The organism is Streptomyces sp. NPDC005648 (assembly GCF_040605395.1).
GTDB lineage: Bacteria > Actinomycetota > Actinomycetes > Streptomycetales > Streptomycetaceae > Streptomyces.
This window is the reverse complement of sequence record NZ_JBEXCS010000006.1, coordinates 1-115,343: the sequence shown is the minus strand read 5'-3', so window position 1 is coordinate 115,343 and position 115,343 is coordinate 1. Positions and strand designations below refer to the sequence as shown.

Genomic DNA, 115,343 nt, shown 5'->3' with positions numbered 1-115,343 from the left:
ACTCCCCAGGCGACGGCGAGCTGTTCCACCAGGAGCAGTCCGCGCCCGCCCTCGTCGTCGGGGCCCGCCTCCCGGCGGGACGGTTCATGGCGGCCCGAGTAGTCGTGGTCGTGCACCTCCAGGCGCAGGCACACATCGCTCAGGAACCCGATGCCGCACAGGATCCGCGCGCTGAGGGTGTGCCGTACGGCGTTGGTGGCGAGCTCGGACAGGAGCAGCACCGCGTCCTCGCACAGCTCGACCGGAAGCTGCCAGCCGGCCAGCCGGGTGCCGACGGAGCGCCGGGCGACTCTGATGCTGGAGCGGTGGGCCGGGAGTTCGAGCCAGTGGGTGCGGTCGGGATCAGCCGCGTCTAACAGCTGGCGAGCCGAAGTGAGGTGGGGGGACACGGTGTTGGCCTTCCGTGGGGGCGGGCGCAGCCGGGCGCGGGGGAGACGCCCTGTGCGTCGGAGCACGCCAACTCGTAGCGGGGTAGGGACGGTTGACGGACCGCGCTCGCGTTCGGCGGCACGGCTCACACAAGCAACTATGATCGCACCCAAGTTCAACCTGCAACAGACCTGCTGATAATTTCAGCGGGCCGATATCGGTCTGGTGGGCTCAGCAAGTCGCTGACAGACTCGGTCGGGTGACAGTTCCTCAGGAGGTGCGGGCGTGAGCGAAGGCCGTCAGAGCTCGGGTGGCAACAGTGCTCCCACCGTGCTGCGCATGATCCTCGGCCGGCGGCTGCAGGAGCGGCGGCAGGGCGCGGGCGTCTCCCTCGAGGACGCGGCGAAGGCGCTGCGGGTCACCTCCCTGACGATCCGCCGGCTGGAGAAGGCGGAGGTCGGCCTCCGGCCCCTGTACGTGGAGCTGCTGCTGCAGACCTACGGGGCGGACCGGCAGGAGATCGAGGAGTTCGTCGAGCTCGCCGAACGGGCCAACGAACCCGGCTGGTGGCACACGTACCGCGATGTGCTGCCGGGCTGGTTCAGCGCCTATGTGAGCCTGGAGAGCGGTGCGCACACGCTGCGCACCTACGAGCCGCACTACGTCACGGGGCTGCTGCAGACCCGCGCCTACGCCCGTGAGGTGCTCAGCGGCGGCTTCCCCAACGACGGCGACGAGGATCTGGAACGGCGCGTGGAGGCGCGGCTGCGGCGGCAGAAACTGCTGGAGAGACCCGACGCGCCGACGCTGTGGGTGGTGATGGAGGAGGCCGTGCTGCACCGGGTGGTGGGCGGCCCCGAGGTGATGCGGGCGCAGATCGAGCGGTTACTCGAACTCTCGGAGCTGGCGCACGTCAGCGTCGACGTCGTGCCGTTCACCGCGGGCGCCCATGTCGGTGCCTGCGCGCCGTTCACCTACTTCCGCTTCGAGGCCCCGGAGCTGCCGGACATCGTCTACAGCGAGCTGCTGACGGGCGCGTTCTACCTGGACCAGCGCTCCGACGTAGTGGCGCATCTCGAGGCGCACAACCGCATGTCCCTGCTGACCTCGGACGCGGACAGCAGGGCACTCCTGAATCGCATGCGCAAGGAGTACTCATGACCACCATCGACTGTCACCACGTCTACAACGGGATGCCCGCGACCGCCCTCGGCGAGCAGGGCTGGGAGTCCCCGTGGAGCGGCCCCAACGGGGGCCAGTGCGTACAGACGAAGCAGCTGGCCGACGGCCGGGTGGCCCTCAGGCAGTCGACCGATCCGGCCGGTCCCGCGCTGATCTACACGCCGGAGGAGATCGCCGCGTTCGTCGCCGGGGTCAAACGCGGTCTGGCCGACCACCTCGCCACCGGCTGAACCAGGAACCGAGCGGGAAGGATCCTGCCGGCCCTGGCCGCGACCTGCCCGACACCCCCACGCTCACCATTGAAAGGGACAGGATGACCAACTCGCACGTCGCGCGGGACATCGACACCAGCAGGCCGCACTCCGCCCGCATGTACGACTACTACCTCGGCGGCAAGGACCACTTCGAGATCGACCAGCAGGCGGCCGAGTCCGTCGCGGCGGTCTACCCCGGCATCTTCGTGTGCGCCAGGGAGAACCGGGCCTTCATGCACCGTGCGACCCGTGTGCTCGCCCGGGAGCACGGCATCCGCCAGTGGCTGGACATCGGCACGGGCATCCCGACCGAGCCGAACCTGCACCAGGTGGCCCAGTCCGTCGTCGCCGAGGCACGGGTCGTGTACGCCGACAACGACCCGCTCGTCCTCAAGTACGCCGAGCGCCTGATGCGCAGCACCCCCCAGGGCCGCACCACCTACATCGAGGCGGACGTCAACGACCCGGACACGCTGCTGAACGCGCCCGAACTCGCCGCGGTCCTCGACCTGGACCGGCCGGTGGCCCTGTCGCTCAACGCGCTGATGCACTTCATCACGGACGCCCAGGACCCGTACGGCATAGTGCACCGGCTGCTGGCCGTGCTTCCCCCGGGCAGCGCGCTGGCCCTGTCGCACTGCACCCCCGACTTCGACCCGGACACCTGGCAGAAGGTGACCGACATCTACAACGGCGCCGGCACACCGGTGCAGTTCCGCTCCCGGCAGGAGGTCGCCCGCTTCTTCGAGGGGCTCGACCTGCTCGACCCCGGGGTCTCGGTCGGCCACCGCTGGCGCCCGGACGGGGTGGTCGACGCCACGGACGCCGAGGTCAGCCTGTGGACCGGGGTGGGCATCAAGCCGTAGGGCCCGGGAGGGAGAGCCATGGGGGCCGGTCGGCCCCGGAACCGGGCACGGCCCTTGGGCCGTTGGTCCCCGGTCCCGGAGCGGACCGGCCCCTCCTGGCTCCGACGGCCCTCTCCGGCACGGAAACGCGGGTGGCCGCCTGCTGCACAGAGGTGGCCGCCGCGCTCGTAGGCCGCGGCCCCGCCCGTCGGTCCCCCTGCCGGGAGGTTCCATGCTGTCCGCGGAGTCCGCCGCCGTGGTCCGCGCCACACCGCCCGCCGTGGCCGGAGCGCTGGACGAGATCACGGCTCGTTTCTACGGCGCCATGTTCCGGGACCGTCCGGAGCTGCTCGACGGCATGTTCAACCGCGGCAACCAGGCCGGCGGCGCCCAGCGGCAGGCACTGGCCGGGGCGGTCGCGGGGTTCGCGAGCGCGCTGCTCGACGATCCCGGGTCCCCCGGACGTCCTGCTGGAGCGGATCGCGCACAAGCACGCGGCGGTCGGGGTCACCGACGACCAGTACACGATCGTGCACAAGTAGCTGTTCGGCGCGATGGCCGAGGTGCTGGGCGAGGCCGTCACACCCGAGGTGGCGGCGGCCTGGGACGAGGTGTACTGGCTGATGGCGGGCGCGTTGACCGGCCGCGAGGCGCGGCTCTACCAGGACGCGGGCGTCCGGCCGGGCGAGATCTGGCGGCCGTGGACGGTCGTCGAGCGCCGGACGGAGACCGCGCAGGTGGTGTCCTTCCTGCTGCGTCCGGCCGGCGGGCGCCGCGGGCTCGGGCCGGCCGGTACGTGAGCGTGCGGGTCCGGATGCCGGACAGGGTGCGTCAGCTGCGCCGACCCGGGCGGAGAGCTGCGGCGGATCACGGTCAAGCGGGTGGCGGGTGAGGCCGGCGCACCGGACGGCGAGGTCTCGAACCTGCTGCACGCCGAGGTCCACGAGGGCGACGAGCTGACCCTGTCCGCCCCCTTCGGCGACATCCGCCTCGACGACGCCACCGCCCCCGTCGTGCTGGTCTCGGCGGGCATCGGGGGCACCCCGATGACGGCCGTGCCGGCCCACCTCGCCGCCCTGGGCTCCCCCCGCCCGGTCCTGCTCCTGCACGCCGACCGCTCCCCCTCCGAGCATGCCCTGCGCGCCGAGACGCGCCGACTGGTCGGCGAACTGCCGGACGCGCGGGCCGAGTTCTGGTACGAGCAGGCCGGACCGGAGGAACCCGCCGCCCACAGCGGCCTGATGGACCTCGACGGCGTCGAACTCCCCTCGGACGCGCCGGTGTTCCTCTGCGGCCCCCTCCCCTTCATGCGCGCCGTCCGCGCCCAGCTCCTCGGCGCCGGTGTCCCGGCCCGACGGATCCGCTACGAGGTGTTCGGTCCGGACCTTTGGCTCCCGGGTGAGACGGACCGACCAAAAACCCGCCGAAACCCTGTCGCCGCACGCCGGACGCGTTAGCCTCGTTTTCCCGCATGGGCGAACTGGCATACGACGAACATCACTTCGGGAGATCCGTGTCACAACACCGGCCGGTGCCACCGGACTCGGCGCCGGACCAGGCCGCCGCGCTGCGGCAGTCCGGCGCCGCTCCCCTGCACTCGGGCGACCCGCGCCGCATCGGCCCCTACGTGCCGCTGGCCCTGCTGGGCAGCGGCGGCATGGGCCGGGTCTACCTCGCCCGTCCGGCGGGCGGCGGCCCCGGACTGGTCGCCGCGAAGGTGATCAGGCCGGAGTACGCGGACGACCCGGGGTTCCGGCGCCGCTTCGAGCGCGAGGCGTCGGTGCACGACCTGGTCCGCACCCCGCACACACCGAGGCTGTGCGGCACGGGCTTCGACGACCGGCTGCTGTGGATGGCCACCGAGTACCTGCCGGGCCTCGATCTGGCGGACGCGGTGCGCGAGGACGGGGCTCTGGCGACCGGGGCCGTATGGCGGCTGGTGGCGGAGCTCGGGCGGGCGCTGGCGGATCTCGCCGCGGCCGGGATCGTGCACCGGGACCTGAAGCCGTCCAATGTGCTGCTGTCCGTGCGGGGCGCTTATGTGATCGACTTCGGCCTGTCGAAGGCCGTGGACGCCAGTGCTCTGACCGGCACCGGCAACCGGGTCGGCACCCCGGCGTACATGTCACCGGAACATCTCAGGACGGGCACCTGCGGACCGGAATCGGACGTGTTCTCGCTCGCCGCGACACTGGTCTACGCGGCGACCGGCAGCGCCCCGTTCGGCGACGGCACCGGCGTCGACGTGATGCACCGGGTGGCCTTCGAGGAGCCCAACGCGGAACTGCTCGCCACGGTCGCGGCGGCAGATCCGGACCTGGCCGCCCTGCTGTCCGCTTGTCTGGCCAAGGAACCGGAGCAGCGGCCCACCCCCCGGGAGCTGGTCGGCACGGCCTCTCCCCGCGCCCGGGCGACCGAATGGCCCGAACCGTTGGCCAACCGGGTGCTGACCCGGCAACGGGCGTACGAGACGCTGGAGCGCCTCCCGGCCGACGCGCCCCGCCTGCGCTCGACCGACGCGGAACCCGACGCGGGACCCGAGGTGGAACCCACACCGGGGACACCGCCCGACGACAGACCGGCCGACTTCAGACCCGCCGGCAGCGGACCCGTGGACGGCAGACCCGCCGGCAGCGGACCCGTTGACGACAGACCCGCGGGCAGCAGGCCTGTGGGGGCGCCCGCACCCCCCGCCGAGCACCCGAACGACCCCGCCCCCGCCGCCCCCGCGGCCGCACTCCCGCTGGAGACGCCCCACGGGCTCCCCGCGGCCCCGCACGACGGTCCCCCGGTGGACCCGGCGAACGCGCCCGACCGGTTACCCGAGGCAGCCGCCCGCACCCACACCCGGGACCGGGCACGAAGAAAGCCCCTGCTCGTCGTCGCCGTGGGTGTCGTCCTCTGTGCCACGGCGGCGGGGATCCTCGCGCTGTCCCGCCCCGACCACTACGGGTCGGACGCCTCCCCGGGGAGCGGCACGACACGCGACGACTCCCTGCCCGGCGTCGCCGTCTCGGCGATCTCCGGAGGATCGGGCTCCGCCTCCACGTCCGGCAAGAGCGTCGACGGCGCGGCCGGACCCGACACCTCTCCGACGTCATCGGTCGCCGCCGGCCCGTCCGCCTCGGGCGTGGGCGCCACCGGAGGGGCCGGTTCTCCCGGGGCCGGGACTCCCGTCACCGGGCCGAGCGCCTCCAGCGGGACGACCGAGCCCTCGACCGAGGTCTCCTCCGAGCCCGCCACCCCGCCGTGGATCTCCGACTGCACCTACTACTCCGGCAACGGCCGGACCGTCGAGGGCGACAGCGGCAAACGTGTCCTCCAAGTCCAGTGCATGCTCACGAAACGCGGATACGACGTGGGCGGCACGGGCGTGGACGGCGAGTTCGGTCCCGGCACCACGGCCGCCGTGGAGAGCTTCCAGAGCGACAAGGGACTGGCGGCCGACGGCGTCGTACGCAAGGACACCTGGACCGCGCTGCGCGAAACCGACTGACCGCGTGATCGATGCCACAAGCGAGACGATGCCGTTTCGATAGCGACGGGGCTACGCTGATCCACACGTGAACGAAACGGTTTCGTTCAGGGGAGAAGCACGCCATGACCTCCGTACTCGTCGTCCATGACCAGTCCCTGCAGCGCCTCGGCCTCCGTATGCTCCTCGCGGCCGAACCCGATCTGACCGTCGTCGGCGCGGCGACGACCGCCTTCGAGGCCACCGGCATGAGCGCCGACCTGCGGCCCGACGTCGTCGTGATGGGCGGCCGGGTGTCCGACGCGGACAGCGTCCAGGCCATCCGCCGCATCAGCCGCCCCACCGTGCCGGGAGAGCGCCGGCCGCGGGTTCTCGTCCTGACGCCCACCAGTAGCGAGGCCTATGCCTCCGCGGCCCTGCGCGCCGGAGCCGGCGGCTTCCTCCCGCAGGAGGCCACCCCCGAGGAACTCATCGCCGCGGTCCGTGTCGTGGCCGCCGGGGACGCGGTCATCACCCCCGCGCTGACCCGCGAGCTCATCGAGACGGTCCGTCAGGAGCAGCCGGTCCCCCGCCTCACCCGGGCGGTCGACCTGGACGCGCTCACCGGCCGCGAACGCGACATCCTCACCGCCGTGGCCTCCGGCTGGTCGAACGCCGAGATCGGACAGCGGCTGTCCATCGCCCCGACCACCGTGAAGTCCCACGTCAGCCACATTCTGGCCAAGATCGGCGCCCGTGCCCGGGTGCAGGCGGTGGTGTTCGCCTACGAGTCGGGCCTGGTGCGACCGGCGGCCTGACGCGGATACGACCGGCGGGCGGCGGCCCCCCGGTCGTACCGATCGAGCACGGCTCACCCGTGGATCACCCACGGATCAGCCACGCATCACTTCTGGACGGGCTTCCCGCGGCCCCAGGCCCACGCCAGCCGGTCGGCGCCGGACTGGTTCGTCGTGACCAGCCAGGGCTTGGCGGCATCGCCGGTCAGCTTCTGGATCGAGTACGTGTCGTCCGTGCGCAGACCCGGCCAGTACACCGAACCCATGCCGAGCGCACGGGCGGTGTCGGTCTCGGCCTGGATGAAGTTGACGTAGTTGTCGTCCGGCGCGGGCCTGTCGTAGTCGAGGCCGGTGGTCATCGGAGCGCCGAACTCGTCGATCACCGTGCGGCTCGCGCAGTCGCCGATGCGCACCTTGAGGTCGCTCACCCACTGGTCGTAGGTGGCGTACGACTTCCAGAAGCCGTAGTGGTGCAGGGAGAGGTAGGTGCCCTTCAGGCGCGGGTCGGCGCAGACCGAGGTGACGTGGTCGTTGTAGCCGGCGCCGCTGACGAAGACGCGGTCGCGGGGCACCGACGGGTAGGTCGAGAGCCACTTCGCGGCGATGTCGGCCCACTGGGCGTCCGTGTAACCGTGCGGCTCGTTCATCGGCTCGAAGTAGACCTTGGGGTCGTGCCGGTAGGCCTTGACCACGGTGTTCCACATCGGCCAGTACGTCGACTCGTCGTCGATGAAGCCGTCCTTCTGGTCGCCCGTGCCCTCCCAGTAGGACAGGATGACCTTGAACCCGCGGTCCGAGGCCGCGTCGACGACCGCGCGGTACGACTTCCAGTACGCGCCGTTGACGGTGTACGGGTTGATGGGCAGCCGGACGGTGTTGGCCCCGAGGTTGGCGCGGAACGCCGAGATGATCCGGGTCGCCTTCGCGTATGTCTGGGCGTAGGTGTCCGTGGTCGACAGACCGGACAGCTGGAGGTAGTCGTCGGCGTAGTTGTCACGCGGGTCGGCCCAGTTGACGCCCTTGAACTGGGTCGTGCCGGTCGGTGCGGCGGAGGCGGGGCCGCCGACCAGGGTCGCACCGCTGACCGCGGCGATCGCGACGGCCACACAGGTGGCGCGCAGCCGGGAGGTGAGGCGGTTTCCGGCGGGGGTCTTGCGCATCGACATGACCTTTCGAGAGACGGCTCGGCGCCCGCATGTTTACGTAAACATCACATATCCTCCACTCCGATGTTTACGTAAACTCGGGGGCGCCGGAATCCTGGCATCCGCCCCAGCGGCAGTCAAGGTTTCTCACGCGTACCATCCGGTGGGTTGCGCAGCAGGCCCCGCACGGGGCCCTGGCCGAGGGAGGCACCAGTGGTGGAACGGGGCGGGTCCGGCGTACCCGGCGGGCGCCGCAAGCAGCGGGTCTCGATGGCCGATGTCGCCAAGCTCGCCGGCGTCTCGTCCCAGACGGTCTCGCGCGTCTCCAACGGCCATGCCGGGGTGATCAGTTCGACCCGGGAGCAGGTGCTCGCCGCGATGCGCGAGCTGGGCTACCGCCCCAACAGCGCGGCCCGGGCGCTGCGTTACGGCCAGTTCAACACCATCGGCGTGATCCTTTTCAGTCTCTCCTCGACGGGCAACAGCCGTACGGTGGAGGCGATCGCGACGCACGCGGCGGCCGAGGGGTACGCGATCACCCTGATCCCGATCGACGTGCCGACCCAGGACAACGTGCTGGGCGCCTTCACACGCATGGGCGAGCTGGCGGTCGACGCGGTCATCGTCATCATGGAGATCCATCTCCTGGACACCGGTACGGTACAGCTCCCGCCGGGCGTCCATGTCGTGGTCGTCGACTCCGACGCCGGCGACCGCCACGGCGTGGTCGACACCGACCAGGCCGACGGCGCCCGCAAGGCCGTACGGCATCTGCTGGACCTGGGGCACCGGACCGTATGGCATGTCACCGGGCCCGAGTCCTCGTACGCCGGTCAGCGCCGAACTCAGGCCTGGCGCACGGTTCTCGAGGAGGCCGGGCGCCCGGTGCCGCCGCCGCTGCACGGCGACTGGTCGGCCGAGTCGGGGTACTCGGCAGGTCTCAGGCTCGCCGAACAGCCGGACTGCACAGCGGTGTTCGCCGCCAACGACCAGATGGCGCTCGGTCTGCTGCGCGCCTTCCACGAACGCGGGCGGGACGTCCCCGGGGACGTCAGTGTGGTCGGCTTCGACGACATCCCGGACGCCGCGTACTTCGTGCCGCCGCTGACCACGGTCCACCAGGACTTCGCGGAGGTGGGCCGGCGCTGTGTCGAGAAGGCGCTGCACCAGATCCGCACCGGCGGCGACTCCCGCCCCGGCACGGATCTCGTGCCGGTCAGCCTGGCGATCAGACGAAGCACGGCCCCACCGCCGGACTGACGAACCGTGGCCGACGGCCCCGACCCCGTCCGGGTCGTCGATGAACTGGTTCGGCTTGACGCGGAAGGTGGTGAAGCCCAGTTCCAGCTGCTCGGGGATCGAGGCGAGGGCCGCGCCGAGATCGGCCGTCCGGTGGTCGTCGGGGAAGACGGCCCGGGTGCCGCCGATCATCTCCAGCTCGGTGACGTCCCGCCCGGCCGCGGCCATGGCGTCCTTGGGCAGCTGGAGGTCCTGCGGTGCCGGCCTGCCCAGCGGTCGGAAGCCGTGCCCGTACCGCACCAGCCGCCGCAGCACCGGCCCGTGCAGCCGCCGGCCGCCGAACCAGAGCCGGGGGCCCTCGGGGCGGTGGGCCTTGGGCTCGAAGTAGACGTCACGGAACGGGTAGTGCTCTCTCGTGCGAGATCGGTGACGGTCCCCAGGCCTGGGCCCACACCTCCAGGTGCTCGTCGAGCAGCCGCCCCTCGCCGAGCAGGTCGAGGGTGCCCAACTCCCGTGCCGGCAGCAGCGAGTTCGGCCAGGGGGTGTACGGGTCCTGGTTGCCCGGCAGGGCGTAGTCGCGCGGGTCGCCCATGACGCCGTCGGCGCCCGCGTCCGGTCCGAGCACGACGTGCTCGCTGACCATGACGGAGTCGAAGCCGGCACGAGCAGCATGTGGGGCGTCGCGGTCATCGTGGGACTGCTGCTTGTCTGTGTTCTGCCCGGGCGGCGGGGGCCCGTTCCACCCGGCCCGGCAGGACTTCGCCGAGGAGTGGAAGGGATCGATCGAGGTCGGCAAGGTCGCGGACCTGTGTGTCCTGGACCGGCCGCTGCTCGACCTGGATCCGCATGGCATCACGGACGTGGAGGTGGATCTGACGGTGTTCGACGGCAGGGTCGTCCACGAGCGGTGACGGTGACCGAGACCGCCTTGTCATCGGATCTATCCGATGCCTGTCGGAATCATTGACGTCATTCCTGCCCAGATCTAGCCTCCACCAGACGATAGATCCGATGACTTCTTCTGGAAGCAGGTTTGGCATGCACGCATCGAGACGGGCTGTCCTGGGCTCAGCGCTGGGCGGCACGGCGGCCGCCGCCCTGCCGGGAGTGGCCGAGGGGGCGGTCCGCTCCGCCGGCGGCCGCTGGGCGTTACACGACCGTATGGCCTCGGACGGAGCCTGGGCCGACTTTCTGCGCGGCCAGGACCTGCTCTGGCACAAACCGCCCACGCTCTGGTACGAGGGTCCGTTCCTGGGCGACGGACGGCTCGGCAGCATGGTGTACCGCGAACCGGGCGCGGGCGGCGTCCGTTTCACCGTCCAGCACGGTGAGGTCCAGGACCACCGGCCCCAGTTCGGCAGCGGATGGGGCACCGCCCGGCTGCCCGTCGGACATCTGACCCTCGACCCGGTCGGCACCATCACCTCGGTCGACTGGCGGCTGAGCCTGTGGAACGCCGAACTCACCGGCACCATCACCACCGACAAGGGCACCCTGACCCTGGCCGCCCTCATCCACGACGGCCTCTTCGCCGCCCGGGTCACGGCCGGAGGGGACGAGGAGGTCCACTGGACCTTCCACCCCGAGGAGGCGATCAGCCCCCGCAAGGTCCAGGAGGCACCGCCGGACGGCTATGTCCCCAACCCGCCCTGGACCACCCTGACCACCGGTGATGTCGAGCAGGTCCTCCAGCCTCTCGTCGGCGGCGGCCAGACCGCGACCGCCTACCGGCACAGCGGGGACACCCTCGTGCTCTCGGTCGCCCACAGCCACCCCTCGAACACCGGGGCGGGAGAGCTCTCCCTCCAGAAGGTCCGGCGCGCGGGCTCCTACGCGGCTCTGCGCTCCCGGCACACCCGCTGGTGGCACGCCTTCTACCGCAAGAGCTTCGTCTCGATCCCCGACCAGCGGCTGCAGAGCTTCCACTGGATCCAGCTGTACAAGGTCGCCTCGGCCAGCCGCGCGGGCGGTCCCGTGATGGCCACCTCCGGGCCGTGGCTGGAGCCCACCCCCTGGCCCGCCGTGTGGTGGAACCTCAACGTCCAGCTGGAGTACTGGCTCATCCACGGCTCCAACCACCCCGAACTCGACTCCCTGGCCAGCACCCTGAGACAGAGTCAGGAACAGCTCGTCGCCAACGTGCCCACCGCCTACCGCTCGGACAGCGCCGGAATCGGCCGCAGCTCCGACATGTTCGCCGACCGCGGGGTGGGCATGCCGGGCACCGGCGCCGAAGTGGGCGATCTGACCTGGGCGTTGCACAACGCGTGGCTCAACTACCGGCACACCATGGACGAGTCCTTGCTGCGCGACACGATCTACCCGCTGCTGCGCCGCACGATCACCTACTACTGGCATTTCCTCCAGACGGCCGACGACGGCAGGCTGCATCTGCCGTCGACCTTGTCACCGGAGTATCCGGTGGTGCCGCCGAAGGACACCAACTACGACCTCTCCCTGATCCGCTGGGGCTGCCACACCCTGCTGGACGCGGCCGAACGCCTCGGCATCGACGACGAGTTGAAGCCCCGCTGGCAGGAGATCCTCACCCGGCTGACGCCGTACCCGGTCGACGCGAACGGCTTCATGATCGGCGCGGACACCCCGTACGCCCAGTCCCACCGCCACTACTCCCACCTGCTGATGGTCTACCCGCTGTATCTCGTCAACTGGGACCAGGCGGAGCAGCGGGAGTTGATCGAGAAGTCGGTGGTGCGCTGGCACGCCCTGACCGGCGCGCACCGCGGCTACAGCTACACGGGCGCCGCGTCGATGTACGCCATGATGGGGCGCGGCGACACCGCGTTGACGTATCTGAAGAAGTTCTTCGACCCGAGCACGCGCTACCCGTGCCGGGCCAACACCCACTACACGGAGGCCGGTCCGGTCATCGAGACGCCGCTGTCGGCGTCGCAGTCCCTGCACGACATGCTCTGCCAGAGCTGGGGCGGAGTGGTCCGGGTCTTCCCGGCCGTGCCGTCCGCCTGGCGGGACGTGACCCTGCACGACTTCCGCACCCAGGGCGCCTTCCTGGTCAGCGCGGTCCGCGCGGACGGCGTCACCCGCTTCGTCCGGATCCGCAGTCTCGCGGGCGAGCCGCTGGAAGTACGGCACGGGCTGCCCGACGGCCGGCTGACCGCCGTCCTCGACGACGGCCGCCCGGCCCACGTGCGTACGACGTCCGAGGGCACCCTGGCCGTCGACCTGCCCGAGGGCCGGGAGGTCCTGCTGTACACCGGGGAGCGTCCCGACCTCACCATCGCGCCGGTGCCGGTGAGCGAGCCGGGCGGGGCATGGGGTCTGCCGTAGGCCTCACCCCTGCGGCCGGCCGGTTGCGCGCGAAGCGCCTGTGTCCTGGGTGACCCCAGGCGCGCGGCGCATGTCAGGACAACCCCCGTGCGGTGATCGGCCGGTCGAAGCGGAACGGCGCCAGGACCTCCGGGCGGACGCCGGTGCGGATGTACTCGGTCAGCCGGTGCCCGGTGACCGGGCCGAGGGTGATGCCGAGCATGCCGTGGCCGGTGGCGGCGAAGGCGTTGTCGTAGCCCGGCAGCCGGTCGACGACGGGCAGTCCGTCGGGCAGGAAGGGCCGTCCGCCGACCCAGGGGTCGCGGATCCGGCCGACCAGGTCGTCGGGGTCGTCGAACCACTTCCCCAGGTAGTGCCGGCTGGCGAGGGCGACGGCGACGACACGACGCCAGTCCAGCCGGTTGTTGTTGCCGCTCAGCTCCATCGTGCCGCCGATGCGCGTGGTGGAGCCGATGGGTGAGGCGACGGCCCGGCGCTCCCCGAAGTAGAGGGTGTGCCGGGGGGCCGGGTCGAGGTCGACCGAGAAGCTGTAGCCCTTGCCGGCCTGCAGCGGCAGAGGCCGGCCGAGGGCGCCGAGCAGCCCCGGCGAACGCATCCCGGCCGCCACGACCACGCCGGAGCAGGGGAGTTCGCCCGTGGTGGTCGACACGGCGGTGACCCGCCCCGCCGCCGTACGGAATCCGGTGACCCCGGTGTTCTCGTGGATCTTGACCCCCAGCGCGCCGAGCGCCTCGGCGAGCCCACGTGCGAAGGCCTCGGGGTCGACCACGCCCTCCCCCTCCACCAGGTAGGCCGCGCGCACCTGCGGGGACAGCGCGTCGTCCAGCAGCCGGGCCTCCGCGCCCGTGACGACGTCGTCCGGCAGCGGATAACGCCCGTCGGCCATCTCCCGTTGGAGCGCGAGGTGATGACGGGCCTCGGCCGGTGAGAGGAAGGCGTGCACCATGCCGGGGCGGGTCAGGGTGGTCCCGACGCCCGCCGCGCGCAGGCCGTCGAAGAGCTCGAAGGTGTCACGGTTCAGCTCGGCGATCGCCGCGTAGCCGCGCCGGAAGGCGGCCGGTGTGCTGCTGCGCCAGAACCGCCACAGCCAGCGCACGAACGCCGGGTCGGGCAGCGGCCGTAGATACAGGGGCGAGTCCGGGCGCCCCAGGGAGCGCAGGGCGTACCGGACGACTCCCGGAGCGGGCACCGGCGTCGAGTGACTGAGGCAGACCCAGCCGGCGTTGCCGCGCGTGGCCCCGGAGCCGATGGCGCCGCGCTCGACGACCTCGACCGCGATGCCCTCCCGGGCCAGGTAGTACGCGGTGCACAGCCCCACGACCCCGCCGCCGGCCACCACCACGGGACCGCTCATGACGCGGTCCCGTATGCGGCGAGGAACTCCCGGGTCCGGCGCTCGGCCGGACGGTCGAGGACGTCCTGGGGCCGGCCCTCCTCCACGATCCGGCCGCCGTCGACGAAGACGACATGGTCGGACACCTCGCGGGCGAAGGGCAGTTCATGGGTCACCAGCAGCATCGTCATGCCGTCGGCGGCCAGTTCGCGCATCACGGTGAGCACCTCGCGGGTGGACTCGGGGTCCAGGGACGACGTCGGTTCGTCGAAGAGCAGCACCTCGGGCCGGAGCGCGAGGGCCCGGGCGATCGCGACGCGCTGCTGTTCGCCGCCGGAGAGCTGTTCGGGCCGGGCGAGTCCGCGGTGGGCGACACCGACCCGGCGCAGCAGGGTGACGGCCCGCTCCAGTGCCTCCGCCTCGGCGATGCCCGCCTTGCGCTGGGCGAGCACGATGTTCTCCACGGCCGTCAGATGCGGGAAGAGGTGGAACCTCTGGAAGACCATGCCGACGGTACGGCGCAGCGCGGGCAGGTCCCGGCAGACGGTCCGCCCGCCGCTGTGCACCACCTCACCGGCCACCTCGACCGTGCCCCGGTCGGGCCGTTCCAACAGGTTGACGCAGCGCATCAACGTCGTCTTGCCGCCGCCGCTCTGCCCGATGACGCTGACGATCCGCCCGCGGTCGACCTCCAGGCTCACGTCGTCGAGGACGAGACGGCCGTCGAAGGACTTGCTCAGCCCCTCGATCCGGACCACTGCCTCGGCACGGGCGGCGGCCACGGTCTTCGCCGTGGCGACGGGCTCGGTCATACGGCTGCCCCCTTGCGGACGCTGATGTTGTCGAGGTCGGCGGCGAGCAGCGCTCGCGCGGCGCGCACCCGGCGCCGGCGCCGCGGGGAGAGCGGGACGCCCGCCCGGACCTTGCGCTCCAGCAGCAGAAGGAGCTGCGACAGCGGATAGCACAGGGCGAAGTAGACGGCGGAGATGACCAGGTAGACCTCCAGCGCGCGGAAGGTCTCCGAGGTGATCAGCCGCCCCTCCGACATCAGCTCGGCGGCGGAGACGGTGACGAGCAGCGAGGTGGACTTCAGCAGGTCGACCAGCATGGTGTTGGTGCCGGGCAACGCCTGCCGTACCGCCTGCGGCAGCACGATGTGGGTGAAGATGCCCGCCTTGCCGAGACCCAGTGCCTCGCCGGCCTCCGTCTGCCCCTCGTGCACTCCGCTGATGGCGGACCGGAAGATCTCGGACAGATAGGCGGCGTAGAAGACGATCAGGCTGAGGCAGCCGGCCGTGAACACGTCCAGCCGGATTCCGGCCGAGGCGAGCCCGAAGTAGGTCAGGAAGATGATCGCCAGGAGAGGGACGTTCTTGAACACCTCGGTGTAGACGGCGGCGACGGCCCGGGCGGGCCAGACCTTGCTGAGCCGCAGCAGCGCCACCACCAGGCCGAGCACCACCGCGCCGGCGAAGCCGACCACCGTGTAGGAGACGGTACGTCCGAGGGCGTCGAGCAGGTCGGGACGGTAGTCGGACCAGGGGACCTGGAAGAGACCGGACATGGTCATCCCCTCACTTGCTGATGGACGGCGGCGTCCAGTTCGCGGGCCGGTCCACGCCACGGCGTGCGGTGGCGACATCGGCGGCGGGCTTGAGGAACTGCTCGGGGTCACCGCCGTACTTCCGCACGAGCTTGGCCATCTCCCCGTCGGTGTACATGGCGTCGATCTGCGCGGAGATCGCCTTCTCCAGCTTCCCCGCCTGCTTGGGGAGGTAGAAGCCGGTCTGGTAGGGCTGGAAGTACTGGTAGGCGGGCTTGGCCTTGACCTCGGCGGCGGTCGGCGGGGTCAGGTACTCGGTGCTGATCTTCAGGTCGGGGCGCTGCTTCTGCGCCGCGATGATGAGCAGCGGGTCGAGGAAGCCGACGTCGACACGGCCGGCGCCGAGGTCGTCGAAGACACCGTTGGCGTCCGGGTAGGCGTGCAGTTTGGCGCCGGGCACGGACTGGATGGACTTGACCCAGACATAGCCCTCGACGGTGCCCAGGTTCAGGCCCTTGAGGTCGTCGACCGTCCTGTACGTCTTCCCGTCGCGCACCGCCATCGCCGGGGGCGAGTAGTAGGGCGGGTCGGTGAACAGGCCCTGCTTCTGCCGCTCGGCGGACCAGGCGACACCGCCGACGGTGATGTCCACCCGGCGGGACTGCACCCCGGCGAGCATCCCGGCGAAGTCGGTGACCTGCGGCTTGATCCGCAGACCGAGCTTCTTGGCGACGGCGGTGAGGATGTCGCCGTCCAGGCCGACGATCTTCCCGGCCCGGACCGTGGTGTACGGGGCGTACGGCTCGACGGCGACCTTGATGACCCCGGGGGTGAGGGTGCCGAGGGCTGCGGTCTTCGCCGAGACGTTCTTGGGGTCGTCGCCACCGCCGGAGCCGCACGCGGCCACCGTCGAGAGCAACGCCCCGGTCAGAAGGGCGGATATGAGGGAACGCGCACGGATCATCGGCTCGGGCCTTCCGTCTGGACGCTGAAGAGACCCGCCGTTCACCGCGCTGTGCCCTCGGCGGGGTTCCGATTGGGGCCATACGCTAGGGATCGCGCAGGCACGCGTCATCGGTCACTTCGTACGAGGTTGTGGCCGAAATCGGCCCCTCCCCTGTACGGTGCGGCCAAACCGGAACCGGCCCGTCGGCTGGAGGAACACCGTGCTGAGCCCGTCACTCGCCCAGGAGATCGCCGCGGACACCTCCGCCGTCATCGGCTTCAACGTGCTGATCACCGACTCGGACGGCATGGTCATCGGCAGCGGTGACACCAGCCGGGTGGGCACCTTCCACGAGGCGTCCGTCGAAGTCGTACGCACCCAGGAACCCGCCACCCACACCGCGGCCGAGGCCCAGCGGCTGCGCGGGGTGCGGCCCGGCTGCACTCTGCCCCTGGTCACCGGTGGTCGGGCGGTGGGCACGGTCGGCATCACCGGGACCCCTGGCCAGGTGCGCCGTTTCGGTCTGCTGGTCAAGCGCCAGACGGAGATCCTGCTGCGCGAGTCGGTGATGCTCCGCTCCCGTCTGCTGGCCGAGCGGGCCGCGGAGAAGCTGCTGGCCGACATCGCCTCGTACGATCCGCAGGTCGTCGAGGGCGAGTTCCTGATGTTCCGGGCCGCCGAACTCGGCTTCGACCTGCGCCTGCCACGGGTCGCGGTGGCCATCGAGGTGGGCGTGCCCAGCACGACGGCCCGTCGGCACCGTACGCCGACCCAGGACATGGCGCTGATCCGCTCGGAACTGCTGCGCACGGTCCGCGAGGTCTTCGCCGACCCGCAGGACGTCGTGGCCTCCACGACTCCCGGATGGATCGGCGTGCTGCACCGGCTCACCGACCGCGACCCGGCGGCCGACCTGCTGGCCGCCTGCCGCCGGGTCACCGATGTGATCGCCGCCCAGGGCGGGCTGACCGCCCGCGCCGGCATCGGCGAACCGGCCGCCTCGGTCGGTGGACTGCACGACTCCTACCAGGACGCCTGCGACGCGTTGCGCCTGGGTTCCCGGCTCGCGGACGGCTCCCGGGTGCACGCCATCAGCGATCTGCGCGTCCATCAGCTGCTGGCCGCCGTCGGCCAGCCCGCGCGCGGACGCCTGCTCGACCTGACCACGGCCGAACTGCGCGCCCAGCCGGACTGGCCGGCGCTGCGGGACACGATCACCGCGTGGTGCGAGAGCGGCTTCAACCTCGTACGGGCGTCAGCCGCCCTGCACATCCACCGCAACACGGTCGTCTACCGCATGAACAAGATCGAGCAGATCACCGGCCGCTCCCTGCGGGAGCACCGCACCACCATGGCCCTGTATCTGGCGTGTCTCGCGGACCAGTTGGCGGGCGGTGCGGAGACCCGGTGAGGAAGCGGCCTCCTTGTCACGTCAACTGGTCGCGCAGGCGCTTCCGTTGAGCGTGAACGCCGCGGGGGCCGTGTTCGTGGTGCCCTTGTTCGCGATGAAGCCGACGGTGACGGAACCGCCGCCGGGGATGGTGGTGGTGTAGGAGGCGGGGGTCACGGTCACCGCTCCGCCGGTCTGCTGGGATGTGCCCCCCCACATGTTGGTGACGGTCTGACCGTCGGCGAAGGTGAAGTCCAGGGTCCAGCCGCTGATGGCGGTGGTGCCGCGGTTGCCGAGGGTCAACTCGCCCTGGAATCCGCCGGGCCACTCCCCCACGACCTTGTAGCCGACCGAGCAGGACAGGCTCGGCGCCTTGGCCGTGGTGACGTTCACCGTGGCCGAGCGGGTGGAGCGGTTGCCGGCGGCGTCACGGGCGTAGACGGCGAAGGCGTAGGCGGTGTCGGGGGTCAGGCCGGTGACGGTCGCGGCGTTGGTGGTGGACGCGGCGGCCGGGGTCTCGGTGGCGCCGTTGACGCGTACGACCTCATAGCCGGTGACCGCGACGTCGTCCGTGGCGGCGGTCCAGGTCAGCGAGACGGAGGTGGCCGTCACGGAGGAGGCGCTGGGAGTGCCGGGAGCGGTCGGGGCCTGCGTGTCACCGGGGCTGCCGCCGCCGAAGACCGTGGCCTCCTTCGCGGTCTGCGCGATGCCGTTGACGCCGTTGAAGACACGCCGACCCCACGAACTGAGCTGGGTGGCGTCGAAGTTGAGGGCCAGGTCGAGGATCGGGTCCGTGTTGCCGCTCCAGGACCAGGCCAGATAGCCGAGCTTGAGCTGCTGGGCGGCGGACATCATGGTGTCCTCGTCGGGGTCGCCGTACTGGTCGGCGGGACCGCCGAACTCACCGATGAGAATGGGCAGTTTGGCGTTGACGAAGGCATTGAGGTAGTCGGTGATCTCGGTCGCGGTGTCGAAGACGCTGTACATGTGGATCGAGAAGATCAGGTTGCCGGTGGGGTCGGCGGCGTACACGGACTGGGCGTTGGCGCGCATCACGCCCTGCCAGTCCTGGCCCCAGTTGGGGGCGTCGACCATGAGCGTGTGCTGGAGTCCGGCGGCGCGCAGCTTCTTGACGGCGGCGATCATGGGGGCGGTCCAGCCGTCGGGGTTGGTGTTGCCCCAGGGCTCGTTGCCGATGTTGATGACGACGTAGTTCTCCTGGCCCGCGAGCACGTCCTTGAGGCCGATCCAGTAGTCGGCGGCCTCGTCGAGGGTGCCGGCCGCGCTGTCCTCGCCGTAACCGGTGGTGTCGTGCACCTCCAGGACGCAGATCAGCCGGTCGGCCTTGCACTGCGCGATGACGTCGGCCACGTCGGAGGCGCTGTTGGCGGCCCAGCGGTGCCCGTCGGCCAGCACCACCCGGACCGCGTTGGCGCCCAGCGCCTTGATGTCGGCCAGGGACTGCTTGGTCCTGCCGGGGTACCAGGTGTGGGCGGCGTTGACTCCGCGCATGACGAAGTCGTTGCCGTTCCCCTCGACCAGCCGGCCGTCGCTGATGTGCAGCCCGGTGGCCTGGACGGCGGGCGACTGGACGCGGGCGGCGGCGGGGAACGCGGCGCCGACGAGCACGAGACCCAGCAGGGCGGCGAGCAGTGGCAACAGGCCGGACAAGCGGTGCTCGTGTGTGGTGCTTCTTGTTCTTCTCACTACGGCTCCTGGAGTGAGCGCCAAGAAACTCAGGCATCGAGGATGGGGGGACAGGAAATGTGGGAGCGCTCCCATGAAGCCACTTCGCCAAGTACACGTCAAGGCGCTGGTCGTATCGGTCTCTCAGGCCACAAGGCCCGCGATATGCGCGGTGACCGTGTCGAGGATGTCGGTCCAGGCCGACTCGTCGCCCAGCACCAGGTAGTTGAGGGTCAGCCCGTCGGTCACGGCGGCCAGGTAGCGGGCCAGCACCTGGACGGGCACCCGGAGTTCGAGGTCCCGGCTGGCGCGCAGCCGCTCGATCAGTTCGGCGTACGCGATGCCGTACAGCTCGTACTGCCGTCGGGCCAGATGCTCGAACCCCGGCTCGCGCAGGGCGTATTGGGTCAGCTCGTAGGTGAGCATATGGGCGTCGGGGTGGGCGCGGACATGGTCCCAGTACGCCTGGAAGCCGGCCCGGACGGTCTCCTCCAGCGTGGCCCTGGGCCGCAGCGCCTCCTGGACCACGCTCACCGAGGAGTCCGTCAGGGTGGTGATGACGGACTCCACCAGGGCCTGCTTGGAGTCGAAGCAGTAGTGGAAGACGCTCAGGGACACGCCGGCCTCGGCGGCGATGGACCGGGTCGTCGTCTTCGTGACGCCGTCCCGGGCCATCGCCCTGATGGCGGCCTCCGTCAGCTGCTTGCGGCGCTGTGCCGACGGCATGCGTGCCATTGCGTGAACCCCTGCCTCAGGCGCTGTGGACCCCGACCTCGTAGAGCGAGTATCCCCAGTCGGTGCCGCGATCGAGGCCATGGACACGGACGTAACGCGCCGGTGTGCCGGTGAACTTGGCCGTGTCCAGACCGCCGTCGCCGGAGGTGGTGGACCACGCCGTCGTCCAGTTGGTGCCGTCCGTGGAGAGCTCGATGCGGTACGACTTCCCGTACGCCCGCTCCCAGTCCAGCGTGACCTTGCCGACCAGGTGGGTCGAGCCCAGGTCGACCTGCCACCACTGGTCGTCGCTCCAGTCGCTGGCCCAGCGGGTGCCGTCGTCGCCGTCGACCGCGCGACCGGGCTGGTAGCTGGTGAAGGGGTTCGACTCCGACGAACTGGCCGTCGCCGGCTGCCCCTTGGCAAGGTTGACGGAGGCCTGGTGCTGCTCGGTCGCGCCCCAGGTGTCGAGGTAGGACTCGGCGCCCCTGAAGAGGTCGTCGACCACGCTCTGCCCGCCGACCTTGCGGATGTCCTCGATCCAGTCCGGGATCATGCCGACGTGCGCGGCACCGTCGGTGTTGATGTCGAAGGTGCGCTCACCGGAGGTCTGCCGGTCGATGACGGAGCCGCCGTCGACGCTCTTGAAGGGGTACGTCACCTTGTCGGCGGCGTCGGCTCCGCGCGGGGCGGGGTGGTCACCGATGCCGTTGAAGTCGGTGCCGAAGCCGTAGCCCACGCCGTACTTGTCGCGCAGGGCCTTGGTGCGGGCCGCCTCCGCGACGAAGCCCTGGGAGCCGTGCATGTACTGGGCCGCGAAACCACCGAGGGCGTAGACCCGCTCGGTCCAGTTCAGGTCCATCCAGCTGTGCGAGGAGATCACGCCGGGGTAGGACTCGGACTCCAGGATGTCCAGCGCCTGGCCGACGGCCTTGACGCTCATGTGGTCGATCTCCAGCATCATCTTGCGCTTCATCATGCCGTGCACGGCGTACTCGCCCAGGGCGGTGAGACCGCGCTTGTTGCACTGCGCGTCCGAGTCGTACGAGGGGACGTCCACGCCGGCCGGCAGGTCGCCCTCCGCCTCGGAGGTGGCGTTGCCGATCGGGTTGTCGTGCTGCGGCCCGGTGCACTTCTCGGTCTGCCAGAAGGTGCCGGTGGACAGGAACTGGCCCACGTTGATGGCCGTTCCGAGGCCGCCGGAGTCGAAGCGGACGCCGCACAGGGCGTTGTCGAACTTGTGGCACAGGAACATGGAGCGCACACCGAGGGAGTACAGCTCGTCGAGTCCCTTGTCGATGTCGGCCTTGCTGCACTGCGGGATGTCGAGGATCTGCTTGCAGCCGAAGGGCTCGGAGGTCTCGACGCCGAGGATGACGGCGAGCTTGCCCTGCTTGATGACCTCACGCGCCTGTGCGCTGTCGGTGACGATCCGGAACCAGCCCTTTCCGGTGCCCCCGTACATCTTGTCGATGTAGTCCTGGAGCGCGTACGTCATCCTCGCCTGCAGCCGGATCGAGGTCATCTCGTCGCAACTGCGGTCCTTGAAGGGGTAGATGGAGCAGATCATGCCGTTGGTGACGAGGTCGTTGACCAGCACCCGCTGCCCGCCGCGCCAGGCCCGCTCCACCCAGGCGTAGTAGTTCGCCTGGTGGGTCATGGAGTCGTACGCGGGCCAGTCCTTGAAGGTCGGCCAGCCGACCGGGTCGTGCTTGCCGTCACCGCCGTGGGTGATGTAGTCGAAGATCGCGAGGGTGCCGTCGGGGTAGTGCTCGGGACAGTCCTTGAGGGCGTCGGCGACTCCGTTCTCGGAGAAGACCTTGCCGCAGATCAGACGTCCGCCGAAGGCCTCGTTGCCGAAGAGGTGGTTGTGCGCGTCGACGAACCCCCGTACGTCGCCCGCCGCGTCGGTGCCGGTGAAGGGCTCGCCGGTGACGTTGATCTGGACGTCCGGGGCGGGCCGGGCGGTGGGGTTCCACCAGTCGTTGCCGGCCGCCGAGCTCGGCGTGGGGCCGAGCACGACGGCCAGCGCCAGCAGGAGCAGCGACAGCACGGTGACGTTCTTGCGTCGGCGGTACGAGCGTCGGGTCGGCGTCACTGCCCACGTCCCTCGGTCGGCGGGATGGCGCGGTCGAGCGGTCCCAGGAGGTCGCCCACGGGTCCAAGGGGCGGTGTCCCCAGGGGCGTTGACGAACTCATGGTCTTGTCATGACCGGCGCAATATCTGGGACGAGGATCGGGGTGGAGAGCTTCCGAGTCAAGGGTCCGGGACACTTGACCTGATCAGCGCGCCGGCGCGCGGTGCCGGCTACTCGGGCGGCGTGGGCGTGTCGTGGGTGCGGTACATCGCCTGGACGTCCAGCTCCAGTTGGACCGTCGGCCCGACCACCGCGATGCCCCGGGCCGGCAGGGAACGCCAGTTGAGGATGTAGTCCTCGCGGTGCGGTTCCGTCCTGGCCGGTGCGGCGCAGCGCAGCTCCTCGCGGCGTGCCGGACGGGCGTGGGGAGGGCGTCTCCCCGCCTCGCGTCAGGCGTGTCCGAGGATCCGCCGCATCGCGTCCGTCAGCAGCCGTTCGGCGTCCGCGCCGGACGCCGGGGCGGTCGCGTGCCGGAAGGCGACGTAACCGTCCGGGCGTACGAGCAGCGCTCCGCCGTCGGCGATCTCGCTCAGCCGCGCCCAGTCGCCGTACGGGTCCTCGTACTCCTGGCCGGGGCCGATGACGACGGTGGCGATCCGCGGGTCCTGCGCCTCGGCGGCCCGCAGCCAGTCCTGGCCGCCGATGCCGGTGAGCAGGGTGAAGCGGCCCCCGCCGACGGTGTCGAGGGTGGAGAGGGTGCGGGTGCCGGAGGTGATCCAGGCGTGCGGGAGTTTGGCTCCGGGGCGGGAGGCCGGCTGGTGGTGGAGCTCGGGGTCGCGGTCGAAGCCGGGGTCGTCGGTGCCGTCGGGGACGACGGCGGCGGAGGTGTAGCGCTGGTTGAGGTCGACGCCGTGCGCGTTGAACTCGTAGACCTTGAAGGCGATCGCCTCGCGGAGTCTCGCGCGCTGCTTCTGGGCGGCCTCGGTGTCGTCCCTGCGGGCGGCGATGTTGGCCCACAGCTGTTCGGGGGTCTGCGGGGAGAGACCGTCCAGGGCCTCGAAGACGGGGGCCGTCTCGGCGATGGACTTGTTGGCCCGGGTGACGATCTGCCGCCCGATCGGGGCGCGTTCGGCAGTGTAGGTGTCCAGCAGCTTCGGGGAGGCGGTGCCGTCGAGGACGAGCTTGAGCTTCCAGGCCAGGTTGTACGAGTCCTGGATGGACGTGTTGGAGCCGAGGCCGTTGGACGGCGGGTGGCGGTGCGTGGCGTCCCCGGCGCAGAAGACACGGCCGTTGGAGTAGGTCTCGGCGTACATCTCGTTCACGGTCCAGGCCGAGGACGACTTGACGGTCACCGGGATCTCGTCGTCGCCGACCAGTTGGCGGACGATCGACTCGGCGTACTCGGTGGTCAGGTCGGGGGCGCCGGCGGTGACGTCGTAGCCCCAGACGATCAGCCACTCGTTCCACGGCCGGACGCAGCGCACCAGGCCGGCCCCGATGCCGCCGACGGTGGCGCCCGGCGCGAGGACCCAGTACAGCGTGGACGGGCGGTGGGCGGTGTACTGGGTGAGGTCCGCGTCGAAGACGATGTTGATGCTGCCGGCCACGCCCATCTGGCCGCCCATGGGCAGCCCGGCGTCCTCGGCGACCTGGCTGCGGCCGCCGTCGGCGCCGATGAGGTACTTGGCGCGGATGGTGTACTCGTCGCCGCGCAGCCGGTCCTCGACGGTGACCGTCACGCCGGAGTCGTCCTGGACGAAGGACTTGTAGACCGTGCTGAAGCGCAGCTGCGTGCCGCGCGCGACGGCTGCGTCGACGAGCACCGGCTCCATGAGGTGCTGGGGCATGTCGCACATGCGGGTGGGGCTGGCGAGTTCGTGGGCGGCCTGGACGAGGGGGTCGTTGCCCCAGGAGCGGACCCGGCCCAGCTCCTCGCCGGCGAGGCTGGTGCAGAAGGTCGTGTCGCCCATGAGGTGCTGCGGGGTCGCCTTGGCGACCACCTCGTCCTCGACACCGAGATCGCGCAGCACCTCCATGGTGCGCTGGTTGGTGATGTGGGCGCGGGGCGTGTCGGCGAGGCGCGCGTAGCGGGTGACGACGATGTTCGGGACGCCGTAGGTGCTCAGGGCGAGCGCGGCGGAGGCGCCGGCGGGGCCACTGCCGACGATCAGTACGTCGGTCACGACATCGGGCTCGACGATGTGCACGGGAACGCTCCAGGGAAACGAGAACAGGCGCCGACTCTTCAAGATCATGTATGCGGACCCAGGGGCATGGGTGTCTCAATTCGAGACACCGCGCCGGAACGAGCGCGAGTCGTTGCGTATTCAACCGTTCCCGGTAGGGTGAGCGGTGCCGTGACCACCGCAGAGCACCCTTCCGTCCGCCCCGGCCTCGCCTCACTGCGCAGGGCCAGGGAGTTGTTCCTGCAAGGACGCCAACTGCCGGACGGGACACCGGAGGACGTCGTCGCCGCCTGGAGACGTGCGCGTTTCTTCGGCGTACGGCCCGACGCGCGCGACCCCGCCCGGGAAGCCCGGGAAGCCGCGGAAAGGCTTCGTCTTCCTCCACGTCCTCTACGGGCGCCTCGGTCCCCCCTGTTCAACGCGGCCCGGCCCGTCCTCGAACGGATCTCCCCCGCCCTCGGCTCCGGGCGGACCTCGCTCGTCCTCACCGACGAGCGGCTGCGGGTGCTGTGGGCGAGTGGGGAAGGGCCCGGCGAACCCTGCCGTGACCTCTCCGAGCAGGCGGTCGGGCACAACAGCGCGGCCCTCGCCCTGCGCACCCGCCGGCGGGCGGAGGTGCACGGCCCCGAGCACTTCCTCGACCTGTGGCAGGACGTCTGCGCGGTCAGTGTGCCGGTGCGGTCGCCGGAGACCGGGCAGCCGCTGGGCACGGTGACGGTGGCGAGCGGGCTGTGCGCCGGGTGCGGGCCGCATCCGGGGGCGGCCCTCGCGGAGGCCGCGGCGAGCGCCGTCGAGGCGGAGCTTCTCGCTCGGTCGCGGGCGGCGGAACGGCTGCTGCTGGACGCGTATCTGCGGGCCGCGGGCGAGGGGACGCGCGCGGTCGTCGCCCTGGACGGCCGCAACCGGTTCATCAGCGAGGCCGCCGAGCGGTTGCTGTCACCGGAGGGGCTGGAGGCGCTGGAACGGGAGGCGGCCGGGCTGCTGCGGGCCTCGGGGCCCGGAGCCGGTGCGGTGCCGCCGGCCTCGTACCGCACCGGGCTCCTGGACGGCGCGGGATGCGCTGCGGTCCTCACTCCCATGGAGCAGTTGGGTTCCGTGTTCGGTGTGGTGGCCGTGCTGGAGCCGGTGGGGCCCACGGTCGTGACAGCGGCCCCTCGAACCGTGCCGGCGCTTGCCGGACGGTCGGTGCCCTGGCGACTCGCGGTCGGGCGGGCGGTGGAGTTGGCACGCTCCCCCGAGCCTCTGCTCGTCGTGGGCGAGCGGGGCACCGGGAAGACCTCGCTGGTGCTCGAGGTGGCCTCGGATCCCGTGGTCCTGGACGCGGCGGAGAGTGAACTCGGCGGCGGGATCGCGGAGTTGACGGGCGGCCGTCCGCTTCTCATCCGCCATGTCGAGCGTCTCGCACCCTCGGACACGGCCGCTCTCAACTCGCTGCTCTCGGCCCGTCCGGACGTGCCCCTGCTGGTGACCCATACCCCCGGGACACCACCGGGTCCCTGTCTCCAACGCCTTCTGGACACCCTGGCCGCCCGCTCGGTCACCCTCCCCGCACTGCGTGAACGCCCCGACGACATCAGGGAGTTGCTCAACGCCCTCGCCCCCTCCCCCACGCCCGGTCGACCTCCGCTCACCTGGACCCTGGAGGCGCTGCGCGCGCTGGAGCGGCATCCATGGCCCGGCAATGTCACCGAACTCGCCCATCTCGTACGGGCCTTGGCCCAGCACCGGCGCTCTACCGGCCCGGTCCGGCGGGCCGAGCTGCCGGACCCGGTGCGCGAGGGCCCCGCGCCCCGGCCGCTCAGCCCGATGGAACACGCCGAGCGCGCCGCGATCCTGGAGGCCCTGCGCCTGCACGGCGGCAACAAGGCACGTGCGGCGGCGTCCCTGGGCATAGCCCGCGCCACGCTGTACCGAAAGCTGCGGGGGTACCGGGGCTGACCCCGGCACATCCCCGAGGCCGGTCCTGGATGCGGCGGACGGGGGCTCGGCGAAAGCGATATCGGCACCCGCCGAAAGCCAACACGGAACCACTCGCACCGCACGGAGGCCGGCGCAGAGCCACTCGCACCGCACGGAAGCCAACGCGGAGCCACTCGCACCGCACGGAAGCCAGCATGGCGACCACCCGCGCCACACGGGAACAAGCACGGAGCCGCCCACCGCACGGGAACCAACGCGACAACCACCCCCACCGCGCGGGAGCCAGCACGAAGCCACCCATCGCACGGGAACCAACGCGGTAGCCACCCGCGCCGCGCGGAAGCCAGCATGGCGACCACCCGCGCCACATGGGAACAAGCACGGAGACGCCCACCGCACGGGAACCAACGCGACAACCACCCCCACCGCGCGGGAGCCAGCACGAAGCCACTCGCACCGCGCGGGAGCCAGCACGAAGCCACTCGCACCGCGCGGGAGCCAGCGCGGAGCCGCCCACCACACGGGAACCACCGCGGTAGCCAGCCGCGCCGCGCAGGGATCAGCACCGCGACCTCCGCCGCGCGTACGGATCAGCGCCGCAGGAGGATCGGCGGCGAGGCCGCCCACGCCGCGCACCGATCGGATGTATCGGCCCGCGACCATCCGCACCCCACACCGATCAGCCCGGCAGCCACCCCCGTCGGTCACCGCTCAGTCGGGCCGTCAGTCCACGGGCCAGGTGTGTGCCGGTGCGTTGAGATGCATGTAGTCCATGTAGGTCGTGGTCATTCGGCGCAGTGCCTCCCGGCGGTCACCGGTGCCCGCCTTCTCCAGGTGGTGGACGGTCTCCGCCTGCCAGAGGGCGCCGTTGCGGGCGGTGACACAGCGCTGTTCGATGATGCCGAGGAGGGGCTCGCGCCAGGCCGCGTCCATGCCGGCCAGTTCGAGGCCGCGGTGGGCCAGCGGCAGCAGTCGGCGCAACACCAGTTCCGTGACCGGGACTTCGCCGGCGCCGGGCCAGTAGAGACGGGCGTCGATGCCGTCGCGGGCGGCGGTGTGGAGGTTCTCCTCGGCGACCGAGAAGGACATCCGTGTCCACACCGGGCGGTCCTCGTCGACCAGGGCGCGCGTGAGGCCGTAGTAGAAGGCGCCGTTGGCGATGATGTCGGCGACCGTGGGTCCGGCGGGCAGGACGCGGTTCTCGATGCGCAGGTGCGGACCGCTGTCGGTGACGGCGTACACGGGGCGGTTCCAGCGGTAGATCGTGCCGTTGTGCAGGGTGAGTTCGCCGAGTTCCGGGACTCCGCCGGCCGCGAGTGTCCGGTGCGGGTCCTCGTCGTCGCAGATCGGCAGCAGGGCCGGGAAGTAGCGTACGTTCTCCTCGAACAGGTCGAAGACGCTGGTGATCCAGCGCTCTCCGAACCACACCCGGGGCCGTACGCCCTGGGCCTTTATCTCCTGGGGGCGGGTGTCGGTGGCCTGCTCGAAGAGGGGGATACGGGTCTCGCGCCACAGCTCTCTACCGAAGAGGAAGGGCGCGTTGGCGGCGAGGGCGATCTGCACGCCCGCGATGGCCTGGGCGGCGTTCCAGTAGTCGGCGAACTCCCGTGGGGCGACCTGGAGATGGAACTGGGTGCTGGTGCAGGCGGCCTCGGGGGTGATGGCGTCGGCGTACATGGAGAGCTGCTCCACGCCGTCGATCCGGATGCGCAGATCCTCGCCGCGGGCCGCGAAGATCTGCTCGTTGAGGAGCTTGTAGCGCGGATCGCCCGAGAGGCCGGCCTCACCGACGTCCGTCTCGGCCAGGGTGGGCAGGATGCCGATCATGATCAGGTGGGCGCCGACGGCCGCGGCGCGCTCCTCGGCGTGGTTGAGGGCGTCGCGGATCTCCCGCTCCCAGGAGCCGGGGCCGCCGGAGAGCAGCCGCCGGGGCGGGATGTTGATCTCCAGGTTGAAGCGGCCCAGCTCGCTCGACCAGGCGGGGTCGGCGATCGCCTGGAGCACCTCGGTGTTCCGCATCGCGGGCAGCCCGTCGTCGTCGACCAGGTTGAGCTCGATCTCCAGCCCGACCTGCGGCCGCTCGCTCTCGAAACCCGACTCGCTCAGCATCTGGGCCAGCACGTCGAGGCAGGTGTGCATCTTGTCCCGGTATCTGCGGCGGTCCTCCCGCGTGAACACCAGGGCCGGCACATCACGTCCCATCGGGCCCTCCCGAGTCCCCTCGGCGGATACCTCCCGTCCCAGCGTCGCACCTCGCGCCGCTCCCGGACAGTCAGGATGGATGCGCCGGCTTCACGGCGACCCTCCGGTCACGGAGCGTACTCACGGGCCCGCCCGGGATCGAGGCCTCTCACAGCGTGCCGGGTGGCCGCTTCGCGCGCACCGGAACGCCTCCCGACGCGGCCGCCTTCAGCAGGCGGCGGAAGGTGGGGCACTCCATGTGGCTGGGCGCGGGGCAGGCGGCGGCGTGGCGCAGGGAGTCGCGCAGCACGCCCAGTTCGGTGATCCGCCGGTCCAGTTCGTCCGCCTTGGCCGTCAGCGTCTCGCGGTCGATACGGGGTCGTCCGTCCGGCGCGAACATCAGCGCGATCTCGTCGAGGGAGAACCCGGCGGCGCGGGTCAGCGCGATCAGTGCCAGTCGCTCCAGCACCGCGGGGTCGTACTGCCGGCGCAGACCCCGCCGTCCGACCGGCGTGACCAGCCCCTTCTCCTCGTAGAACCGCAGCGTGGAGGCGGGCACGCCGGCCCGCCGCGCCACCTCGGCGATGTCCAGCACTGTCATGGCTTGACCTCAAGTCGACTTGAAGTAGGACGGTGTCATCCTGATGTGATGAAGGCAAGCACAGGAGACGATCATGGGTGTGGAGCGCGGCACGGGTGAGGACCAGGCGGCGCGCTGGAGCGGCGGCGCCGGGCAGGCCTGGGTCGAGGCGCAGGCGGTGCTGGACGGGTTGCTCAGGCCGTTCGAAGCGCCGCTCGTCGATGCGGTGGCCGCGTCCGTCGGACCCGAGGGCCGGGTCCTGGACGTCGGGTGCGGGACCGGTGGCACGACGGTGGCCGTCGCACGGCGGCTCGGGCCGGGGGCGCGCTGTGTGGGCGTCGACATCTCCGAGCCGATGATCGTCGCCGCGCGGGAGCGTGCCGAGCGGGAGGCCACGCCCGTCTCCTTCGTCCGCGCCGACGCGCAGGACCACGCCTTCGAACCGGGCACCTTCGACGCGGTCGTCTCCCGGTTCGGCGTCATGTTCTTCGGCGACCCCGTGCGGGCGTTCGCCAATCTGCGGCGCGCGGCCCGGGACGGGGCCGGGCTCCGGTTCGTCGCCTGGCGCGGGCCGGCCGACAACCCGTTCATGACGACGGCCGAGCGTGCCGCGGCCCCGTTGCTGCCGGACCTCCCCGTCCGACGCCCCGACGAGCCGGGCCAGTTCGCCTTCGCCGACGCTGACCGGGTGCGGCGCGTCCTGGCGGACGGTGGCTGGAGCGGGATCGACATCCGGCCGCTCGACGTGGAATGTTCCTTCCCCGAGCGGGAGTTGGCCGGTTACTTCAGCCGGATGGGTCCGGTCGGCCAGGCCCTGCGCGCGGTGGACGAGACGACCCGGCAGAAGGTCGTCGAGACGGTCCGCGCCGCGTTCGAGCCGTTCGTGCACGGCCCGGACGTCCGGTTCACCGCGGGTTGCTGGGTCGTGGACGCCCGGGCGTCGTAGTCACTGGGCCGGGGACACCGGGTCACCGGGCCGAGCCGCCTCCCGCGGGTCAGTCCGGGTACTCGGGCCCGATCGCCGTGCGGGCGCCCAGCGGCCTGCCTCCGCCCCAGCCGAGCTCGCGCCGGTACCCGCCAAGCAGACCGGAGTCCTCGAGCAGGGTGGGGTCGCGGTAGGGCGAGTCGGCGGGCGCCGGGTCGACGAGCGGTGCGACGAAGAGCGCGTCGGTCGGGCAGTACGCCTCGCACTGGAAGCAGGTCTGGCAGCTGTCGTGCCGTGCGATCACCGGCACCCCGTCGGGCCCGCGGTCGAACACCCGGGTGGGGCACACCTCGATGCACCGGTCGCACGCGATGCAGCGGCCCGCCTCGACGACCTCGATCATGCCGCACGCCCTTCCGCTGCCACGGCCGCGTGCTCCGGGCGGCTCCAGACCTCGTCGAGGCCACCGGTGAGCAGCCGGTGGTGCTGGGCCGGGTCCAGTCCGGGCCGGTCGATGCGCTTGTGCATACCGCGCGACTCGGTGCGCCGCAGCGCCGCGTGGTACATCCAGCGGCCGTGCGCGACCATCGCGGCTGCCTCGCGGGCCCGGAAGACGTCCTCGCCGCTCGCGCCGAGCCCTTCGCGGACGGCGGACCAGGTGCCGTGCAGCGAGCGCAGGGCCGGTGCGAGGCGGTCCGCGTGGCGCAGATAGTTGCGCTCGTACGGCAGCACCTGGCGTTGTACGTCCGCGACGACCTCGCGATGGTCCTCGGTGACGGCACCGGTGGGGCGCAGACCCGCCGTGCCGACCGCGCGCACTCCGCGGTCCGGTCGGCCGCGCCGGGTGGCGAAGCCCGCGGCCGCCCGGCCCGCCCAGCTGCCGGACGAGGCCGCCCATGCGGCGTTGTGGCTGCCGCCTCCGGTGAAGCCGCCGCAGATCAGCTCGCGGGTGGCGGTGTCGCCGGCCGCGTACAGGCCGGGGACGTCGGTGGAGCAATCGTGGTCCGCGATCCGCACCCCGCCCGTGCCGCGCACGGTGCCCTCGGCGAGCAGGGTGATCTCGAACAGGTCGGTGAACGGGTCGATGCCGAGCCGGTCGAAGACGAGGAAGGTGTTGGGCTGGCCCTTGCGCATGGCGCGTCGGTCCTCCGGCGTGGCCTTGTCGAAGCGGGCGTAGACCGGTTCGTCGAGAAGCGCCCGGGCGATCGCGGACCGGCCGCCCTTGCTGGCCGCGCCTTCGAGGACCGAGCCGTCGGCGCGGTAGAAGCTCGCCCAGGAGTAGTACGCGGTCTTGGTCAGCGAGGTGCCCTTGGGGGCGATGGCGTAGGCGTTGGAGAACTCCATCCCGGACAGTCGCGCTCCCGCCTCGACCGCGAGGAGTGCGCCGTCACCGGTGTTGACGTCGCAGCCGAGGGTCTTGGACCGGAACGCGCATCCGCCGGCGGCGAGCACGACGGCGCCCGCCTCGATACGGACGGTGTCACCGGTCCTGCGGTCCAGCGCCCGGGCCCCCGAGACGACTCCGTCGGCGTCGACCAGCAGTTCCAGCGCCGGGGTGTGGTCGAGGATGCGAACTCCCAGGCGCTGCACCCGGGTTCGCTGCCTGCGCATGTACTCCGGGCCCTGGAGGTCGGTGCGGATCTGCCGGCCGTGGGCGTCCACGGGGAAGGGGTAGCGCTGGACGCGGGCGAGTTCGTCCATACGGGCGTGGGTCTCGTCGAGGACGCGTGCCATCCAGTCCCGGTCGGCCAGGTGGCCGCCGAGGCCCTCACGGCTCGCCATGGCGGCTTCCCGCAGGTCGGGGTCGTCCTCGACGTACCAGATGCCGGTGCCGACCGACGCGGTGGCACCGCTCGCGCCGGTGTGGCCCTTGTCGGCCAGGACGACGTCCGCGCCGGCCTGCGCGGCCTTGATGGCGGCCCAGGTGCCGGCGGGGCCGCCGCCGATCACCAGCACGTCGGTGGAGAGGGTCTGTTCGGATGCGGTGGTCGGCATGGGTGTGCGTTCCTTTCCCGGGGCGGGGATCAGGGCTTGAGGCGACCGGTGGCGAACATGGCGGCGGACCACGCCGAGAGCGCGGCGGCGAGGGCCCAGACCACGAGGAGGGCCAGGCCGGCGCCGACGTCACCCTGGCCGAGGAAGCCGATCCGCTCGACCTGCACCAGCCAGAAGACGGGGTCGACCCGGCTCAACGCGTCCCAGACCGGCGGGAGTTGGTGAACCGAGTAGAAGACCCCGCCGAGGAAGCCCAGCGGCAGCAGGACGATGGACTCCATGGAGTAGACGTGGTCGAGGGACTTGGCGAGGCTTCCCGCGATCACGCCGACCTGCGCGGCGACCAGAAGGACACCAAGGGTGCCGAACAGGAGGACGAAGGGCCGGGCGACGCCGCCGCCCCCGGTGAGCGGGAGCGCCACCGCGAGAACTCCCGCGCCGACCACCGCTCCCCGGGCCATGCCGCCGCACACCAGCGCCGCGTTGATCTCCCACCAGCGCAGCGGGCTGGCGAACACGTCGTGGATGTAGCGGTCGCGGCGGGCCTCGAACAGGCTGGTCGTGCCGTTGAAGAAGCCGACGTTGACGATCGCCTGCGCGAACAGGCCGGGCACGATGAAGCGGCCGTAGGAGACGCCGTCGACCGTGTCGACGTGTCCGCCGAGGGCGGTGCCGAAGACGACGACGAACAGCACGGTCGACAGGACCGGGCCGACGACGCTGTAGCGCCAGATGGTCAGGAAGCGCAGGACCTCCCGCTCCAGCAGCCAGAGGAACGGGGAGCGTTCGGGCCTGAAGGGCTCGCGGCGGGTGGGCAGGGCCGTGGTGTCGGTCATGCCACCTCCTCCCCCGTGATCACCCGGTCGTAGACCTCGGAGATGTCGCGGGCCGCGTAACGGTCCCGCAGGGAGGCCGCGGAGCCCCGGTCCACGATGCGGCCGGCCCGCAGCAGGGCGATCTCGTCGCACAAGGTCTCCGCCTCCTCCAGGTAGTGCGTGGTGAGCAGGACGGTGGTGCCTGCCGCGTTGAGGCCCTTGACCAGCCGCCAGATCTCCGAGCGGAGCTCCACGTCGACGCCGGCGGTCGGCTCGTCGAGGATGAGCAGCCGGGGGTGGTGCATCAGCGCCCGCGCGATGACGAGCCGGCGCTGCATGCCTCCGGAGAGTTCGTAGGCGCGGGCGTCCGCCTTGGAGTCGAGGCGGAACACGCCGAGCAGTTCGTCGGCGCGCCGCACCGCCGTCCTTCGCCCGATGCCGTGGTATCCGGCGTGGTAGATCAGCATCTGCCGGATCGACAGGAACCGGTCGACGTTGATCTCCTGCTCGGCCAGGCCCAGCAGCCGCCGGGCCTCACGGGTGCGGTGATCGTGGCCGAAGACGGTGAGCGTGCCGGTGGTGGGCCGGACGATGTCGCACACCGAGCCGATCAGTGTGGTCTTGCCGGCGCCGTTGGGGCCGAGCAGCCCGAAGAAGGCCCCGTCGGGGATCTCCAGGTCCAGCCCGGCCACCGCGGTGAAGCCGTCCTCGTACGTCTTGCTGAGCCCCTCGACGCGCAGGGCCGGCGGTCGGATGTCAGTCACCGGAACCATGGAACTGGTTGGCCGGCACCGGCAGCCCGTAGTGCTCGCGCAGGGTCGTCCCCTCGTACTCCTCCCGGAACAGGCCCTTGCCGCGCAGGATCGGCAGGACATGCTCGATGAAGGCCGCAAGGCCGGACGGCAGGGCCGGGGCCATGATGTTGAAGCCGTCCGCGGCACCGCCCTCGAACCAGCTGATGATCGCGTCGGCCACCTGCTCGGGCGTGCCGATGAACTCGAAGTGCCCGCGGCCGCCGCCGAGCCGCGAGATGATCTGACGGACCGTGAGATCCTCGCGCACCGCGAGCTCGATGATCAGGTCGGAACGGCTCTGTGAGCCCTCCAGCTTGGGGCGGGCGAGGATGAAGTCCGGCAGCGGCGCGTCGAGTTCGAAGACCGACGGCTCGGTCTCGAAGACGGCGGCGAGCTGCCGCAGCCCGTACTCCGGGATGCGCAGATCGTCGAACTCCTTGGCCAGTGCCCTGGCTTCGGCCTCGGTCGAGCCGATGTAGGGGACGATGCCCGGCAGCACGATCACACCGTCCGGGTCACGTCCGGCGGCCCTGGTCCTGGCCTTGATGTCGGCGTAGAAGTCGGCCGCGCGCTCGTAGGTCCGGTGGGCGGTGAAGATGGCCTCGGCGTGCCGGGCCGCGAAGTCCTTGCCGTCCTCGGAGGAGCCGGCCTGGACGAGCAGCGGGTAACCCTGCGGCGGGCGCTCGACGTTGAGGGGTCCGGCCACCGAGAAGTACCTGCCCCGGTGGTCGGGCCGGTGCAGCCGCGACGGGTCGGCGTAGCGGCCGGTCGTCTTGTCGGCCACGACTGCCTCGGACTCCCAGCTGTCCCACAGCGCCTTGGCGATGTGCAGGAACTCGTCGGCGCGGGCGTAGCGTTCGGCGTGGGCCGGGCGGTCGACCAGGCCGAAGTTGGCGGCCTCGTCGGCGCCCGCCGAGGTGACGATGTTCCAGCCGGCCCGGCCGCCGCTGACGTGGTCGACGGAGGCGAGGCGACGGGCCAGGTTGTACGGCTCGTTGTACGTGGACGACACCGTGGCGATGAGGCCGATCCTGTTGGTCGCCTGGGACAGCGCGGTCAGCAGGGTGAGCGGTTCGAGCTGGCCCGGCGGGCGGAACTCGCCGGTGCCCATGAGGGCCGGGCCGTCGGCCAGGAACAGGGAGTCGAACTTGGCGCTCTCGGCCAGCCGGGCCAGGTCGATCCAGTGCTGGAGGTCGAAGTCGGCCCGCGGGTTGCTGCGCGGGAGCCGCCAGGCGGCCTCGTGGTGGCCTGCCTCCATGAGGAAGGCGTTCAGGTGGAGGGTGCGTCGTGTGCGGCTCACTGCTGGACCTCCAGCTTCGAGCTGTCGTAGCCGGCCGGGAGGAGGTTGTCGGTGATGGTCGCGACATCGACCGTCTTGGTGATCTGGCCCGCCTCCAGGAAGGCGTCCGCGAGCTTCTGCTCGGCCGCGATGTCCGCCTTCTCCACCGGGGTCACCCGGGTCTCGAAGGCCTTCAGGGACGTCTTGGCGTCGGCGAGGGGGATGCCCTCCTCCTTGGAGATGGCCTCCGCGTACTTGTCCTCGTGCTTGATCGCCCAGGCGAACTCGTGGGCCAGTCGCTTGAGCACGTCCGTGAGGGCGGCCCGCTTGGTCTTGTCGTTCAGCGACTTCTCGCCGGCGACGTAGTAGCTGCTGGTCTGGTCGATGGGCGGGAGGCCCTTCGCCAGGATGCGGGCGCCGTTCTTGACCGCGATCGCCGACTGGGGGTTCCAGATCGACCAGGCGTCCACCTTGCCGGTGTTGAAGGCGGTGGCGCCGGCCGCCGGGTCGAGGAAGACCAGGTGCACGTCCTTGGGGGTGAGGCCGACGCTCTTGAGGGCGTTCAGGGCCAGGCCGTGGGCCGAACTGCCCTGCGGGACGGCGATCTTCTTGCCCTTGAGGTCCCCCAGCGTCTTCAGCTTGGAGCCCTTGGGCACGATGATGTTCTCGCTGGACTGGGTGGGCGTGAGGGACCGGTTGACGGCGACGACCTTGAAGCCGTACTCCTTCGCGGCGCCGGTGATCGGCGGGACGTCGCCGACGCTGCCGAGGTCGATGTCGCCGGAGGCGGCCGCCTGGACGAGCGGCGGGCCGTAGGTGAAGCGGGCGAACTTCACCTTGTACGGCGCGTTGTCGAAGACGCCGGTGATCTTGGCGAGTTCCTCGCTGCCGTCACCGCCGTTGTCGCCGATGGTGAACGTGTAGTTCTTCCACTCGGGGTGGCTGCCGGCGCTCGATCCGCCGGCGTCGGCGAGCGGGGTCGCCGCCTGTGACTCCCCTCCGCAGGCGGCGAGGGTGCCCATGAGAGCGAACACGCCTACGGCGCTGACGAGTCGGGAGGTGTTTCTGGGCATGGCTGATCACGCTTTCTGTGCTGTGGCGGAGGAAGTCGGGGGGTGGCGGGGACGGGGGTTCAGTGCTGGTTGGCGAGGCCCAGGTCGTTCAGGAGCGCGGCGCGCAGCTCCTCGCGGGCGACGCTCGCCTCGCGGTCGGCGGCGGAGAGTTCGACGAGGTGCGAGGTGCCGATACGGCCGTTGCTCATGACGACGATCCGGTCGGCGAGCGCGATGGCCTCGTCGACGTCGTGGGTGACGAGCAGCATGGCCGCGTGGTGCTTGCTGCGCAGGGCCCGGACGAGGTCGTGCATGCGCAGCCGGGTGATGGCGTCGAGGGCCGCGAACGGCTCGTCGAGCAGGACGAGTTCGGGCTCGGACACCAACGCCCGGGCCAGGGAGACCCGTTGGGCCTCGCCGCCGGAGAGCTCCTTGGGCCAGGCCTTCTCCCGGTCGGCGAGCCCGACCTCGGCGAGGACGTCGAGGGCGCGCCGGTCGGCGTCGGGGCCGTGCAGGCCGAGGGTGACGTTGCGCAGCACCCGCTGCCAGGGCAGCAGCCGGTCGGCCTGGAAGACGATGGCGCGCTTCGCGGGGACCTCCACGCGACCGCCGTCGGGCCGGTCGAGACCGGCGAGCAGCCGCAGAAGGGTGCTCTTGCCGCAGCCGGAGGGGCCGAGCAGGACCACCAACTCCTCGGCGCCGATGGTGAGGTCGAGACGGTCGAGGACCACCCGGTCGCCGAAGCGTCGGACGACCTGCTCGACGGCCGCGCCGGCCTGCTGCCGGGGGCGTGTCTCCTGGGTGACGACCGTGCTGCTCATGACGCCTCATAACTGGGGCGCCACCGCAGCAGCACCCGCTCGAGTACCCGGACGAACTGGTCGGCGAGCAGACCGAGGAGCGAGTAGATCACCAGCCCCACGAAGACCTGACCGGTCTGCAGATAGGTCTGCCCCTGGGTGATCAGGAAGCCGAGACCCTTGTCGGCGTTGACCGTCTCGGCCGCGACCAGGCCGAGGACGCTGTAGGCGAGGGAGAAGCGCAGGCCCACCAGGAATCCCGGCAGGGCCCCGGGCACCAGCACCCGGGTCACCAGCCGCCAGTTGCCCGCGCCCGTGGTGCGCGCCATCTCGATCAGCCGCTGGTCGACGCCCCTGATCGCGGCGAACAGGTTGAGGTACATCGGGACGCCGGCGCCGAAGGAGATGAGCAGCACCTTGGTCAGCTCGTCGATGCCGAACCACACGATCATCAGGGGCAGTACGGCCAGCAGCGGGATCGTGTTGAAGATCTGCACGACGCCGTTGAAGAGGAACTCCCCGCTGCGCAGCAGTCCGCCGAGCACCCCGGCGACGATGCCCACGGTGAGCCCGATCGCCAGACCGATGCCGGCCCGCTGGAGCGAGATGGCCAGGTCCGGCCCCAGTACGCCCTGCTGCCACAGGTCGACGGCCGACTTGACGATGGAGGTCGGCGCCGGGGCGTAGGTCTTCTTCAGCACCCCCGCCCTGGCGAGGACCTCCCAGGCGACGAGGATCACGACCGGGGTGGTGTAGATCCCCAGGGGCCAGCGCAGCCGCTCGCGAAGCGTGTGCCAGGTGGTCCGGCGGCGGGCGCCGCGGGGCAGGAACACCTCGCGGCCGGTGGCCCTCGGGGGCTCGGCGGCGGGGACGACCGCCGGGCTCTTGAGACTGATGTCGGTCATGCCACGGCCTCCAGTTCCAGGACGTCGCTGTAGTGCGAGGCGTCGCCGAGGAGTCGCTCGCTCGGGCGGCCGTCGACGCCGACGGGTATCTCGCCCGCGACGGTCACCCGGTTGAGGCGGCGCGGGTGGTCGTCGTAGTTGTCCACCGCGTAGTGCTGGGTGATGCGGTTGTCGAAGATCAGCAGCTGGTTCGGGGACCAGGTCCAGCTCAGGATGTTCTCCGGCCGGGTGACGTAGGACTGCAGGATGCGCAACAGGTCCGCCGAGTCGCTGCCGGACAGTCCGACGATCCGCTTGGCGAACCCGCCGATGAACAGGCCGGGTTCACCGGTGAGCGGGTGCACCCGGACAAGGGGGTGCTCGGTCTCGTACGGCGTCGAGACGAAGACCCGGTCGTACTCCTCGCGCAGGGCCGAGGCGGCCGCGGGGCGCGCGTAGTCGTACTGGTTGGTGTGCACCACGCGCAGCGTGTCGGCGAGGGCGCGCAGCGGCTCCGGAAGGCCGCGGTAGGCCGCGGCGGCGTTCGCGATGAGGGTCTGGCCGCCGTACGGCGTGGTCACGATGGACCGGAGTGTCGTCAGCTGGGGCGGGTTGAGCACGAAGGTGACGTCCGTGTGCCACTCGTTCGCCTTGGAGGTCTCGCTGTCGACGGCGAGGACGTTGGTGGTGCCGTCGGTGGCCGGCACGTTGGGATGCGCGGTGGTCAGTGCGCCGAACCAGCCGGCGACCCGTTCCTGACCCGCGTTGTCGAGGTCGACCTGGTCGAAGACGATCGCCTTGTGCTCGTTGAGGGCCTTGCGGAGCGTCGCGATCGTCTCGGGGTCCGCGGGTGCGGTGAGGTCGACGCCCTCGACGATCGCGCCGATGCGGCTCGTGAGCCGGTGAATGGACGGAGGCATGGGTGGGCCCCTCGGAGAGGTGTGTCATAGACAGGACAAAGACGCGCGGCTCACAGCCGTCGGCACGTCAGTGCGCCGACAGCCGGCTGTGCGGAGGTGCCTCGGCCCCGGATGCGGATACGGGGGCGAGCGGAGGGATCAGACGAGAAAGGAGCGCCGGAGGAGGAGTCCTCAACGGCAACAGAACGCGCCGGCGACATGCGCCAGGTCGATGTGGCGCCGCCGGGTCAGAACCACACGCGGTGTCATGAAACGGAGTTCAGCAGACGGCGACCGTCGTGGTCAATGATTTTCGGACAGGTCTCGCGATGCGGACACACCACAGGGCGCCCCACAGGCGGTTGCCCGAGAGACGCCCTGTTCGGAGCGGGTCACACGTATTCGGTGGCCGCGTCCAGTATCCAGTCCGTGAGATAGCCGGCGAAGGACGACCGCACCAACACCCAGAATCCGGCCCTGGGCTCGTCCCGGGCGACCAGGACGACCTGGGTGCGGCCCAGGGTGGTCTGGGCGCAGCGGCCGGGGGCGAAGACACGGGGGTGGAGGTCCAGGGCACAGCCGTGGGACAGGAGGTCACGGGCGCCGGGGCCGGCGACGAGGAGGGTGGTGCGCTGGGCGGAGACATCGGTGACGGAGACGAACTCCTCGCCGGCGGCCTCCCGGATCCGGCTCTCCAGGTCGCGCTGGGTGCCGGGCGGGGCGAGGAGCAGCCATTCGTCCGGGCCGAGCCACAGGACCGTCGACTCCCCCGCCCGCACCACCGTGTTGGGCTCCAGGGGCAGTTGGAGGCCGAGCGCGAGGCCCACGGCGTCCGCGGCGGCGCCCTTGGCGTCCAGTCGGATGTTCAGCTGGGCCAGGAAGGGGAGTTCGGCCAGCCGGATCGCGCCCTGGGAGTCGTGCGTCACGGCCGCCAGACGGTCGGCGGCGTGCCCCAGCGGGCTGCGGGGCGGGACGTCGAGTGCGGTGTCAGCCATCGCGGCGGGCTCCCTCGGGGTCGTAGAGGACGGGGCTGGCGACGGTCACCGGGACCAGCCGGTCGCCGACCGGGGCGTAGAGGCGCTCGCCGATGCGGTCCCGGCCGCCCTTGATCAGGGCGAGCGCGAAGGTGCGGCCGAGGGCGGCGCTGCGGTAACTGGAGGTGACATGGCCGAGCATCGGGACCGGTGGCGCGGGCAGTTCGCTCTCGGCGACCAGATGGGTGCCCTCGGGGAGGAAGGTGCCGGGGTCCTCCGGGAGCAGGCCGACCAGGTGCTTGCGGTCGGGGCGGACGGAGTCGGCGCGGGCGTAGGAGCGCTTGCCGATGAAGTCCGGCTTCTTCTTGGAGACCGCCCAGCTCATGCCGAGGTCCTGCGGGGTGACCGTGCCGTCGGTGTCCTGCCCGATGATCGGGTAGCCCTTCTCGGCGCGCAGGACGTGCATGGTCTCGGTGCCGTAGGGGGTGATGCCGTAGGGGGCGCCGGCCTCGTAGAGCGCCTCCCACAGGGCGAGGGCCTCCCACGGCGACACGTTGATCTCGTACGCGAGTTCACCGGAGAAGCTGATCCGGCACACCCGCGCCTCGATGCCGGCGACGGTCGTCTCGCGCCAGGCCATGAACGGGAAGTCGTCGTTGGCGACGGCCAGTCGCGGCGCGAGCGAGCCGAGAACCGCGCGGGACTTCGGGCCGACCAGGGCGACGGTGGCCCACTGCTCGGTGACGGAGGTGCAGTGCACCTTCAGCTGCGGCCACTCGGTCTGCAGCCACTCCTCCATCCAGTCCAGGACGGTCGCCGCGTTGCCGGTGGTCGTGGTGACCAGGAAGCGGTCCGGGGCGAGCCGGATGACCGTGCCGTCGTCGAAGACCATGCCGTCGGGGCGGCACATCACGCCGTAGCGGATCATGCCGACCTTCAGGGTGCTCATCAGGTTGGTGTAGAGCAGGTCGAGGAAGGCGCCCGCGTCCGGGCCCTGGACATCGATCTTGCCGAGGGTGGAGGCGTCCATGAAGCCGACGCCCTCGCGGGTGGCCGCGCACTCGCGCAGCACCGCCGTCTCCATGTCCTCGCCGTCCTGGGGGTAGTACCAGGGGCGCTTCCACTGGCCGACGTTCTCGAAGAGGGCGCCGTGACCGACATGCCACGCGTGGAGGGCCGTCGTACGGACCGGGTCGCTGAGGGCGCCGCGGTCGCGGCCGGCGAGAGCGGCGAAGGAGACCGGGGTGTAGGGCGGGCGGAAGGTCGTCGTGCCGAGCGCGGAGACGTCCACACCGAGGAGTTCGGCCACCACACCACTGGCCAGGACGCCGGCGGTCTTGCCCTGGTCGTTGGCGGTGCCGGCGGTGGTGTAGCGCTTGGTGTGCTCGACCGAGCGCAGCCCGGCGCCGGTGGCGCGGGACAGGTCGTCCACGGTGACATCGCGCTGGAGGTCGACGAAGCGGGGGGCGCCTTCGCGGCCGGGGACGGTGAACACCTGCATGGGCGGCGTGGGGCGGGGCTGCGCGGGTACCTGCGGGAGGCTCGGCGCCTCGGGGGTGTAGCCCTCGGCCTCGATGGCCCGGGCGCCGGCCGCCGCGCCCTGCGCGAGGACGCCTGCCAGGTCGAACACACCGCTCGCGCTGCCCGCGACCTCGACGGCCTGCCGGCCGGAGTCGGGCACGAAGGTGCCCAGTGTCTCGTCGTAGCGGAGCTTGCCGCCCGACTGGCTGAACAGATGCGCCACGGGGTTCCAGCCGCCGGAGACCAGCAGCAGATCGGCGGCGAACTCCCGCTGTCCCGTGGTCTGTCCGTACGGGGCGACGGTCACCGCCGTCAGGCGCGCCTCGCCCTCCGTGCCGATGACGGCATGGCCGGGCAGCACCTCGATCCCGGCCGCGCGGGCGCGGTCCGCCCAGGCACCGGGTTCGGGGCGGGTGTCGACGACCGCCGCGATGTCGACGCCGGACGCGGTCAGGTCGAGCGCCGCCGCGTACGCGCTGTCGTTGGTGGTGAACACGACGGCGTGCCGGCCGGGGAGAACGCCGTGGCGGTGGAGGTAGGTACGGGCGGAGGCGGCCAGCATCACGCCGGGGCGGTCGTTGTCCGCGAAGGCGAGGGAGCGCTCGTGGGCACCGGTGGCGAGGACGACCCGGCGGGCGCGGATGCGGTGGACGCGTTCGCGGGAGACGCCGGCCGGGGCTGCGGCGCCGAGGTGGTTGGTGCGGCGCTCGACGGCGAGGAGGTGGTTGTCGTCGTAGTGGCCGAAGACGGTGGTACGGCGCAGGACGCGGACGTCGGGGGCGGCGTCGAGGAGGGCACCGATCTCGCCCACCCAGTCGGGGAGTTCACCGGTGCCGAGAAGGCTGCCGCCGAGTTCGGCGTGGTCGTCGGCGATGATGACCCGGGCGCCGGTTCCCGCCGCCGCGGCCGCCGCCGCGAGGCCGGCCGGGCCCGCGCCGACGATCAGCAGGTCGCAGTGGTCGTGTACGGCGTCGTAGCGGGCCGGGTCCGGTTCGGTGGCGAGGCGGCCCTGGCCGGGGAGGCTGGTCGCCACCAGGCCGTCGTAGAGCTCGACGGCGGGGGCGGGGAGCATCGGCTCGGGGAAGGGCTCCTCGATCTGGACGACGGCGTTGGGTTCCTCCACGCCGGCCGAGAAAATGCCGCGGGGGCGGCCGAGCTTGATGCTGGTGCCTGCCTGGATGACGCCGTTGGCGAGGAGGGCGGAGGCGAGGGTGTCGCCTTCCACGCCCTGGTATGCGGTGCCGTCGAAGGTGAAGGTGAGGGTTCGCCGGTGAGCGCGGGTGCGGGCCGGGGGCTCCGCCCCCGGACCCCCGATCGGCCCCGAAAGGGCCTCGTCCTCGAACGCCGGACGGGCTGTCTGTGCCGGACCGGGCTCGGAAGGAACCGGCTGAGCGACAGATGTTCGCGGCTCAAGAGTCTCCGGCCGCTCCTCCCCCGCCCGGTAGACGGCCAGCAACTCGTTGGTCGCCGTGTCCCGCACCGCGTTGAACCAGCGTCGGCAGCCCGCCGCATGGGACCAGCGCTCGGCGAAGGGGCCCTTGGGGTTGGCGCGGAAGAACAGGTACCTGGCCCACTCCTCGTCGGTCAGCGCCGACGGGTCGGCCGGGTAGGCGACATGGGCCTGGCCGCCGTAGTGGAACTCGGCCTCGTCGCGGGGCCCGCACCACGGGCAGGGGATGAGCAGCATTTCGTTCGGCTCCCTTGAGGATCCCTAGTGGGCCACCGCGGCCGCGCCGTGCTCGTCGACGAGCGCGCCGGTGGTGAAACGGTCGAGCGAGAAGGGGGCGTTGAGGTGGTGGGGCGTGTCGTGGGCGATGGTGTGGGCGTAGACCCAGCCGACGCCGGGGGTGGCCTTGAAACCGCCTGTTCCCCAGCCGCAGTTGAGGTAGAGGTTGTCGACGGGGCTGAGGCCGACGATCGGTGAGGCGTCGGGGCTGACGTCGACGATGCCGCCCCAGGTGCGCAGGACGTGGGCACGGGCGAAGACCGGGAACAGCTCCAGGGCCGCCGCCATCTGGTCCTCGATGATGTGGAACGCGCCGCGCTGGGTGTAGGAGTTGTACGCGTCGATGCCCGCGCCCATCACCAGCTCGCCCTTGTGCGCCTGGCTGACGTACACATGGACGGCGTTGGACATGACGACGGTGGGGTGCACCGGCTCCAGCAGTTCCGACACCAGCGCCTGCAACGGGTGGCTCTGCAGCGGGAGTTCGATGCCCGCCATGGCGGCCAGGACCGAGGTGTGGCCGGCCGAGCACAGCGCCACCTTGCCCGCGGCGATCGGACCGAGGGTGGTCCGGACCCCGACCACCCGGCCGCCGACCACGTCGAGGCCGGTGACCTCGCAGTTCTGGATGATGTCGATGCCGGCCGCGTCGGCGGAGCGGGCGTAGCCCCAGGCCACGTAGTCGTGCTTGGCGATGCCGGCGCGCGGCTGGTAGGTGCCGCCCAGGACCGGATAGCGCACGTCCGGCGAGATGTTGACGATTCCGCAGACCTCTTTGACCTGCTCGGCGTCGAGCCACTCGGCGTCCACGCCGTTGAGGCGGTTGGCCTCGACCCGGCGGACGCTGTCGCGGACGTCCTGGAGGCTGTGGGCGAGGTTGAGCACACCGCGCTGGGAGAAGAGGATCGGGTAGTCGAGCTCGTCCTCCAGGTTCTCCCACAGCTTGAGCGCGTGCTCGTAGATGCCGGCGCTCTCGTCCCAGAGGTAGTTGGAGCGGATGATGGTCGTGTTGCGGGCCATGTTGCCGCCCGCGAGCCAGCCCTTCTCCAGCACGGCGACGTTGGTGATGCCGTGGTTCTTCGCCAGGTAGTGGGCGGTCGCGAGGCCGTGTCCGCCGCCGCCCACGACGATCACGTCGTACGAGCGCTTCGGCCGCGGTGTGCGCCAGAGGAACTCGGGGTGGTCGGGGAGGTCGGCGCCGGGGGTGGTGGGGCTCATCGGGCGTCTCCTGAGGCACCGGTGAGGTGCGGGTAGAGCGGGTGCTTGGCCGCCAGCGCCTCGGTGCGGGCGCGCAGGGCGGCGATGTCGGGCTCCGGCCGGAGGGCGAGCGCGATCACGTCGGCGACCTCGGCGAAGTCCTCCTCGGTGAAGCCGCGGGTGGCCAGCGCCGGGGTGCCGATGCGCAGGCCCGACGTCACCATCGGCGGGCGCGGGTCGAAGGGGACGGCGTTGCGGTTGACCGTGATGCCGATCTCGTGGAGGAGGTCCTCGGCCTGACGTCCGTCGAGTGCGGAGTCCCGCAGGTCCACGAGGACGAGGTGGACGTCCGTGCCGCCGGTCAGCACCTTCACCCCGGCCGCCGTCGCGTCCGGCCGCGTCAGCCGCTCGGCGAGGATGCGGGAGCCGGCCAGCGTACGGGCCTGCCGCTCGGCGAACTCCGGGGACGCCGCGACCTTGAAGGAGACCGCCTTCGCGGCGATGACGTGCTCCAGCGGGCCGCCCTGCATGCCCGGGAACACCGCCGAGTTGATCTTCTTGGCGAGGTCCGCCTCGTTGGTGAGGATGACTCCGCCGCGCGGGCCGCCGAGCGTCTTGTGGGTGGTCGTGGTGGTGACATGGGCGTGCGGCACGGGGTTCGGGTGCAGTCCGGCCGCCACGAGCCCCGCGAAGTGCGCCATGTCGACCATGAGAAGGGCGCCCACCTCGTCGGCGATCCGGCGGAACGCCGCGAAGTCCAGCTGCCTCGGGTACGCCGACCAGCCCGCGATGATCATCTTGGGGCGGTGTTCCTTGGCGAGGCGCTCGACCTCGTCCATGTCGACCAGGTTGTCGGTCTCGGAGACGTGGTAGGGCACCACGTTCAGCATCTTGCCGCTGTAGTTGATGCGCATGCCGTGGGTGAGATGGCCGCCGTGCGCGAGGTCGAGGCCGAGGACGGTGTCGCCGGGCTGCAGCAGCGCGAAGAACACCGCCGTGTTGGCCTGGGCACCCGAGTGCGGCTGGACGTTGGCGAACCCGGCCCCGAAGAGGGACTTGATCCGCTCGATCGCCAACCGCTCGGTGACGTCGACGTGTTCGCAGCCGCCGTAGTAGCGGCGTCCGGGGTAGCCCTCGGCGTACTTGTTGGTGGCGACCGAGCCCTGTGCCTCCATCACGGCGGTGGGCGCGAAGTTCTCGGAGGCGATCATCTCCAGGGTGGACTGCTGGCGGTGCAGTTCGGCGGCGAGCGCGGCGTGGACCTCGGGGTCCAGCTCGGCCAGGGGGGTGTTCAGCGCGTTCATACGGCGTTCGCGTTCCTCTCGGCGGCCTCGACGACGTTGGCGAGCAGCATCGCCCGGGTCATGGGGCCCACGCCCCCGGGCATCGGGGCGAGCCATCCGGCGACCTCGGCGGCCTCCGGGTGGATGTCTCCGACGAGCCCGTTCTCGGTGCGGGTGATGCCGACGTCCAGGACGGCCGCGCCGGGGCGCAGCATGTCCTTGGTGATCAGTCCGGGCGAGCCGGCGGCCGCGATGACGATGTCGGCCTCGCGGACGTGCCAGGCCAGGCCCTTGGTGCCGGTGTGGCAGAGGGTGACGGTGGCGTTCTCGGAGCGGCGGGTCAGCAGCAGCCCGATCGGCCGTCCGACGGTGATGCCCCGTCCGATCACGCACACCCTCGCCCCGGCGATCGGGACGTCGTGGCGGCGCAGCAGTTCGACGATGCCGCGCGGGGTGCACGGCAGGGGCGCCTCGGTGCCCAGGACGAGCCGGCCGAGGTTGACGGGGTGCAGTCCGTCGGCGTCCTTCGCCGGGTCCATTCGGGCCAGTACGGCGTTGGCGTCCAGGTGCGCGGGCAGCGGGAGCTGGACGATGTAGCCGGTGCAGGCCGGGTCGGCGTTGAGTTCGTCGATGACGTCCTCGACCTGCCGCTGGGTGGCGTCCGCGGGCAGGTCGCGCCGGATGGAGGCGATGCCGACCTGGGCGCAGTCCCGGTGCTTGCCGCCGACGTAGGCGCGGCTGCCCGGGTCGTCGCCGACGAGCACGGTACCCAGGCCCGGGGGCCGTCCCCCGCCGGCGGTCAACTTGGCCACGCGCTCGGCGAGTTCGCCGCGGATGGCGGCGGCGGTCGCCTTGCCGTCAAGCAGCTGTGCGGTCACCGGCGGTACTCCTTCCATCCGACCTGACAGGGAGCGCCCCACAGGGGCGCGGGGAACTGCGCGACCAGCCACGACGGACCCGCGGCCGACCGACGGACACCTCACCCACGGAGACGGGACATCGTCGGATCGAACAACGGCTCCTCCGCCACGACCGCCTCGACGCGCTGATCGAAGTAGCCGATCCGCAGCGCGGTCCCGGGAGCCGTCAACTCCACCGGCAACCACGCGTACGCGATCCCCTTGCCGATCGTGTAGCCGTAGGCGGCGCTGGTGACATGGCCGACCGCGCGCTCACCGTCGTAGACCGGCTCCTTGCCCAGCACGACCGACTGCGGGTCGTCGATGGTCAGGCAGGTCAGCTTCCGCCGTACCTCGCCCTTGCGGCGCTCCAGCGCCTCCTTGCCGATGAAGTCGCCCTTGTCGGGTTTCACGGCGAAGCCGACGCCCGCCTCGTACGCGTCGTGCTCGTACGTCATGTCGGTGCCGAAGGAGCGGTACCCCTTCTCCAGGCGGAGGCTGTTGAAGGCGCCGCGGCCGGCGACGATGCCGCCGAGCGGTTCGGCGGCCGCCCACAGCGTGTCCCAGAGCTTCTCGCCGAGGTCGGCGGTGGTGTAGATCTCCCAGCCCAGCTCGCCGACGTACGACAGTCGCATCGCGGTCACCGGGACGCTGCCGATGTACGCCTTCTTGGCGCGGAAGTACTTCAGTCCGTCGCCCGAGAAGTCCTCGTCGGTCAGGGGCTGGAGGACCTTGCGGGCCAGCGGGCCCCACAGGCCGACGCAGCAGGTGCCCGGCGTGATGTCGCGGACCTGTACGGTGCCGTCGGCCGGCAGGTGGCGGCCGAACCAGTCGAGGTCGAGGTTGCCGTTGGCGCCGACCTGGAAGAGGTCGGGGGCCAGCCGGGCCACCGTGATGTCGCTGCGGATACCGCCGTCGTGGTCCAGCAGCAGGGTGTACGTCACCGAGCCGACCGACTTGGCGACCTTGCCGGTGACCAGCCGCTCCAGGAAGTCGGCGGCACCGGGGCCGGAGACCTCCAGGCGCTTGAGGGCCGTCATGTCGTACAGGGCGACGGTCTCCCGGGTGCGCTGGGCCTCGGCGCCGACGATGGGCGACCAGTAGCGGGCGGCCCAGTCGTTGGGGGTCGGGATGTTGCGGCCCTCGACGAGTCCCGCGTTGGCCTCGTACCACTGCGGGCGCTCCCAGCCGTTCGCCTCCAGGAAGAACGCCCCGTGCTCCTGCTGGCGGGTGTGGAAGGGGCTCTTGCGGATGGGCCGCGGCTTACCCGAGGGCTGGAGGGGATGGAGGATGTCGTAGACCTCGACGAAGTTCTGGCAGTCGCGGGCCAGGACGTACTCGGGGGTGAGCTGGTGCGGCTCGAAGCGGTTGACGTCGCACTCGTGCAGGTCGAACGAGGAACAGTGGCCGTCGACCAGCCATTCGGCCATCGCCCGGCCGACGCCCGCGGAGTGGGTGACCCAGACCGCCTCGGCGACCCAGAAGCCCTTGACGTCCGGGGACTCGCCCAGCAGCGGGAAGTTATCGGTGGTGAAGGAGAAGAGGCCGTTGATGCCCTCCTCGACCTTCGCCTCCTTGGTGGCGGGCAGGAGGGACTGGGTCTCCGTCCAGGCGGGCTCGAAGTCCTCCTCGGTGAACTCCAGGACCGAGGGCATGGTCGCGGCCTCGTCGAAGGAGCGGATCTCGTCCGCGGTGATGGGCATCGGGCGGTGGCCGTAGTAGCCGATGCCGATGCCGTCGAAGCGGTCGCGGTAGTACAGGTCGGCGTCCTGGTGGCGCAGGATCGGGCGGACCGCCTCCTCGGTCTGGCCGGAAAGGGCGGGGATCGGGCCGGTCCAGGCGAGCTGGTGGGCGAGCGGGGTCAGCGGGAGGTTCATGCCCGCCATACGGGCGATCTTCGGGCCCCAGATGCCGGCGCAGCACACGACGATGTCGGCTTCCAGATCGCCCTGGTCGGTGCGGACGCCGGTGACCTCGCCGTCGGCCTGGAGGATATCCAGGACCTCGTGGCGGGGCAGGAAGGTGACCCCGCGCCCGGTGGCCCGGCGGATCTGCGCCTCGACCGCGAGGACGGCCTTGGCGAGGCCGTCGGTGGGGACGAGGAGGCCGCCGAGGACCTTGTCGCGGTTGACCAGGGGGTGCTGTTCGAGGCACTCGTCGGTGGTCAGCAGCCGGGCCTCGATGCCCCAGGCGGTGATCCAGCCGTGGCGGCGGTGCAGTTCGGCGAGGCGCTCGGGGGTGGTCGCCACTTCGAGGCCGCCGACCTGAAGGAAGCAGGGCTTGCCGTCGACGTCGAGGGAGCAGAACTTCTCGACGGTGTAGCGGGCCAGCTCGGTCATGGTCTTGGACGAGTTCGTCTGGAAGACCAGGCCGGGCGCATGCGACGTGGATCCCCCGGTGGCGGGGAGTGGACCCTGGTCCACCACGGTCACTTCGGTCCAGCCTCGTGCGGAGATCTCGTCGGCGAGGGCCGCTCCCACGACGCCCGCTCCGATGATCACCACTCGGGGTCCCGCCATCGCCGCACCTCCGGATTCAAAACCGTTCAGTTGCTTTCTGCGCAACGTGATTCAGGTTGCGCAACTCAGCGTGCCTTCCGTGGGAGGGGGTGTCAAGAGGTCCGTGACGTCGGAAAACAGCCCGGAACACAGCCTGAACACGCCCTGAACACGGCGATGCCCGGCGGGCGGTACGCAGGTCGTGCGCGTACCGCCCGCCGGGCGTGTTCGACCGGTCCTGCCATCCGGCTACTTCAGCCAGGCGTCCACCTTGTCCTTGTTGGCGTCGACCCACTTCTTGGCGGCCGCGTCGTCGGACAGCTTGTCCTGGGCGATGTACTTGGCGACCTCGTTCTGGTCGTCGTTCGTCCAGTTGAAGTTCTTCACCAGGTTGTAGGCGGGGCTGCCCGACTTGGCGAACTTCGCGCTGACGATCTTGTTGAGGTTGTAGACGGGGTAGTCGCAGGCGACCTTGGCCGCGTCGGCGTCGCAACCCGTCTTGTAGGCGGGCAGCGTGACCTTCTTCAGCGGCACCTCGGACAGGAACCACTGCGGCTCGTAGAAGTAGCCGATGACCCACTGCTTGTTCTTCTCGGCCGTGCGGAAGGCCTGGATGAGCGCGGTCTCGCTGCCCGCGTACACCACCTTGAAGTCCAGCTTCAGGTTCTTGACCAGCGCCGCGTCGTTGGTGACGTAGGACGGGTCGCCGTCCAGGAGCTGGCCCTTGCCGCCCGACTCGGACGTCTTGAACTTCGCCGCGTACTTGTTGAGGTTCTTCCAGTCCAGGATGTCGGGGTGCGCCTTGGCCAGCCACGGCGGCACGTACCAGCCGATGAGCCCCTTGTTGCCGGTCTGCCCGGCGTCCACGGCGGTCTTCTGCTCGTCTATGTACTTCTTCACCAGGTCGGCGTGGCCCCAGTTCTCCAGGACCGCGTCGACCTCGCCGGTGCCGAAGCCCTGCCAGGCGATCTGTTCCTTGAGGTTCTTCTTGTTGACCGTGCAGCCGAGGTTGTGCTGCGCCACGTACGCGACGACCGCCGCGTCGGCCTCGTAACCCACCCAGGGGTTGACCGCCAGGTTGAACGTGCCGCACTTGCCGGAGCTGCTCGAGCTGCTGCCGGAGCCCGAGGAGGTGTCGCCGACCTTCGCACCGCCGCACGCGGTGAGGGTGAGGCCGAGGACGGCCAGGCCGGCCGCGCCGGCTCGCCAGTGTCTTGCCATGGTGTCCTGCTCCTTTAAGCGCTCGCGCGTCGCGCCGCTGCCTGTGTGATCCGGTCGAACATGACTCCGAGCAGTACGATGGCGACTCCTGCCGCCAGCCCCTTGCCGTACAGCTCGCTCTGCGAGAATCCGGCCACGACGTCGTAGCCGAGGGCGCCTGCTCCTACCAGGCCGCCCACAACAACCATCGACAGCACGTAGATGAGCCCCTGGTTCGTGGCGAGCGTCAGGGCACTGCGTGACATCGGCAGTTGGACCTTGGTGATGATCTGCCAGGTGTTGCACCCGGCGGAGGTGGCCGCTTCCACGGTGGTCTCGGGCACGGCCCGGATCCCGTCCGCGATGATCTTCATGGCGACCGGTCCGCCGTAGACGATCGCGGCGACGATGGCCGTGAAGCGGGTGGCGCCGAACAGCGCGAGGAACGGCACGAGGTAGACGAACGGCGGCATGACCTGGGCCGCGTCCAGAGTGGGCCGGATCATGCGGTCGGCCAGCACGCTGCGGCCCATCCACACGCCGAAGACGATGCCGAGGACCATCACGAGGACCGTGGCGACGATCGTCGAGGCCAGCGTGGTCATGGCGTCCGACCAGACACCGGTGCCGATCAGGAGGCCGACGCACACCGCGGTGGTGACGCCCGACCTCCAGCCGCCGAGCACCACGGCCAGGGCGACCAGCACCGCGCCGACGACCCACCACGGGGAGTCGGTGAGCAGCGTCTGGAACGGGTTGAGCAGACCATTGGTGATCGCGTCGCGGAAGGCGTTCGTCACGCCCGACAGGTTGTCCTGCGCCCAGTTGGTCACACTGTCCGCGGCGCCGGCGATGTGGGTGCCCACGGTGCCGTCGCCGGGGAAGTCGGCCGCCCAGACGTAGGTGTGCGACAGGTAGACCAGCACCAGGGCGACCACGGCACCGGCACCCAGCAGGGGCCGGCGCCACTTCACGAACCGGTCCCTGGCATAGCGCGCGTGCTCCTCACGCGCGCTGGCCGCGGTGGTGACACGGTCCAGGACGATCGCCATGACGACGATGGCGAGGCCCGCGTTGAAGGCCGTGCCGACGTCCAGCGACTGCAGCGCCTGCAGGACGACCGGGCCGAGACCGGGCGCGTTGATCAGGGCCGCGATGGTCACCATGGCCAGAGCGGCCATGATGGTCTGGTTGACGCCCATCACCACGGTCCGCTTGGACATCGGCAGCAGGACCTTCAGCAGCGACTGACGGCTGGTGGCCCCGAGGGAGTCGGCCGCCTCGACCGTGGTCCTGGAGACGTTGCGGATGGCGTGCGCCGTGATGCGTATCGTCGGCGGGGCCGCGTAGATCACGGTGGCGATGGTGCCGGACGCGCCGCCGATGAGGAAGAACAGGGTCAGCGGCGCCAGGTAGACGAAGGTCGGCATCGTCTGCATAAAGTCCAGGAACGGCGTCATGATCCGGTTGAACCGGTCCGAGAGCCCCGCCCACACCCCGAGCGGGATCGCGAACAGCAGGGCCACGAACACCGCGCACAGAATCAGCGCCAGGGTGTCCATGCTCTGCTGCCACAGACCCTGCAGCCCGAAGAAGGTGAAGCCGGCCACGGTCAGCAGGGCGACCTTCCAGTTGCCCAGGGCCCAGGAGACGTAACCGGCGAGGCCGACCACCCCGAGCCAGCCGATCTGCGGGACCGGGCGGCCCCCGGACGGCTGGGAGATCAGGTGCTGGACGAAGGTCACCAGATTGTCGATGACCAGCCGGATCTCGTTGAAGAAGTACAGGAAGAGCGGGTTGGAGTTGCGGTTGGCGCCGATGGAGTCGTTGAGGTCGTTGATCCACCGGTGCAGGTCGGTCAGATCGGCCACCGCCAGCGACAGGGTCTGCTTGCCGCGCAGCAGGGCGAACAGCACCAGCCAGACGACGATGATCGCGCCGATCACCACGGGCCGGCCGACCTTGCGCGCGACCTTGGGCGGCGCCTGCGGTTCCGCCGCCTCCGTCCGCTCGGGCTGCTCGGGTTTCTCGATGGCGACGGTCATCACGCGCCGCCTTCCTGCCCGGCGACGACCGACAGGATCTCCTCGTCGCCGACGATGCCGAGCAGCTTGCCGTTCTCGACGACCTTGACCGGCTTGTCGGCCGCGAGGACGGCCCGGGTGGCCTCCTTCACCACGACGTCCGGACCCAGCTCGGGGCCGTCCAGCTCGTCGCCGTCCTCCAGTGCGCGCATGATCCAGCGCAGGGTGAGCACATCACCGCGCGGCACGTCCTTGACGAACTCGCGTACGTAGTCGTCGGCGGGGGCGCCCACCAGCTCGTCGCCGGTGCCGCACTGGACCATCTTGCCGTCGCGCATGATCAGGATGCGGTCGCCCAGCTTGAGCGCCTCGGAGAGGTCGTGGGTGATGAACACCATGGTCTTGCCGACCTCGTGGTGCAGCCGGATGACCTCGTTCTGCATGTCCCGGCGGATCAGCGGGTCCAGCGCGGAGAACGGCTCGTCGAAGAAGAGCACGTCCGGGTCGCCCGCCAGCGCCCTCGCCAGGCCCACGCGCTGCTGCATACCGCCGGAGAGCTGGTCGGGGTAGGAGTTCTCGTAGCCGGCCAGACCGACCAGCTCGACGACCTCCAGGGCCCGCCTGGTGCGCTCGGCCCTGCTCATCCCGCGGATCTCGAGGCCGAAGGCCACGTTGTCGACCACCCGGCGGTGCGGCAGCAGCCCGAAGTGCTGGAAAACCATGGAGAACTTACGGCGCCGCAGGTCCCGCAGCCGGGCCGGGTCCGCCTGCCGGATGTCCTGCCCCTCGAAGACGACCTCGCCCGCGGTGGGCTCGATCAGCCGGGTCAGACATCGCACCAGCGTGGACTTGCCGGAGCCGGACAGCCCCATGACGACGAAGACCTCGCCCGGCGCCACGTCGAAGCTGACGTCGCGTACGGCGGCGGTGCATCCGGTGCGGTCCATGAGCTCGCGCCGGCTGAGCCCGCACAGCTCCTCCGATTCCGGCACCCGGTCGGCCTTCGGCCCGAACACCTTCCACAGATTGCGCACGGATATGACGGCCGTGCCGTCCGAGTCCTGAGGCGTGCCGCGCCGCTGCGCCACCTCGGTCTGTGTGGGGGTCACGATCGACCTCTTTTCGGCGTTCAGCCGCGGAACCAGTGCTGCGGCCGGGGTTGGATGTTCTGCCAGATGTGCTTGGGCTCTCGGTACTCGTCCAGGCCGGTCGGTCCCAGCTCCCGGCCCACGCCCGAATGCCCGAAGCCACCCCATTCCGCTTGCGGCACATAGGGGTGGTAGTCGTTGATCCACACCGTGCCGTGGCGCAGGCGCCGGGCGACCCGCTGGGCCTTGCCGGCGTCCTGCGTCCAGACCGCGCCGGCGAGTCCGTACTCGGTGTCGTTGGCGATGCGCACGGCGTCGTCCTCGTCGGTGAAGCGCTCGATGGTGAGCACCGGTCCGAAGGACTCCTCGTGCACCACGTTCATGTCCTGCCCGCACTCGTCGAGGACGGTCGGCGGGTAGTAGAAGCCGTTCGCGAGGGCCGGGTCGTCCGGGCGTTCGCCGCCGCAGCGCAGCACGGCGCCCTCGGCGACGCCCGCGGCGACGTACGCCTCGACCTTCGCGAGGTGCTGGGCGGAGATCAGCGCGCCGGTCTCGGCGTCGGCGTCGAAGGGGCCGCCGAGCCGGATCCGGCTCGCCCGCCGGACCACCTCGTCGACGAAGCGGTCGTGCAGCGAGTCCTCGACGATCAGCCGGGCGCCGGCCGAGCAGACCTGCCCGGAGTGCAGGAAGACGGCGGTGAGGGCGAAGTCGACGGCCGTCTCGAAGTCGGCGTCGGCGAAGACCACGTTCGGGTTCTTGCCGCCGAGCTCCAGCGCGACCTTCTTCACGGTCGCCGCCGCGGTGGCCATGATCCGCTTGCCGGTCTCCAGGCCGCCGGTGAAGGACACCATGTCCACGTCGGGGCTCTCGGAGAGCGGCGCGCCGACCTCGGGTCCGGTGCCCAGGACGAGGTTGCCGACGCCGGCCGGGAGGCCGGCCTCCTCCAGGGCCTTCAGCAGCAGTATCGAGGTGGAGGGGGTGAGCTCGCTGGGCTTGAGGACGAAGGTGTTGCCGGCGGCGAGGGCCGGGGCCACCTTCCAACTGGCCTGCAGCAGAGGGTAGTTCCAGGGGGTGATGAGTCCGCAGACCCCGACCGGCTCGTAGACGACACGGCTGACGGCGTCCTCACGTCCGGTGTCGATCACACGTCCCGCGTCCGTCCCCGCGATCCCGCCGTAGTAGCGGAAGCAGGAGACGACGTCGGCGATGTCGTACTCGCTCTCCACCAGACGCTTGCCGGTGTCCAGCGACTCGGCGCGGGCGAACTCCTTCGCGTCGCGCTCCAGGATGTCGGCGGTGCGCAGCAGCAGGGCGCCGCGCTCGCGCTCGGGGGTGCCCGGCCAGGGGCCCTCGTCGAAGGCGCGACGGGCCGCGGCGATCGCCGCCTCGGTGTCGGGGCGTGTCCCTTCGGAAACGGTCGCGCTCAGCGTGCCGTCGGAGGGACATCGGATCTCGCGGCGGCCTCCGGCCACCGCGTCCCGCCATTCACCGTCCACATACAGGTCTGCCACGCGCCTTGCCCTTCAGCTGAAATGCGTTGCGCATCGTGCACCCAATTGCTTGTGGTGGAACACCCTGGCGAATGTGCAGACATACGTCAAGAGGTTGGCGGATGACGATTTAGCAAGGGCCCGAAAGACCCTCACTCTCTTGACCAAGGGCCCTTCCAACCCCAACCATGTTGCGTATAGCTCACCGAGTTGTGCAATACGCACCAACGGAGGCCCGCGATGTCACCTCGCCCCCAGCCCGGCCGCGAGTACGTCCTCACTCTCTCCTGTCCCGACAGCGCGGGACTGGTCCATGCCGTGAGCGGCTTTCTCGTCAGGAACTCCGGAAACATCCTGGAGAGCCAGCAGTTCGATGATCGACTCCAGGGCCGTTTCTTCATGAGGGTCCACTTCGATGTTTCCGATCCAAACGCGAATCTGGAAACTCTGCGTTACCGCTTCGGTCCCGTCGCCGAGGCATACGGCATCACCTGGAGCCTGCGGGACGCCTCGACTCCCACCCGCACGCTCATCATGGTGTCCAAGTTCGGCCACTGCCTCAACGATCTGCTCTTCCGGCAGCGCACGGGCGCCCTCAACATCGAGATCCCGGCGATCGTCTCCAACCACCGGGAGTTCGAGAGCCTGGCGGAGACGTACGGCATCCCCTTCCACCATGTCCCGGTCACCAGGGACAGCAAGCCGGAGGCGGAGGCGCGGCTGCTGGAGCTGATGGGTGAGCTGGACGTCGACCTGGTGGTCCTGGCCCGTTACATGCAGATCCTCTCCGACGACCTGTGCAAGCAGCTCGAGGGGCGTGCCATCAACATCCACCACTCCTTCCTCCCCAGCTTCAAGGGAGCGAAGCCCTATGACCAGGCCTACGACCGCGGGGTGAAGCTCGTCGGCGCGACGGCGCACTATGTGACCTCGGACCTGGACGAGGGGCAGATCATCGAGCAGGACGTGGTACGCGTGGACCACTCGCTCGACCCCGGTGAGCTGGTGACGGTCGGCCGCGACGTGGAGGCTCAGGTCCTCGCCCACGCGGTCAAGTGGCACAGCGAGAGCCGGGTGATGGTGGACGGCAACCGCACGGTGGTCTTCCGCTGACGGACGCTGTCGCCGTATACGAGCACGGGGCACCGCATCCGGGAGGAGAACGGTGCCCCGTCAGGTCACCCCTGTTCCCCCTTCAGTGCTCCAGCTGCTCCAGTCGTTCCAGCAACTCCCGGCGCCAGGTCTCCGTCTCGGCGATCTGGTTGAAGGTGAACAGGTGGAGGCCGGGCACGGACGCGGCAGGGGGGAGGGTCTCCTCGGTGCGTTGGAGGAGTTTGTCGGGGGAGTAGCCGCCGGGGGCGGCGAAGCGCAGGAACCAGCTCGCGTGCTTGGTCAGGAAACGGGTCGACTCCCCCACGCCGATCTTCGTGGCCATGGCGAGGAGTTTGGTGCGCTGGACGGGACCGGCGACGCCCAGGTACACGGGCAGGGTGACGTCCCGGCGCCGTATCCGGGCGATCCACTCCCCCAGCACCCGCGGATCGAAGCACAGGTTGCTCACGATGTACGTGGCGTGCGCGCGCTTGTCCCACATCGCCTGGATGGTGATGTCGTCGTGGATGAGGGGATGGCTCTCGGGATACCCGGTGATGCCGACGTGGGTGAAGGGGTCGTCCAGCTCGGTCAGCCGGCGCAGCACCGGCAGTGCGCCGTCGTAGGACCCGGCGGGCGGGTCCGCGTCGCCCGCCGGGACGAACACGTCGTCCACGCCCGCCTCCCGCAGCCGGGAGACGACCTCCTTGAGGTGGACGTCGTCCCGCAGCAGCCGCGCCGGCACGTGCGGGACGACGCGGTAGCCGTGCGCGGCGAGCCGGCCGGTGAGGTCGAGGGTGGGTTCCAGGCCCTTGACCGGCGACGCCGTGACCGTGACCACGACGTCGCGCGGGACATGGGCGAGGACCTTGTCCTCGGTGGCCTTCGCGGGCAGCACCTCGTAGCGGACGGTGCTCAGCAGCGCTCGTAGCCCTGTGGTGCCCAAGGTCTACCCGGCCTGCTTCTGGGCGTCACGGTGGCGGTAGTACGCGGCCTTCGACGGCGCCAGGGGCTCCTTGCCGAGGATCAGGTCGGCGGCCTTCTCCGCGACCATCATCACCGGCGCGTAGATGTTGCCGTTGGTGACGTACGGCATGACGGACGCGTCCACGACCCGCAGGCCCTCCACGCCGTGCACCCGCATGCTGGTGGGGTCGACGACGGCGCTCTCGTCGGTGGCGGGGCCCATCTTGCAGGTGCAGGACGGGTGCAGCGCGGTCTCGCCGTCCTTGGCGACCCAGTCGAGGATCTCCTGGTCGCTCTCGACGGACGGCCCGGGCGAGATCTCCCCGTCGTTGTAGGGCGCCAGCGCCGGCTGGTTGAGGAGCCTGCGGGCCACCCGGATCGCCTCGACCCACTCCCGGCGGTCCTGCTCGGTGGAGAGGTAGTTGAAGCGCAGCGCCGGGTGTTCGCGCGGGTCCTTGCTCTTGATCTTCACGGAGCCGATGGCGTCGGAGTACATGGGGCCCACGTGGACCTGGTAGCCGTGTCCGCCCGCGGGCACGGAACCGTCGTAGCGGACCGCGATGGGCAGGAAGTGGAACATCAGGTTGGGGTAGTCCACGTCCTCGTTGCTGCGGGCGAAGCCGCCGGCCTCGAAGTGGTTGGTGGCGGCCGGGCCCTTGCGGAAGAGCCACTGGAGGCCGATGAAGGGGGCGCGCCACTTCGCCAGGTACGGCTGCATGGAGACGGGCTGCTTGCAGGCGTACTGGATGTAGACCTCCAGGTGGTCCTGGAGGTTCTCGCCGACGCCCGGCAGGTCGTGCACGACGTCGATGCCGAGGGCGGCGAGTTCCGCCGCGTTGCCGACGCCGGAGAGCTGGAGCAGCTGCGGGGAGTTGATCGCGCCGCCGCACAGGATGACTTCCCTGGCGCGGACCTGCTGGACGGCGCCCTTGCCGCGCTGGTACTCGACGCCGACGGCCTTCTTGCCCTCGAAGAGGACCCGGGTGACGAAGGCGCGGGTCTTGACCGTGAGGTTGGGGCGCCTGCGGACGGGCTTGAGGTACGCCTTCGAGGCCGACAGCCGGCGTCCGCGGTGGACGTTGCGGTCGAACTTGGCGAAGCCTTCCTGCCGGAAGCCGTTCACATCGTCCGTGGGGGCGTAGCCGGCCTCCTCGGTGGCCTTCTGGAAGGCGGTGAAGAGGGGGTTGGTCGCGGGGCCCCGCTCCAGGACGAGGGGGCCGTCGTGGCCGCGGAACTCGTCCTCCGGGTCGGCCGCGAGACAGTTCTCCATGCGGCGGAAGTAGGGGAGACAGTGCGCGTAGTCCCAGGTCTCCATGCCGGGGTCGGCGGCCCAGCGCTCGTAGTCCATGGGGTTGCCGCGCTGGAAGATCATGCCGTTGATGCTGCTGGAGCCGCCCAGGACCTTGCCGCGGGCGTGGTAGATGCGGCGGCCGCCCATGTGGGGCTCGGGCTCGGACTCGTACTTCCAGTCGTAGAAACGGCTGCCGATCGGGTACGTCAGGGCCGCGGGCATCTGGATGAAGACGTCCCACGGGTAGTCGGACCGGCCTGCCTCCAGGACCAGGACCTTGTTGGCCGGGTCGGCGGAGAGTCTGTTCGCCAGTGCACTGCCGGCCGAACCGCCGCCGACGATGACGAAGTCATACTGCAGGGGAGCCATGGTGCCTCGTCTCGCTCGCGCCGTAGATACGCGACGCATGCTAATACCAGTATCGCTATACGCACTAGGTTGCGAGCCACGCAACTTACAAGGTCATCATTTCGATGCCGTTACTTCCGCGGGCACCGTTCCTTCGTGTCCCTCCGACATCACGTGTGAGCATCTACATCTCCTTCACCATTGCGCCATCCGCCCCCGCACGAAAGAGTGTTCCAACTGCCGGACGACCCCGGCGAGTTAGGGAAGGAAGACGCGTGAACCCGATTTCGGTCCGGGGGTTCGCCGTGGCCTCGGCCACGGCGGTCACCGCTGTCGGAAGCGTTGTCGGCGTCGCCTCGGGCACCTCCGCGCAGACGAACGACGCCGAGGCGACGACGGTCGACTCGACGCTCCTCGCGGACATTCCCGCGGGGCAGCAGGCCCGGGTGCAGACCGCGTCCCTGACCCAGCAGGCCGACGCACAGGCCGTACAGGCGGACGCGAGCGCCCGCAGGGACGCCGAGGAGGCCGCCCGCAAGGCCGCCGCCCGGACCGCGGTCGCCAAGAAGGAGGCCGCGAGGAAGGCCGCGGAGGCCAAGAAGACCGCCTCCGAGGACACTCCGGTCACGCCCCTGCTGGGCACCTTCAGCACCGCGCAGATCAAGGCGCTGGCGGCGCAGATGGTGCCGAGCGGCCAGTTCCAGTGCTTCAGCAACATCGTCATGCACGAGTCCGGCTGGAACATGAACGCGATGAACGCCTCCTCCGGCGCCTACGGCCTCTTCCAGGCCCTCCCGGCCTCCAAGTACTCGTCCGCCGGCTCCGACTGGCAGACCAACCCGGCCACCCAGATCAAGTGGGGCCTCAACTACATGAACAGCCGCTACGGCAGCCCCTGCGGAGCCTGGTCCTTCTGGCAGACGCATCATTCGTACTGACATCCCGAATCGGCCCCTACCAGGAGAAAATACCTGGTCAGCGTCGCGACCGTAAACAGCTTGTACCGTACTACGCGTATAGTTTCGTTGTGAGCAACCACAGCCAAGACACCGAAACGTCAAATTCGCAGGCCGGCGGAGTCCAGTCGGTCGACCGAGCCATCAGCGTCCTCGAGATCCTGGCCCACCGTGGCGAGGCCGGCGTCAGCGAGGTGGCCGCCGAGATCGATGTTCACAAGTCCACCGCGTTCCGGCTGCTCGGCGCCCTGGAGTCGCGCGGTCTGGTGGAGCAGGCGGGCGAGCGGGGGAAGTACCGGCTCGGCTTCGGCATCGTACGGCTGGCCGGCGCGGTCACCGGGCGCCTCGACATCACCCAGCAGGGCCGCCCGGTCTGCGAGCGGCTCGCCGAGGAGATCGGCGAGACGATCAACATCGCGGTGATGCAGGAGCACTACGCGATCAACCTCTACCAGGTCCGCGGCCCGGCGGCCGTCGCCGCCCACAACTGGGTCGGTGAGCTGACCCCGTTGCACGCCACGTCCAGCGGCAAGATCCTGCTCGCGCACCTGCCCGCCGGGGACCGTGCGGCGCTGCTCGCCGACGCCGGTCTGAAGAAGGTCACCCCGCACACCATCACCGCGAAGGCGAAGCTCGAGAAGAACCTCGCCGACGCGCGGGAGCGGGGCTACGCCTTCACCCTGGAGGAGCTGGAGATCGGGCTGCACGCCATGGCCGCCCCGGTCCGCAACCAGGACGGCCAGGTCGTCGCGGCCCTCAGCGCCTCCGGCCCGTCGTACCGCTTCACCGAGGAGCGGCTGCACGAGCTCTCCCCGGTGCTGCTCAAGGGCGCGGAGGAGATCAGCCACCGCATGGGGTACCTGGGCTGAGTCAGCCCTGGGCGATGCCCAGGCGCTCGTTGACCCAGTCGTGGAAGGCACCGATGTGGTGCTCGCTGGGCACCAGCACACCGCCCTTGGCGTACATACGGGAGCTCATGCCGGGCTGGGTGCGCTCGCACGCCTCGAAGTCCTGCCGGTTGACCCGGTCGAAGAGCTCGACGGACCGGCTGACGTCCTTGCCGCTCTCGACGACGTGCGGCAGGTACAGCCAGTCGCACTCGACGATCGTGCGGTCGACGGACACCGGGTACATCCGGTGGAAGATCACATGGTCGGGGACGAGGTTGATGAACACCTGCGGCTTGACCGTGATCGCGTAGTAGCGGCGGTCCTGGTCCTCGGCGACCCCGGGGATGCGGTCCAGGCCCTCGGAGCCGTCGACCGTGAAGCCCTGGACGTCCTCACCGAACTCGGCGCCGTGGCCGACGTAGTACTGGGCCGCGTAGCCGTCCGCGAACTCCGGGAGCACCTCGGTGAGTTCGGGGTGGATCGTGGCGCAGTGGTAGCACTCCATGAAGTTCTCGATGATGAGCTTCCAGTTGGACTTCACGTCGTAGACGATCCGCCTGCCCACCGAGAGGCTGTCGATGTCGTAGTGCTCGATCGACTCGACGTCGCCGAGGCGCTCCACGACCGCGCCCATCACGTCCTCCTCGAAGGACGGCGGGTTCTCCGCGAGGCAGACCCACACATAGCCGAGCCACTCCCGCACGGCCACGCTCGCCAGCCCGTACTCGGTACGGCCGACGTCGGGCATCTTGGTCAGGTTCGGCGCGGCGACGAGCTTGCCGTCCAGACCGTACGTCCAGGCGTGGTAGGGGCACTGGAAGGCCCGCTTGACCTCGCCGGACTCCTCCGTGCAGAGCTTGGCGCCGCGGTGCCGGCACACATTGAAGTAGGCCTTGACGCTGTTGTCCCGCGCACGGGTGACCAGGATGCTCTCGCGGCCCACGTCCACCGTGCGGAAGGCGCCGGGCCTGGCCAGTTCGGAGGCGCGCGCGACACAGAACCACATGGTCTCGAATATGCGCTCCTGCTCCAGGGCGAAGATCGCCGGATCGGTGTAGGAGGAGCCGGGCAGGGTTGCGATCAGGCTGTCCGGCAGGCTGGTCGAGGTCACGGTGCACTCCTCGGGAACGTCGTGGAGGGGTCATTCACGCGCCGGGAAGATCGACTCCGGACGGCGTTGGGGATGATGCGCGCTTCTGTTGTCTATTACGCAACTGTGCGTGTCATATGAAACCGCAACCGCAGCATCGGATGCCGTACCGGCGGTGTCAAGACGTGGCGGCGAGTTGCTTGCGCCACCGCATGAACTGCCGCGGCTGGTTCATGCCGAGTACGGCGACCGGGACGCCGGCGCGCCGGTAGACGGCGAGGACGTCGCGGTCCTGGGCCGTGCCTTCCTCGATGGTCACGGTGTCGGCACCGGCCGCGTGACCGGAGAACTGGATCTTCACGCCGTACTGGTCGGACCAGAAGTACGGCGGCCGGGGCACGCCCGGTTCCACCGCTCCCCCGGCCAGCAGGGTGGCGACGGCCGCGTCGGGCCGCTCCCGGGCGCCGGTCCAGTGCTCCACACGGCGATGGGCGCCCGCACGGGGGTCGTACCAGTTGGCGCAGTCGCCGACCGCGATCACCCCGGCCAGGCTGGTGCGCCCGTCGGCGCCGCACTTCACGCCGTTGTCGAGCTCGACGCCGGAGCCCTCCAGCCATTCGACGCACGGGCGTGCTCCCACGCCCACCACGACGATGTCGGCGGGGACGCTCCGCCCGTCCTCCATGAGGACGGCGTCGACGCGGCTCTCGCCGCTCAGCCCCTTGACCCCGACGCCGCACAGCAGCCGTACGCCGTGGTCCGCGTGGAGTCCGGAGACGACGGCGCCCATGGTCTCGCCGAGGGGGCCGGCGAGCGGGGTCGGGGCGGCCTCGACCACCGTCACATCGAGCCCGAGGGCGTACGCCGTGGAGGCGACCTCGGCGCCGATGAAGCCGCCGCCGATCACCACCAGCCGTCCGCCGCGGGCGAGTTCGGCACGCAGGACGCGGGCGTCGTCCAGGGTCCGCAGGGTGTGCACGCCGGCCAGGCCCTCGGAGCCGGGCAGGGTGCGGGCGGCGGCGCCCGTGGCGATGACGATGCCGTCGGCGCGCACCTCCCGCCCGTCGGCGAGCCGTACGGCCCGCTCGGCGCGGTCGAGTCCGGTGGCGCGGGCGCCCAGCAGCCACTCGGCGCCCAGGTCCTCGTCGTCCGTCTCCAGCACCAGGTCGGCCTCGCCGAGGGTGCCGGCCAGGAACTCCTTGGACAACGGGGGCCTGTCGTACGGGCGGTGGAGCTCGTCGCCGATGACGACGAGCCGCCCGTCATAGCCCTGCCTCCGCAGCGAACGCGCCGCCGACAGTCCGGCGAGTGACGCGCCCACCACGGCGACGGTCCTCACGCGGGACCCCCGGCGAGACGGGAGGCGACGCAGGGCGGCAGGTTCGGGGCGTCGGTCGACACCTTGACGTGGATCATGCCGTCCTCGATCACGACCTCGTGGGTCCGCACCGGCAGCTTGGCCGGCGGGGCGTCGACCCTGCCGGTGCGCAGGTCGAACTTGGAGGCGTGCAGGGGGCATTCCACCTCGCAGCCCTCCAGCCAGCCGTCGGCGAGCGAGGCGTCCTGGTGGGTGCAGGTGTCGTCGATGGCGAACACCTCGCCGTCATCGGTATGGAACACCGAGACCGGCGGGTCGATGTCGAGCCGGAAGGCCTCACCTCGCGGGAGATCCACGAGACGGCACGCGGGAATCATCATGACACCTCGGTGCGTATAGCGAAACGGATTGCGGTAAGCGCAACATCAGTCTGGGGTCGCCCCGAACCCTTGTCAAGGAGTTCCAGGGCCGCGGCGGCCCGTCGTCCGAGGTTGAAAACGGCAGCCCGTCGTTCCGCCCCGGCGGGTGCCGGACGGAACGACGGGCGTGCGTGCGGAGCCGGGACCGACGGTCAGAAACCGCGGTCGATCCACTCCTGGAGGTGCGGGGCCTCGGCCCCGACGGTGGTCGTGTCGCCGTGACCGGTGTGCACGACGGTCTCGCCGGGCAGCGTCAGCAGCCGCTCCCGGATCGACTCGACGATCGTGGGGAAATGGCTGTACGACCGCCCGGTCGCCCCCGGCCCGCCGGCGAACAGCGTGTCCCCGCTGAACAGCGCGCCCAGGGCCGGCGCGTACAGGCAGACGGCGCCCGGGGCGTGCCCGGGTGTGTGCAGCACGGTCAGCTCGATCCCGGCCACGGACAGGATCTGCCCGTCGGCCAGCTCGGCGTCGGGTGCCCGGTCCGGGTGGGTCTGCTTCCACAGCGGCAGGTCGTCCGGGTGGAGGAGGACCGGGGCACCGGTGCGCTCGGCGAGTGCGGGCGCGGCGTCGATGTGGTCGTTGTGCGCGTGGGTGGAGACGATGGCCGTCAGCCGCCGGCCGCCCACCGCCTGCGCGATGGCCTCCGCGTCGTGCGCGGCGTCGACGACGATCACCTCGTGATCGTCCCCGACGATCCACACGTTGTTGTCGACGTCCCAGGTGCCGCCGTCCAGCGAGAAGGTCCCGGAGGTGACCAGCCGTTCCGCCCGGGCGGCCATCAGAGGACCACCACCGAACGCAGCACGTCGCCGCCGTGCATGCGCTCGAAGGCCTTCTCGACCTCGTCGAGGGCGATGGTCTCCGTGACGAAGGCGTCCAGGTCGAGGCGGCCCTGGAGATGGAGGTCGATGAGCATCGGGAAGTCCCGGGAGGGCAGGCAGTCGCCGTACCAGGAGGACTTCAGCGCGCCGCCGCGCCCGAACACGTCCAGGAGCGGCAGTTCCAGCTTCATCTCCGGGGTGGGCACCCCGACCAGGACGACGGTGCCGGCGAGGTCGCGGCCGTAGAAGGCCTGCCGGTATGTCTCCGGGCGGCCCACCGCCTCGATCACCACGTCGGCCCCGAACCCGCCGGTCAGCTCACGGATCGCCTCGACCGCGTCGTTCTCCTTGGAGTTGACGGTGTGGGTGGCGCCGAGCTTCCTGGCGGTGGCCAGCTTGCGGTCGTCGATGTCCACGGCGATGATCTTCGCCGCGCCGGCCAGCCGCGAGCCGGCGACGGCCGCGTCGCCGACGCCACCGCAGCCGATGACGGCGACGGTGTCGCCGCGGCCGACGTTGCCGGTGTTGATGGCGGCGCCGATACCGGCCATCACCCCGCAGCCGAGCAGTCCGGCGACGGCCGGCGAGGCGGCGGGGTCGACCTTGGTGCACTGTCCGGCGGCGACCAGCGTCTTCTCGGTGAAGGCGCCGATGCCCAGAGCCGGGGACAGCTCGGTGCCGTCCAGCAGGGTCATCCTCTGCTTGGCGTTGTGGGTGTTGAAGCAGTACTGGGGCCGTCCGCGCAGACAGGCCCGGCAGTTTCCGCACACGGCACGCCAGTTGAGGATCACGAAGTCGCCGGGCGCCACGTCGGTGACCCCCTCCCCCACCGACTCCACGACGCCGGCCGCCTCATGGCCCAGCAGGAAGGGGAAGTCGTCGTTGATCCCGCCCTCGCGATAGTGCAGGTCGGTGTGGCAGACCCCGCACGCCTGGATCTTGACCAGAGCCTCGCCCGGACCGGGATCGGGCACGATGATCGTCTCCAGGCTGACGGGGGCGCCCTTCCCCCGCGCGACGACAGCACGGACCTGGTGCGTCATGGCCACTCCTCGGCTGGTACGAGACCTGAAAATGATGTTGCTCATTACGGCACGCATCTCACGTGTCGCAACACAGCATCATGGAGCTCCGGGCGAGGGTCAAGGATGAGGAGCCAAGGGGTGCTCCCCCGGGGCGAGACCGCGCGGTTCAGCCGGGCAGCGAGTCCAGCCAGCGCAGCAGCCGGGCGCCCTCGCGGGTCATGATCTCCGGGTCACGCAGGGCGTTGGTCAGCAGCGACATGCCCTGGTAGGCGGAGACGAGGGTGACCGCACGGCCGCCGAGCGGTTGGTCAGCCCGGACGTGGAGACCGTCCTCGGCCGTGCGGCCCGCCCGTTCGGCGAGTGGGTCGCTCGCCATCTCCCCGCCTTCCGGTGACCGCCGGGAAACCCCCACCGGGAAAAGGAGTTGGGCGGGACGTCCTTCGGTCGGTAACGTGCGGCACGCCGTGAACGCCACATGAGGAGGTGAGACCCATGACCGCTGTATCCGAGTGGGTGCTCCCTCTCTCCGCCACGGCCGGGCGACCGACGTAGGTCAATGCCCCGGGAGCGCCTCGACATCCAGGCACTCCCGAAAGGCAACCGCCATGAACTCCTTGCGCTTCACCACGCAGACGTCGTCGGACGGCGTCGTAGAACGCGACTTCACCCTCGGCGAGATCCCCGGCGTGCTGTGGTCGCCCGCGTCCGCCGCCGACCGCGCGCCCCTGGTACTGATGGGGCACGGCGGCGGCACCCACAGGAAGTGGCCGGCGATGACCGGCCGGGCGCGCCTGCTCGTGACCGGCGCCGGCCTCCATGTGGCCTGCGTCGACGCACCCGGGCACGGCGAGCGGCCACGCACCGCGCACGACGAGCGGGAGATCGCCGTGATGCGGCGGGCGATGGCGGCCGGCGAGCCCGTCGGCCCGATCGTGGTCCGCTACAACGCGCACCTCGCCGAGCGCGCCGTACCGGAGTGGCGGGCGGCCCTGGACGCCCTGCAGCGGCTCCCGGAGATCGGCCCCGAGGGACCGGTCGGCTACTACGGCCTCAACCTCGGTACGGCGATCGGTGTGCCGTTCGTGGCCGCCGAACCCAGGGTCACCGCCGCGGTCTTCGGTCTCCACTGGCCCGATGCCCTGGCCGGGACCGCGAGGCGGATCACCGTCCCGATCGAGTACACGCTCCAGTGGGACGACGAGCACATTCCGCGCGAGGCCGGTCTCGCGCTGTTCGACGCCTTCGCCTCACGGGAGAAGACCCTGCACGCCAACGCGGGCCGGCACAAGGAGTTGCCCAGGTTCGAGGCCGACAGCGCGCTCCGCTTCTTCGCCCGGCATCTCGGCCGGACCGTCATGACACCGGCCTGATGCGAGCGGCCGGATGCCGGGTCTCACCCCGTCGTCCGGCCGGCGGAGGCCCGCTCCATGACGCTGTCCAGGTGAGCGATGACGGCCGGTACGTCGTCGCTCTCGGTGTGGCGGATCAGCTCCAGCGCCGGGCGGACGATACCGGCCGGCCGTGCTATCAGCCTGGCGAGCACCGCGGCCCGGATGTCGAGCCGCTCGATGGTGGCCGCGCGCTCCGCCTCGGTCCGGCCGGCCAGCAGGACGGCGTTGTGCCAGGCCTCCGCACGGGACTGGACGATGCTGAAGTCGAGGATGCGCTCGTCGGTGCGGCCGCCGACCTTGTCCAGCAGCGACATGAACGGTGACAGGGCGTCGACCGAGTCCTGCACCGCCAGCACCACCCGCGCGAGGATGTCGTTGATCAGCAGGAAGTCGTGCCGCAACGCCTGGATGTCCGCGCCGGGGCTGGTCCCCGCGGCGGCGACCGCCAGGTCGAGGTTGATGTGCGCGTTCACGCCGAGCACCAGGTGCTGGACGATGATCGTGTCCGCGTCGTCGAGCAGCCCGAACGTCTCGCGCCAGCACCGCGGCCCGCCGCGGTCACGGCGCCAGGCGTCGTGGGCGGCGAAGTAGCGGTTGCCGAAGAGCGTGTCGAAGCGGTCCATCCGGGCGCCGTCCTCGAACTGCCCGGCGTGGATGGCCGCGCGGATCTCGACGGTCACCTGCCGGTACAGCGCCGCGAAGTACCCGATCCGGTCACCGTCGCGCTCCGCCTCGCGCACGATGTCGGCAAGCCCGTCCACGACCCCGTCGATGTTCTCTGCCGCCATGCCCAACTCCCCTCTCACCCACCCCACTTGGCGAGGAGACGAGCGGGGCTCCCGTTCCGGTTCCGGCGGGGGGCAACGGCCCGGCCCGGACATCGGGCGCAGGGCACCGGTGGCGGCCGCGGCCACCGGGGGCACCCGGCCCTAGGGCGTCTTGCGAAAGTCCCGGCGTCCGCCCGGAGGGCGGGCCGGGCGGCGTCTGGGGCGGGCTCTCGGCGTGCCGGGCGGAAGCCCTCGTGCTGGTTGTACGTGGGTTTTCGCCCGGTGCGGCGAGAGTGCGTGCCAGGCGTCGAGCGGCAGGCGGGACTTTCGCAACACGCCCTAGTCGGGCAGTTGCTCCAGTGCTGCCGCGATACCGGCGCGGGCCGCGACGTCGATCAGGGCCTGGCCGATCACCGGGACGGGTTCGCGGGCCGGGAGCACCAGGCCGATCCGTTCCGTACGGACCGGGCGGACCAGGGGGACGGCGCGCATGCCCGCGGGGACGCCGAAGACATGCAGCCAGGTGTGCGGCACGATGCTCGCCCAGTGACCGGCTCTGACCTGCGCGAACAGGGAAGCGATGGAGTCGGTCTCGACCCTGGGCGTCACCGGCACCCCCACCGTCTCGAAGACCGCGTCGAGGACCTGGCGCCCCTGCATCATCGGGTGCAGCAGACACAGGGGGTACTGGGCCGCCTCCTCCCAGGAGACCTCGACCGGGCCGGGTTCAGGGGCCGTGAGCCGGGTCAGCAGGACGTAGCGCTCCTGGTACAGCGGGACGAACTTGAACTCCTGTCCCACGACCGAGCTGTGATAGGTCACGGCGGCGTCGAGCTCGTACGTCCGCAGCCGGTTGACGATGTCGACGGCCTGAAGGTCGGCGAAGACCTGGACGGTGGCGAGCGGGTTGGCGGCGCAGAACGGCTGGGTCAGCAGGGCGACCGCGGTGGACGCCGTCGGGACGGTCCCGATGCGCAGCCGGCCGGTCAGCCCCGCGCGCAGCGCCTGGATCTCGCCCCGCATCGCGTCCCGGTCGGCCAGGATGCGCCGCGCCCACACGACGACCCGCTCACCCTCCGGAGTGAAGCCGTCGAACCTGCGGCCGCGCCGGACCAGGGGGATGCCCAGCTCGTCCTCCAGCTTGCGGACGCCCTCGGAGAGGGTCGGCTGGGAGACGTAGCAGGCCTGCGCCGCCTTCGCGAAGTGGCGGGCGCGGGCGAGGGCGACAAGGTACTCGAGTTGGCGCAGCAGCACTCTCCCATGATCCCCCGTGCCCCGGATTCCGGCTCCGGTGGCGCCGATCACCCAGCGGTGATCGGTGTCGCCTCTCAGCCGATCGGAACTTCCGCTTTGACCTGGCCCGACGCCCCGGCCGACAGTGAGGGGTCACACGAGCAGAGAGGGCGTGACGCCCGATGCGGGACTTCGACGAGCCGGATGAGCCGGACGGGGACGAGCTGTCCGTCACGGCCCCCAAGACCTGGGCCACCGGCGCACCCGCCGTCGTCCACGCCCTGAAGTACGCCCTGGGCCAGACCTCGCCCCGGCGCACCGCGCTGACCCTGCTCGCCATCAACCAGACGAAGGGCTTCGACTGCCCGGGCTGCGCCTGGCCCGAGCCCGCGCCGGGCCGACGGCACCGCAACGAGTACTGCGAGAACGGTGCCAAGCACATCAGCGACGAGGCCACCTCCCGCCGGGTGACCGCGGACTTCTTCCGCCGGCACTCGGTGGACGAGCTGAGCCGCAGATCGGACCTCTGGCTGAACCAGCAGGGCCGGCTGACCGAGCCGATGGTGCTGCGCGAGGGGGCCACGCACTACGAACCGATCGGCTGGGACGAGGCCCTGGACCTGCTCGCCGACGAGCTGCGCGCCCTGGACCACCCGGACGAGGCGCTCTTCTACACCTCGGGCCGGCTGGCCAACGAACCGGCCTTCCTGCTCCAGCTGTTCGCGCGTGCCTTCGGTACCAACAACCTGCCGGACTGCTCCAACATGTGCCACGAGTCCAGCGGTTCGGCTCTCAACGAGACGCTGGGCATCGGCAAGGGCAGTGTCGGTCTGGACGACCTCCACGACTGCGATCTCGTCTTCGTCGTGGGGCAGAACCCGGGCACCAACCACCCGCGCATGCTGTCCGCGCTGGAGGAGACCAAGCGCCGCGGCGGCCAGGTCGTCGCCGTGAACCCCCTTCCGGAGGCGGGACTTCTGCGCTTCAAGCATCCGCAGAAGGCGCGTGGTGTCGTCGGACGCGGTACCCAGATCGCCGACCAGTTCCTGCAGATACGGCCCGGCGGCGACCTCGCCCTCTTCCAGGCGCTGAACCTGCTCCTGCTGGAGGCGGAGGACAAGGAGCCGGGCACCGTCCTGGACCGGGAGTTCATCGAGGAGCACACCACGGGCTACGACGACTTCGTGGCGCACATCCGTGAGACCTCGTGGGATTCCGTGCTGGAGGCGACCGGACTGACCCGGGACGAGATCGAGCGGGTGCACGAGCGGGTCCTGGCCAGCCGCGGGGTCATCGTCTGCTGGGCGATGGGCCTGACGCAGCACAAGCACGGGGTGCCGACGATCCGGGAGGTCGTCAACTTCCTTCTGCTGCGCGGCAACATCGGCCGCCCGGGCGCGGGCGTGTGCCCGGTGCGCGGGCACAGCAATGTGCAGGGCGACCGCACGATGGGCATCTGGGAGCGGATGCCGCAGCCGTTCCTGGACCGGCTGGGACGGGAGTTCGCGTTCACCCCGCCGACCCGGCACGGCCTGGACTCCGTCGACTCCATCCGGGCCATGCGCGACGGACGGGCCAAGGTGTTCGTCGGTGTCGCCGGCAACTTCGTCCGGGCGACCCCGGACAGCGACGTCACCGAGCGCGCCCTGCGCGACTGCCGGCTGACGGCACACATCTCGACCAAGCTGAACCGGTCCCACGCGGTGTGCGGACGCACCGCGCTGATCCTGCCGACGCTCGGCCGCAGCGACCGTGACGTCCAGGCGGGCGGGGAGCAGTTCATGACGGTCGAGGACTCCATGAGCGAGGTCCACGCCACCCGCGGCCGTCTCGCCCCGGCGTCCCCGCACCTGCTGAGCGAGGTCTCCATCATCACCCGCCTCGCCCGCAAGGTCCTGGGGTCCGAACCCGCCATCCCCTGGGCGGACTTCGAGCGGGACTACGACCTCGTCCGCGACCGCATCGCCCGAGTGGTCGACGGATTCCAGGACTTCAACGAGCGCGTACGGCGGCCCGGCGGCTTCCGGCTGCCCAACCCGGTCAACTCCCGTACCTTCCGCACACCCAGCGGCAAGGCGGTCTTCAGCGTCAACGACTTCACGATGCTCCGGGCGCCCGAGGGCCACCTGGTCCTGCAGACGCTGCGTTCGCACGACCAGTGGAACACCGTCCCGTACGCGATGGACGACCGCTACCGGGGCATCAAGGGCGGCCGGCGTGTCGTCCTCGTCAGTCCGGCGGACCTGGCCGCCCTGGGCCTGGCGGACGGCACCCTCGTCGACCTGGTCGGTGTCTGGTCCGACGGCTCGGAGCGCCGCGCCGACGCCTTCCGCGTCGTCTCCTACCCCACTCCCCCGGGTTCGGCCGCCGCCTACTACCCGGAGACCAATGTGCTGGTGCCGCTCGACAGCGTCGCCGACATCAGCAACACACCGACGTCGAAGAGCGTGATCGTACGGCTGGAGCGGACCGCCGAGCAGGCGCCGGCACCGGCGTAGACGGGGGCCCCACCCGGCCGGGACTCCGGTGCCGGCTGCGAAAATGCCGTCATGGACCAGGTATTGAGTCGGCGGGAAGCCTCGGAGGCGGTGCGGGACTGCGGGTGGCGGTTCCTGCTCGGCACATTGCGGACGTCGGTCCCGGTCGACTCGTCGGCGCGGGCGATCGGCCTGGCGGCGGACGCCGTCGCGGTGTGCGGCGACGATGCCGACCGGCACCTTCGGATCGATGTCCGCCCCGACCGTGTCGTCCTCACTCTTCAGTCCGTGGACCGGGCGGCGGTCACCGCCCGGGACGTCGAACTGGCGCGTCGGATCTCCGCCACTGCGGCCGCCTCGGGGCTGGTGACCGAGCCCGAGATCGGCACGGCGGCACCACGGTCCGTCCAGGTGCTGGAGATCGCGATCGACGCGATGGACATCGCCGGGATCCGCCCGTTCTGGAAAGCGGTGCTCGGCTACACCGACGAACCCGGCGCGGAGGGACCGGAGGATCCGCTCGTCGACCCGGTCGGACAAGGGCCGGCCCTCTGGTTCCAGCGGATGGACCGGCCGCGCCCGCAGCGCAATCGCGTCCACTTCGACCTCTGCGTTCCGCACGACGAGGCACCCCGGCGGATCGAGACCGCGCTGGCGGCCGGCGGCCGCCTCGTCTCCGCGGCCCGCGCTCCCGCGTTCTGGGTGCTCGCCGACCAGGAGGGCAACGAGATCTGTGTGACGACCTGGCAGGGCCGGGACGGCTGAGACGCCCGTCGGACGGACCCGGGTACGCGCCCGGGAAGTCGAGGGGTCGGCCCCCTCACCGGCTGCCTCCCTGGTCGTTGAACATCTTGATCAGGCCATGGGGTGTGTCGTCGCCGAACAGTGACTCGTTGAGTCGGTTGCCCTCCACGGCGGCGGCGATGCTCCGCGGGAACAGGCGCTCCTCGTAGGCGGTGAGCGCGGCCTCGATGTCGTCGGGGTGCGCGGCGAGGGCGTGGGCGAGTTCGGCGCCGTCGTACATGGCGAGGTTGGCTCCCTCGCCGTTCGGGGCCGCGAGGTGGGCGGCGTCGCCGAGCAGGGTGACTCCCGGCACCCGGTCCCAGCGGTGCTCGGCTGGCAGGGTGTGAAGGGTGCGCAGGACCGGCGCGGTGTCGCTGTCGGTGATCAGCGCCGTCAGCTCCGGTGCCCAGCCGTCGAACTCCCGCAGGATCCGCGCGGTGGCCGCGGCGGGGTCGGTGAAGTCGATGGCGGCGAACCAGTCCTGGGACTCGGTGAGCGCCACATAGGTGTGCAGGGTGCCGCCACTCTCCCGGTGCGCCTGGATGCCCTTGCCGGGTGCGAGCGCGAAGAGCGCCCCGCCGCCGACCACCTTCGCGGCCGCGGGGTGGCGGGTGTCGGCGTCGTACAGATAGGTCTCCACGACCGACCTGCCGACGTACTCGGGGGTCGCGGCCGACAGCAGCGGGCGGACCCGCGACCACGCGCCGTCCGCGCCGACCAGGACCTCCGTCCGGACCGTGCCGCCGTCGGCGAAGGTCACCTCGTGGCGGCCACGGCCGAGGGCGCGGGTGGCGGTGACCTTGTGGCCCCACCGGACGGTGCCGGCCGGGAGCGATTCGAGCAGGATCCGCCGTAGTTCGCCGCGCTGCACCTCGGGGCGGCCGCCCGTGCCGTCGTCGGGTATGTCGAGCAGGACGGTCCCGTCGAGGCCGACGAAGCGGGTCGCCTCGCGGCCCTCCAGGACCAGAGCCCGGAACTCGTCGGTCAGGCCGGCCGCCGCCAGGGCGAGCCGGCCGTCGTGGTCGTGGATGTCGAGCATCCCGCCCTGCGCACGCGCCGTCGGGGAGGCGTCGGCCTCGTAGACGGTGGCCGGGATGCCGTGGACATGCAGGACGCGGGCGAGCGTGAGGCCGCCGAGTCCGGCGCCGATGATCGTGACCGTGGTCATGGTGCTTCCCTTTCCGAGCGCGGACCGCTGGGCGGACACGCGGCACAACACGACTGGAACGACGTTCCAGCGCCCTCAGCATGGAACGTCGTTCCAGACACTGTCAAGCTGGAACGCCGTTCCAGGGCGGTCTAGGATGGCGCCATGGCAACCAGGGCACGTCGTCCGGAACGACGGCAGGAACCGCTCTCCCGGGAGCGCATCGTCGGCGCCGCCGTGGAGCTTCTCGACACGGTGGGCGAGGGCGGTCTGACGTTCCGCGCGCTCGCCGAGCGCCTCACGACCGGGCCCGGGGCGATCTACTGGCACGTCACCGGCAAGGCCGAGCTCCTCGCCGCCGCCACCGAGGCGGTCATGGCCACCACCGTTCCCCCCGACGACGCCGACGCGACGCCGCAGGAGGCGATCCGCGCCCTCGCCCTCGGCGTGTTCGACGCGATCGACGCCCACCCGTGGGTCGGCGCACAGCTCGCCCGCGCTTCGTGGCAGCCCCCGATGCTGGGGGTCTTCGAACGCGTCGGGCGCCAGGTCCAGGCGCTGGGCGTGCCCGACCGGTCCCAGTTCACCGTGGCGTCCACGCTGGTGAACTACGTCCTCGGCGTGGCGGGGCAGAACGCCGTCGTCGGCGAGACACTCCAGCCGGACACCGACCGGACCGAGTTCCTGGGCGCCGTGGCCGACGCATGGGCAGGACTCGACGCCGCCGCCTACCCGTTCACCCGCGCCGTCGCCGCCCAGATGCGGGACCATGACGACCGGGCGGAGTTCCTCGCCGGGATCGAACTCATCCTCGCCGGGATCACCGCCCGGTAGCCGGGTCCGCCGTACGTCAGCCGCGCGCGCCCGAGGCCGGCCGGATCTCCGGGCGGTACAGCTCCCTCCACACGGCCAGGCCCAGCGCGCGTTCCAGGCCGCGGCGCTCGGCCTGCGTGTTCACGGGCTCCGCGCGGTGGGCGACCCGGCGCAGGCGGTCGTGGTCGACGAGGTCGAAGACCGGGTGGGAGGGCCGTGCCGGTAGATCCTTCGCCTGATCCTGGAGGGCCGCCGCGTACTTGGGGTCCCGGGTGGAGGGATACGGGCCCTTGACCCTGTCGTACACCGACTTCGGCAGGACGTCGGCGGTCGCCTCCCGCAGCAGGCTCTTCTCCCTGCCGTCGAAGGACTTCAGCGCCCAGGGCGTGTTGTAGACGTACACGACGAGCCGGTGGTCGCGGCACGATGTCCTGGTGCTCGGTGTGCGAGGTACGGGCCACGTCGTGCACGAAGGGCGTGTCGGGGGGCCCGCGCAGTTCGTCGGCGACGAAGTGGTCGGTCTGGCCCACGAAGTCGACGGCGAAGCTGCGCACCTTCTCGCCGTGCTCGCCCGCCGAGTTGACGGGCGGCGATCGCGGTCATCGCGGAGGAGTCCGGACCGCCGGAGAGCAGGGTGCAGCGGGGCACGTCGGCGACGAGCTGGCGGCGCACGATGTCGTCCAGCAGGGAGCGGACCGTGGCGATGCCGGTCTCGCGGTCGTCGGTGTGCGGCCGGGTCTCCGACTGCCAGTAGACCCGCCGGTGCGGGCCCGAGCGGTCGACGGTCACGACGGTGCCGGGCTCACCTGAGATCGGAGAGGGACTTGCCCACGGAGGCGAGGGTCGCCGGTTTGCCGTAGTCGCCCTTGTACTTGTAGGCGGGCGCGTCGCAGCGGTAGGCGCCGGTGTCGGGCCCGAAGTCCGCCGGCCGCCAGCCCTTGGCCGTGGTCTCGACGATGGAGTAGCACTTGGGCGGAACGTCGTTCCTGCTCAGATCGGCCGGGGCCTGGAGCCCGCCGCCCGTCCAGGCGGTCTGCTTGAGCGCGTTCTGGTAGACGCACGTGCGGGTCAGGGTGGCGCAGTCGCGGGCGGAGGTCGCGAACAGCAGCCAGGCGGAGAAGGCGCGCAGCACCGGGAAGGTGACCTGCTTGCCGGGGGCGTACTTCTTGAACAGATCGATGACCTGCTGGGTGGCCGGGTTGGCGGCGGCGCTCTCCAGCGGTGCGGTGGCGGAGAGTTCGGCGTAGTTGTGCTGGGTGGCCAGGGCGGTTCCGGCGAGTTGGGGGAAGGCGGGTCCGTAGGCGTTGCTGTTGGCGTCGATCCAGTCGGGCGCGTAGCCGATGGCGGTCAGCGCCTGTTCCAGTTTGGCGAGACTGGCGAAGTCACCGAGGAAGGTGAGGCCCTTGACACCCTTGCTCTTGATCTTCTGGGCGTACGGCGTCCAGTCGGCGACGCCGGCCGCCGGGTAGAGGTCGTTGTAGGTGACCTTGCCGCCGAGGCCCGCGACGCCCTCGGTGTACTGGGCGGCGAAGGTCTTGCTGACCGGGCTGTCGCCGGCGATGATGCCGACCTTCCCGGCCGAGCCGGGGTACTTGTCCTTCAGCAGCCAGCGGTAGTAGCCGGCATAGGGGAAGTAGCCGACCCCGGCGCCGGTGGCCAGGACCTGGAGGTCGGAGCCCACGGCCTGGGTGGACTGGGCCGGGAAGTCGGGCAGCAGGCACTTGAGCCGGTCGGCCACCCCCAGACCGTCCAGCGCGGCACCGCCGCCGACCAGCGCGAAGTCCGCCTTGCAGGCGGCCAGGACCTGTTCACGGACCTGCATCAGCCCGGTGTCGCGGGTGACCGGGACGAGCTTGCGGCCGTCGATGCCGCCGGCCGCGTTGCACCACGAGGTGAACACCTCGGCCGCGTCCGGGAATTCGGAGTTCTTGGTGAAGCCGAGGTCGGTCAGCACGCCGACCCGGATCGAGGAGCCGGTGACGCCCTGCACACCGGAGGACTTCGCGGTGCCGGGACCGCACACGTTCTTCAGCGTGCCGAAGTCGGACGAGGCCTTCGCGGAGGCGCCGGCGGCCGGGGACCCGCTCGCCTCCGTGTCGGGGGCGGTGTCCGAGTGGGAGGAACAGCCGGCCAGCAGCACCGCGGCCGCGGTGACCGTGCCGATGAGCAGCCTGCGCAAGGTGCCTCCTCGGGGAGTTCGGACGCCGTCGTCCGAGGGAGGTGAGGGGAGATTGCCTAGCGCCGGAAAGTACATTCTCCTATTCCGGTAGGCAAGTACTCACACAAGAGAATCATGCACTTAGTTTATGGAATGGAGATACTCGTCAAAACGATGCAACCCCGGCCGGGGTAGACTTCCGTCCGCCTGCAAGGACCACGTCGTGCCTGGTGGCGCGGCTGTCACAGCGAGGGGGTGGACACCATTCCGGTTCGCCCCGCCCGTATCCAGGACGTAGCGGCCGCCGCCGGGGTCTCGGTGTCGACGGTGTCGAACGTTCTCAACCGCCCCGAGCGCGTCAACGCCCGCACCGCGGAGCGGGTTCGCGACGCGGTCGCGGCGCTCGACTACGTCCCCCACCCGGGCGCCGCCGGTCTGCGCACCGGGCACTCGTCCTCGATCGGACTGGTGCTGCCCGACGTGACCAACTCCTTCTACGCCCGTATCGCCAGGGGCGCGGCCGACGCCGCCTACGACCACGGCTACTCCCTCGTCCTCTGCCACAGCGGGGACGCCCCGGAGCGCGAGCAGGGCTACTTCACCATGCTGGTCGAGCAGCGGGCCGTCGGCGCCGTGGTGGTCCCGCTCAGCGCCGACCCCACCCGGCTCACCCGGCTGCGCGAGCGCGGTATCCCCCTGGTCCTCGCGGACCGCGCGATGCCCGCGCAGGAGGGCTGTTCCGTCTCCGTCGACGACATCACCGGCGGCCGTATCGCCGTGCAGCATCTGCTGGAGTGCGGGGCGCGCGACATCCTGGTGGTGAACGGGGAGCGGTCGATACGGCAGTGCGCCGACCGTCACCAGGGCGCCCGCCAGGCCGTGCGCAGCCGACGCGAGGCCCGCCTCGGCCAGGTCCTCGCCGAGGAGATGACGGTGGCGTACGGCCTGGAGATCGCCCGAGGGCTCGACGAGCTGCCCGACGGTGTCTTCTGCACCAATGACTTCCTCGCCGCCGGACTGTGCCGCGGTCTCGCCGAACGCGGTGTGAAGGTGCCCGAGGACGTACAGGTCGTCGGCTACGGCGACCTCGACATCGCCAGCTTCGTCGGTACGACCCTCACGACCGTCCGTCAGCCCGTCGAGGATCTCGGCAGGGCGGCCGTGGAGATGCTCCTCGACGAGGTGGAGGCGCGGGCCGAACACGCCCATGAGACAAGGGTGTTCGCGCCCGGACTGGTCCTGCGGGACTCCACCCGGTCACGCTCCGGCGGCTGACCCCGCGATCTCCAGCGTGACCGGCCCCAGCAGTCCGCTCGGCAGCTGCGACTCGAACGCCCAGGCCGTCGGGGTGGCTTCGGCGAGATACGGGGCAAGGGTGTTGCGGACCGTCACTTCGAGCCGGACGGTCCGCCCGGCGGCGCCCCGCAGTTCGAAGCGGTAGGGGGCACAGAACGCCTCACCGACCGGCTCCCCGTCGACCGCGACCGCGACGCTCCCGCGCACCCGCCCCAGATCCAGGACCGGGTCCGGCCCGGCCGGGACCTCCAGGGTGCGCGCATAGGTCACTCCGCCGGTCCAACTGCCCAGCCCCCACTGCCGCCACTCCCCCAGCGGCAACGGCGCCGGTTCGGTACGGACGCGCACCGGCCCGCGCCAGGCCGAACCGCCGCGCAGGACGGCCGTGGGCTCGGTGACGACCTCGATGTCCGCGGCCTCCGGCAGGGGCTGATCCCAGGTCACTTTCTGTCCCCGCAGGGCGAGTTCGGGGCCGCCCGCCATCTCCACCCGGGCAGCCGGCTCAAGCGGCAGGTCGAGCGACACGGTTCCCGGCGGCACGGTGAACCGGAAGCGCTGTGCCCTCTCGCGGACGTCATCCGTACAGCGCCAGGGCGGTACGGCGGTGCCCAGAACCGGGGCGCCGCCCAGCCACTCGGTGTCCGGCAGCGGGTGCGGTCGTACCGCCGCATGGCAGTGCCCCAACTCCCCCCATCTGCCGAGATGTTCGACGGTGTGTCCACGCCACTCCCCCGTCCGCGCCTCCCACCCGGCCCCGCTCACCAGCGCGGTCCCGTCCGCCACGAGGTCGACGAAGACGGCGTCCCGGGCACGGTCGCCGTCGGCGACCACCTCCAGCACGTGATCGCCCTCGCCGAGAGCCAGTTCGTGCCGGAAGAACATGGGCACCGCGCCCCAGTCGGCCTCGTAGTACTGCACCTTCTCCTGGCGCGCCACGACGGCGCCGTCGAGCAGCACGGTGACGCCCACCGCGGCCCCCACCACGAGCACGGCCCGCGGGTCGGCGTGCGCCACGAGCAGCCGGCCTCGACAGGTGATCCCGCCGGCCGGGCGCACGTCGTCGGGCAGGCACATGAACTGCGGGCGCTCCGCGAATCCGCCCGGGTGGGCCAGACAGAAGTAACTGCCCAGCGGGGCATGGGATGCGGCGGAGATCTGCGAGGGCCGGTCCTGGGCGTCGGAGAGTTCGTACTCCAGGACGTTGTGCGGGCGGTCCACGTCCACCCCGGCCGACACCCGGTATCCGCTGCCGGTCTCCAGCCGTTCGCCGTTCCACCACACCCGTTTGGTCGCCGCCGCGCCGATGTGCAGATCGGCCGGGCCGCGGTGGTCGGTGACGACAACGGCCCTGACCCGGGCGACGGTCGCGCCGCAGGGAACCGGGACGCGCACGAACTCCTCGGGAACCAGGCCCTTGTTGCCCAGCAGGCCGTCCGGGTCCGGGATCCCGCGGCTCGACGAGAACAGCGCCACGGTCCAGTCGTCGTCCGCGAGGGGCTGTTCACCGTCGAGGACGCGCAGGACACTCGCGCGGTCCAGCGGCTGGGGGGCCTCGGCCGCGGGCACCGGATGAAGGACGCGCACCCGGTTGCCGTAGGTCGCCCGTGTCTCCTCCCAGCCGGCACCGGTCTCGGTCGCCCGCATGGTCCAGATCTGCGGCTCGTCGACGGACGAGCCGGGGGGGCAGGGCGAGATCGCCCCAGGTGTTGTCCAGGGTGGGGACCAGGCGGCCCTCCCACCCGGTCGACAGGTCGACGGTGCGCACCGTTGCGCGCGGTCGCGCCGTCGGCCGGGTCGCCGGGGTGCCCTCGCGCCATACGACGAGGGCGGCGGGGGCACCCGCCAAGGGCACTTCGACGACCGAGGCGCCGTCGGATGCGGTGACGCGGGCGGGGTGACGGGCGCCGGTCGCCGGGTTCCAGACCTCGGCCTCGGAGACCGGGGCGCGTACGGTGACGGTCCTGGTGCGGGCGTAGCGCGCCGGGTCGACGGTGTGGTCGCCGTTCGCCGGATCGGTGCGGGCGTCGGGGAAGGCCCCGGTCACCAGCGCGACCGCCTGGCCGCCCGACCGCCGTACGAGCAGCGGCACTTCACCCCGCGCGTACCCGGCGACCCCCGCCACGGCGTCGCCTCCCGCCTCGGCGTCGTCCACCCGCTCCAGCCGTGGATGGGCGCTCAGCGCCGCCACGACGGTGTCGTCACCGCCCATCCCGGCGGCCGCCTCGGGCGGGCGGCCCACGACGACCACCCGCCCGCCCGCGTCGAGCAGTTCGGTCAGCCGCCGGGCCGTGCCCTCCTCCAGGACGCTCGCCGAGGGCAGCAGCACCGCGCGGTACGCCAACTCCCCGACGCGCAGGGCACCTTCGGTGGCCGTCTCCCGCTGTACCGACCCCCGCTGCACCGAGGCGTCGTCGATGACGTCGAAGGGGATGCCGTGGCGGTCGAGGGCACCGGTCCGGGGCCGCAGCCAGTTGTTGGTGCCGCACAGGCCGAGGTAGTGCCGCTGGGTCTCGTCGACGTCGGCGTGGGCCTCGCCCAGTCGGCCGTCGCCGAAGTGCTGGATCGGCGCGTCCAGCGGGATGAGGGCCTGCATGGTGGCGGTGGGATGCAGGACCGCGACATCGGCGCTGTAGGTGCCCCAGGACATGATCGAACAGATACGGGCGACGGCCCGGGAGAAGGCCGGGTACTGCTGCCAGTAGGGCTGGCGCCAGTCGGTGGACGGCGGCGCCCATTCGAACCATCCGCCCGCGGTGCCGAAGTAACTGGCGTGCGGGTTGTACAGGTTGGCGCCGCTGCGCAGGAACGGCAGCAGCCAGTCGTAGGTGTCCTCCAGGGTGCCGCCCCAGCCGGAGGAGTGGAACGCCTCGATCCACACGCGCTCATGGCCATGGAGATGGGCCATCGAGGAGTGGACCTTGGAGTCGCCGTGGTGGTCGCTGCCGGCGGCGCCGAACCAGCGGTGGGTGCGGAAGTAGTCCGTGTAGATCTGTGTGGACTGGGCCGGGAAGCCGGAGCGGGCCGGGTGGCTCTGGTCGCAGCCCAGGAGCATGCCGCGTTCCTCGTGCCAGGCGGCGAAGGGTCGGAACAGGGCTTCTTCGGTGAGTTCGGCGCGGACGGCGTAGTAGTCGGCGCGGATCTTCGCGGCCTGCGGGAGGTCGTGGAAGAGGGCCGGAAGATGGTCGAGGAGGTCGTAGCCGCGCCGGGCCAGGAACTCCTTGGGCAGGCGGTGGCTCCAGGAGTTGGTGCCGGGCAGCTCGTCCTGGAAGCTGCCCGCGACGACGTTGCCGAGGTACTCGGGGACGCGGCGGTCGAACTCGTGGTGGACCGTGTCCAGGAGCAGCCCGACGGCGTCCGGGTCCAGGTAGTCGAAGGCCGTGGGGACCGCGGTGACCAGGTCGACCTCGCCGCCCCCGGCCGCCGCGGCGACCGGCAGCCGCCGGCCGTCGGTGCCGTAGACACCCACGAGGGTCTCCGCGCTCCCCGGTTCCACCGTGCCGCCGTCGGCCGTCGTCCGGCGAAGGCGCAGGGCGAGGCCTCTCGCCTCCGGGTGCAGTCGGGTGACGGCGCCCTGGACGTTGGCGCCGGAGAACCCGATCTGGTCGTAGAACCACAGCCGCATACCCAGGTCCCGGGCGATCTCGCAGGCGTCGGTGAAGCGGGCCCACCACTCCTCGCCGAACCAGGCCGGGTCGTCGGCCGGGGCGCCGAAACCGGGGCCGGCCGGGGCGAGGTTGATGACCACGAGGTTGTGGACGCCGCCCTGCGCGAACCGGCGCATCTGCCAGGCGAGGCGCTCACGGGTGACCCTCGCGCCCGACCACCACCACAGCGGGGTGGGGCCGAAGTCCCGGGGCGGGTCGTCGAACAGCTGCTGGAGCGCGGAGGAGATCACGAGGCGTCCTCACGGTCAAAAACGTTTTACACGGGCCATGTGGTCGACAACCTGCAATGTTGGCACCGGATCCGGAGGACGGGAAGAAGGCGGACACGGGTTCCTGCGAATGGCCGCATGAGGGGTTGTTGGAACGTTTTTCCCTCCCTATATTCACTGCGCACCGACTTCACAGTCGCTACGTCCCCCCTCGCACTCGCACCATCCGCTCTCGGCCCATCCCCAGACGACGACGGAGTCGCATCATGGTCCGAACCCCGATCTCCCCCCATCGCTCGGAACAGCCCATCCCCTGGCGCCTGTGGAAGGTGGCGGCCCTGTCGGGCATGGCCTCCTACCTCGACGCCGCCCTCATCGTCAGCATCGCCGTCAACCTGGCGATCTACCGGCACAGTTACGACATGGGTGTCTGGATGGCGGGCGCGATCAGCGCCATCGTCACCGGGTGCATCGCCGTGGGCTCCCTGGTGGGCGGGCGGCTGGCCGACATGTTCGGCCGCCGCCGCGTCTACAACTGGGACATCTTCTGCTACGCGCTGGGCGCGATCGTCATCACCCTCGCGCCCGACGACGTCGTGCTGTTCATCGGGGTGCTCGTGGCCGGCCTCGCCGCCGGGGCCGATCTGCCGACGTCCCTGGCCGTGGTCTCGGACGCGGCGCCCTCCGACGGCCGGGCCCGTCTGGTGTCGTTCACGCAGGTCATGTGGGTGGCGGGCATCGTCGTGGTGATCTTCCTCGGCTATCTCCTGTCGGACACCGGCATGACGGGGGCACGGATCATCACCGGCCATCTGGCGGTCGCCGCGCTGGTGACCTGGCAGCTCCGCTCCCGTCTGGAGCTGGCCGACGAACCGTCGGACGCGGAGGTGGCGCAGGAGGCCGCCGAACTGGAGGCCCCGCGCGGTATCGCACTCAAGAACATCATGAACCGTGCCGCACTCCTGCCCATGGCCGCGACCTTCGCCTACTACGTCACCTGGGGCATCGGCGCCAACACCTTCGGCCAGTTCGGCACCTATCTCCTGGTCACGGTCAGCGGCGCCTCGCAGAGTCTGGCCACCGGCATCAACCTCGCCTTCCTGCCGATCGCGCTCGTGCTGACGTTCGTGTTCGTGCGGATCGCCGACACTCCCCTGCGGGACCGGCTGTTCTACGTGTTCACGGTCGTGCAGATCGTCGCGTTCTGCATCGCCTCCGTCACCGCCGGCGCGCTCGTCGGCATGCTGGTCTTCTTCGTGCTGTACCAGATCTCCAACCCCTTCGCCGGAGAGGCCAGTTACAAGGTGTGGTCCCAGCTCACCCTGCCCCCGGACACCCGGGGCACCACCCAGGGCCTCACCTACGCCCTCTCCCGCGGGGTCTTCGCGGGCGTCGCGTTCGTCACGCCGGCCCTGATGGAGTACAGCGCCTCCGTCCTGCTCTGGTCGATCACCGCCTGCATGGCGGCGTCGGCGGTGGCGGGCGTGTACATCGTCCGGGTCCTCATCCGCCGTTCGCCCCAGGCCGCCACCGCCCCGGCGGATCTGGGCGTGGCCCGGGCCTGACCCCCGCAGCGCACCCTCCGAAGGAGCACCCAGCGTCATGACCACCGCCGAACACTCCCTGCCCCTGGAGGAGTTGCTCCCTCCGGTGCACCGCCGCCGCCCCCGGATCGGCCTGGTCGCCGGAGGGCTCGGCACATACTGGCCCCAGTTCCCCGATCTGCTGCCGCAGTTGAAGGAGTCCGCCGCCTACGTCACGGAGCGTCTGCGGCGGATGGACGCGGACGTGACGGACGTGGGCTTCATCTCCGACGCCCAGGACGGCGCGGCCGCGGCCGAACGTCTGCGCCGTACGGACTGCGATCTGATCGTGCTGTTCCTGACCACCTATCTGACCTCGTCGATGGTGCTGCCGATCGCCAAGCGCTCGCACACCCCGGTGCTGGTCGTCGACCTCCAGCCGTCCGAGCGGATGGACCACGCCTCCTTCGACACGGGGGCCTGGCTGGCCTACTGCGCGCAGTGCTCGGTGCCGGAGGTCGGCAATGTGTTCCGGCGGGCCGGCATCCCCTTCCGGTCGGTGTCGGGCTGGCTGCGCCAGGAGTCGGCGTGGCGGCGGGTGGAGCAGTGGATCCGCGCGGCCCATGTCCGGGCGGCACTGCGGCACGCCCGGCACGGTCTGATGGGGCATCTGTATCCCGGCATGCTCGATGTGTCGACCGATCTGACCCTGCTGCCGTCGACCTTCGGCTCCCATGTCGAGGTGCTGGAGTTCGACGATCTGCGGCACCGGGTGGAGAAGGTCACCGAGGCGGAGACCCGCGCGCGCATGGAGCTGGCCCGCCGGGTCTTCACCCTCGACGAGAGCGTGGTGGACGAGGACTTCGCCTGGGGCGCGACCGTGTCCGTGGCGCTCGACCGGCTGGTCGAGGACTTCGCACTGGACTCACTCGCCTACTACCACCGGGGACTCGACGGCGAGCTGCACGAACGGCTCGGTGCCGGCATGATCCTGGGCGCCTCCCTGCTCACCGCCCGGGGAGTCCCAGCGGCGGGCGAGTACGAACTGCGCACCAGCGTGGCCCAGTTGGCCTCGCAGAGCGTGGGCGCCGGGGGCTCCTTCACCGAGATCCAGGCACTCGACTTCCAGGACGGAGTGGTGGAGATGGGCCACGACGGGCCCGCCCACCTCGCGGTCAGCGCCCGCGATCCGCTGCTGCGCGGTCTCGGCGTCTACCACGGCAAGCGCGGCTGGGGCGTCAGCGTCGAGTTCGACGTCCGGCACGGCCCGGTCACCCTCCTCGGCCTCGGGCAGGACACGGACGGCAGCCTGTCGTTCATCACGTCCGAGGGCACCGTCGTGCCCGGACCGCTGCTGCGGATCGGCAACACCACCAGCCGCGTGGACTTCGGCCGTGATCCCGGCGAGTGGGTCGACGCGTGGAGTGCCACCGGCGTGGGCCACCACTGGTCCCTCGCCGTCGGCCACCACGGCGCCGACTTCCGGGCCGCGGCGAGCCTGCTCGGCATCGATCACCGCGAAGTATGAGCCGACGGGGCGTCCGGTGGTACCGCGGTACCACCGGGCCCCCCGAAGACTCCCCTGTGGTCCCAGTGCGGCGGCCCGGCCCTAGCTTCGAAGACGCGAGCCACGGCACGTCCGTGGCGGTGTCCGAGGCGAGAAAGGCCCCCGCCCATGATCGAAGCACGCGAGCTGACGAAGCGGTACGGCGACAAGACGGTGGTGGACCGGCTGAGCTTCACCGTCCGGCCCGGTGAGGTGACCGGGTTCCTCGGGCCCAACGGCGCCGGCAAGTCCACGACCATGCGGATGATCGTCGGTCTGGACGCCCCGACGGCCGGTACGGTCACCGTCAACGGACGCGCCTACGCCGGGCACTCCACTCCCCTGCAGGAGATCGGCACCCTTCTGGAGGCGAAATCCGTCCATCCTGGGCGCACGGCGTTCAACCATCTGATGGCCCTCGCGCACACGCACGGCATCTCGCGCCGCCGGGTGGAGGAGGTCATCGAGCTGGCCGGGCTGAGCAGCGTGGCCGGCAAGCGGGTGGGCGCGTTCTCGCTGGGCATGGGGCAACGGCTCGGCACACGCACCGCCGCGACCGCCGGAGAGCGCGCCCGGGCATGGGCTGGTCGACACAGGCCGTGATCATGGCCTACGACGCCGGGCTGGTCAGGGCCCGGCCGTGACCGGCAGCGCGGCGAGGAAGGGGGCGAGGGTGCGGGTGAGTGTGTTGTGCGCGGGGGCCGCGAACAGCGGGTCGAGGTGGTTCATCCCGTCGTCCGTCCGAAAAGTCGCGTACGGGATACGGGAGTCGGCCACGACCTGGCGGGCGGCCGACTCGATCGTCCCCTTGGCGTAGCTGGTCTGGAAGACGTAGAGCGGGATGTCCAGGGCAGCGGCGTGCAGCAGCCGCAGTCCCAGAGAACGGGTCGGCCCGGTGTCGGCGTAGGCGTCCGCGACATCGAGGTCCACCGAGAGCCGGGCCGGCCAGTACCACTCCCACACGGCCGGGAGCGGGCCGCCCGCGTACGCCGTCGCCACCCGCTCCAGGGGTGTGATGCCGGCGTCGACCCAGCCACGGACGTCTCCGGTGTCGGCGAGGTGCCCCGAGTGCACGCTGATGTCGTTGGGCCAGCCGAAGCCGGCGTCCACCAGGGTGCCGAGGAGACCGGCGTTGGTGACCGGGACGGGCGGCCGCAGGGCGTCGGGCATCCGGGCCTGGAGGACCGAGCGGCCCTGCGGGTCGCGGTGGGCGTACCAGCCCGCGAGCTGGTACCAGATCTGGGTGCTCTCCGCCCGCTCGCCCAGTCCGACGGCGCTGAGGGTCAGGTCGAAGACCGCCCCGGCGTCGATGGCCGCGAGCCGTTCCCGCACCTCCTCGGGCGAGTCCTGCACCGGCTCCCCGGTCCCGTCGAACGCCCCGCGCACCCCGCCGTCGACCACGACGAGCCCGGCGAGATCCTGGTAGCCGGGGCATCCGCCGAAGTCCCAGGCGGCGTACGTCATCGCCGTGGTGGCACCCCAGGAGTGCCCGCCGAGCACCACGCGCCTACCGCCCCGGGCGGCGGCCCGTACGACGCGGCGCAGGTCCTCCAGGGTGCGGGCGAGGCCCCAGCGGCCCGCGAAGGCGGATGTGCCCGGGTTCTGCGAGCGGTAGTGGCCGTCCAGGTAGTACGCGGCCGGGTCGGCGGTGAAGAACCCGGCACGGTCGGCAAGGTTCTCCTCCCGCCGGTCGAACGCCCACACCTGGAGCCCTGGTACGGCCGCCACGAGGTCCCGGGCGACGAGCCGGAAGTCGTTGGCCGCCCCGAACATCCCCGGGACCAGGACCAGAACGGTGGGCGCGCTGTCGGGGCCGACCTTGAGGACATGGACCCGGTCCGATCCCGCCGGCCCACCACCGGGACCGACGGCCAGCGGGACATAAGGCTCCCGGCTCCACCCCGGCGCCCCGGAAGCCCCTGTGGCCCCGGACGCCCCTGCGACCCGGGACACCCCTGCCGCTCCCGCCGGGCGAACCGCCGTGGCGGCCAGGGCGATTCCCGCGGCCATTCCTCCCAGCACGCCTCGGCGCGACAGACCGCCCGTCATGAGGCACACCCGCCCACACGCCGGGTGCTCAGCGTCACGTCGTCCATCCGCAGGTCGTACGAGGACGGCGTGGGGTCGGCCTGGTACAACTGCCAGCCCAGCTTGAGCCGGTCGAAGCGCGGGAAGACGAAGTCGTCGGCCGTACCGCCGTGTTGCTCGGTGGAGACGGTCAGGTCGGACTGCTCCCTGCCGTCCAGATAGACGGTGACGCGGTTGTCGGTCGCGTCGAGGTGGAACTCGACGCAGCTCCAACTCCCCGCGGTGGCAGGGGCGGAGGTCCGCCACGCGGTCCAGTCACCGGTGGGGCCGAGGTCGGACCCCACGCCGAAGAAGTTCGCCTTCTCGGTGGGGACGTACTGGCCGCCCAACGGCCGCACCAGCGTGGGCAGATCGGAGCCGGAGGCCTCCGCGAGGGTCCAGTGCGCCCAGTCGGGAGCGACGGGGAACCGCTCCACTCGCAGCCGCAGCCGGGCCCAGAAGCTGTTGCCGGGGGGCGCGAGGTCGGAGAGGACGAGGAAGGCGCGGCCGTTGCCCTCGGTGTGCAGGCGCAGCTCGCGCCCGTGGCCGTCGGCGCTGCGCTCGACGCTGAGCGAGCCGTCCGAGGTGTCGGTGGTCCAGCCGCGGCCGGCGGTGACCGGACCCAGCGGCAGATGGTCGAAGTTCTCGTGGAACAGGGGACGTTGGGGGATGGCGGAGGCGGAGGTGGGGGGTATCGCGAGCAGTGTGGCCGAGGCGGCCGCCAGCAGCACTGCGATCTTCCTCATGCGTGTCATGGGGACAGTGTGCAGCCTCGAACTCGGCCCGCGCGCCGCGACCGGAGCCGGCAATCCGTCGAGCCGCGCCATGAGGCCATCCCCTCGCCCTGCCGGACGGCTCCGCAGCGTCCTGATCACCACGCTGGGCCGAGCAACAGGAGGACGACAACGGGGAGTTGGCCCCGTGGGCGAATACCGGGACAGCGGGCCCTGTCACATACGGCGCCGCTCGTCCGTCGTAGCGGCGGGGCTGGACCTCGACCCGGGTCGAGGTTGCACGCTGGCCCGGGAACAGGGAGGGGTGAAGCCGATGAGCGGGCCGCGCTTCGGGGCGTACGGGCGGGTCATGGGGCAGCCGCTGCTGCGTCGTCTGCTGCCGGGGCTGCTGGTGTCGGCGCTGGGCGACGGGATGAGCCTGGTCGCGGTGGCCTGGCTCGCCATGGAGATCGCGCCGGCGGGCCTGGAGGGCGTGTGGACCGGGCTCGCCGTGGCGGCGTACTCGCTGCCCGCCACGATCGGCGCGGCGCTGTTCGGGCGGCTGGTGCGGGGCTTCGCCGGGGCCCGGCTGGTCTTCGTCGACGCGGCCCTGCGGGCGGTGGCGCTGGGCACGATCGCGGTGCTCGCCGTCGCGGGCACGCTCTCCCCGTCCGGATACGTCGCCCTCCTCGCGGTCTCCTCGCTGCTGCACGCCTGGGGCAGCGCCGGTACGTACACCCTGGTCGCCGAAGTGCTCCCGGACGAGGACCGCATCGCCGGCAACGCCCTGCTGTCGACCTTCACCACGGCGGCCGTCGTGGTCGGGCCGGCGCTCGCGGGCGCGGTGACGGCACTGGCCGGTCCCGGATGGGTGATCGCGGCCGACGCGTCGAGCTTCGCGGCCCTGGCGGTGTGCTGCCGGTGGGTCCTGTGGCGGCAGGCGAGCGGCGCGGGAGTGACGGCGGGCAGCGAGGCGGTCCACCCCGCGACGGAGCACCGAGCGAGGGCCACCTCGACAGCCGCCGGGGGAGACCCCACCGGGGGCGCGGTGAGCACGGAGACGGCGACGGGCAGCGCGGTCGCGACCGGCACGAGGCCCGCGACCGGGGCCGGCACGGCCGGCGGCGGCTGGAGCACCATCGTCCGGCAGCCCCGTCTGTTCGGGCTCACGGCCGTCACCTGTGTGTTCTTCTTTCTCTACGGGCCCGTCGAAGTCGCCCTCCCCATCCATGTCGCGACCGAACTGCACGGTTCGCCCGGTCTGCTCGGGGTCTTCTGGACCGTGTTCGGGTTGGGTGCGGTGGTCGGCGGGCTCGGTGCCGGGCTGCTGGGGAACCGGCCGCTGTGGGCCGTGGTGGTGGTCATCATCGTCGGCTGGGGAGCCGCGCTGCTGCCGCTCGGACTCTCCGACGCGATCCTGCCGGGCCTGCTCGGCTTCACGGTCGGCGGATTGGTGTACGGCCCGTTCACCGCGATCTGCACGGCGCTCTTCCAACGCGTCTGCCCGCCCGCCGTACTCAGCCGTGTCCTCGCCACCCGCACCGCCCTCACCACCCCGTCCACCGCGCTCGGCATGCTGCTCGGCGGCCCGTTGGTGAGCGCCGTCGGCGGCCGGCGGACCCTGCTGGCCTCGGCCGTGCTGACCATCGCGCTGGGTCTGCTGGTCGCGGCCGCGGTGCGGCCGGCCCGACCGCGTCGCGGCGCCACGCACCGTACACAGGAGTGACACCCCATCGAACGGGCACTCGAAAGTCACCGACAACCGAGGGGTGACAGTCCAGTCATGGAGATTTCAGGCGTCATCAGCGCCATCGTCATAGGCATCGTGCTCGGCGTTCTGGGCCGGCTCGTCGTACCCGGCCGTCAGCGGATCGGCATCCTGTGGACGATCCTCATCGGCATCGTCGCCGCGTTCATCGGATCGGGTATCGCGTCCGGCCTCGGTGTCGCCGACACCAAGGGCGTCGACTGGATCGAGTGGCTCATCCAGATCGCCGTCGCGGCCCTCGGCGTCGTCGCGGTCCACAAGGTGAAGCTGCGGCGCTGACCCGAATCCGGGGGCTGTCACGGTGTGCCCCGGGTACCTGCGCGGCAAGGCCGGACAGGCCCGACCGGAGGAGCCGGCGGCCGAGTTGCGCGGACATGTCGCCAAGGAGATCGGTCCGATCGCCCGGCCGCGTCAGATCCTGGTCGTGGCCGAACCCCCAGGACCCGCTCCGGGAAGATCATGTGGCGGCTGCCGACGGCCGCGGACGCGAGGGGCGAGGAGGCGTAGGGCACCGTGCGCGCGGGGGGCCGCGGATCATCCCGTGGCCCCCCGCGTACGCCCGTCCACCTGGGTGTCCTCCTTCGGGCAGGCCGTTGTCAGTGGGGCGCGCTACTCTGCGCGAAACGGTTGAATTTGCCCACGGCAGGAGGACCCCATGCCCTCGCGACTGAACCCGTACCTCAGCTTCGACGGCGACGCCCGGCAGGCCTTCGAGTTCTACCAGGAGGTCTTCGGCGGCGAGCTGGCGCTGAACACCTTCGGTTCGTTCGGCCAGCAGGACACCCCGATCGCCGACAAGATCATGCACGCCATGCTGGAGACCCCGAGCGGCTTCACCTTGATGGGTGCCGACACCCCGCCCGGTATGGAGCGCACCGCGGGCAACAACTTCTCCATCAGTCTCAGCGGTGACGACGACGCCGAGCTGCGGGGCTACTGGGAGAAGCTGTCCGGCTCGGGCTCGGTGACCATGCCCCTGGAGAAGCAGATGTGGGGCGACGAGTTCGGCATGTGTACCGACCGGTTCGGCGTGCCCTGGATGGTGAACATCGGCCAGCCGGAGGGCTGAGGAGGTCGCGCCCCGGCCGCGCCCCGGCCGCGGCCGGGCCGTGCCCTGGTCAGCCCCTGACGCTGCCCGCGGTCAGTCCGCCGACGATGAAGCGCTGGAAGACGGCGAAGACGCAGGCCACCGGGATGCTGATGAGGGTGGCGGTGGCCATCAGCGCTCCCCAGGAGGTGCCGTGCCGGCCGACGAAGGAGTTGAGGAGGACCGTGACGGGCTGGATGTCCGGGCCCTCGGCGAGGGTGAGCCCGAAGAGGAACTCGCCCCAGCCGATCAGGAAGGACAGACCCCCCGCCGCGACCACCCCGGGCCCCATCAGCGGCAGGACCACCCTCAGCAGCACGCCCGGCATCCCGCAGCCGTCGATCTGCGCGGCCTCCTCCAACTCCGGTGGCACGGCGCGCAGTACGGGACGCAGCACGATCACCGTGAACGGCAGGGTGAGCGTCGTGTCGGCGAAGACCAGCCCCAGGTAGCTGTCGGCGAGTCCGGCCCGCCGTTCGAGGATGAACAGGGGGGCCGCGAGCACGATCGCGGGCGGGAGCTGGGCGACCAGGAGGGCGAGGACCATCGCGCCCGAGCCGCGCATCCGGATACGGGCGAGGGCGTAGGCGAGCGGGACGCCCAGCAGCAGGGTGAGCGCGACCACCCCGCTGGAGATGACGAGGCTGTTCAACAGGGCCCTGGTCAGACCGGAGTAGCCCAGTGCCGTCGCGTAGTTCTCGCCGGTGACGGGGGCCGGCACCCACTGCGGGTGCGCGGCCTGGATGCGGTCCGGGCGGGTGAGGCTGGTCTTCACCATCCAGTACACCGGCAGCAGGAAGACCGCGGTGACGACGGTGGCGGCGGCGGTCACCAGCCACCGGTGCCGTGGTGTCTTCATAGGGCGCCTCCGGCCGTTCTCATACGGCACCTCCCGCCGGTGTCTCCTCCTCGCGCCGCAGCCGCCGTACGTAGAACACGCCCACCAGCAGCGGTACGACGAGCAGCAGCAGGCCCGCGGCGGCGCCGTGGCCGAAGTGGAAGAACGTGAAGAAGACCTCGTAGACGTAGAGGGAGAGCACCCGGGTGGAGTCGACGGGGCCGCCACCGGTCATCACGAAGACGAGGTCGAAGACCTTGAAGGTGTAGACGAGCCCCAGCAGCAGCACGGTCACCGACACCGGCCGCATCAGCGGAAGCGTGATGTGGCGCAGGCGCTGCACGGCGCCGGCACCGTCCAGGGCGGCGGCCTCGTGGAGTTCGGGGTCGATGGTGTGCAGTCCGACCAGGAGCAGCAGCATGTTGAAGGGCACGCCGACCCAGACGTTGGCCAGGATCACCCCCGCCAGGGAGGTGGACGGGTCGGTGAGCCAGTCGTGGGACAGGGCGCCCAGGCCGGCCGCTCGCAGCAGGGCGTTGTAGGCGCCGGAGTCGGCGTCGAGCATCCAGCGGAAGAGGGTGCCGCTGACCACCGGGGGCAGCAGCCAGGCGATCAGCAGGAGCGAGCGCAGCAGGGCGTTGAACGGGAACGGACGCGCGAAGAGCAGGGCGAGGGCGAAGCCGAGGGTGAACTGGAGCAGCAAGGAGGCGAGGGTGAAGAGCAGGGAGAGACGTACCGAGTGCCAGAAGGCGGGGTCGTCGAGCACGGCCCGGTAGTTGTCGAGGCCGTTGAACGGCTCGGTCCCGCCGAGCAGTTGGCCCAGCTCCACGTCGTGCACGGACGTCCAGACGGTGTAGATCAGCGGGTAGGCCAGGAAGAGGGCGAGGAAGGCCAGGCCCGGGAGGCAGAACAGCAAGCCCGCGCGGCGCCGGTGCGCGGACGGGGAGAGGGTTCGGGTCATTGCGTGCCCAGCGCTTTGTCGATCTTGACCGCCGCGGTCCTCGCCGCCGCCGACGGCGCGGCGGTGCCGGTGAGCACGGCCTGCTCCGCCTCCGCGACGGTCTGCGAGGCCTCGGCGTAGTGGGCGCCGTACTGGCGTGGGCGGGCGAGGGGCAGTTGGCTGAGGAAGAGCCGCAGGGCCGGGTCGGAGGCCCAGGTGCCCTGGCTCGCCAGGTCCTTGCGGGAGGGCAGGTCACCGAAGGACACCAGGTAGGGCACCAGGACCGAGGGGCGCTGGGTGTACTCCAGGACCTCCCAGGCCTTGTCCACATGTTTGCTGCTCGCCATCACCACCCAGTTCTCGCCGCCCAGGCAGGTGGCGGCGGCCCGGTCCCGGGGCAGGGCCACGACGCTCCAGTCGAAGCCCGCCTTCTTCAGGGTGGGGATCTGCCAGGGGCCGTTGATCTGCAGGGCGGCGCGCTGGTCGAGGAAGCGGGTGTTGGCGTCCTGCTGGGTCCAGCCCACGCACTGCTCGGACAGGGAACCCTTGGCGATGAGGTCGTGCAGGAAGGAGAGGGCGGTGGCACCGTAGGTGCTGAAGGTGTCCAGGTCGCCGCCCGCCTGCCACAGGAACGGCAGGAACTGGAAGACGCCTTCCTCCGTCCTGATGGCGCTCAGTGCCAGTCCATGGCGGTCGCCGCTGGTCAGCCGGTGGGCGGCGGAGGCCAGTTCGTCCCAGGTGGTGGGGGGTCGCACTCCGGCCGACGCGAGCAGCCGGGTGTTGCAGTACAGGGCGAGGCAATTGCTGTTGTTGGGGATGCCGAGCGTCTTTCCGCCGACCTGGCAGCCGTCCCAGGGGCCTTTGTAGTACTGGTCGGCCTGGCCCCACTTGTCGACCCGGTCGGTGAGGTCGGCGAGGAGATGGTTGCCGCCGAGGGTGTTCATGGCGACGTTGTCGACGATGGCGATGTCCGGCAGGTCACCGGAGATCGCGGCGAGGGCGAGCTGGCGGTCGAGTTCGGCGAAGGGGAAGGAGCGCCGTTGGATCTTCACGTCCGGGACGCCGGCCTCGATGTCGCTGATGAGGCGGTTCATTCCGGGCTGGAAGTTGTCGAGGGTGAAGTAGTCCCACCAGCGGAGGGTCACGGGACCGGACTTCGACGAACCGCAGGAGGCCAGGGCGCCGCCCAGAGAGAGTGCGCCGGCGGCCGTGCCGGCGGTGCGCAGGAAGCCGCGGCGGTCGACGGGGTACGACATGTGCTGCTCCCGAGGTGTCGGCGATCGGAGTACAGGGACCGACGTATCAGAAATCTATGTCGAAATCGGGGAATTCCGGCTCGGGTTCCGAACCGGGTACCGGTCGGCAGCGCCCTGTGCTCGCGCGCAGGGTGATCAGGGGTTTGAGCAGGACGTGCCGGGCGGGCGCGTCGGGTGCGGTCAGGCGCCGCACCATCAGGTCGACGGCGACCCGGCTCATCTCCTTGGCGGGTATCTCCGCGGCGGTCAGCGGCGGGTTCACCTGTTCGGCCCAGGGGCTGGCGGCCACGCCGACGACCGAGAAGTCCCGCGGCACACTGCGGCCGTGCCGGGTGAGACCCCGGTAGACGCCCTCCAGGGCCGCCTCGTTCTGGGTGACCAGGGAGGTGGTCGCCGGGTCCTCCCGCAGGATCCGCTCCACCACGTCCTCCCCCGAGGCGAGGTCGTCGCCGCAGAGGTAGGCGCGCGGGGTGAGCAGCAGCCGCTTCATCGCCTCGGTGTAGCCCTCGTCGCCGAGCCGGGCGAAGCCGTATCCGCTGTCGAACAGCTCCGCCGACCGGTTGACGAAGGCGATCCGGGTGTGGCCCAGATCGGCGAGGTGCTGGACGCAACCGCGGGCCAGGCCGGCGAAGTCGAGGTCGACCCAGCCGGTCTCGTCGGTGCGGTGGTTGCGGCCGATGGCGACATAGGGAAAGCCGGCGTCGGCCAGGTGCTCGACGCGGTCGTCCTCCCGGCGGACCTCCATGACGATCACTCCCTCCACCCGTCCGCCGGTGAGCATCCGCCGGAACGAGGGGTCCTCGTGGGTGCGGGCGGGCGCGAGGAGCAGGTCGTAGCCGTGTGTCGTGGCCGCCTCGGCGACTCCTCCGACGAACGCGAGCTGCATGGTGGTGTAGTCGCGGGCCCGGCCGGCCGGCGGGTAGAGCAGTCCGAGCGTGTGGGTGCCGCCGCCGGGGACGTCGTCGAGCATGTGCCCCGCCATGGTCAGCCCGCCGGGAGGGGTTGTTCGGCCCAGATGGTCTTGCCCAGCGGGCCCTGGCGGGTGCCCCAGCCCTGGGTGAGCTGGGCGACCATGTGCAGCCCCCGCCCACCCTCGTCGTAGGTGCGGGCCCGGCGCAGATGGGGGGCGGTGTTGCTGGCGTCGGACACCTCGCAGATCAGCGTCCGGTCCCGGATCAGCCGGAGGCCGATCGGTACGGCGCCGTAGCGGATGGCGTTGGTGACCAGCTCGCTCACCACCAGCTCGGTGACGAACGAGGCCTCCTCCAGGCCCCAGACCGCGAGCTGCCGGGAGGCCTGGGCGCGGGCGTCGGCGACGATCGAGGGGTCGGCCGGCAGCGACCAGGCGGCGACCTGGTCGGCGTGCAGGGCGCGGGTGCGGGCGAGCAGCAGGGCGACGTCGTCGGCGGGACTCTGCGGGAGCAGTGCCTTGAGGACGGTGTCGCAGGTGGCCTCCAGGGAGGACACGGGACCGGCCAGAACCTCGCACAGGCGGTCCAGCCCGGCGCCGATGTCGCGGTCGCGGGTCTCGACCAGACCGTCGGTGCAGAAGGCGAGCAGGCTGCCCTCGGGCAGTTCCAGCTCGGTGCACTCGAAGGGCAGCCCGCCGACGCCGAGCAGCGGGCCGGGGCTGAGCCCGACGATGCTGGCGGTGCCGTCGGGCAGCAGCACGACGGGCGGCACATGCCCGGCGCTGGCGAAGGTGCAGACGCGGGAGACGGGGTCGTAGACGGCGTAGAGACAGGTGGCGCCGACCTCGCCGACGACGTACGGCTCGTGCGAGGAGATCTCGCGCTTGTCCGTGGAGAGATGGGTGACCAGGTCGTCGAGGTGGGTGAGGAGTTCGTCGGGGGGCAGGTCGACATCGGCGAGGGTGCGTACGGCGGTGCGCAGCCGGCCCATGGTGGCGGAGGCGTGGATACCGTGCCCGACGACATCGCCGACGACCAGGGCGACGCGGGTGCCGGACAGCGGCACGACGTCGAACCAGTCGCCGCCCACCCCGGCGCCGGTGCCGGCCGGCAGATAGCGGTGCGCCACCTCGACGGCGGCCTGCTTGGGCAGGTCCCGGGGCAGCAGACTGCGCTGGAGGGTGAGGGCGTTGGTGCGTTCGCGGGTGTAGCGGCGGGCGTTGTCCACGCCGACGGCGGCCCGGCCGGCGAGTTCCTCGGCGAGGATCAGATCGTCGGGCTCGAAGGGCGGGGAGCCCTCGGCGCGCACGAAGACCGCGACACCCAGGGTGCTGCCCCGGGCGCGCAGCGGGGCCGCGATGACGGAGTGCAGGCCGTACTCCTCGACCCGGGCGGTGCGGGTGCGGTGGCCGGCGATCCAGCGGACGAAGTCGGGGTCGCCGGCGCCGCTGAGCACGGGCTGTCCACCGGCCAGGGAGCGGGCGGGCGGGGAGAACGGCGGGTAGGTGTCGCTTCCCCCGAGGTCGATGGCGGCCTCGGGCACCTTGCCGCGCGCGCCGGAGGACTGGTGCGCGACCCTGCGCAGGACGACGGCCGTGTCGACCGGTCCGGGCACCGGCTCGTCCCCGCGCAGCACCGAGTCGAGCAGGTCGACGCTGGCGAAGTCGGCGAGCCGGGGGACGGCGAGGTCGGCGAGTTCCTGGGCGGTGCGGGACACGTCCAGTGTGGTGCCGATGCAGGCGCCGGCTTCCTGGAGCAGGGCGAGACGCTCACGCGCCGAGTGCTGGTCGCTGCTGTCGAAGGCGGCCGTGCCCACGCCGACGACCTCACCCGTGGCGGGGTCGCGGACGGGCCAGAGCTCGATGAGCGAGGCCCGGCGCCGGACCGGAGCGAAGGAGGGGTCGGAGGCGATGTGTTCGTAGCGCATCGGGGTGGCCTCGTCGGCGACCCGGTCGACACAGTGCAGGAATCCCTCGTCGGTGAAGGTGCCCGTGTGCGGTTCGGTGGCCTGTTCCTCGCTCGCCGCGGCCGGGTTGAGCTGCCATGATCCGGACGCCGCGGTGTGGGTGGAGAGCGCGATCGAGGCCTGGGAGAACGCCCACTCGACCATCCTCCGGTCGGGCGTCGGCTCGCCGGGAACGGAGGCGATGCTCACCACGAGTCCCCGCGCGCTGCCGTCACCGTCGAGCGACGGCTGGATGTGCAGGGTCACCTCGACGCGCCGGCCGTCGTGGTGCCGCAGGGCCGCCGTACCGCTCCATTCCCGTGCGTCGGTGAAGCCGGGCCCTGGTGCCTCGGGGTCGGCGAGCAGTTCGGCCGCGGCACGTCCCACGACCTTCCCGGCGGGGTGGCCGAGCAGTCGCTGGGCACCCTCACTCCACCCCGTGACGATGCCGTCCGGCCCGACGGTGACCGTTGCGACCTCGGCCGGCCACGCGTGGTGACCGTCTCCCTGATCGTAAATGGCCATTTTTACTCTATTCACACGGTGAGGTCCTCACAGACCCAGCGTGCGCGTCCGGCAAGAATCGGACAAGTCGCACCACCCGCTTCGACGATTGGCATAGACCTGACCATGATCACCCGCTAAACTCTGGCGCGCACGTGGTGAGAGCGCTCTCACGGTTCTGCTGTTCCACCCCACCTCGCTGGAACAACGAAGGGGCACTCCCTTGAGACCCACCACAGCCATGCGCACCGGACTGTCCGCACTCCTGCTGCTCGGCACCTGGGCGACCGCGAGCACCCTGCCCGCCTCCGCCGACGACTCCCCCACACCTGCCACCGAGGCCCCCGCTTCGGCCTCGCTCCTGTCCGCGATGCAGCACGACCTGGGCCTGACCAGAAGCCGGGCCGAGGCCCGGCTGGCCGCCGAGAAGACGGCGACGGCCGTGGAACGGAAGGCCAGGCGCGCGGCAGGAGCCTCCTACGGCGGCTCCTGGTTCGACGCGGCGACCGGTCGGCTGACCGTCGCCGTCACCAGCGGCGCGGACACCGCCGCCGTACGCGCGACCGGCGCGAGGGTACGGATCGTCGAGCACAGCGCGCGGCAGCTCGACGCCGTCAAGGCCCGCGTCGACAAACTGCCGGCGCCCGCCGGCGTCAGCAGCTGGTACGTCGACCCGAAGGCCAACAGCGTCGTCGTGGACGTCGTCGCCGCGCACCGCTTTGACAACGATGTCCGGAGCTTCCTGGCGCGCGCCGGGAAGGCGGGCCCGGTCACCGTCGAGTCCACCGCCGCCGCACCCCGCACCTTCGCCGCCGGGACCGTCGGCGGCGACCCCTACTACACGGGCAACGTCCGCTGTTCCATCGGCTTCTCGGTGTACGGCGGCTTCGTCACCGCCGGGCACTGCGACCAGCACACCGGCGCGGTCTACGGCTGGGACGGCTCGTACGTCGGCAATTTCCAGGGCTCGTCGTTCCCGGACAACGACTACGCCTGGGTGAGCGTCGGCAGCGGCTGGTGGACCGTGCCCGTGGTGCTCGGCTGGGGGACGGTCTCCGACCAGTTGGTGCGGGGCTCGGCCGAGGCTCCCGTCGGTGCCTCGATCTGCCGCTCCGGCTCCACCTCGCACTGGCACTGCGGCACGGTCGAGGCCAGGAACGAGACGGTCAACTACAGCCAGGGCACGGTCTACCAGCTGACGAAGACCAGTGTGTGCGCCGAGCCGGGCGACTCCGGCGGCTCGTTCATCAGCGGTGACCAGGCCCAGGGTGTCACCTCCGGCGGCTGGGGCGACTGCGCCTCGGGCGGCGAGACCTGGTACCAGCCGGTCAACGAGATACTCGGCCGGTACGGGCTGACCCTGCAGACCGCCTGACCCCACCGACCGGGCCCACCGGCCGGGCTCCGTCGAGCGTCGGCGGGGCCCGGTCCCCGGTCAGTGCGACTCGCGGCTCACCTCCGAGCCGCTGGAGCCGACCAGGAAGTCCAGGTCGGCGCCGGTGTCGGCCTGGAGGACGTGGTCGACGTAGAGGCGTTCCCAGCCGCGACGCGGGTCGGCGAAGCCGGTGACGGTGGCCTTGTCCGGGGTTCTCGCGGCGAGTTCGGCGGCGGGTACGTCCACGTCGATACGGCGGGCCTCGACGTCGAGGCTGATGACGTCCCCGGTGCGGACGAGCGCGAGCGGGCCGCCGGCCGCGGCCTCGGGCGCCACGTGCAGGACGACGGTGCCGTAGGCGGTGCCGCTCATCCGGCCGTCGCAGACCCGGACCATGTCCCGGACGCCCTGTTCGAGCAGCTTCTTGGGCAGCGGCATGTTGGACACCTCGGGCATGCCCGGGTAGCCCTTGGGGCCGCAGCCGCGCAGGACGAGGACGGAGTCGGCGTCCACGTCGAGGGCCGGGTCGTCGATCCGGGCGTGGAAGTCCTCGATGGAGTCGAAGACGACCGCCCGGCCGCGGTGGCGCAGCAGGTGCGGGGAGGCGGCGGCCGGTTTGACGAGCGCGCCGTCGGGGGCGAGGTTGCCGCGCAGTACGGCGATGCCGCCCTCGGCGACCAGCGGCTCGGACCGCGACCGGATGACCTCGCCGTCCCAGATCTCGGCGTTCTCGAGATGGCTGACGAGCGGTTCGCCGGTGACGGTCAGCGCGTCGGGGTCGAGGAGGTCGCGCACCTCGCGCAGGACGGCGAGCAGGCCTCCGGCGCGATGGAAGTCCTCCATGAGGAAGCGGCCGGCCGGCTGGAGGTCCACCAGGACCGGCACCCGGGAGCCGATGCGGTCGAAGTCGTCGAGTGTCAGCTCGATGCCCAGCCGGCCGGCGATCGCGAGGAGATGGACGACGGCGTTGGTCGAGCCGCCGATCGCCGCGAGCGCGACGATCGCGTTGTGGAAGGAGGCGGCGGTGAGAAACGTCGCCGGCCGCCGGTCGGCGCCGACCATGTCCACCGCCAGCCGTCCGGTGTGGTGCGCCGCCTCCAGGAGCCGGCTGTCGGGGGCGGGAGTTCCGGCCGTACCCGGGACCACGGTGCCCAGGGCTTCGGCGACCAGCGCCATGGTCGAGGCGGTGCCCATGGTGTTGCAGTGCCCTCGGCTGCGGATCATCGCGGACTCGGAGCGGGTGAACTGCTCCTGGGAGAGCGTGCCGGCCCGCACCTCCTCCGACAGCCGCCAGACATCGGTGCCGCAGCCCAGCGGCCTGCCGCGGAAGGTCCCGGTGAGCATCGGACCACCGGGCACGACGACGGCGGGCAGGTCCACCGAGGCGGCGGCCATCAGCAGCGACGGGATCGTCTTGTCGCAGCCGCCCAGCAGCACCACACCGTCGATGGGGTTGGCCCGCAGCATCTCCTCGGTGGCCATCGCGGCCATGTTGCGCCAGAGCATGGCGGTGGGCCGCACCTGGGTCTCGCCGAGCGACACGACCGGCAGGTCCAGCGGGATGCCGCCCGCCACATGGACGCCGTCCCGGACCGCGGCCGCGACCTCGTCGAGGTGGGCGTTGCAGGGGGTCAGGTCCGAGGCGGTGTTGGCGATGGCGATCTGCGGCCGGCCGGCGAAGGCGTCGTCCGGCGCGCCGCGCCGCATCCACGCCCGGTGGATGTAGGCGTTGCGATCCTGACCGGCGTACCACTGAGCGCTGCGGAGCGTCACCCTGGCCCCTTCCGACCATCGGTACGACAGTCTAAATTCTGGATCATCATGGAGCATACGCAGACGTACCAGGTCTCGACAGCCCCCGGCACGGGCGGGTCAACCGCCGCCGGGAGCAGCCGGCTTGTGGGGTCGGACCGGGTCCTGGCGGTCCTGAAGGAGCTCGCGCGCCACCCCGACGGGGCGGGTCCGGACGAGCTGACCCGGACGATCGGCAGCCCCGAGCCGACCGTGCACCGGCCGCTGAACGCCCTGCGCCGGGCCGGGCTCGCCGGCCAGAGGACCGGGACCGGGACCGGGACCGGGGTCGACTGCTCCGCGCTGCCGGTGTACCTGGTCTCGCCCGCGATGCCTTCCGGAGCGGCGGGCGTGAGCGCGCCGGCCTGTCGCACACCGCTCGCCCAGCTGGTCGGCGCGCTCGACGAGATCCGCTCCCTGCTGGGCGGCCTGGGCGAGGCCCGGTGAGCGGGCGTCTCATCCGCGCGTTCGTGCTGACCGCGCCCGGCGCGTACGAGGTCCAGGAGGTGCCGGCGCCGGTGGCCGGTCCCGGTGAGGTGGTCGTCGACGTCGAGCGGGTCGGCGTGTGCGGCACCGACATGGAGTTCTTCACCGGGGCGATGGCCTATCTCCACCAGGGGCACTCGACGTACCCGATGCGGCCGGGCCACGAGTGGGCCGGCCGGGTGGCCGCGGTCGGCGAGGGCGTCGACCCGGGCTGGGCCGGCCGGCGTGTCATGGGCGACACGATGCTCGGCTGCGGCGGCTGCCGCCGCTGTCTGCGGGGCCGTCAGCATGTGTGCGAGAAACGGCAGGAGGTCGGCATCCGCGGGGCGCGGGACGGTGCGCTTGCGGAGCAACTGGCCGTGCCCGCCTTCTCGTTGCACGCCCTGCCCGACGCGGTCGACGCCGCGCTGGGTGCCCTGGTGGAGCCGGGCGGCAACGCGCTGCGCGCCGCCCGGGCCGCCGCGCCGCTGCCCGGTGACCGCGCCCTGGTCCTGGGGCCGGGGACGATAGGGCTGCTGGTGGCGATGTTCCTCCGCGCGGCCGGCGCCGAGGTCCATCTCATGGGCGCCACCGAGGCCTCGCTGTCCTTCGCCCGCGATCTGGGCTTCCGCCACGTGTGGCCGGAGGACTCCGTCCCCGACCTGCCCTTCGACGCGGTCGTCGACGCCACGAACGCGGCCCATCTGCCGCACACGGCGGTCGAGTTGGTCGAGCCGTCCGGCCGTGTGGTGTACATCGGACTGGCCGGCGGGCCCAGCCGGATCGACACCCGTGCGCTCGTCCTGAAGGACGTGACGGCGGTGGGCGTCCTGTCCGGCTCCCCGGGCCTTGAGGCCACCATCCGGGCGTACGCGGACGGAACCGTCGATCCCCGCCCGCTCGTCGCCGCGACGGTGGGCCTGGACCAGGTCGGCCCCGTGCTCGCCGGTGAACGACCGGCCGGCGCCGGACCCGGCCCCAAGATCCATGTGGACCCCCGCCGCGGCCCCTGACCGCGTCCTCGCGGAGTGGGGCGGCGGCAAAACCGCATGCCCACTCCGGCCCCTCCTTGCTACCCTCGACGCCATGATCACGCCTTCGCCTCAGCATCGGATGATGCCCCGCTCACGGGGCTGCTGAGCACGGACGCGTACCGAATCCGAGGCCCCGGGACGGGGCCTCGACGCGTTGCGCCGACCCGGCCCCGCCACCCGGCTGGGAGGACCGATGACCGCACGACGCCACTTCGTCACCACGACCATTCCCTACGTCAACGCACGCCCGCATCTCGGCTTCGCCCTGGAGCTGGTGCAGGCCGACACCCTGGCCCGGCACCGCCGACGACGCGGCGACCAGGTGCGGCTGCTCAGCGGTACCGACGACCACTCCCTCAAGAACGTGCTGGCGGCCGAGGCCGAGGGCGTCGACGTACGGACCCTGGTCGACCGCAACGCCGAGGCCTTCGCCGCGCTCCGGGACCCGCTGGCGCTGTCGTACGACGACTTCATCCGCACCAGCAGCGATCCCCGGCACCGCGTCGGCGTGGAGCGGCTGTGGCGGCGGTGCGCCGCGGCCGGCGATCTGTACCGCAAGGCCTACGACGGTCTGTACTGCGTCGGCTGCGAGCAGTTCTACACCGAGGACGAGCTGGTCGGCGGCCGGTGCGCCGAGCACGGCACCGCACCCGAACCCGTCCGGGAGGAGAACTGGTTCTTCCGGCTGTCCCGCCACGCCGGCCGGCTCCAGGAGCTGATCGGCGACGGCACCCTGCGCATCGAGCCGGCCGCCCGCCGCAACGAGGTCCTCGCGCTGATCGCCGGCGGACTGCGCGACTTCTCCGTCTCCCGCTCGCACACCCGGGCCCGCGGCTGGGGCATCCCGGTGCCCGACGACCCGTCCCAGGTGGTGTACGTGTGGTGGGACGCGCTCGGCAACTACGTCACCAGCCTCGGCTACGGCACCGACGACCCGGCGTACGAGCGGTGGTGGGTGACCGGCGACCGCCGTGTCCACCTGGTCGGCAAGGGCGTGGTGCGTTTCCACGCCGTGTACTGGCCGGCGATCCTGCTCTCGGCGGGGCTGCCGCTGCCCACCGACGTCCTGGTCCACGACTACCTCACGGTCGACGGCCGCAAGATCAGCAAGTCCGGGGCCACCACCGTCGATCCGATCGCCCTGACCGAGGCGTACGGCACGGACGCGGTGCGCTGGTGGCTGCTGCGCGAGGTGCCGCGCGTCGGGGACACCGACTTCACCGCCGACCGGCTCGTCGACCGCGCCGACGCGGACTTCGCCGGCGGTCTCGGCAACCTCGTCCACCGGGTCGTGACGATGGTCCATCGCTACCGCGGCGGGGCGGTGCCCTCCCCCGGCACCGACCGGTTCGCCGTGGCGGCCCTGCTCGACGCCTGCGAGCGGGCTCCCGGGCTGATCGACACCGCGCTGGCCGGCTACGACTTCCGGCGTGCCGCCGACGCCGTCTGGGCCGTCGTCGAGGAGGCCGACCGCTGCGTCGACGCCACCCGCCCGTGGGAGCTGGCGAGGGCGGAGCGCCAGGGCAACGCCCGTGCCGCCGAACGCCTCGACGCGGTGCTCGCGGCGCTGGTGACGGCCTGCCGTGTTCTGGCCGAGGAGCTGTGGCCCTTCATCCCCGGTGCCGCCGCACGGATCGCGGAGCGGGTGACGCCGGTGGCGGGCGTCCTGCCCCCCTCGCAGCCGCTCTTCCCCCGCCTCCGGGAGTCCGCCCCCGACCGGCGTCCGGTGGGGCCGTAGGGAGGAGAGCGACTGGTACCCCCGTACTACTGGACGGCCACGACTTCGCTCCCAGGGCGGAGGACGGCGGCCGGGCGCCGACGTACCTTCGGGACGTGCTCCCCCCACCGTCCCGCGCACCCCACTGGAGAACCTCGTGCACGTACTCCTCGTAGAGGACGACCGAGCCGTCGCCGAGCCCCTGCAGCGCGGCCTCGCCCGCTACGGATATGACGTGACCTGGGTCTCCACCGGTCAGGACGCGTTCGCCGCGCGGACGCCGGACCTGGTGCTGCTCGATCTGGGGCTGCCCGACATCGACGGCCTGGACGTCTGCCGGGAGTTGCGCGCCCGCGGCGATGTGCCGGTCATCATGATCAGCGGGCGGGACAGCGAGACGGAGAAGGTCGTCGGACTCGAACTCGGCGCGGACGACTACATCGTGAAGCCCTTCCTGGTCCGTGAACTGATCGCCCGGATCCGGGCGGTGCTGCGCAGACCCCGGACCGGGGACGGCAGGCTCCACCGGCAATGCGACACCTACGGCAGGGTGACCGTGGACCGGCGGGCCCACCGCGCCTTCCTGGACGGCGTCGAGCAACTGGCTCGGCCCGACCAAGACCCTCGACACCCATGTGACGGCCCTGCACCACAAGCTCGGTGACGCCCTGTCGATCGAGGCGGTGCGGGGCGTGGGCTTCCGGGTGGGCGTCAGGTCCGGCGCACTGCACGGCGCACTGTAGGGGCGGGCGCCCCCGGTCCCGGCCAACCCGCCTCTCACCGCCCCGGGCAGCCGATACGCTGGGAAGCGGCCATGGACCGGGGGCGGGCTGGGGGCGGGGGCGGCGGCATGGATCCGCGGATGCAGTTGTCGGTGGGGGGATACGTCTGCGAGCGCGAGCTCGGCCGGGGCGGCCAGGGGGTGGTGTGGCTCGCCCGGGACCGGACGGGACGCCGGGTCGTGGTGAAGTTCCTGCTGCCGGGCAAGGAGTACGACGAGGTCGCGCTCGCCCGGGTACGCCGGGAGTTCGGCGCCGCGAGCCGGGTCGGTGAGCTCGCCACGGCGCGAGTCCTCGACGCCGACCTGGCGGGGCGGCATCCGTACATCGTCAGCGAGTACGTCCCGGGGCCCACGATCCACCAGCACGTGGCCGCCAACGGTCCCCTGCCGTCCGGGCGGCTCCAGTCCCTGGCGCTGGCCGTGGCGCACGCGTTGGCGCAGGTGCACCGGGTGGGCGTGGTGCACCGGGACATCAAGCCGTCCAACATCCTGCTCTCCCCGGACGGTCCGCGGATCATCGACTTCGGGATCGCCCGGGACGACCGGCTGCTCGAATCGGCGCTCACCACACCGGGCAGTGTGCTCGGCTCACCCGCGTACATGTCGCCCGAACAGGTCCAGTCGCGCGGGATCACCGCCGCCTCCGACGTGTTCTCCCTCGGCGGCACCCTGTACTTCGCCGCCACCGGACGCCATCCCTTCGACGGGGAGAGCGACTACGAGGTGCTCGTCGCCGTGTGCACCCGCGACGCCGATCTCACGGAGGTGCCGGAGCCGGTCCGTTCGGTGATCGCGGACTGTCTGCGCAGGAACCCGGCGGAACGCCCCACGGCCGCCCAGCTGGTCGCCCGGCTCGCGGGCGCGGCGGAGCCGACGGGGTGGGCGGAGTCGCCGGCATCGGCGGGGTCGGCGGGGTCGGCGGGATCTGCCGCAGGCAGGCGGACGGAAACCGGGGTGCCCCAGCCCCAACCCCAACCCCAACCGGTGCAGCCTGTCGGCCGCTGGGGCGGTGGTGGCCGTCCCGGTGCGAGTTCCAGGCAGCTGCGGCTGTGGGGGTTCGCCGCCGGCAGCGCCGCTGCGGCGGTACTGCTCGCCATCGTGCTCAGCACCACCTCGGGAGGCTCGTCGGCGAAGGACGGTCCGCAGGCGCGTGGCTCGGCCTCCGTGCTGTCGTCGTCCGGGAGCTCCGGCGGCTCAGGCGGCTCCGGTGGTTCCCAACTCCTCACCTACACCGATGACTTGACCGACTCAGGAGACTGGACGCACAAGGACCCGGCCCTGGCGAAGGTCACGCACCAGGGCGGGACCATGCTGGTGGACCCGAGGACCGAGCTGGAGGTGTGGCCGCAGGCGCCCTTCGCACCGTCCTCCTTCGCGGTCGAACTGAGCACGCAGACCGAGTGGTACGGCGGCGAGGGCGGGGTCGGCCTGTGGTGCGACGGCTCCGGGGACTACCAGCGGGGCTCCCGCTGGGCGACGTATCTGACCACTGGTCAGGAGGCCCTGATCGTGCGCGAGTTCCGGTACAAGGGAGCCTTCCAGCACGACCGGGTCGTCGAGGTCGACCTCGCGGACCTGGGCCTGAAGGTCGACGACCGGCAGCAGGTCGACATGTCGATGACCTGTTCCTCGGCCGGCCGGGGCCAGATCAGGGTGCGGCTGGCCGTGGACGGCACCCTGGTGGCCTCCTACACCGGCGCCGCCTTCGCCGACCGGGGCTGCGGGGTGGCCGCCTTCCACTACAGCGCGACCGATCCCCGGGGCACGGCCTTCCACGCGGGGTTCGAACGGTTCACGGCGTCCGAACTCCCGGCGCCCTGACCGCGCGACCGGATCACGGGCCGGATCGCGGGCCGGGCGAACGCGCGCGGGGCGAGCGTCAGCGGGCAGGCGTCAGCGGGCGAGCTTCTTGCGCAGGCGGGGCTCGGACGCCTCGGCCCAGGCGGACGGGAGCTCCCGTTCGCGCTCCGCGGCCACGGCCTGCTCCGTGCCGTACAACAGGCCCCAGGTGAAGCCGGGTTCACCGGCCGCGTGCGCCGAGATTGCCAGTTCCCGCAGGGCGTCGCGGGCCACGACGCTGTCCTGATGGTCCCCCAGCACCTTCTGCACGGCCTTCACGCGCCTGCCGAGCCGCTTGGCCGGCTTGCCGAGCGAGGCACGCGCCGGTTCGGTGGCGTAGCGCGTCTTCTTGGCCGATTTGCGGGCCTCGTGGAGGGCGGTGTCCCGTTCCGCTCCGGGAGACAGCTCCAGCGCGTGCGACGTCCGCGCGGCCAGGCGGTCGTACTCCTTGAGGATCGCCTTGACCATCACCTTCCTCGGTTTGCGCGCGGCCCTGCGGCGCAGCGGCGGACACTCGGTGAGCGCGGCCAGCGAGTCCAGCAGGGCCAGATAGCGGGGTGAGCGCAGAGCTTCGAGACTGCGTCGACGCGCCTCGGCGGCGTGGGTGACGTTCCACGCCTTCAGCCTGGCGGCGACGGGCCCGAGGACCAGCTCGGGGGGTTCGGCCGCGACGCGCGCGCCGAGCCGCTCCATCAGCACCTCCTGGTCGCGCTCCACGCCCAGCTCGCCGCCCAGCCACTTCAGGTCCGCGCGGATCGGGTCGGTGGCTTGCCGGTCCAGCACCGACCGGTAGGACCGAAGGACGCTGCGCAGTCGACGGCAGGCGACCCGCATCCGGTGCACCGAGTCGGGCCGCTCCCGGCGTACCGCGGGATCGAGGTCCACCAGGGCGCGGATCTGCTCCTCGAGGTAGGTGAGCAGATGATCGCCGGCCGAGCCGGGTACGACGTTCTCGGCGCGGGCGTCAGGCAGGCGCGGCGCGCCCAGCCCCGTCGCGTCGAGGGCCCGGGCGAGCTTGGACGGGTTGTCCGCGCGGACGACGCCGTTCTTGCGCAGCCTCTTCTCCACCTGGTCCAGCAGGCCGGGTTCGGCGTCCTCGGCGAGCTCGACCTCCATCTCGGTCCAGGCGGCCAGGGTGGTCATGGCCCGCAGCGACTCGGCGCGGACCCGGTCGAGGGTCAGTTCGGCGCGTACCGTGCCGCCGGAATCGGTGAGGTGCCATGTCCTGCGGGTGGACCGGATCCGCACCGCCGGTGTCAGCTCCGCTCCCCTGGAGCGGGAAAGGGCCAGTTCGCGCAGGGTGTCGGGAACCGTGTCCGAGAGCGGGGCGGATACCTCCTCCCGGCTGTCCCCGGACAGGGGCAGCTTCAGATGCCAGCCCGCGTCGGCCCCGCCGGTCCGCCGCCGGAGGGTGGCCGAGGCTCCCGCCAGCCGCAGGTCGTCGGTGTCGTAGTACACCGCGTCGAGTTCGTCGACGCCCCGTTCCACCACCGACGCGACGCCGTTCACGCGGGTGAGCCGGGGGAACCACGAGGTGTCGTCGACCGACGCGGCATCGTACTTTCGCTCTGTCTCACGTTGGGATCGGATGGTCATATCCTCCGCGTACTCCTCTCGGAGCAGCCCAAACACGCGTGCAGCCGTATCTCGGACACTCGCGCCCAGCCCCCACGACCACCTTGCCCCAGTCGCACGACCCGCCTAGCCTTCTTTTGTGCCGCAAATAAACAAATCCCGATCGCACAATGACGTGCCGGGCGACCGCACCACCGACCTGACCCGGCTCCGTATCGCTCTGACCCTCTTCTTCGCCCTCGACGGCTTCATCTTCGCCGGCTGGGTCGTCCGCATCCCCGCCATCAAGCAGCAGACCGGCGCCTCGGCCGGCACCCTCGGCCTCGCCCTCCTCGGCGTCTCCGCCGGCGCCGTCGTCACGATGATGCTCACCGGCCGGCTCTGCCGCCGCTACGGCAGCCACCCCGTCACCGTGGTCTGCGGCATCCTGCTCTCCCTCAGCGTCGCGCTGCCCCCGCTGACCCACTCGGCGCTCGCCCTGGGCGCCGTGCTCCTGCTCTTCGGCAGCGCGTACGGCGGTATCAACGTGGCCTTCAACAGCGCCGCGGTCGACCTGGTGCGGACCCTGCGGCGCCCCATCATGCCCAGCTTCCACGCCGCGTTCAGCCTCGGCGGCATGACGGGCGCGGGGCTGGGCGCGCTCGTGGCCGGAACACTGTCCCCCACCCGGCATCTGCTGGGCCTGACCGCCATCGGCCTGCTCGTCACCACGCTGGTCGGCCGCACCCTGTTGCGCATCGAGCCGCCGACGCCGCCCCAGGAGCGGCGCCCACCGGACTCACCGACGCGGCGGATGAACGCCGGCACCCGTGGTCTCGTCGTCACCTTCGGCCTGATCGCCCTGTGCACCGCCTACGGCGAGGGCGCCCTGGCCGACTGGAGCGCCCTGCACCTGGAGCAGGACCTCGGCGCGACGCCCGGCGCCGCGGCGATCGGTTACTCGTGCTTCGCCCTCGCCATGACGATCGGCCGCCTGTCCGGCACAAAGCTGCTCGAACGCGTGGGCAGAACCCGCACCCTGGTCCACGGCGGCACGACCGCCGCGGCCGGCATGCTGCTCGGCGCGCTCGCGCCGACCCTGTGGGCCGCCCTGCTCGGCTTCGTGATCACCGGCCTCGGACTGGCCAACCTCTTCCCGGTCGCCGTCGAACGCGCCGGCACCCTGGCCGGCCCCGACGGAGTCGCCATCGCGTCCACCCTCGGCTACGGCGGCATGCTCCTCGGCCCGCCCGCGATCGGCTTCATGGCCGACTGGTTCTCCCTGCCCGTCGCCCTGACGAGCGTGGCGATCCTGGCGGCCTCGGCCGCACTCGTCGGGGCCATGACGCACCGTTTCTCCCCCTGATCTCTCCTGATCTCCCCTGATCTCCCCGGAACGATCGAAGCGCTTCGATATTCACGGCGGACGGGATGCCGGGTAACGTTCCCTGATGAGGCTGGCCGGGGAAGCTCGGTCGTCGAATCGCTTCAACGCATACCGTCGGCCGCACTCCCGAGGACGGACAGGACATGGCGTTCCACGACAATCCGGTGATCCCCGGCTTCAGCCCCGACCCGAGCATCTGCCGGGTCGGTGACGACTACTACGTGGCCACCTCCAGCTTCGAGTACGTCCCCGGTGTGCCTCTCTGGCACAGCCGCGACCTCGTGCACTGGCGGCTGATCGGTCACGCCCTGGACCGGCCCTCGCAGATGGCCCTTCCCGACACCGCGCCCGCCTCCACGGGGGTCTACGCGCCCACCCTGCGCCACCACGACGGCCTGTTCTGGCTGATCACGACCGTGGTCGCGGGGCAGGGCAACATCCTGGTGACCGCCGAGGACCCGGCCGGCCCCTGGTCGGACCCCGTCCCGATCGCCATTCCCGGCATCGACCCCTCCCTCTCCTGGGAGGAGGACGGCACCTGCTGGTGCGTCTACTCGAACGACGGCATCCGCGCGGTGCGCGTCGACCCGAAGTCCGGCGAACTGCTGGGCGAGCCGGTGCGGTTGTGGTCGGGCACCGGACTGCAGTACCCCGAGGGCCCGCACCTGTACCGGATCGGCGAGTGGTGGTACCTGCTGCTGTCGGAAGGCGGCACCGAACGCGGACACGCCCTGTCCATCGCCCGGGCCCGCACCCTGCCGGGCCCGTTCGAACCGCACCCGGCCAACCCCGTGCTGTCCCACCGCAGCACCAACCACCCCATCCAGAACACCGGTCACGCCGACCTCGTCCAGGCGCACGACGGCACCTGGTGGATGGTGCTGCTGGGCACCCGGCCGCGCGGCGACACCCCCCTCTACCACGGCATGGGCCGCGAGACCTTCCTGACCCCGGTGACCTGGGAGGACGGCTGGCCGCTGCCGGGCCCGCTCGAACTGCGCTCCCCCGCACCGGAGTTGACCCCGCACCCCTGGCCGCAGGAGCCGCCCCGCGACGACTTCGACTCCCCCGCCCTCGCACCCCGCTGGGTGCAGCTGCGGCGACAGGACCCGGAAGCCGTACGACTCGACGAGCGGCCGGGCCACTTGGTCCTGCACGCTCGCGGGGACACCCTGGACCGGCCCGGCGCGCTCTTCGTGGGCCGGCGCCAGCGTGACCCCGAGTGCAGCGCGCGCACCCTGATCGAGGTCGCCGAAGGGGGCCGGGGCGGGCTCGTTGTGCGGCTGGACGAGGCGCACCACTACGAGGTCGAGGTGGCCGACGGTACGGTCCGTGCGGTGGCGCGGATCGGCCCGCTGCGGCACGCCGTCGCCGAACAGGCCGTAGGAGAAGGGGCGTTGACGCTGCGGATCGACGTCACGACCTCTGACGTACTGCCTCCCGCCGTCACGTCCCGGGCCATGGGTCCGGACGGGGAGGATCCGACGGCCGGGCTGCGGCGGGGCGGGCCCGACGCGCTGGTGCTGGGGTACGAGACGGAGGGCGGTGGCTTCGAGGTCCTCGCGGAGCTCGACGGCCGCTATCTGACCACCGAGGTCGCCGGTGGCTTCACCGGACGGGTCTTCGGCATGTACGCCACCAGGGGCAGCGTGGCCTTCGACTGGTTCGAGCTGCGGGCTCTGTGACGGCGACGCGTTCCGGGGCTCCTCCTCGAGCCGGGCCCGGCGCAGGTGCGCTGTCCGATCTAGCCTGGAATGCGTGAGTACCGAGAGCGACATCCGTGAGTTCCTGGCCGCCTGTCGCGCGAAGATCACCCCGCGGCAGGCGGGACTGCCCGCCTACGGCGGGAACCGCCGCGTGCCGGGCCTGCGCCGGGAGGAGGTCGCCCTGCTCGCCGGTGTCAGCGTCGACTACTACGTGCGCCTGGAGCGCGGCCGCCTCGCCGGGGCCTCGGACGGGGTCCTGGACGCCATCGCGGACGCCCTCCAGCTGGACGACGCCGAACGTGCCCACCTGTACGAGCTGGCGCGCGCCGCCGGACGCCCCGGCATCCGCCCCTCGGCGTCGTCCCGCTCGACCACGACATGACGGACCTGCCCACCGGCGCGGCCCGAACCTCACCGGCGCTCATCGGTACGGTGGCGGCCTCGACCGTCGTACCGCAGGCGGCACTCGCGCTGATGCGCGCCGGCCGTACCGATGAGCTGTGCCCGCACTCGCTCAGTTGATCCGGACGATCTTCCAGAGCTGGTCGTCGACGTTCAGGTCGTTCCACTGGACGACGGCGGCGCCGTCACTGGTGGAGGACTGGGCGACGCCGACGCTGAGACCGCTGCCCACGTTCTTGAGCCGGTAGTAGCCGTTGCCCGCGTCGGTGAGGGTCCACTTCTGCGAGGCGGCGGACGACGGCGTGTTCTGTACGACCGCCGCGCCGGCGGCGGTGGAGCCGTTGCCGATGTCCAGGTTGAGGCCGCTGCTGACACCCTTGACGGTCCAGGCTCCGCCGCCCGCGGACTGGAAGCCGAAGAGCTGGCAGAAGCAGGCCGAGTCCGACCACTGGTCGGCGGCCGTACCCGTGGCCGTGGAGTCCTTGGGGATGTCGAGGTACTTTCCGCTGTTCTTGTTGACGAGGACGTACTGGCCGGTGCCCAGCGGGGGCAGAGCGGTCTGGGTGAGGTTCCAGCGCTGACAGGCGCAGCCGGTGCCGGACCACACGTCCGCGCCGGTGCCGGTCGCGGTGGAGGCGTTCGGGATCTCCAGGTACGTGCCGGTGAGGCGGTTGGTGAGCGTGTAGCCGCCCGCCGGATTCGGGGCCACGGCCCACTCGTGGTCGAGGGTGCCGTTGTCGTCCCACTGCAGGACCGCCGCGCCGTTGGCGGTGGACTGGTTCTGCACACCGAGGACCTTGCCGGTGGCGACGTTGAAGACCTTGAAGTAGCCGGAGGTCTGCTGCACGAAGCGCCACTGCTGGTCGGTGGCGTTGTCGGTGCTCTGCTGGGTGGCGGTGGTGCCGTTGGCGGTGGAGGCGCCCGCGATGGTGAGCTTCAGACCGCTGTTGGCGTTGGACACGGTGTAGGTGGCACCGTCCGAGATGCCTCCGCCCAGGTCGACGGTGCTGTACGTCACCGGATTCACGCCGGAGCTCCGTGCGCGCCCCCCGCTCAGCACCAGCAGGCTGTGGCCGTCGGGCAGCGGGAGCATGCCGCGGCTGTAGCCGCCGGCGACATTGGAGCGCATACGGGTCCAGGCGCCCGCCGCGCCGTTCTGGGTGTTGACGAACAGGTCGTCCTGGCTGTCGCCGCTGACGACGAGGGTGCCGTTCGGGCCGCCCGCGGGCAGCCAGGTGACGTAGGGCGCACCGCTGGGGATGGTGCCGTCCGTCGCCCGCAGCACCTGGTCGGTGGCCGAATTGAACGCCTCGGGATCGGCGGAGATCTTGTAGTACACGGAGCAGCCGCCCTCGGGGGCACCGCAGTACTCGTGGGTCATCACGTAGGTGCGGTTGGGCAGCTGGGTGACCACCGGCATGCCCGGCCGCTTGGAGTAGGTCGGCTTCGTCACGTCGTCCACGACCGGGCCCCAGGTCCGCAGGTCCGTGGAGACCTGGTGGTCGATCTTCTGGCCGTAGTTCGTGTCGCGCTGGTCGGAGTAGTAGACGATCAGCTTGCCGTTGGCGTAGAGGAAGAACGGCTCCCAGACAGGGGTGTAGCCGTTGGTGGAGAACGCCGGTCCGCCGGTGGCGATGTTGGTGACGAAGGTCCAGGTCTGTCCGCGGTCGGTACTGGCGTACAGGTCGATCTTGGACGCCGACCGGTCGCCGGGCACCGAGTCACCGGCGGCCAGGACGGTTCCGGCCGGGAAGTCGCCCATCGCGGTGGGCAGTTCGAACAGCTGCGGCTCCCAGCGCATGCCCCAGCCGTTCTGGGTGTCGGTGACGTCGGAGAGCTTCGTCCAGGAGTTGCCGTTGTCGGTGCTGCGGTAGATCGGGAAGACGGGCGTACCGCTGGTGTACTGCTCGAACGTGGCGAGGATGGTGCCGTTGGCCGAGCCGTTGTGCTCCAGGCGCAGGGCCCGCGGATAGAACGAGCCGGGCGAGGGCGCGTTCGAGGGCGGGGTGTACAGCGTCTGCGAGGGACGGGCGAGGGCGTCCGCCCGGCCCGCGGCCGGCAGCATCAGCGTCGCCATGGCGGCGATCAGACCGAACGCCGTCAACAGCAGGGAGAGGGGACGGGAACGCGGAGCGGCGCCGGATCTGGCGCCTGTCTGCGCAGGGGACATTGCGGCTCCCAGGGGAAGGGATGGGGGGTGTTTCGGTGCCCGCCGCCACCCGGGTCGAGCCGGGCGGGACGGCGGAATCAAGGGGCGGCGGCGCGGCGGCATCGGCGCGGGCGGCCGTGCGGACGATGCCGGGGCGCCGTCGAGACGCCGTCGAGACGCCGTCGAGCGCTCCGAAGCCACGGTGCGGCCTGGTGACGCGGCGAACCGGCAGTCGAAGTGGAAGAGCGTGCGGAAGGGGGTCTGCGGAAGAGGCTGTTGCGGGCGCGCGGTCCGCGCCCGGCCCCTGCCGGGGATGGTTCAGTCGGCGGCGGACGGTGCCGTCCGGTCCTGGTGGGACGGCGGCGGTGCGGTCGAGCCGCGGACGACGAGTTCGACCGGTGGCTCGCTCGCCGGCGGCAGTTCGGTCTCCGGCTCCTCGATGGCGTGCACGAGCAGTCTGATTCCCTCTCGTGCGGCGGCGTCGAAGGGCTGGCTCACGGTGGTCAGGGGCGGCGTGACGTAGGCGAAGACGGGGTTGCCGTCGAAACCGACCACGCTGACGTCCTCGGGCACACGCCGGCCGGCCTCGCGCAGGGCGTGGATCAGGCCGATGGCCATCTCGTCGCCCGCCACGAACACCGCGGTCACGGAATCGTCCGCGGCCAGCTCCCGTCCCGCCTCGTAGCCGGAGGCGGCCGACCAGTCCCCCTCGACCACCGGCGGCTCCTGCGCGCCCCGCGCGGCCAACGCCGCCCGCCAGCCCTCGACACGGTCCTTCGAGGCATACCAGCGTCGTGGTCCGGCGAGGTGGTGGACGGTGGTGTGGCCCAGGTCCAGCAGGTGTTCGGTGGCGGCCCTGGCCAGCGCGTGGGCACCGACGCCCACGCTCACGGTCCGGGCCGAGACGAAGGCCGGCGGTGCGCCGAGGAACAGCACGGGCACGTCGACCCGGAGGGGGATCTCGCCCTCCACGATGGGTTCGGAGACGACGACACCGTCAACTCCCTGTTCCAGAAGCGACATCACGGCGCCGGCGATGCCGTCGGGATCCCCGTCCACCGTGTTGACCACCCGCAACGCGTAACCGGCGTCCCGTACGGCCTTCTCGATGCCCACCAGCAGTGAGGCCGTGCCGTATCCGGCCGTCCCGAGGGCGACGACGCCGATGGAACGGTTCCGGCCCGAGGCCAGCGCCCTGGCCGCGTGGTTCAGCCGGTAACCGAGCTGCTCGGCGGCCTCGAGAACACGCCGGCGGACCTCGTCGGAGACGTACGGCTCGTTGTTGAGGACCCGCGACACCGTCTTGCGTGAGACCCCGGCCACCTGGGCCACGTCCGCGCTGCGAGGCGCGGCTGACGCCGCGCTCCGCCCCACCGCTCGTGTCATGAGAGCTCCCAACAGCTGTACCCATCGAACGAGGTCAACCGTATGACCGCGCGGTCACTGACCGCGCGGTCATATGTACGCAGCCCCAAGCCCGCGCGTCAAGGGGATGCGCGGCACTTCTTCCACGCAGGCCGGACATCGGGGCGGATTCGGCACCTCGTCCATCGAGCCTTGACATCGACCCTGCCGAACGTTCACTCTTCGACGCATCCACCGATCGGTTCTGTCCGATCGCGTTCGCTTCCGGTCCCTTCGCCGACCACTTCCCGTCATGCGACGCCTGCTACGACAAACCCACGTTCGCCGCGTTCGGCCCGATCTCCCTCACCAGGGTCGACCGACCAGGCCGGCGACGAGATGGGCAGGAACGCCGTACGGCTGCTTCTGGAGCGGATCACCGATCGCGGCCGTCCGTCGACCAGGGTCACCCTCTCCTCCACCCTGGTCCCGCGCCGGTCGACGGGGCACCCGGCGCAGTGACGGCCCGGCGCCGCTGGGCCACGGCACCCGTGGCCCAGCGGCTCATGTACACGGTTTCACCGGCTCCGCGACACATGATCGGTACGCTGCTACCGGGACGACCAGAGGGGTGGCACACGCGTGGACGAGCAGGCTGAGATCACGACGGCGAAGGAGGCCGCGGATCACGAACTCATCTTGGCGTTCGGCCGGCTGCAGGGCGCGGCCAACCGCCTGGAGTACATTCTCGGCCGAGCGCTCGAGGTGGAGTGCGGCATCAGCCACTTGATGTTCGAGGTCCTGCTGATCCTCGGCCGGGCGGGCCGGCCGGGGCTTTCCATGCGGGCCGTCGCCCAGGAACAGATCCTGACCACGGGCGGCGCCACCCGGTTGGTGGACCGCATGGAGGCGGCCGGGCTGGTCGAGCGCACGGAGGATCCGGACGACCGGCGCGGGAAGCTGGTGCGGTTGACCGCACAGGGCGAGGAGACCGCCGTACACGCGTCCCGGGTCCACCTGGAGAACATCAAGCGGTACTTCGTGGCCCCCCTGCCCGCGGCCGACCGGAAGCGGTTCGCGGAGGATCTCCGCATCCTCAGCCACTCGGCCCGGGACACGCTGCCGCGTCTGCCCTGACCTGCGGACCAGCGGCAACGCTGATGTAATGATCTCAGCCGAACCCATGTGTCCCAGCTCACAAGCGCCGCGAAATATCTGACGCGTCAGTTATTGTTCTGTCAGATGAATCGCTCGCAACCGGCGGGCGCCACCCTCTGCCGAGGTCTTCGATGAAGCTCGTCTATGTCTTCGACGCCTACTGCGGCTGGTCGCACGGGTTCTCCGGAACGCTGAGCGAGGTCGCCTCCCGCCATCCGGAGCTGCCGGTCGAGGTCGTCTCCGGCGGCCTGTTCACCGGGTCGCGCCGAGTACCGATCCGCGAGTTCGGCTATGTCCAGGGCGCGAACGCCAAGATCGCCGAGCTGACGGGCGCCGAGTTCGGCGAGGCGTACGAGCGGCTGATCGCCGACGGCTCGTTCGTGATGGACTCGGAGGCCGCCGCGCGCGGGCTCGCCGCCCTGCGCCAGGCGGCTCCGGCCCGTGCGGTGGAGCTGGCCGTCGCCGTGCAGCGGGCCTTCTACGTCGACGGCCTGAGCCTCTCCGACCCCGCGACCTACCGGAAGGTCGCCGAGGACGCCGGACTGGACGCCGACGCCGTGGTGGCCGCCTTCGAAGGAGCCGAGGGACGGGTGGCCGCGGAGGCCGACTTCCACCGGTCCGCCTCGCTGGGCGTCACCGGGTTCCCCACGCTCCTGGCCGTCGACGGCGACCTGATCGCCCCCGTGGCCCATGGCCACGCCAACGCCGACGAGGTCGACCGACAGCTGGCGACCCTTCGTACCCCCTGATCCTCCCCGTCCCCACCCCACTCCCCTCTCCCTTCAAGGAGTCATCCATGAGCACTCTGTCCTTCAAGGTCCTGGACCTGGACTTCCCGGCCGGCAGCAAGAACAAGACCGCCACCCTCGTCACCGGCGAGACCGAGGCCCT

The 115,343-nt window shown here is 71.3% G+C and carries 89 protein-coding genes and 9 pseudogenes (1 of these 98 running past the window's edge); 40 read left to right on the top strand and 58 right to left on the bottom strand.

The window, feature by feature from the left end:
* On the bottom strand, nucleotides 1-389 hold the 5' portion of the coding sequence (locus ABZT17_RS05380) for an ATP-binding protein (RefSeq protein WP_356343963.1). Its footprint begins 55 nt before the window's first position; 389 of the gene's 444 nt are visible here — the first part of the coding sequence; it begins with the start codon at nucleotides 387-389; the stop codon falls past the left edge of the window.
* Between the two features lie 265 nt (nucleotides 390-654).
* Between ABZT17_RS05380 and ABZT17_RS05375 the strand changes: the two genes are divergently transcribed.
* The 6 genes and pseudogenes from ABZT17_RS05375 to ABZT17_RS05350 all read left to right on the top strand — a co-directional run bounded on the left by ABZT17_RS05375 (nucleotide 655) and on the right by ABZT17_RS05350 (nucleotide 6,922).
* Nucleotides 655-1,530, top strand: a complete 876-nt coding sequence (locus ABZT17_RS05375; RefSeq protein ID WP_356343961.1) for a helix-turn-helix transcriptional regulator — start codon at nucleotides 655-657, stop codon at nucleotides 1,528-1,530.
* Nucleotides 1,527-1,781, top strand: a complete 255-nt coding sequence (locus ABZT17_RS05370; RefSeq protein WP_356343959.1) for a DUF397 domain-containing protein — start codon at nucleotides 1,527-1,529, stop codon at nucleotides 1,779-1,781. Before ABZT17_RS05375 ends, ABZT17_RS05370 begins: the two co-directional genes overlap by 4 nt.
* A gap of 83 nt (nucleotides 1,782-1,864) precedes the next feature.
* Complete coding sequence (locus tag ABZT17_RS05365; protein ID WP_356343957.1) at nucleotides 1,865-2,671, top strand: SAM-dependent methyltransferase; 807 nt, start codon at nucleotides 1,865-1,867, stop codon at nucleotides 2,669-2,671.
* Between the two features lie 211 nt (nucleotides 2,672-2,882).
* A pseudogene (locus tag ABZT17_RS05360) lies at nucleotides 2,883-4,107 on the top strand (globin domain-containing protein).
* 56 nt (nucleotides 4,108-4,163) lie between these two features.
* On the top strand, nucleotides 4,164-6,146 hold the full coding sequence (locus ABZT17_RS05355; RefSeq protein ID WP_356343956.1) for a protein kinase: 1,983 nt from the start codon (nucleotides 4,164-4,166) through the stop codon (nucleotides 6,144-6,146).
* A gap of 104 nt (nucleotides 6,147-6,250) precedes the next feature.
* Nucleotides 6,251-6,922, top strand: a complete 672-nt coding sequence (locus ABZT17_RS05350) for a response regulator transcription factor (RefSeq protein WP_356343953.1) — start codon at nucleotides 6,251-6,253, stop codon at nucleotides 6,920-6,922.
* An 86-nt stretch (nucleotides 6,923-7,008) separates the two neighbouring features.
* Here the strand turns inward: ABZT17_RS05350 and ABZT17_RS05345 are convergent, their stop codons facing one another.
* A complete protein-coding gene (locus tag ABZT17_RS05345) occupies nucleotides 7,009-8,061 on the bottom strand; it encodes a cellulase family glycosylhydrolase (protein ID WP_356343950.1) in 1,053 nt (350 codons plus the stop codon).
* 198 nt (nucleotides 8,062-8,259) lie between these two features.
* On the opposite strand from ABZT17_RS05345, the gene ABZT17_RS05340 reads away from it, so the two are divergent.
* The gene (locus ABZT17_RS05340) at nucleotides 8,260-9,306 is read left to right on the top strand and encodes a LacI family DNA-binding transcriptional regulator (protein WP_356343948.1); all 1,047 of its coding nucleotides are present in this window, start codon (nucleotides 8,260-8,262) and stop codon (nucleotides 9,304-9,306) included.
* A 15-nt stretch (nucleotides 9,307-9,321) separates the two neighbouring features.
* On the opposite strand, the pseudogene ABZT17_RS05335 reads toward ABZT17_RS05340, so the two are convergent.
* Nucleotides 9,322-9,946: pseudogene (locus ABZT17_RS05335) on the bottom strand (F420-dependent oxidoreductase); the annotation flags it as partial.
* 79 nt (nucleotides 9,947-10,025) lie between these two features.
* On the opposite strand from ABZT17_RS05335, the pseudogene ABZT17_RS05330 reads away from it, so the two are divergent.
* Both ABZT17_RS05330 and ABZT17_RS05325 read left to right on the top strand, forming a co-directional pair.
* A pseudogene (locus tag ABZT17_RS05330) lies at nucleotides 10,026-10,196 on the top strand (amidohydrolase family protein); the annotation flags it as partial.
* Between the two features lie 127 nt (nucleotides 10,197-10,323).
* The gene (locus ABZT17_RS05325) at nucleotides 10,324-12,594 is read left to right on the top strand and encodes a Tat pathway signal sequence domain protein (RefSeq protein WP_356343946.1); all 2,271 of its coding nucleotides are present in this window, start codon (nucleotides 10,324-10,326) and stop codon (nucleotides 12,592-12,594) included.
* A 73-nt stretch (nucleotides 12,595-12,667) separates the two neighbouring features.
* Here ABZT17_RS05325 and ABZT17_RS05320 read toward each other — a convergent pair whose 3' ends face one another.
* The 4 genes from ABZT17_RS05320 to ABZT17_RS05305 are packed head-to-tail and all read right to left on the bottom strand — an operon-like array spanning nucleotide 12,668 to nucleotide 16,434.
* Entirely contained in the window at nucleotides 12,668-13,948 is a 1,281-nt protein-coding gene (locus ABZT17_RS05320; RefSeq protein ID WP_356343944.1) for an FAD-dependent oxidoreductase, read from the bottom strand.
* Nucleotides 13,945-14,739 (bottom strand): amino acid ABC transporter ATP-binding protein, encoded by a 795-nt coding sequence (locus tag ABZT17_RS05315; protein WP_356343942.1) that lies wholly within the window; start codon nucleotides 14,737-14,739, stop codon nucleotides 13,945-13,947. The genes ABZT17_RS05320 and ABZT17_RS05315 overlap by 4 nt, the downstream gene beginning before the upstream one ends.
* Entirely contained in the window at nucleotides 14,736-15,491 is a 756-nt protein-coding gene (locus ABZT17_RS05310; RefSeq protein ID WP_356343939.1) for an amino acid ABC transporter permease, read from the bottom strand. Before ABZT17_RS05310 ends, ABZT17_RS05315 begins: the two co-directional genes overlap by 4 nt.
* Nucleotides 15,492-15,501: 10 nt before the next feature.
* Complete coding sequence (locus ABZT17_RS05305; protein WP_356343937.1) at nucleotides 15,502-16,434, bottom strand: transporter substrate-binding domain-containing protein; 933 nt, start codon at nucleotides 16,432-16,434, stop codon at nucleotides 15,502-15,504.
* 202 nt (nucleotides 16,435-16,636) lie between these two features.
* Between ABZT17_RS05305 and ABZT17_RS05300 the strand changes: the two genes are divergently transcribed.
* Complete coding sequence (locus tag ABZT17_RS05300) at nucleotides 16,637-17,827, top strand: sugar diacid recognition domain-containing protein (RefSeq protein WP_356343935.1); 1,191 nt, start codon at nucleotides 16,637-16,639, stop codon at nucleotides 17,825-17,827.
* A 21-nt stretch (nucleotides 17,828-17,848) separates the two neighbouring features.
* On the opposite strand, the gene ABZT17_RS05295 is transcribed toward ABZT17_RS05300, so the two are convergent.
* From ABZT17_RS05295 to ABZT17_RS05280, 4 genes are all read right to left on the bottom strand, one after another.
* On the bottom strand, nucleotides 17,849-19,513 hold the full coding sequence (locus ABZT17_RS05295; RefSeq protein WP_356343933.1) for a cellulase family glycosylhydrolase: 1,665 nt from the start codon (nucleotides 19,511-19,513) through the stop codon (nucleotides 17,849-17,851).
* Nucleotides 19,514-19,636: 123 nt separating this feature from the next.
* Nucleotides 19,637-20,227, bottom strand: a complete 591-nt coding sequence (locus tag ABZT17_RS05290; protein WP_356343930.1) for a TetR/AcrR family transcriptional regulator — start codon at nucleotides 20,225-20,227, stop codon at nucleotides 19,637-19,639.
* 16 nt (nucleotides 20,228-20,243) lie between these two features.
* The gene (locus ABZT17_RS05285; RefSeq protein ID WP_356343928.1) at nucleotides 20,244-22,304 is read right to left on the bottom strand and encodes a discoidin domain-containing protein; all 2,061 of its coding nucleotides are present in this window, start codon (nucleotides 22,302-22,304) and stop codon (nucleotides 20,244-20,246) included.
* A gap of 429 nt (nucleotides 22,305-22,733) precedes the next feature.
* Complete coding sequence (locus ABZT17_RS05280) at nucleotides 22,734-24,491, bottom strand: FAD-dependent monooxygenase (protein WP_356343926.1); 1,758 nt, start codon at nucleotides 24,489-24,491, stop codon at nucleotides 22,734-22,736.
* Nucleotides 24,492-24,641: 150 nt separating this feature from the next.
* Between ABZT17_RS05280 and ABZT17_RS05275 the strand changes: the two genes are divergently transcribed.
* The gene (locus ABZT17_RS05275; protein WP_356343923.1) at nucleotides 24,642-26,408 is read left to right on the top strand and encodes a helix-turn-helix domain-containing protein; all 1,767 of its coding nucleotides are present in this window, start codon (nucleotides 24,642-24,644) and stop codon (nucleotides 26,406-26,408) included.
* Nucleotides 26,409-27,113: 705 nt separating this feature from the next.
* On the opposite strand, the gene ABZT17_RS05270 is transcribed toward ABZT17_RS05275, so the two are convergent.
* Together ABZT17_RS05270 and ABZT17_RS05265 are read right to left on the bottom strand one after the other, a co-directional pair.
* Nucleotides 27,114-28,592, bottom strand: a complete 1,479-nt coding sequence (locus ABZT17_RS05270) for a glutamate--cysteine ligase (RefSeq protein WP_356343921.1) — start codon at nucleotides 28,590-28,592, stop codon at nucleotides 27,114-27,116.
* Between the two features lie 148 nt (nucleotides 28,593-28,740).
* Complete coding sequence (locus tag ABZT17_RS05265) at nucleotides 28,741-29,172, bottom strand: helix-turn-helix domain-containing protein (protein WP_356343919.1); 432 nt, start codon at nucleotides 29,170-29,172, stop codon at nucleotides 28,741-28,743.
* 73 nt (nucleotides 29,173-29,245) lie between these two features.
* Between ABZT17_RS05265 and ABZT17_RS05260 the strand changes: the two genes are divergently transcribed.
* The gene (locus ABZT17_RS05260; protein ID WP_356343916.1) at nucleotides 29,246-30,097 is read left to right on the top strand and encodes a class I SAM-dependent methyltransferase; all 852 of its coding nucleotides are present in this window, start codon (nucleotides 29,246-29,248) and stop codon (nucleotides 30,095-30,097) included.
* Nucleotides 30,098-30,146: 49 nt separating this feature from the next.
* Here ABZT17_RS05260 and ABZT17_RS05255 read toward each other — a convergent pair whose 3' ends face one another.
* The 20 genes from ABZT17_RS05255 to ABZT17_RS05160 all read right to left on the bottom strand — a co-directional run bounded on the left by ABZT17_RS05255 (nucleotide 30,147) and on the right by ABZT17_RS05160 (nucleotide 54,515).
* Nucleotides 30,147-30,479 carry a ferredoxin family protein gene (locus ABZT17_RS05255; protein ID WP_356343914.1) on the bottom strand — a complete coding sequence of 111 codons (333 nt, stop codon included), beginning with the start codon at nucleotides 30,477-30,479 and terminating at the stop codon, nucleotides 30,147-30,149.
* A complete protein-coding gene (locus ABZT17_RS05250) occupies nucleotides 30,476-32,071 on the bottom strand; it encodes an FAD-binding protein (protein WP_356343911.1) in 1,596 nt (531 codons plus the stop codon). Before ABZT17_RS05250 ends, ABZT17_RS05255 begins: the two co-directional genes overlap by 4 nt.
* Before the next feature lie 29 nt (nucleotides 32,072-32,100).
* Entirely contained in the window at nucleotides 32,101-32,907 is an 807-nt protein-coding gene (locus ABZT17_RS05245; RefSeq protein ID WP_356343909.1) for an ABC transporter permease, read from the bottom strand.
* Nucleotides 32,904-33,650, bottom strand: coding sequence for an ABC transporter ATP-binding protein (locus ABZT17_RS05240; protein ID WP_356343906.1), 747 nt, complete (start codon nucleotides 33,648-33,650; stop codon nucleotides 32,904-32,906). The genes ABZT17_RS05245 and ABZT17_RS05240 overlap by 4 nt, the downstream gene beginning before the upstream one ends.
* Nucleotides 33,643-34,980, bottom strand: coding sequence for an LLM class flavin-dependent oxidoreductase (locus tag ABZT17_RS05235; RefSeq protein ID WP_356343904.1), 1,338 nt, complete (start codon nucleotides 34,978-34,980; stop codon nucleotides 33,643-33,645). Before ABZT17_RS05235 ends, ABZT17_RS05240 begins: the two co-directional genes overlap by 8 nt.
* On the bottom strand, nucleotides 34,977-36,032 hold the full coding sequence (locus ABZT17_RS05230; RefSeq protein ID WP_356343901.1) for an aliphatic sulfonate ABC transporter substrate-binding protein: 1,056 nt from the start codon (nucleotides 36,030-36,032) through the stop codon (nucleotides 34,977-34,979). Before ABZT17_RS05230 ends, ABZT17_RS05235 begins: the two co-directional genes overlap by 4 nt.
* Before the next feature lie 59 nt (nucleotides 36,033-36,091).
* Entirely contained in the window at nucleotides 36,092-36,832 is a 741-nt protein-coding gene (locus ABZT17_RS05225; RefSeq protein WP_356343899.1) for an ABC transporter ATP-binding protein, read from the bottom strand.
* The gene (locus ABZT17_RS05220) at nucleotides 36,829-37,716 is read right to left on the bottom strand and encodes an ABC transporter permease (RefSeq protein ID WP_356343896.1); all 888 of its coding nucleotides are present in this window, start codon (nucleotides 37,714-37,716) and stop codon (nucleotides 36,829-36,831) included. Before ABZT17_RS05220 ends, ABZT17_RS05225 begins: the two co-directional genes overlap by 4 nt.
* Nucleotides 37,713-38,615: a TauD/TfdA family dioxygenase gene (locus ABZT17_RS05215; protein WP_356343894.1), complete on the bottom strand. Its 903-nt coding sequence runs from the start codon at nucleotides 38,613-38,615 to the stop codon at nucleotides 37,713-37,715. The genes ABZT17_RS05220 and ABZT17_RS05215 overlap by 4 nt, the downstream gene beginning before the upstream one ends.
* Before the next feature lie 171 nt (nucleotides 38,616-38,786).
* Nucleotides 38,787-38,864: a putative leader peptide gene (locus ABZT17_RS05210; protein WP_356344121.1), complete on the bottom strand. Its 78-nt coding sequence runs from the start codon at nucleotides 38,862-38,864 to the stop codon at nucleotides 38,787-38,789.
* Nucleotides 38,865-38,986: 122 nt separating this feature from the next.
* Nucleotides 38,987-39,589 (bottom strand): sarcosine oxidase subunit gamma family protein, encoded by a 603-nt coding sequence (locus tag ABZT17_RS05205; protein ID WP_356343891.1) that lies wholly within the window; start codon nucleotides 39,587-39,589, stop codon nucleotides 38,987-38,989.
* Complete coding sequence (locus ABZT17_RS05200) at nucleotides 39,582-42,776, bottom strand: sarcosine oxidase subunit delta family protein (protein ID WP_356343889.1); 3,195 nt, start codon at nucleotides 42,774-42,776, stop codon at nucleotides 39,582-39,584. The genes ABZT17_RS05205 and ABZT17_RS05200 overlap by 8 nt, the downstream gene beginning before the upstream one ends.
* Before the next feature lie 24 nt (nucleotides 42,777-42,800).
* Nucleotides 42,801-44,033, bottom strand: coding sequence for a sarcosine oxidase subunit beta family protein (locus ABZT17_RS05195; RefSeq protein ID WP_356343887.1), 1,233 nt, complete (start codon nucleotides 44,031-44,033; stop codon nucleotides 42,801-42,803).
* Nucleotides 44,030-45,316: a serine hydroxymethyltransferase gene (glyA, locus tag ABZT17_RS05190; protein ID WP_356343885.1), complete on the bottom strand. Its 1,287-nt coding sequence runs from the start codon at nucleotides 45,314-45,316 to the stop codon at nucleotides 44,030-44,032. The genes ABZT17_RS05195 and glyA overlap by 4 nt, the downstream gene beginning before the upstream one ends.
* Nucleotides 45,313-46,173 (bottom strand): bifunctional methylenetetrahydrofolate dehydrogenase/methenyltetrahydrofolate cyclohydrolase, encoded by an 861-nt coding sequence (locus ABZT17_RS05185; RefSeq protein WP_356343883.1) that lies wholly within the window; start codon nucleotides 46,171-46,173, stop codon nucleotides 45,313-45,315. Before ABZT17_RS05185 ends, glyA begins: the two co-directional genes overlap by 4 nt.
* Nucleotides 46,174-46,274: 101 nt before the next feature.
* On the bottom strand, nucleotides 46,275-48,713 hold the full coding sequence (locus ABZT17_RS05180; RefSeq protein WP_356343881.1) for an FAD-dependent oxidoreductase: 2,439 nt from the start codon (nucleotides 48,711-48,713) through the stop codon (nucleotides 46,275-46,277).
* A 228-nt stretch (nucleotides 48,714-48,941) separates the two neighbouring features.
* On the bottom strand, nucleotides 48,942-49,913 hold the full coding sequence (locus ABZT17_RS05175; protein ID WP_356343878.1) for an ABC transporter substrate-binding protein: 972 nt from the start codon (nucleotides 49,911-49,913) through the stop codon (nucleotides 48,942-48,944).
* A gap of 14 nt (nucleotides 49,914-49,927) precedes the next feature.
* Complete coding sequence (locus tag ABZT17_RS05170; RefSeq protein WP_356343876.1) at nucleotides 49,928-51,937, bottom strand: ABC transporter permease subunit; 2,010 nt, start codon at nucleotides 51,935-51,937, stop codon at nucleotides 49,928-49,930.
* The gene (locus ABZT17_RS05165; RefSeq protein WP_356343874.1) at nucleotides 51,937-53,025 is read right to left on the bottom strand and encodes a glycine betaine/L-proline ABC transporter ATP-binding protein; all 1,089 of its coding nucleotides are present in this window, start codon (nucleotides 53,023-53,025) and stop codon (nucleotides 51,937-51,939) included. The genes ABZT17_RS05170 and ABZT17_RS05165 overlap by 1 nt, the downstream gene beginning before the upstream one ends.
* A 20-nt stretch (nucleotides 53,026-53,045) precedes the next feature.
* Nucleotides 53,046-54,515, bottom strand: a complete 1,470-nt coding sequence (locus ABZT17_RS05160) for an aldehyde dehydrogenase family protein (protein ID WP_356343872.1) — start codon at nucleotides 54,513-54,515, stop codon at nucleotides 53,046-53,048.
* A gap of 219 nt (nucleotides 54,516-54,734) precedes the next feature.
* Between ABZT17_RS05160 and purU the strand changes: the two genes are divergently transcribed.
* A complete protein-coding gene (gene purU, locus ABZT17_RS05155; RefSeq protein WP_356343870.1) occupies nucleotides 54,735-55,607 on the top strand; it encodes a formyltetrahydrofolate deformylase in 873 nt (290 codons plus the stop codon).
* 82 nt (nucleotides 55,608-55,689) lie between these two features.
* Here the strand turns inward: purU and ABZT17_RS05150 are convergent, their stop codons facing one another.
* Nucleotides 55,690-56,532 (bottom strand): 5,10-methylenetetrahydrofolate reductase, encoded by an 843-nt coding sequence (locus tag ABZT17_RS05150; RefSeq protein WP_356343868.1) that lies wholly within the window; start codon nucleotides 56,530-56,532, stop codon nucleotides 55,690-55,692.
* Between the two features lie 3 nt (nucleotides 56,533-56,535).
* Complete coding sequence (gene betA / locus ABZT17_RS05145) at nucleotides 56,536-58,212, bottom strand: choline dehydrogenase (protein WP_356343865.1); 1,677 nt, start codon at nucleotides 58,210-58,212, stop codon at nucleotides 56,536-56,538.
* Nucleotides 58,213-58,466: 254 nt separating this feature from the next.
* On the opposite strand from betA, the gene ABZT17_RS05140 reads away from it, so the two are divergent.
* A complete protein-coding gene (locus tag ABZT17_RS05140; RefSeq protein WP_356343862.1) occupies nucleotides 58,467-59,129 on the top strand; it encodes a transglycosylase SLT domain-containing protein in 663 nt (220 codons plus the stop codon).
* A gap of 89 nt (nucleotides 59,130-59,218) precedes the next feature.
* A complete protein-coding gene (locus ABZT17_RS05135; protein ID WP_356343859.1) occupies nucleotides 59,219-60,016 on the top strand; it encodes an IclR family transcriptional regulator in 798 nt (265 codons plus the stop codon).
* A 1-nt stretch (nucleotide 60,017) separates the two neighbouring features.
* Here the strand turns inward: ABZT17_RS05135 and ABZT17_RS05130 are convergent, their stop codons facing one another.
* From ABZT17_RS05130 to ABZT17_RS05105, 6 genes and pseudogenes are all read right to left on the bottom strand, one after another.
* A complete protein-coding gene (locus tag ABZT17_RS05130; protein WP_356343857.1) occupies nucleotides 60,018-61,148 on the bottom strand; it encodes an aromatic ring-hydroxylating dioxygenase subunit alpha in 1,131 nt (376 codons plus the stop codon).
* Nucleotides 61,149-61,305: 157 nt separating this feature from the next.
* Nucleotides 61,306-62,466 (bottom strand): FAD-dependent oxidoreductase, encoded by a 1,161-nt coding sequence (locus ABZT17_RS05125; RefSeq protein WP_356343854.1) that lies wholly within the window; start codon nucleotides 62,464-62,466, stop codon nucleotides 61,306-61,308.
* Nucleotides 62,463-62,825 carry a bifunctional 3-phenylpropionate/cinnamic acid dioxygenase ferredoxin subunit gene (locus ABZT17_RS05120; protein WP_356343852.1) on the bottom strand — a complete coding sequence of 121 codons (363 nt, stop codon included), beginning with the start codon at nucleotides 62,823-62,825 and terminating at the stop codon, nucleotides 62,463-62,465. Before ABZT17_RS05120 ends, ABZT17_RS05125 begins: the two co-directional genes overlap by 4 nt.
* A gap of 191 nt (nucleotides 62,826-63,016) precedes the next feature.
* A complete protein-coding gene (locus tag ABZT17_RS05115; RefSeq protein ID WP_356343849.1) occupies nucleotides 63,017-63,646 on the bottom strand; it encodes an MBL fold metallo-hydrolase in 630 nt (209 codons plus the stop codon).
* Nucleotides 63,646-64,731, bottom strand: a complete 1,086-nt coding sequence (locus ABZT17_RS05110) for an S-(hydroxymethyl)mycothiol dehydrogenase (RefSeq protein WP_356343847.1) — start codon at nucleotides 64,729-64,731, stop codon at nucleotides 63,646-63,648. Before ABZT17_RS05110 ends, ABZT17_RS05115 begins: the two co-directional genes overlap by 1 nt.
* 148 nt (nucleotides 64,732-64,879) lie before the next feature.
* Nucleotides 64,880-65,002, bottom strand: a pseudogene (locus ABZT17_RS05105) (TetR/AcrR family transcriptional regulator); the annotation flags it as partial.
* A gap of 316 nt (nucleotides 65,003-65,318) precedes the next feature.
* Between ABZT17_RS05105 and ABZT17_RS05100 the strand changes: the two are divergent.
* Nucleotides 65,319-66,083: an alpha/beta hydrolase gene (locus ABZT17_RS05100; protein ID WP_356343844.1), complete on the top strand. Its 765-nt coding sequence runs from the start codon at nucleotides 65,319-65,321 to the stop codon at nucleotides 66,081-66,083.
* A 23-nt stretch (nucleotides 66,084-66,106) separates the two neighbouring features.
* Here the strand turns inward: ABZT17_RS05100 and ABZT17_RS05095 are convergent, their stop codons facing one another.
* Nucleotides 66,107-66,892, bottom strand: coding sequence for a DUF5995 family protein (locus ABZT17_RS05095; RefSeq protein ID WP_356343842.1), 786 nt, complete (start codon nucleotides 66,890-66,892; stop codon nucleotides 66,107-66,109).
* A gap of 318 nt (nucleotides 66,893-67,210) precedes the next feature.
* The gene (locus ABZT17_RS05090; RefSeq protein ID WP_356343840.1) at nucleotides 67,211-68,125 is read right to left on the bottom strand and encodes a LysR family transcriptional regulator; all 915 of its coding nucleotides are present in this window, start codon (nucleotides 68,123-68,125) and stop codon (nucleotides 67,211-67,213) included.
* 161 nt (nucleotides 68,126-68,286) lie between these two features.
* Between ABZT17_RS05090 and ABZT17_RS05085 the strand changes: the two genes are divergently transcribed.
* Together ABZT17_RS05085 and ABZT17_RS05080 are read left to right on the top strand one after the other, a co-directional pair.
* A complete protein-coding gene (locus ABZT17_RS05085) occupies nucleotides 68,287-70,602 on the top strand; it encodes an FdhF/YdeP family oxidoreductase (protein WP_356343837.1) in 2,316 nt (771 codons plus the stop codon).
* 51 nt (nucleotides 70,603-70,653) lie between these two features.
* A complete protein-coding gene (locus tag ABZT17_RS05080) occupies nucleotides 70,654-71,346 on the top strand; it encodes a VOC family protein (RefSeq protein WP_356343835.1) in 693 nt (230 codons plus the stop codon).
* Nucleotides 71,347-71,401: 55 nt separating this feature from the next.
* Here ABZT17_RS05080 and ABZT17_RS05075 read toward each other — a convergent pair whose 3' ends face one another.
* Nucleotides 71,402-72,532, bottom strand: coding sequence for an NAD(P)/FAD-dependent oxidoreductase (locus tag ABZT17_RS05075; protein WP_356343832.1), 1,131 nt, complete (start codon nucleotides 72,530-72,532; stop codon nucleotides 71,402-71,404).
* Between the two features lie 144 nt (nucleotides 72,533-72,676).
* Between ABZT17_RS05075 and ABZT17_RS05070 the strand changes: the two genes are divergently transcribed.
* The gene (locus ABZT17_RS05070; protein ID WP_356343828.1) at nucleotides 72,677-73,345 is read left to right on the top strand and encodes a TetR/AcrR family transcriptional regulator C-terminal domain-containing protein; all 669 of its coding nucleotides are present in this window, start codon (nucleotides 72,677-72,679) and stop codon (nucleotides 73,343-73,345) included.
* Between the two features lie 16 nt (nucleotides 73,346-73,361).
* On the opposite strand, the pseudogene ABZT17_RS05065 reads toward ABZT17_RS05070, so the two are convergent.
* Nucleotides 73,362-74,128 (bottom strand): annotated as a pseudogene (locus tag ABZT17_RS05065) (asparagine synthase-related protein); the annotation flags it as partial.
* Entirely contained in the window at nucleotides 74,127-75,503 is a 1,377-nt protein-coding gene (locus ABZT17_RS05060; RefSeq protein ID WP_356343826.1) for an ABC transporter substrate-binding protein, read from the bottom strand. The pseudogene ABZT17_RS05065 and the gene ABZT17_RS05060, both read right to left, overlap by 2 nt.
* A gap of 234 nt (nucleotides 75,504-75,737) precedes the next feature.
* Between ABZT17_RS05060 and ABZT17_RS05055 the strand changes: the two genes are divergently transcribed.
* A complete protein-coding gene (locus ABZT17_RS05055) occupies nucleotides 75,738-76,757 on the top strand; it encodes a LacI family DNA-binding transcriptional regulator (RefSeq protein ID WP_356343823.1) in 1,020 nt (339 codons plus the stop codon).
* 1,522 nt (nucleotides 76,758-78,279) lie between these two features.
* Here ABZT17_RS05055 and ABZT17_RS05050 read toward each other — a convergent pair.
* Complete coding sequence (locus ABZT17_RS05050) at nucleotides 78,280-80,673, bottom strand: glycosyl hydrolase (RefSeq protein ID WP_356343821.1); 2,394 nt, start codon at nucleotides 80,671-80,673, stop codon at nucleotides 78,280-78,282.
* 245 nt (nucleotides 80,674-80,918) lie between these two features.
* Between ABZT17_RS05050 and ABZT17_RS05045 the strand changes: the two genes are divergently transcribed.
* From ABZT17_RS05045 to ABZT17_RS05035, 3 genes and pseudogenes are all read left to right on the top strand, one after another.
* A complete protein-coding gene (locus ABZT17_RS05045) occupies nucleotides 80,919-82,217 on the top strand; it encodes an MFS transporter (protein WP_356343819.1) in 1,299 nt (432 codons plus the stop codon).
* Nucleotides 82,218-82,254: 37 nt separating this feature from the next.
* Entirely contained in the window at nucleotides 82,255-83,703 is a 1,449-nt protein-coding gene (locus ABZT17_RS05040) for an L-fucose/L-arabinose isomerase family protein (RefSeq protein ID WP_356343816.1), read from the top strand.
* 147 nt (nucleotides 83,704-83,850) lie between these two features.
* A pseudogene (locus tag ABZT17_RS05035) lies at nucleotides 83,851-84,261 on the top strand (ATP-binding cassette domain-containing protein); the annotation flags it as partial.
* An 87-nt stretch (nucleotides 84,262-84,348) separates the two neighbouring features.
* On the opposite strand, the gene ABZT17_RS05030 reads toward ABZT17_RS05035, so the two are convergent.
* Together ABZT17_RS05030 and ABZT17_RS05025 are read right to left on the bottom strand one after the other, a co-directional pair.
* The gene (locus ABZT17_RS05030) at nucleotides 84,349-85,731 is read right to left on the bottom strand and encodes an alpha/beta hydrolase (RefSeq protein ID WP_356343814.1); all 1,383 of its coding nucleotides are present in this window, start codon (nucleotides 85,729-85,731) and stop codon (nucleotides 84,349-84,351) included.
* Between the two features lie 35 nt (nucleotides 85,732-85,766).
* A complete protein-coding gene (locus ABZT17_RS05025; protein WP_356343811.1) occupies nucleotides 85,767-86,543 on the bottom strand; it encodes a hypothetical protein in 777 nt (258 codons plus the stop codon).
* A 292-nt stretch (nucleotides 86,544-86,835) separates the two neighbouring features.
* Here ABZT17_RS05025 and ABZT17_RS05020 point away from each other — a divergent pair, with 292 nt between their 5' ends.
* The 3 genes from ABZT17_RS05020 (at nucleotide 86,836) to ABZT17_RS05010 (ending at nucleotide 89,338) form a co-directional block, all read left to right on the top strand.
* Complete coding sequence (locus ABZT17_RS05020) at nucleotides 86,836-88,227, top strand: MFS transporter (RefSeq protein ID WP_356343809.1); 1,392 nt, start codon at nucleotides 86,836-86,838, stop codon at nucleotides 88,225-88,227.
* Between the two features lie 57 nt (nucleotides 88,228-88,284).
* Nucleotides 88,285-88,548 (top strand): GlsB/YeaQ/YmgE family stress response membrane protein, encoded by a 264-nt coding sequence (locus tag ABZT17_RS05015; protein WP_356343806.1) that lies wholly within the window; start codon nucleotides 88,285-88,287, stop codon nucleotides 88,546-88,548.
* A 376-nt stretch (nucleotides 88,549-88,924) separates the two neighbouring features.
* Nucleotides 88,925-89,338, top strand: coding sequence for a VOC family protein (locus ABZT17_RS05010; RefSeq protein WP_356343804.1), 414 nt, complete (start codon nucleotides 88,925-88,927; stop codon nucleotides 89,336-89,338).
* 49 nt (nucleotides 89,339-89,387) lie between these two features.
* On the opposite strand, the gene ABZT17_RS05005 is transcribed toward ABZT17_RS05010, so the two are convergent.
* Genes ABZT17_RS05005 through ABZT17_RS04985 form a run of 5 tightly spaced genes read right to left on the bottom strand, consistent with a single transcriptional unit; the run spans nucleotide 89,388 to nucleotide 95,771 of the window.
* On the bottom strand, nucleotides 89,388-90,215 hold the full coding sequence (locus ABZT17_RS05005) for a carbohydrate ABC transporter permease (protein ID WP_356343801.1): 828 nt from the start codon (nucleotides 90,213-90,215) through the stop codon (nucleotides 89,388-89,390).
* A gap of 19 nt (nucleotides 90,216-90,234) precedes the next feature.
* On the bottom strand, nucleotides 90,235-91,155 hold the full coding sequence (locus ABZT17_RS05000) for a sugar ABC transporter permease (protein ID WP_356343799.1): 921 nt from the start codon (nucleotides 91,153-91,155) through the stop codon (nucleotides 90,235-90,237).
* Nucleotides 91,152-92,390: a sugar ABC transporter substrate-binding protein gene (locus tag ABZT17_RS04995; protein WP_356343797.1), complete on the bottom strand. Its 1,239-nt coding sequence runs from the start codon at nucleotides 92,388-92,390 to the stop codon at nucleotides 91,152-91,154. Before ABZT17_RS04995 ends, ABZT17_RS05000 begins: the two co-directional genes overlap by 4 nt.
* A gap of 46 nt (nucleotides 92,391-92,436) precedes the next feature.
* Nucleotides 92,437-93,360, bottom strand: coding sequence for a substrate-binding domain-containing protein (locus ABZT17_RS04990; protein WP_356343794.1), 924 nt, complete (start codon nucleotides 93,358-93,360; stop codon nucleotides 92,437-92,439).
* A gap of 14 nt (nucleotides 93,361-93,374) precedes the next feature.
* Nucleotides 93,375-95,771: a SpoIIE family protein phosphatase gene (locus tag ABZT17_RS04985; RefSeq protein ID WP_356343792.1), complete on the bottom strand. Its 2,397-nt coding sequence runs from the start codon at nucleotides 95,769-95,771 to the stop codon at nucleotides 93,375-93,377.
* Nucleotides 95,772-95,991: 220 nt separating this feature from the next.
* Between ABZT17_RS04985 and ABZT17_RS04980 the strand changes: the two genes are divergently transcribed.
* Nucleotides 95,992-97,125 carry a S1 family peptidase gene (locus ABZT17_RS04980; protein ID WP_356344119.1) on the top strand — a complete coding sequence of 378 codons (1,134 nt, stop codon included), beginning with the start codon at nucleotides 95,992-95,994 and terminating at the stop codon, nucleotides 97,123-97,125.
* Between the two features lie 60 nt (nucleotides 97,126-97,185).
* Here the strand turns inward: ABZT17_RS04980 and ABZT17_RS04975 are convergent, their stop codons facing one another.
* Entirely contained in the window at nucleotides 97,186-98,898 is a 1,713-nt protein-coding gene (locus ABZT17_RS04975; protein WP_356343791.1) for an IlvD/Edd family dehydratase, read from the bottom strand.
* Between the two features lie 48 nt (nucleotides 98,899-98,946).
* Here ABZT17_RS04975 and ABZT17_RS04970 point away from each other — a divergent pair, with 48 nt between their 5' ends.
* From ABZT17_RS04970 to ABZT17_RS04950, 5 genes and pseudogenes are all read left to right on the top strand, one after another.
* A complete protein-coding gene (locus tag ABZT17_RS04970; protein ID WP_356343789.1) occupies nucleotides 98,947-99,363 on the top strand; it encodes a helix-turn-helix domain-containing protein in 417 nt (138 codons plus the stop codon).
* Nucleotides 99,360-100,394: an alcohol dehydrogenase catalytic domain-containing protein gene (locus ABZT17_RS04965; RefSeq protein ID WP_356343787.1), complete on the top strand. Its 1,035-nt coding sequence runs from the start codon at nucleotides 99,360-99,362 to the stop codon at nucleotides 100,392-100,394. The genes ABZT17_RS04970 and ABZT17_RS04965 overlap by 4 nt, the downstream gene beginning before the upstream one ends.
* 214 nt (nucleotides 100,395-100,608) lie before the next feature.
* On the top strand, nucleotides 100,609-102,153 hold the full coding sequence (gene metG, locus ABZT17_RS04960; protein ID WP_356343784.1) for a methionine--tRNA ligase: 1,545 nt from the start codon (nucleotides 100,609-100,611) through the stop codon (nucleotides 102,151-102,153).
* A gap of 136 nt (nucleotides 102,154-102,289) precedes the next feature.
* A pseudogene (locus ABZT17_RS04955) lies at nucleotides 102,290-102,875 on the top strand (response regulator transcription factor).
* Nucleotides 102,876-102,994: 119 nt separating this feature from the next.
* Nucleotides 102,995-104,734, top strand: coding sequence for a serine/threonine-protein kinase (locus ABZT17_RS04950; protein WP_356343782.1), 1,740 nt, complete (start codon nucleotides 102,995-102,997; stop codon nucleotides 104,732-104,734).
* Between the two features lie 72 nt (nucleotides 104,735-104,806).
* Here the strand turns inward: ABZT17_RS04950 and ABZT17_RS04945 are convergent, their stop codons facing one another.
* Nucleotides 104,807-106,348: a CYTH and CHAD domain-containing protein gene (locus ABZT17_RS04945; protein WP_356343780.1), complete on the bottom strand. Its 1,542-nt coding sequence runs from the start codon at nucleotides 106,346-106,348 to the stop codon at nucleotides 104,807-104,809.
* Between the two features lie 154 nt (nucleotides 106,349-106,502).
* On the opposite strand from ABZT17_RS04945, the gene ABZT17_RS04940 reads away from it, so the two are divergent.
* From ABZT17_RS04940 to ABZT17_RS04925, 4 genes and pseudogenes are all read left to right on the top strand, one after another.
* Nucleotides 106,503-107,672, top strand: a complete 1,170-nt coding sequence (locus ABZT17_RS04940; protein ID WP_356343776.1) for an MFS transporter — start codon at nucleotides 106,503-106,505, stop codon at nucleotides 107,670-107,672.
* Nucleotides 107,673-107,836: 164 nt separating this feature from the next.
* Entirely contained in the window at nucleotides 107,837-109,378 is a 1,542-nt protein-coding gene (locus ABZT17_RS04935; RefSeq protein WP_356343774.1) for a glycoside hydrolase family 43 protein, read from the top strand.
* A gap of 73 nt (nucleotides 109,379-109,451) precedes the next feature.
* Nucleotides 109,452-109,730: pseudogene (locus ABZT17_RS04930) on the top strand (helix-turn-helix transcriptional regulator); the annotation flags it as partial.
* 47 nt (nucleotides 109,731-109,777) lie between these two features.
* Nucleotides 109,778-109,921, top strand: coding sequence for a hypothetical protein (locus ABZT17_RS04925; protein ID WP_356343772.1), 144 nt, complete (start codon nucleotides 109,778-109,780; stop codon nucleotides 109,919-109,921).
* Here ABZT17_RS04925 and ABZT17_RS04920 read toward each other — a convergent pair.
* Nucleotides 109,914-111,971, bottom strand: a complete 2,058-nt coding sequence (locus ABZT17_RS04920; protein WP_356343770.1) for an RICIN domain-containing protein — start codon at nucleotides 111,969-111,971, stop codon at nucleotides 109,914-109,916. The two genes, ABZT17_RS04925 and ABZT17_RS04920, sit on opposite strands and share 8 nt — an antisense overlap.
* Before the next feature lie 297 nt (nucleotides 111,972-112,268).
* Nucleotides 112,269-113,336 carry a LacI family DNA-binding transcriptional regulator gene (locus tag ABZT17_RS04915; RefSeq protein ID WP_356343768.1) on the bottom strand — a complete coding sequence of 356 codons (1,068 nt, stop codon included), beginning with the start codon at nucleotides 113,334-113,336 and terminating at the stop codon, nucleotides 112,269-112,271.
* A gap of 357 nt (nucleotides 113,337-113,693) precedes the next feature.
* Between ABZT17_RS04915 and ABZT17_RS04910 the strand changes: the two genes are divergently transcribed.
* The 4 genes and pseudogenes from ABZT17_RS04910 to ABZT17_RS04895 form a co-directional block, all read left to right on the top strand.
* Nucleotides 113,694-113,816, top strand: a complete 123-nt coding sequence (locus ABZT17_RS04910) for a substrate-binding domain-containing protein (RefSeq protein ID WP_356343766.1) — start codon at nucleotides 113,694-113,696, stop codon at nucleotides 113,814-113,816.
* 120 nt (nucleotides 113,817-113,936) lie between these two features.
* Nucleotides 113,937-114,431 (top strand): MarR family transcriptional regulator, encoded by a 495-nt coding sequence (locus ABZT17_RS04905; protein WP_356343764.1) that lies wholly within the window; start codon nucleotides 113,937-113,939, stop codon nucleotides 114,429-114,431.
* A gap of 152 nt (nucleotides 114,432-114,583) precedes the next feature.
* Nucleotides 114,584-115,201: a DsbA family protein gene (locus tag ABZT17_RS04900; protein ID WP_356343761.1), complete on the top strand. Its 618-nt coding sequence runs from the start codon at nucleotides 114,584-114,586 to the stop codon at nucleotides 115,199-115,201.
* 47 nt (nucleotides 115,202-115,248) lie between these two features.
* Nucleotides 115,249-115,343, top strand: a pseudogene (locus ABZT17_RS04895) (MBL fold metallo-hydrolase); the annotation flags it as partial.

Bases quoted from the DNA above. Each gene is read 5' to 3' on its own strand.
- ABZT17_RS05370 (WP_356343959.1), top strand. From the start codon at position 1,527: ATGACCACCATCGACTGTCACCACGTCTACAACGGGATGCCCGCGACC.
- ABZT17_RS05365 (WP_356343957.1), top strand. From the start codon at position 1,865: ATGACCAACTCGCACGTCGCGCGGGACATCGACACCAGCAGGCCGCAC.
- ABZT17_RS05350 (WP_356343953.1), top strand. From the start codon at position 6,251: ATGACCTCCGTACTCGTCGTCCATGACCAGTCCCTGCAGCGCCTCGGC.
- ABZT17_RS05345 (WP_356343950.1), bottom strand. From the start codon at position 8,061: ATGCGCAAGACCCCCGCCGGAAACCGCCTCACCTCCCGGCTGCGCGCC.
- ABZT17_RS05325 (WP_356343946.1), top strand. From the start codon at position 10,324: ATGCACGCATCGAGACGGGCTGTCCTGGGCTCAGCGCTGGGCGGCACG.
- ABZT17_RS05320 (WP_356343944.1), bottom strand. From the start codon at position 13,948: ATGAGCGGTCCCGTGGTGGTGGCCGGCGGCGGGGTCGTGGGGCTGTGC.
- ABZT17_RS05315 (WP_356343942.1), bottom strand. From the start codon at position 14,739: ATGACCGAGCCCGTCGCCACGGCGAAGACCGTGGCCGCCGCCCGTGCC.
- ABZT17_RS05310 (WP_356343939.1), bottom strand. From the start codon at position 15,491: ATGTCCGGTCTCTTCCAGGTCCCCTGGTCCGACTACCGTCCCGACCTG.
- ABZT17_RS05305 (WP_356343937.1), bottom strand. From the start codon at position 16,434: ATGATCCGTGCGCGTTCCCTCATATCCGCCCTTCTGACCGGGGCGTTG.
- ABZT17_RS05290 (WP_356343930.1), bottom strand. From the start codon at position 20,227: ATGGCACGCATGCCGTCGGCACAGCGCCGCAAGCAGCTGACGGAGGCC.
- ABZT17_RS05270 (WP_356343921.1), bottom strand. From the start codon at position 28,592: ATGGGACGTGATGTGCCGGCCCTGGTGTTCACGCGGGAGGACCGCCGC.
- ABZT17_RS05265 (WP_356343919.1), bottom strand. From the start codon at position 29,172: ATGACAGTGCTGGACATCGCCGAGGTGGCGCGGCGGGCCGGCGTGCCC.
- ABZT17_RS05260 (WP_356343916.1), top strand. From the start codon at position 29,246: ATGGGTGTGGAGCGCGGCACGGGTGAGGACCAGGCGGCGCGCTGGAGC.
- ABZT17_RS05255 (WP_356343914.1), bottom strand. From the start codon at position 30,479: ATGATCGAGGTCGTCGAGGCGGGCCGCTGCATCGCGTGCGACCGGTGC.
- ABZT17_RS05250 (WP_356343911.1), bottom strand. From the start codon at position 32,071: ATGCCGACCACCGCATCCGAACAGACCCTCTCCACCGACGTGCTGGTG.
- ABZT17_RS05245 (WP_356343909.1), bottom strand. From the start codon at position 32,907: ATGACCGACACCACGGCCCTGCCCACCCGCCGCGAGCCCTTCAGGCCC.
- ABZT17_RS05230 (WP_356343901.1), bottom strand. From the start codon at position 36,032: ATGCCCAGAAACACCTCCCGACTCGTCAGCGCCGTAGGCGTGTTCGCT.
- ABZT17_RS05225 (WP_356343899.1), bottom strand. From the start codon at position 36,832: ATGAGCAGCACGGTCGTCACCCAGGAGACACGCCCCCGGCAGCAGGCC.
- ABZT17_RS05220 (WP_356343896.1), bottom strand. From the start codon at position 37,716: ATGACCGACATCAGTCTCAAGAGCCCGGCGGTCGTCCCCGCCGCCGAG.
- ABZT17_RS05215 (WP_356343894.1), bottom strand. From the start codon at position 38,615: ATGCCTCCGTCCATTCACCGGCTCACGAGCCGCATCGGCGCGATCGTC.
- ABZT17_RS05210 (WP_356344121.1), bottom strand. From the start codon at position 38,864: ATGACACCGCGTGTGGTTCTGACCCGGCGGCGCCACATCGACCTGGCG.
- ABZT17_RS05205 (WP_356343891.1), bottom strand. From the start codon at position 39,589: ATGGCTGACACCGCACTCGACGTCCCGCCCCGCAGCCCGCTGGGGCAC.
- ABZT17_RS05200 (WP_356343889.1), bottom strand. From the start codon at position 42,776: ATGCTGCTCATCCCCTGCCCGTGGTGCGGGCCCCGCGACGAGGCCGAG.
- ABZT17_RS05195 (WP_356343887.1), bottom strand. From the start codon at position 44,033: ATGAGCCCCACCACCCCCGGCGCCGACCTCCCCGACCACCCCGAGTTC.
- glyA (WP_356343885.1), bottom strand. From the start codon at position 45,316: ATGAACGCGCTGAACACCCCCCTGGCCGAGCTGGACCCCGAGGTCCAC.
- ABZT17_RS05180 (WP_356343881.1), bottom strand. From the start codon at position 48,713: ATGGCGGGACCCCGAGTGGTGATCATCGGAGCGGGCGTCGTGGGAGCG.
- ABZT17_RS05175 (WP_356343878.1), bottom strand. From the start codon at position 49,913: ATGGCAAGACACTGGCGAGCCGGCGCGGCCGGCCTGGCCGTCCTCGGC.
- ABZT17_RS05170 (WP_356343876.1), bottom strand. From the start codon at position 51,937: ATGACCGTCGCCATCGAGAAACCCGAGCAGCCCGAGCGGACGGAGGCG.
- purU (WP_356343870.1), top strand. From the start codon at position 54,735: ATGTCACCTCGCCCCCAGCCCGGCCGCGAGTACGTCCTCACTCTCTCC.
- betA (WP_356343865.1), bottom strand. From the start codon at position 58,212: ATGGCTCCCCTGCAGTATGACTTCGTCATCGTCGGCGGCGGTTCGGCC.
- ABZT17_RS05120 (WP_356343852.1), bottom strand. From the start codon at position 62,825: ATGATGATTCCCGCGTGCCGTCTCGTGGATCTCCCGCGAGGTGAGGCC.
- ABZT17_RS05115 (WP_356343849.1), bottom strand. From the start codon at position 63,646: ATGGCCGCCCGGGCGGAACGGCTGGTCACCTCCGGGACCTTCTCGCTG.
- ABZT17_RS05110 (WP_356343847.1), bottom strand. From the start codon at position 64,731: ATGACGCACCAGGTCCGTGCTGTCGTCGCGCGGGGGAAGGGCGCCCCC.
- ABZT17_RS05100 (WP_356343844.1), top strand. From the start codon at position 65,319: ATGAACTCCTTGCGCTTCACCACGCAGACGTCGTCGGACGGCGTCGTA.
- ABZT17_RS05095 (WP_356343842.1), bottom strand. From the start codon at position 66,892: ATGGCGGCAGAGAACATCGACGGGGTCGTGGACGGGCTTGCCGACATC.
- ABZT17_RS05085 (WP_356343837.1), top strand. From the start codon at position 68,287: ATGCGGGACTTCGACGAGCCGGATGAGCCGGACGGGGACGAGCTGTCC.
- ABZT17_RS05080 (WP_356343835.1), top strand. From the start codon at position 70,654: ATGGACCAGGTATTGAGTCGGCGGGAAGCCTCGGAGGCGGTGCGGGAC.
- ABZT17_RS05075 (WP_356343832.1), bottom strand. From the start codon at position 72,532: ATGACCACGGTCACGATCATCGGCGCCGGACTCGGCGGCCTCACGCTC.
- ABZT17_RS05070 (WP_356343828.1), top strand. From the start codon at position 72,677: ATGGCAACCAGGGCACGTCGTCCGGAACGACGGCAGGAACCGCTCTCC.
- ABZT17_RS05045 (WP_356343819.1), top strand. From the start codon at position 80,919: ATGGTCCGAACCCCGATCTCCCCCCATCGCTCGGAACAGCCCATCCCC.
- ABZT17_RS05040 (WP_356343816.1), top strand. From the start codon at position 82,255: ATGACCACCGCCGAACACTCCCTGCCCCTGGAGGAGTTGCTCCCTCCG.
- ABZT17_RS05030 (WP_356343814.1), bottom strand. From the start codon at position 85,731: ATGGCCGCGGGAATCGCCCTGGCCGCCACGGCGGTTCGCCCGGCGGGA.
- ABZT17_RS05025 (WP_356343811.1), bottom strand. From the start codon at position 86,543: ATGACACGCATGAGGAAGATCGCAGTGCTGCTGGCGGCCGCCTCGGCC.
- ABZT17_RS05020 (WP_356343809.1), top strand. From the start codon at position 86,836: ATGAGCGGGCCGCGCTTCGGGGCGTACGGGCGGGTCATGGGGCAGCCG.
- ABZT17_RS05015 (WP_356343806.1), top strand. From the start codon at position 88,285: ATGGAGATTTCAGGCGTCATCAGCGCCATCGTCATAGGCATCGTGCTC.
- ABZT17_RS05010 (WP_356343804.1), top strand. From the start codon at position 88,925: ATGCCCTCGCGACTGAACCCGTACCTCAGCTTCGACGGCGACGCCCGG.
- ABZT17_RS05005 (WP_356343801.1), bottom strand. From the start codon at position 90,215: ATGAAGACACCACGGCACCGGTGGCTGGTGACCGCCGCCGCCACCGTC.
- ABZT17_RS05000 (WP_356343799.1), bottom strand. From the start codon at position 91,155: ATGACCCGAACCCTCTCCCCGTCCGCGCACCGGCGCCGCGCGGGCTTG.
- ABZT17_RS04995 (WP_356343797.1), bottom strand. From the start codon at position 92,390: ATGTCGTACCCCGTCGACCGCCGCGGCTTCCTGCGCACCGCCGGCACG.
- ABZT17_RS04990 (WP_356343794.1), bottom strand. From the start codon at position 93,360: ATGCTCGACGACGTCCCCGGCGGCGGCACCCACACGCTCGGACTGCTC.
- ABZT17_RS04985 (WP_356343792.1), bottom strand. From the start codon at position 95,771: ATGGCCATTTACGATCAGGGAGACGGTCACCACGCGTGGCCGGCCGAG.
- ABZT17_RS04980 (WP_356344119.1), top strand. From the start codon at position 95,992: ATGCGCACCGGACTGTCCGCACTCCTGCTGCTCGGCACCTGGGCGACC.
- ABZT17_RS04970 (WP_356343789.1), top strand. From the start codon at position 98,947: ATGGAGCATACGCAGACGTACCAGGTCTCGACAGCCCCCGGCACGGGC.
- metG (WP_356343784.1), top strand. From the start codon at position 100,609: ATGACCGCACGACGCCACTTCGTCACCACGACCATTCCCTACGTCAAC.
- ABZT17_RS04950 (WP_356343782.1), top strand. From the start codon at position 102,995: ATGCAGTTGTCGGTGGGGGGATACGTCTGCGAGCGCGAGCTCGGCCGG.
- ABZT17_RS04945 (WP_356343780.1), bottom strand. From the start codon at position 106,348: ATGACCATCCGATCCCAACGTGAGACAGAGCGAAAGTACGATGCCGCG.
- ABZT17_RS04935 (WP_356343774.1), top strand. From the start codon at position 107,837: ATGGCGTTCCACGACAATCCGGTGATCCCCGGCTTCAGCCCCGACCCG.
- ABZT17_RS04925 (WP_356343772.1), top strand. From the start codon at position 109,778: ATGACGGACCTGCCCACCGGCGCGGCCCGAACCTCACCGGCGCTCATC.
- ABZT17_RS04920 (WP_356343770.1), bottom strand. From the start codon at position 111,971: ATGTCCCCTGCGCAGACAGGCGCCAGATCCGGCGCCGCTCCGCGTTCC.
- ABZT17_RS04915 (WP_356343768.1), bottom strand. From the start codon at position 113,336: ATGACACGAGCGGTGGGGCGGAGCGCGGCGTCAGCCGCGCCTCGCAGC.
- ABZT17_RS04910 (WP_356343766.1), top strand. From the start codon at position 113,694: ATGGGCAGGAACGCCGTACGGCTGCTTCTGGAGCGGATCACCGATCGC.
- ABZT17_RS04900 (WP_356343761.1), top strand. From the start codon at position 114,584: ATGAAGCTCGTCTATGTCTTCGACGCCTACTGCGGCTGGTCGCACGGG.